Raw genomic sequence first — 93,049 nt, forward strand, 5'->3', positions numbered from 1 at the left:
GATGAAGAACGCCCAATCGATGTCGGATGTCTTGAGCATTAATTCGCAGTTGTCGGATGTCGAGGGGCAGATCGAGCAGGCAGAAGGACACCTCAACGCCTTGAGCGACCAGACCACCTTCTATCCCATTTCGATCACGATTCAACCTCCAGGAGATGGCTCCGCTACGCCTACGGCCTCCAGCGGCAATAATTGGAACGCCGGTCAGATCGCACACGATGCCTTCCAGGCCTCGCTCCACTTCTTCCAATTCCTGGTCTCGATCCTCATCTGGCTGCTGGCCTTCAGCATCTATATTATCCCGACCCTGATCCTCATCTGGCTCTACAGGCGCTGGCGCAGAGGACGGCAGGTGACGAACTACAGACCACAAAGACTCTCTACGCCACCACCAGCAGCGACATTACACACGCAGCAACCTGTACCAGAGACGGTACACCCTAAAGAGGAAGAGCCAGCTGCGCATGTGAAGCCTGGCGAACAGGCAGAAGGAGAAGAAGCTCAGCCCGTAGTCAACGAAGAAGAGCTACCAATCAGCTAGCCCCAGGCCAGAAAAAGTAGCCGCGTACGCCAGTAGCTGGCCAGCTACTGGCGTACGCGGCTACTTTTTCTGGCGTTTCAGCAAAGAATCAGGCAATGCGTTACCCGAACGACACTGCGAGGAGTCGCACTGCGGGGGCTGCGCTGCTAAAGCACGCGCCTATATATAATAGTACGAGGCACATCGCGCCATTATATATAAGCGCGTGCTTTAGCAGCGCGGGCCGCTGACTCTCATTGCTCCAGGGTATCCAGCATGGTACGTATAAAGCCAACGCTTACTGAGAGCCAGTCGAAGGAGCGCGTCCAGACGACCCATTCCTGCTGTGTCGGCCAGCCGGGCCGGTAACGCGCTACCATGTCGCGGGGCATAATAATCGCCCACTTGCTGCCCTCGCCCAGGGAACCCGGCGTGATCCTGACATTGAGGTTGAAGACCGTCTCTTTAGGGAGGTGCTGCTTCCAATCTGGCATGGTTTTGAGCAAGGGGTCCTGGCGCCAGGCGCTAAAGAGCGCGGGCTGTGGCTCCTCACTCCCCTCAGCGGGTCGCAGGGTCACGACCTGTCCAACAACTACCGAGCGCTCCCACTCAGGGAAGCGCAGCCAGACCGAGTAGCGATACTCGTCCAGGCCCATAGCGGAGACGAAGGGAGTATATCCATCACGCGCAAGGCGACGCTGGGTATCGCTCTGCCAGAGCGCCACCATCGCATCGAGGCGTTTCTTCTTTTCCTGTTCGCTCGCTCCAGCCAGCGAGCCACTATTTGCGGGGTATGGCGTTGAAGCTGTCATCATCTTATCCTCTTTTGCGCGGGCACATCAGTGGACCCACGCTCATTCTTTGTAGATCAGCCTGCTGGCTATATTTTACTATACAACATGGAGCTGGGCAGCCGGGAAGTAGCGTTCTAACCAGGCCAGCAGGTCCGCCGTTAAGGGGGCGGTAAAGGTCATGACACGATTATCGACATAATGGCGCAGCGTCAGGCTACGCGCGTGCAGAAACTGGCGACCAAGCACAAGATCGGAGGGCTGGAGTTCGCGATACACTGGATCACCCGCGATAGCCTGGCCTAAGGCCGCCAGGTGCGCCCGGATCTGGTGCGTGCGCCCCGTCACAGGTCGGACTTCGAGCAATGAGCGCCCCGCTTCATGCGCCAGCACACGGACCCAGGTGCGCGCCTCCTGTCCGCCCTCAATTACGACGCAGCGCCGGCGATCATCGGGGTCGCGCCAGAGGGGGCCATCGATCAGGAACTCAGTATCGGGCACAAGCTCCTGAATGAAAGAGGTGGGGAAGTGTGTGAGCACCCGCCCATTGTGAGGGAAAGCGACGCTCAGGGGTGCGCGTGGCTGTGTCCAGTCTGGCGAGCCTGGCTCGACGACCGCCAGGTAGCTTTTGACTATGGTATGATCATGAAATTGATGAACCAGGTGTGTGCGCGAGCGCTCCGTACGCGCCAGGGCCACCACGCCCGAGGTATCTTTGTCCAGGCGATGCACCAGGCAGGGGCGTGGGAGCAGGCCTTCTTCTTGCAGGATTTGGGCACGCCGCCGCTCGCGCAGCATATCTTGGATCTCCAGAGGGGCACGCGCCCAGGCGGGATCGTCCGCGAGCGCTGGCGGGCTCCACTGCTCGGGCTCCTGCGCTTCCAGGTGACGCAGCAGAGCATCCCACATCGTACCGCCATCAGTATGCTTGTAAGTGGGGTGAATGACCATGCCTGCCGGTTTATTGACGATCAGGAGATAATGGTCTTGATAAAGAATAGTAATGCCCATCTCTTCCATGTTAGGCAGTATAGGGATTGAAGCCGCCAACGTCAATAATCCTTTCAACTGGACAATGGTCCTATCAGGCTCACCCGCAGGACGGAGCACATAAAATTTTTCCCTCGCACAAAAAAGAGATGGCATATCTCTACTACCATATTTGCCACAAGGCGCAAGAATGGTAGAATGATAACAAATATTTGCTTAAGGAGCATTTACACAGGCAGGTAGAGAGGTTTTTTGAATGTCACAGTTGCACTATCATGCCCAGCCAACCCTACGAGATCCCCTGGTAATCGCCGCGTTCCGGGGCTGGAACGATGCCGCAGAGTCGGCGACGCATGCCATTCAATATCTCGCTGACCGCTGGTCATCCGAGAAAATTGCCGAGATAGATAGCGAAGACTTCTTCATTTTTACAGAAACGCGGCCAACAGTCAAGATTACCGACGACGATAAGCGCGTGATTGTGTGGCCCGACAATGAATTCCTGGCCTATAGCGCACCCGATCTAGAGCGCGATATTATCTTATTTCTGGGGACCGAGCCACAACTCAAATGGAATACCTTTGCGCAAAGCTTCTTAAAGGTCTGTAGGAACTTTCGCGCCTCCGAGGTGATCTTGTTTGGGTCGATGCTCTCAGATGTCCCCCACTCGCTCGCGGTCCCCATCACGGGGGCTTCGTACGATCCCGCAACACTTTCACGCCTGGAAGAGATGACGCTCCCTACCTCTGGATATGAGGGTCCCACCGGGATTCTCAGCGTGCTCCATGAAGTCTGCCACCAGGCACAAATACCAACCACGATGTTCTGGGCCGCTGCCCCCCACTACCTGGCAACTACCCCCAATATCATGGTCTCGTCTGCCCTACTCACCACGCTCAATGGCTACCTATCTCTAGACCTGGACCTCGATGAGATCCAGGCTGAAGCCAGGCGCTTTAGTTCCCGCATTGATGCCATGGTTGCGCGCAATCCAGAGGCTGGCGAGTACATTCGCCAGCTTGAAGAGCAGTTGGATGAGCTAGAGAACGAGATCGAGATTGAAATTGAACTGGAGGAGGAAGACGAGGATGAGGCGGATTCCCACCGCGAAGAGCAGTCAACCCCTCTGCCAAGCGCAGATGTTTTGATCGAGAATATTGAGGCCATGTTACGGATGGAACGGGAGCATCAGGGCCTTCCCTATCACTCTGATGACGATGAGAAAGATGTAGAATGAATAAAGAGCTTCATAGCCTCGAAGAGGTATTGCAACCACGCTCAGTCGCGATTCTGGGCGCCTCGCGTTCCCCCCAGAAGTGGGGGCATGTCGCCGCGCGCCAGTTGATCGAAGGGGGCTTCGCCGGTGAGGTCTACCTCATCAATCCTACCGTGTCCGAGATCCTGGGACGCCCCACCTATCCCAGCCTGCGCGATGTCCCTGGTCAGGTAGACCTGGCCGTGATTGCGACCTCGTTCCCGCACGTTCCCGGTTCCATTGAGGACTGTATCGCTAAAGGCGTGAAAGGTATTGTCCTGATCACCGCTGGCTTTAGCGAGACGGGTCCCGAGGGGCGCGCCCTGGAGCAAGACCTTGTGGCCCGCTGCCGCGAGCATGGCATTCGTATCATCGGTAGCAACTGCATGGGTCTCTACGTGCGTCGCTCCAAACTCAACGCGCTGGGAATGGTCTTCCCGCTCCCTGAAGGCCCCATCGGCCTGGTCTCGCAGAGCGGCAACCTTGGCATGTATTTCTATGCCCAGGCGCACCTGGATGGCTGCGGCTTCACCACATTCTTGAGCGTTGGCAACTCCGTCGATGTCTCCTTCCCGGAATGCATGCAGTACCTGGCCGATGATCCAGAGACCAGCGTGATCGCAGGCTATGTTGAGTCCATCGAAGAGGAGACCCTGCGCCAGGTCACTAGAGACATGCATGCGCGTGGCCATTACAAACCTGCCGTGATCCTGCTCAGCGGCGCGACAGAGGTGGGTGTGCGCGCCTCCCTGGCCCATACGGGCTCCCAGGCTCGCGTGCGTCCAGATAGCGATACCGGCCTCTTCGCCAGCGGCGTCGTACGCGTCCTGCGCTCAGACGAGCTCTTCCCCGTGGCTCAGGCCCTCGCGCTACAGCCAACGACCCCTCAGGGTGGTCGACGCATCGCGATCATCGGCGATGGCGGCGGTAGCTCGGTCGCCTCTGGCGACGCCGTGATCCGCGCCGGCCTGGAGGTTCCCGTCCTCAAAGCCGAGACGCAGGCGGCCCTCCGCGAGCTTATGCCCAGTCGTGCGACCTCGACAAATCCCGTAGACGTCGCGGGCGCCGCCGATGAGGATCCCCTCTCCTTCGCCCACCTGGCCGAGGTCTGCGTCAAAGATCCCGATGTCGATGGCGTGATCATTACGGGACTCTTCGGTGGCTACCGCTGGCTCCTCTCGGAGGACTTTGGCCCACGCGAAGAGGCCGCGGCCCGCGCGCTTGGCGACCTGGTGCGCCAGTATGGCAAACCCATCCTGGTTCAGACCATCTATGCGCGCCACGATATCCCCGCGCTGCGCATCCTGCGCGGAGAGGGCGTCCCCTACTACGAGTCGGTCGAGATCACCTGCCGCGCCATGGCCGCCCTCTCCGAAGTCGGCCAGTTCCTGGCCAAACAGGAGAGCACGGCTCCAGCCTCACAGGCATCCATTCGTTAATAGAGCTTATAGCGTGAGGAAAGGGATGTGGGCGGCAAAGCCGTTTGCCGCCCACATCCCTTTCCTCACGCTATAAGAATTTTTCGGAGAAGCCACGGCCTATGGTGGTGGCTTCTCTGACGATGCGCTCGATGAGTTCCTGGGTCGAGGGGATATCCTGTATCAGGCCCGCGACCTGGCCACCCCAGACGAAGCCCTCATCGAGCTCGCCCTCCAGGGAGGCACGCGTGTTTACCCGCCCCTGGATGTACGGAAGCAGGCGAGCCAGGCGCTCCGGCGGCGCGAGCTGCTCCTGCTCCATCTCGGCTTCAAGCGCCAGGATCTGCTCGGCAGCCTTCCCTTTTAACACACGCGCCGGGCGCCCGATGGCGCGCTCAACCACTACAGTATCCGTCTCTTGCGCCTCGACCAGCGCCTGCTGGTAGGCGGGATGAGCATTACTCTCCTGTACCGCGACGAAACGCGTCCCCAGTTCAATGCCTTCCGCGCCCAAGGCCAAGGCCGCAACAAGCCCTCGTCCATCGGCGATGCCTCCGCTGGCCAGGACGGGAATGCTGACCGCGTCCACCACGCGTGGAGTGAGCACCATTGTCCCAATATCGTCGCGCCCAAGGTGGCCGCCACCCTCAAAGCCTACGGCAATGATGGCATCCGCGCCCAGAGCTTCGGCCTTGCGCGCCGCACGCCCCCCCGCGACCAATACCATCGTCTTCACAGGGACGCCGCTCTGCTGAATATGCTTTAAGAGTGGCTCGGGATTGCCGCCGGTGATGCTAATGACGGCCGGGCCTTCCTCAAGGGTGACATCCAGAAACTCGCCCAGGGGAATGTGACCGATAGGAAAATTGACGCCAAAGGGCTGCGCCGTCAAACGCTTCGCCTGCTGAATATTCGCGCGCAATTCATCGGGAGTCTTAAAGCAGGCGCACCCAATCTGCCCCAGTCCGCCTGCATTAGAGACCGCCGCCGCAAGCTCGGCAAAGGAGAGATGGGCCAGCCCTCCTTGCACAATGGGATAACGAATACCCACCAGTTCGGTAAAACGCGTTTGTATACGCTCGGGAAGTGACGACATCGCTGGCGTACTCACTTTCTTTTTGCCAAATTAGATGCAGAAATAAAACGTGCCTGGAATGTTGTATCACATTCCAGGCCGTTGTTTCAATTGTCCCCCTCTTCACATTCTTTAAGGCTTGCTTAGTGCATGACCAGGTTGAAGGCCGCCGCCCCGAGCAGGCTTACCACCAGGATGGCTGCGCCAAAGGCGACCAGAGTTTTACGCATATAATTATTCATGGTCTCGTCATGCATTCCAATACCCAGATAGAAGAGGTCTTCTGCCTCGGTGTTGGCCTCCTGGCTCAGGGTCACCGTGGCAAGTTCGCCCATGCGGCTGCGCGAACTGACCACACCTCTGGTATACAGGAACACATTTACAAACACGCCGCCTACGACAAGGGCAACGAAGAAGATTAGAGCGATCAAACCGACCATTGCTTGCATAGTTACACCGTCCCTTTTTTGTGTCTGCCTGAACATACCAGTCTGTTTACTACTCCACTTGCGTGGTTGTTCGCACTTTCAATTACCTAGACGCATACTACACAAGGTGCTAAAAAAAGAAATGCCTCCATTTTTCTTCAATGGAGGCATTTCGTAATGATTTTGTCAGAAAAGCGTAACTTTTCGCGTCACATTCAATACAGTTGGCGCGCTACAAGCCTATCAACGTCTCTTTCCCATACCAATCCTACAAAACCACCGTCACTTTCCGCTGTGTTCCTCCACGCAGAAATCCAATGGTGACTTTTTCGCCAGCTTTGTGGGTTCGCACGATACGCTGCAAGTCCCGAGGCTCGGTTACAGGCTCCTCATCGGCTGAGAGGATAACGTCCAGGCGCTTGAGCTGAGCCTGGTCCGCTGGACTCTGGGAGCGAAGCTCAAGAATCTCCATGCCCCAGCGCTGCTGGAGTTGTAAAAGCTGGCGCAGCGACTCCTCAAGCGTGACACGCATGCCGCCCACGCCGAGCGAGACGCCCTCGGGCCTGGCGGAGCGCTGGGTGGCGATCTTTGCCACCACACCCTTGACTGTATCGAGCGGAACCGAGAAGCCCAGACCCTGAGCCATTGGCATCATGGCGGTCGTAATTCCAACCACGTGCCCCAGGCTGTCTACCAGGGGACCTCCAGAATTGCCGGGATTGATGGAGGTATCTGTCTGAATCAGGTTGGTCATCTTGGGAGTGCCTGGAGCCTGCAAGGTGCGTCCCAGGGCGCTGACCACGCCCGCGGTGACCGTCCAGTTTAAGCCATAGGGATTGCCCACCGCGATCACCAGTTGACCAACCCGCAGGGGCGAATGGCCAAGTTCGGCCACTGGCAAGCGCTCAGCTCCGATACGCAGAACCGCGACATCGACAGCGGGATCACTTCCCATTAAGCCTGCATCGAAGGTCCGCCCATCCGCCAGGGTCACCTTAATATGGCGCGCCCCCTCGACGACGTGGGCGTTGGTTAAAATTTGTCCATCAGAAGCAAAAATGAAGCCCGAGCCGATTCCTCCCCGCAACTCGGGCGGATAGCCATAGGAGCGAGAACGGCGCGTGGCATGCTCGACATCGATACGTACAACCGCAGGTCCAACCCGCTCAGCCGCCGTTGTGACCGCGTGCGAATAGGCATCTAACGCCAGGGCATCTTTTTCAAACGTACTCATATCACATCGTGCTTTCTCGTGGAACCCGATCATGCTACGTATGTGCGAGGCTACAACTCAATAAACTTGATAGGTATTATATCACAACTGCTGAGACCAGAGTATCAAGGGATAGGTATTCTCTGGGGAGTGGCGTGATCGATAGGTGTTGCCTATCGATCACGCCACTCCCCAGAGAATACCAAATCTCTTACATCTGCGATTATTGGCTGGTTGATTGCGTTATCCCTAGTAGAAAAGAAAAAGTAAGTTTCTTTTCTTTTGACGGTATAGGAACTGTGCCTGGCAAGACAACTGTATGTTTTGTCGTTCTATTACTCCGGAGGATTTGTGAGAAAAGGCTCGCGGCGCAAAATGGCGCCATTTCTCGCCCGCCTGGGATGTGCTGTCCTACTGGCGACGCTTACATCGATGTTTATCTATCATAGTAATCCCGTTTCGGCGGTGTCACAGACTGGGCGCCATATCTTACCCAGTCGCGCGATTGCTACGCTCAAACGCTACAAATCCACACAAGAAACTAGCAAACAGAAACAACTACAACTCTCGATCAGTCTCAATCTCCGCAATCGAGCAGGCTTGGACGCGCTGATTGCGGCCCAGAACGACCCCAAATCGCCATCTTATCATCATTACCTGACGCCCCAGCAGTTTACAGCCGATTTTGGCCCAACGCAGGCGACGGTGGAGAGCGTCGTCTCCTACTTGAAGGGCCAGGGATTAACGATTACCTCGGTCGCCCCAAACAATATGCTGGTGAATGCAGCCGGATCAGTAGCCACGGTTGAAAAGGCCTTTGGCGTCACGCTCAATGACTACCAGGTCAATGGGCGCGTGGTCTATGCGCCTACTTCTGATCCGACTATTCCGGATGCGCTGAGTACCACGATCCTGAACATTGAAGGATTGGATAATCTCGTTCGCTATCATCATGCAACTCTAACACAACAATCCAGGCCAGCGACTGGCCCAGGGAAAGGCTACACGCCGACAGAGCTGCGGAACGCCTATGATGTAAACGCGTTGATGAGTAATGGCGGCACCGGCGCTGGTCAGACGACGGCTCTTTTTGAGCTCGATGGCTATAATCCCTCCGATATTTCGACCTACCTCGACTACTATCATCTCGGCTCTCCCAAGTACTCGAATGTGCTTGTGGATGACGCGACCAATACCCCTGGCGATGGAGCGGTAGAGGTCGAGCTGGATATGGAGGTTCTCTCAGCGCTAGCGCCCGATGCCACGCAGAAGGTGTATATCGGTCCCAATACCGTTCCTGGTATAAATGATACATACAACAAAATCGTGACCGATAACCTCGCCAAAGTCGTCAGTATTAGCTGGGGAATATGTGAGCTGTACTCTGGTGACGCGGAACTGACAACACTGGACAATATCTTCGCGCAGGGTGCAGCCCAGGGCCAGGCCTTCTTTTCAGCATCGGGTGACTCTGGCGCCTACGATTGTCGCGATGGCTCCACTCTGGCGGTCGACTCCCCCTCTGATGATCCACACGTGGTGGGCGTTGGCGGTACCAACTTACAGCTTCAAAGCGATGGGACCTACGGCAGCGAGTCAGCGTGGAGCAATGAGACCTATGGCGAAGGCGGCGGCGGTGGCATCAGTGCTCACTTTACGCGTCCAGCCTACCAGGCAGGCACCAATCTTACGAATCTCAATCGCGAGACGCCCGATGTATCGGCGGATGCCGATCCAAAGACCGGCTATTCCATCTACTGCACCACGACGGATGCTATCTGCGCCCAGGGTTGGGGAGCTGTTGGTGGCACAAGTGCAGCGGCCCCCCTATGGGCAGGTCTCGCCACCGATATGAACGAATACCTCTCTCACCAGGGCAAACCAGGTCTCGGTGGCGCCAGCGCCAGCTTATACGCCCTTTACAACACGCCACAGACTTACAGCGCCTACCACGATGTCACGTCGGGCAATAACCTGTATTACCAGGCCACTTCAGGCTATGATAACGCGTCTGGTATCGGCACCCCTGACGCCTGGAATATCGCGCGAGATCTGCTCACCCTGGCACCAGGCGGAGATCATGGTTCAACGCAGTTGTTACAGAATCCTGGCTTTGACAATGGCTCCCAATCGTGGACAGAGCATGCTTCTGGCGCGTATGAGATCGTTGATACCACACAAGCCCATGCGGGAGATACGAGCGCCGATCTCTGTGGCTACGCAACATGTAACGATAGCATCGGGCAGACGGTTACCCTGCCCGCCAACACCACTAAAGTTGTGCTCAGCTACTGGGTCTATGTCAGCAGCCAGGCCACGGGGCGCAACTGCACCGACGCCCTCACCACACGCCTGCGCACAAGCAATGGGACCATCATTACCACCCCTCAGAAGTTGTGCAACACGCAGGCCTCGGGCTGGAAGCAGTACACCTTTGACATCACATCGGCGCTTGCCAGGTATGCCGGAAAACGCGTTGAGGTCGACTTCCACGGGACCACGACATCTTCGACTGCGACGGCCTTCTTCGTTGATGATGTGGCGTTGACGGCTACCCATTCTTGAAAATAGAGGCAAACCATGGATAGAAGAACATTCAAAGGAGTTTACGGTATGCGACCTCTGTTCACAGGCTCCAGATGGAGAATTACAGCCTGGCAAGCACGCTTTTCCTGCATAGCATTGCTGGCGGTGTGTCTGATGATCGGGGCATTTCTAGCGCCCTCCATCGCCAACGCGCAGGCGGCACCGACATCAACGCACCAGATCCAGCTTGCGGGGCTGACCATGATTGACCAGCAACACGGCTGGGCATTCGATGAGAGCCATACCCATATCTATGTGACGCATCAGGGACCCGAACACTGGCGCGACGTGACGCCATCACAGTTCAAAGCGACAAATATGTTCGTCACAACGTCATTCTTCCTGGATGCCTGGCATGGCTATATTGGAGCTCTACAAGATCAAACACAGATTCTTCTCAGCACCCAGGATAGTGGTCAGACCTGGCAAACAACATCCTTTACCCTTTCGACCCCTGGTGGGCCGTACTACTTCTATCAGATTAACTTTCTGGACTCCCAACATGGCTGGCTCGCGTTTAGCGCTCAGGGTTCCCATCCAGGATCGTCCGTGATCGCATTATTGCGCACCAGTAACGGCGGTAAAACCTGGGAGACCTTACTGAATACCGTTGATAATCCGGCGAGCCTGGCCCGTCCATACGGCCAGTCGATCCATTTTACGTTTGCCAACCTCCAACAGGGCTGGGCAACGGGCATCTGGCTCTCAGGCGAAGTCTATCTCGCTAGCACCCAAGACGGTGGCAAAACCTGGAACAAAGACAGCATTGCGCCAATCAAAGGGGCCGATAGCATCTATTTTACGCAAAGTTACGGGCCATTCTGGCAGAACAGCCGCACTGGAACGCTTTTCGTGAAATACGATACAAGCTCTGGCAACGGCATGCCTCACCTCACCACCTACCAGACACAAGATGGGGGCAAGACCTGGCTGCTGGGACCGTCTTCGCCCTCTACCTGGTACACGGAGTTTACAAGCTTTAGCTTCCCGAATGCGCGAGAAGGCTTCAGCTTTGGCTTTGATGGTCAGGGTCAATTTGTCCTGCACCACACCAGCACCGGCGGTCGAACCTGGGATCTCATTCACCCGAACGGGCTGCTAAAGCCGGATGTGGATAATCAGGTACTAGGTGGTTTAACCTTCCTCACCCCCCTGACAGGTTGGGTATGGATCAAAGATAGTCAGAACAACTGGAACCTTTTCCAGACCGATAACGGTGGCCATAACTGGCATGCCCTGCATCCAGTTGCTGACTAGCCTTCTTAATACAAATAGAGAATGTGGCGCTGGAGATCGGCTGAGCCGATCTCCAGCGCCACATTCTCTATTTGTATTAAGATTTCTCCAACCTTTCAGCCATGTGCTGCGTATTATATGTGAGGCTGTGAGAGAACGGTCACAGTCATGATTAGCAGCTAGCAGATGAGATTAGCATATAAAAACATACTTATGCAGCATATGCAAAAAGGAGAAAATACAATGGCACAAGATCCACGCGAAGGCTATACTGATCGCAGCAATATTGAGCAGAAAAGCTATGGTGTTGAAGAGCTCCAGGTCGTTGGCGAACAACTGCTGGCCAAGGTAAAAGAGCTTATCCATGAGGGTAATGTTCGCCGTATTATCATTAAGCAGGATGGCAACTCCATTCTGGAGCTTCCTCTGACCATTGGCGTCGCGGGCGTTCTCCTCGCTCCAGCCCTGGCAGCGGTCGGTGTCCTGGGCGCGCTGTTGACGCAGTGCTCCATCGAAGTCGTGCGCACCGATAGCCCCGCCGACTATATCGAGCGCAAGGTGGAAGAGATTCGCGACGACGTTCCCCCAGCCCTCTAAGGAGGAAAGTTTTCAGAAAAAAGTGCGTGGGAGATCTTGGGCGAACACCCGAGACCTCCCACGCACTTTTTTCTGAAAGTGTTAGCCTAGCTTGACCACGGTGAGGATGCGCCCATTGACGACCTCGACCCCCTGCTTGACGCGTGGGAAGGCCTTGACCTCGCTGACGGGAAGGACCAGGGCGTGCTCGCCTTTCTCCCCATTGCGTCCCGTCCAGCCAAGCAGCAGGTGATCCTGTTCATTTACCAGCATGCTGAGCAAGACGCGGTCCTTGTCGCCAATCTCGGTAGTGACCACACCACCAGTTGCACGTCCCTTCTGGGGATACTGGCTAACAGGTACCTTCTTGAGCGTGCCCTGCTCGGTTACGACCAGCAGGCTATTCAGCTCTGGCAGGACTTCGCCCGTGGTCTCGTCGACGACGGTCCCCTGGGGCTCGTAGTAAGAGGCGCTCACGACGACGCCACCTCCCTTGGCGAGGGCGATGGCCGCGACGCCCTGGCCGACACGGCCCTGAGCACGCAAGGCCTCGTCACTAAAACGCAGCGTCTGCGCATAGTCGGTAGTGACAAAGTACTCGCCCTGTCCACGTGAGAGCAGCGCCGTGACGACGCTATCGCCCTCGGCCAGCTTCATATCTTGCGCGCCATCGATATCGACCGTTTTGTACTCGCTCAGTGGCGACTTCTTGACCTTGCCCAGGCGGCTAAAGGTGACCATGTAGCGATCCTCGTCATAGGCATCTATGGGCACAACCGCCACGATCTCTTCACCTGGCGCCAGCTCCAGCAGATCGCGGATGACCTCGCCCTTGGCGGAACGCGTCACCAGGGGCAAGCGATGGCTACCGACCTGGAAGACACGCCCGGTCGAGGACATACACAACAGGTAGTCCCGCGTGGTGGTAGCGACCACCTGGCGCAACTGCTCATCGCCACGGACAGGATTATATGCAAGCACGCCATTTTTCTGCTTGGGCTTGAAGGTATCGGGCGCAAGCGCCTTCAGCGTCCCAGGAAAGGCAAAGGCGACGGTCAGTGGCTCACGCTCATGCAGGCTGGCCACATGAGTGATGGGCGCGTGGGGCTGCCCCTCAACATCAATGTAGGTGCGGCGCTCATCCGCAAACTGGCGCATGAGCTGCTGCATCTCCTTCTTCAAGAGAGAGATCAGGGCACGCCGGTTCGCGAGCAGATTCTCTAGCTCCTCGATGCGCCGCTGCAACTCATCGCGCTCGCGCTGGTATTTGCCACTATCCAGTTTGGTAACCTGCGAGAGTGTCATCGAGGCGATGACGTCCGATTGGATCTCCGTCAGAGAGTAGCGCTCTTCAATGGCTCTACGGGCGCTGGCACGATCCTCTGACTGCTGGAAGATTTTCACGATCTCTTCCGCGTGCGCGGCACCAGTAATCAGGCCCTCAATGACATGCAGGCGCTCACGGGCCTTACGCAGGTCGTACTGCGCCCGGCGCGTAAGCAGGTCGAGCTGGTGCGCGTTCCAGTAGTTGAGCAGTTCCAGCATCCCGGTCTGTTTGGGCTGGCGTGCGGCCTGCATGGGTGAGCCAAAGAGAAAGACCATCTGGAAGGAGATCGCGATCTGGAGATCAGTTTCGCGATAGAGCTGCTCCAGCGTCTGGGCTGCGTCCACGTCTTTGCGCAGTTCCAGCACGATGCGCGTCCCCTTCTCGGTGTCGCTCTCGTCGCGCAGATCGGCCATCATTCCTTCGAGTTTGCGCGCGTTAAAGGCCTTGATAATGGAAGCCTTGACCTTGTCACGTCCAGTGGGGGGAATCCGGGTGACGACGAGCGCGCGACTGCGCGGCGTCTCCTCCAGGCGCACCTCCGCTCGCACAATGATACGTCCCTTGCCGGTAGTGAAATAATCGCGAATGCCCTCGGTACCGATGATATGGCCCCCCTGGCTAAAGTCAGGCCCTGGAATATAGCCCATCAGCTCATCGACGGTCATATCGGGACGGTCCAGCAGGGCGATACAGGCTCGCAGCACCTCGCCCAGGTTATGAGGCGGAATGTTGGTTGAGAGGCCAACCGCGATACCACTGGAGGGATTGACGACGGGCGGAATGCGTCCAGGTAGATAGTCAGGCTCCTGCACCCTGGGATCCTGCTTATAGGTTGGATGCAGGGGAACCGTCTCGCGCTCCATATCGGCCATCAAGGCCTCCGCGAGCGGCGAGAGGCGCATCTCGGTGTAGCGATAAGCCGCCGGGGCATCGCCATCCTCGCTACCCATGTTGCCCTGCCCTTCAATCAGCGGATAGCGCATGGTAAAGGGCTGGGCCATGCGGACCGCCGCATCATAGACCGAGGTATCGCCGTGTGGATGATAATTACCCAGGATCAGGCCCACGACCTCGGCGCTCTTGACCGTAGGGCGGCTGGCAAGGTAACGTGCCTCGCGCATACCCGCCAGAATGCGGCGCTGCACCGGTTTGAGACCATCGCGCGCATCTGGGAGAGCGCGATCCGTGACCACGGAGAGGCCATAGGTCGCAAAGGCCTGGGCCATGATCACGGAGAAATCTTCTTGTATGATACCCGTTTCTACGGTTTTCTCTGTATTTTCACTCACACTTGCCATCTTCCAATCGCACCATGCAGGAACCCCTGGCTTTAGATATGGGGAGGAGCATGGCGCACTCCTTTCTGTGTATATTCATAGCCATCGGCTCGTTGCACACATCGCATATATTTGGGGTGAATATCTCTCTTCCCAAGATGGAACGAAGGACGATGACGAATCGCTATTCTTCCCTCAAATGTCCCCTTTGGGGTCACCGCTTTCACCATATCCCCGGTACGATAGCCAAGAAAGGATTTTACGCGTTTCTTATGCTTCTCAGGAAATCCATAGGGGTCAGGGACACACATTTGGCGTGATCCATGCCCTGTCGCTGTCATGAGTAAAGGCACAACCCCTTTCACCTTGAGCGTCTCAGGTGTACTTTTGCCAACGCAAGCAGCATCAAGCCAATGGGATTTCGGCAACGTTCGTGTCGTGCGGTTATATTTCGTCAACCCTCCACTTCCACATTCCACAGGCAACCCGAAGGCTTGTAAGCGTTCCCACAAGGCCCATCGTGTCGTATTGACCGCCGCCGCGTCCTGTAACGGCTTTTTGGCTTGTGCCAGAATCCGTGTGAGGACCTCTGGTTGCTTGGCAAGAAACACTCGAATATCTTGTGTTCCTTTGGCTTTGTTGCAAGGTTCACAGGCAAGACACAAGTTGCTTATTCGATTCGTGCCTAACTTGGCGCGTGCCTGGATATGTTCAATTTGGAGAGGAATATTCTCTTTTCCACAATAGGCACACGTTCGCTTCCACTTTTCTAATAAGTATTCTCTCACCTCATATCCAGCCAATGTTCCTTGCTGATACTCAATCCCTGCTATATCTGGATGCTCCATCGCTTGCATATCAAATCTGACAAGTTCCTGGCTTAGCGCTGTAATGGGAGCATAGCGACACAAGCGAGCGACCCACGTCAGAATATTGGCAAGGCGACTTTCTAATGATGGGGGCAACCATCCTTGTTTGCGTCGCCTATTGTGGAAACGTGGTTTTCTGTAGCGCGTCTTGCGGTTGCGCCTCCCACAACGCCGAGCGCGGCGACGCTCCATGTCTCCTTTGACGGCATAACCACGATGGGAGAGTTCAGCCGCAAAGACCACGTTTCCCGTCTGGTCATTCACGATGGCAATGCCGGTGGTTGTACTGCCAGGGTCAAGCTTAAGGCGTAATGGGTGCACCTCTGGCTGATCGACCACCCGTTTGAGAATGATCGTGAAAGGATATCTTCTATACACGGATGCTTTTCCCTGGGTGAGCAAACATCTTGCTCGTGCTGGATGGACCGGATTTAAGGGTTTGTAATCACTATCAATCACGAAGACATTGCTCAAGTTGAGCCTCCTATTGCTAGGGTAATGGTTGCCTCGACAAAGATAGAGAGCGGTACTTTTCCCTGAGCACTGGCTTCACCTCGTACACCTGTTTAACCCAGGGATTCTAGAGCTACAGGCTGGCACGCACCTGTAGGTAGGAACACAAACACTTCTCATCTATCGTAGCTCGATGACCTTCTCCACAAGGGAGAAAGCCCAGGGCTGAGTCTGGTCAAGTCCAGGCTTACTTGCGTAAGCCTCTAGCTTTCGCTAGGGGGTTCCTGACCGTTTACACGTCCAGTTCCTTGATCTTACGCGAGTGTTCCGCCAGGAAAACGCGACGGCGCTCCGCGTTTTTATCCTCCATCAGCTCAGTCACCAGTTTCGCCGCCAGGACGCCATCCTCCATCGTTACCCGCTTGAGCGTACGCCGTGCCGGGTCAAAGGTGGTATCGCGTAGCTCCTTCGGGTTCATCTCGCCCAGGCCTTTGAAACGCTTAAACTCCAGGTTCTGCGCGTCGGCATGGGTACGTACAAAGCGCTCACGCGCCTCATCATTGAGCAGCCAATGCACCTTGCCCTTATACTTGACGGAGTACAGGGGGGGACAGGCAATATACACATGCCCTTGCTCAATCAGATCGCTAAACTCCTGGTGGAAAAGCGTCAGCAGGAGGCATTGGATATGCAGACCATCCACATCCGCATCGGTCGCGATAATAACCCGGTTGAATTTGAGACGGCTAATATCAAATACATCGCGTGTGCCGGTTCCCAGCACATTGATGATCGTGCGAATCTCTTCATTCTCGACGATACTCTTCAAATCGGCCTTGGCCACGTTCAGGGGTTTGCCCTTGAGCTTTAGGATGGCCTGGAACTCGGAGAAGCGCCCCTGACCAGCGCTACCACCCGCCGAATCGCCCTCGACGATAAAGAGTTCCGCGCGCGAAGCATCGCTGGTGTTGCAACGCAGAAACTTCTTTGAGAGCGAGGTATCGATCATCTCATTGTTCTTCTTGGTGCCCGCCCGCGCCAACTCCTCCACCAACTGAGCCTCGTTGCGTGCCTTCTGCATCTGCTGAATTCTCTTCAGCCACTCTTTTCCAGCCACGCTATTCTTCTCAAACCAGTCCTTCAGCCCCTCGTCAACGATTGAACGTACGATGCCTTCAACGGGAGCATTGTTCAGGCGATCCTTGGTCTGGCCCTGGAACTGAGGGTTGGTCAGCTTGACCGAGATCACGACGTTTAGGCCCTGTTGAATCACCTCTGGCTTAAAGCCATCGCGCTCGCGATTCTTGATCACGCTCAGCTTGATGGCATAGTCATTGATGACCTTGGTTAAGGCGGCCTTAAACCCGCTTTCATGCACACCACCATCGCGCGTACGCACGGCGTTGGCATAGCTATAGAGCGCGGTTTTATACCCTGTGGTAGGCTGGAGCGCAACCTCGACCGAGACATTGTCCTTCTCTTTGGCGATACCAAGCACATGCTTGAACATGGGGGTATTCGCCCCCGAGGAGAGGTCGCGCACGTAGTCTGGCAGGCCCTCACGCGAATAGTACACGCGCCGTACCTGCTCGCTGAGGCTCTCATCCCAGGCCTCAAAATGGATGGTTACACCGCGATTGAGATAGGCGGCGGCCTTCAAACGGCTATCGATGGCTTCAAGAGAGTAGTAGACATCGGGATCAAAGATGGCACGGTCATATGCCCAGCGCAACTGGGTACCGTGTAATTTGGGGTCGCAAGGCTCAATCTGGTGTGGCAACGCGGTGCCACGACTAAACAACTGGCTAAAACACTGCCCATCCTTCCAGATAGTCAGTTCCAGTTTCTCTGAAAGGGCATTGATGACGGTCGAGCCAACACCATGCAGACCGCCCGCAGTCTTGTAGGCACCTTCAGCGAATTTGCCGCCTGAATGAGGTACTGTCAGGATAACCGTTGCCGCGGGCAGGTAATCCCCCTGGTAAAGCATAGGGTCAAAGGGCAGGCCTCGTCCTTCATCACGTACCGTGACCCAGCCCTCCCGATCAATCGTTACCCAAATCTGCTTGCCATAGCCAGCCACAGCCTCATCAACAGCATTGTCAAGCGCCTCCCAAATCAGATGCACCAGTCCAGAGGTAGATGTTGAGCCAATATACATCCCCGGGCGATGTCGAATGGCGGAAATACCCTCGAGCACCTGGATATCGGCAGCAGAGTATGCTGCCTGCTTCCTGGCCTTGGGTGCCTTCGACTCAACGCTATGTGTGTGTTGTATTTCTTCTCTATCTTCGTCTATACTCCGCGTCGCTAAGAATGAGAACTCCTGCTGCTGAAGGTCTGACTCATTCTGCATGGAAGGGAGTGCTTTTGGGGAACGAGACATCTAACCCTATACCTCTTTCAATGCGTTAATTGCCTAATCAGCATACAGCCTTAAACATGGAAAGTCAAGATAATCGCTAGCAATTTTGGATCAAAAGTTCTATCAAGCAAATTCTTTTTGTTCTTAGCATATCTGGTAATCATGCCGGGACGCAAGATTAGCGCATGCACATGTTAGAATAGAGACGCCAATTTGGCAACTGGGGGTAGCACGAACGGCTGTGGTATACTCAACCATCCGTGCCTCATATTCGTAGTATTAGACAGCAAGGATAGAATTTCACCGGGAAAGGGCGCGAATATCATGAAGCCAATCACAGGTCAGTATGAGTGTCAGCATCGCTCAGGGGTGGGTCTAGACTACTTTACCTCCCTCATTGACCGCCTTATTCTCCAAACTAATGGGCGCTTCATCTTGATTGTCCAGGATCGCAGTCGCCTGGCCCATATGGCCCAGTCCTTCATCAAGGGCGAGCAGACCAACGCCACGGCGCCCGCCGCTGAGATCCGGCGTGAGGGGAATTTTTATCAGCAGGGCTCGCTACTAACCCTACGCTTTGATGATGGAAACCAGGAGCAAGGACAGTTGACGCCGCAAGAGGATAGCATCCAGTTGGGGAAGAACCTGTTCGCGAAGGTCTCAGACTCGCCATCCCTGCCCTCGATGCAGCGCATGAAAAAGGATATGGACGACATCGCTAAGGGCATTAAGATCGCCACGACGCTGGGTGGAATGGCCGTCAAGGCCGCGAAAACCATCAATGACACGATTCAGAGCACACAGAAGCCAGATCCCGACGCCCAGATAGCGGGTCCGAGCCAACCTACAGCAAATCCAAACTATCCCGGGCAGCCAGGGCAGAACGTCGCTTCGCCTGCGCCCCAGCACCAAACTATGCCCACGCCGCCTGCGCCACCATCCGCGCCCCCCGTTGTCAGCCAAAATCAGGCGCCAGCAGCCAGTGGGCAGCCGATCTATTGTGAGCAGTGTGGCAATCGCTGTCGACCGGGGAAGCGCTTCTGTAATCGCTGTGGCGCGCCCCTCTTCTAGGTAGGCGCACCAGCCACCAATTCAACGGAGCGCGTTGTAGGGTCCATGCCAAGCATGGACCCTACTTTTGCTCGCGCATCAAAGTATGATAGGCCGCGATGATACGCTGCATCTGCTGGGGATCGCCTCCTCGGTCCGGGTGGTACCGCTTGGCCAGCAGGCGATAGCGCTGTTTAATTTGTTGAGGAGTCGCGTTCGCAGGCAGGCCCAGCACCGCCAGGGCCTGCTGGCGCTGCATGAGCACACGGGCTGGATTTGAATTGCTCTCCCAGAGCGCTTTCATACTCAGGCGCAGCATCTGCCATAGTAAGGCGCCCAGCGATTTTGGCGGTCGTGTACTCATTGTTCTCTCAATCTAATCTAATCTGATATGCACATTCTTGGCATGACGCCTCGCGCCTGCGGCACTCGCCCTGGTTAGTGGTGTGGTGGCCCCTGGCGACCTGCGGCCGCCAGGGGCCACCACACCACTAACCATACTATACCCGAAACAGCGCTAGAAATGAAACGCTACACTATGCTCAACCGTGAATGATATACAGAAGATAAGATCCTTTTTCTTGTGTTTCCTTTATCTTTTAGAAAATGCGGATAGCAGATCGATCACTGTATAGTATCCAACGGGAGATGCAATTATGGCAAGCGGCATAAGCAATATGGAGAGTGGGGCGCACAAGAAAAAGAGCGCGACACAGCACCTCCTCCGCGAGGCGGAAGCGGGCGGCAAGACCTTCCGCGAATTCCTGACCAAATTTAATAACGACTGGTCGTCGGGCCTGGCGGGCCTGCTGGCCTATAACATTCTGATGTCGATAGTGCCTATCGCCATTGCCTTGATCGCCATCCTTGGTTTTGCCCTGGGTGGTGTCACCGATACACAGCAACTTATTAACCAAGCAACAAGCTTCTTCCCAATCGCAGGGTCGAACAAGGCTGCGCTCAGCCTGGCGATTACGCAACTGCAGAAAAACGCCGGTTGGTTGACGATTATCGCCGTGGTGCTGGCACTTTTCAACGGCTCCAACCTGTTTGTGACCATAGAGAACTGCCTGGATATTGTCTACCACGTACGGCCACGCCCTATGATACGCCAGCGCCTGGTCGCCATAGGCATGGTACTGATCTTTGTCTTTCTCATCCCCATCATGGTCTTTGCCTCGTCGCTCCCCACCCTTATACTCGGATTACTGCAAAATAACCCGGCATTGAAGAGCATTCCCTTTGTATCAACCATCGCCGCAAACCCTGTGCTCTCGTACCTGGCAGGTTTTGGCGGTAGCATCCTGGTAGGCTTTATACTCTTCGAAGCCATTTACGTTATCGTCCCCAATCAACATATCAGTTGGAAGAATAGCTGGAAGGGCGCGCTTGGCGCGTCGATTGCCCTGGCTCTTTTCCTGGCACTCTTCCCAATCTATGCGCGTTTTGGCCTGGGCAATTATACCGGCCAGGTGGGCTTCGCGATCATTTTCTTGATCTTTTTCTACTATTTCGCCATGATCCTGATGATTGGTGGCGAGATCAATGCCTTCTTTAGCGAAGGCGTACGCCCTCTCCCCAACAACCTGGTAACGTTTGTCAGCACCATGGCGGGCAAGCTCAATAAAGACATTCCAGAGAAAGAAGCTGAGGCAATTGTAGATATCAAAGCCACCGAGCTTGCCGACCGCCAGCATGTCGCAGAAGCGCGGAAACAGGAGGAGCAGAACCAGCACCGCAACCAGGAGAAAATCTACCAGACGCCAGGTTACCTGCAACACGGTTCAGCCGGAAAAGCCCCCGCAGCCAAACCAACCAGGAGGGGCATGATCCTACAGGTGGCCGCTGGCTCCATCGTCGCGGTCTTGCTCGAATGGTTCCGCCTGCGCCAGAGACATTAGATGCTCAGTAACCTCGGCCGCGAGTCCCTGTCCATCCAGACCATCGGCGAGAAGCGCGGCTCCTAGCGCACACTCAAAACCTTCAGGCTCGCTTGCCTCACGGGGAAAACCATAGACCTGGTAGAGATCCCCGAGGCGAGCGAGCATCTTTTCGTTTACCAGTGGCACCGTGGCTGTTGATCCCGCAAGCGTATAGCCTCGATCCAGCAACACGATATCTTCGATGTGGTGGATAGCTATAAGCGCTGCGAGGTCCTGGCGTAGATCCTCTTCCAGCGCTATGGCTAGCTCCTCGCTCTCAGCCTGCTCGGGCGAGAAATAGGTGAGCGGCTTCTCGCCATAATCATCGATGATACACCCATCATAGATCACCGTAATATGACGCGCTGTACTGCTCATGTCAAGCAAGAGGAAGCGCATCTCTGGCCAGACCGCCTCACGCTGGCGCATACGGTAGAGCAAGGTCGCCGCCACACTGAGGCGATCAGATCCGCCCATCTGGGAGCGATAACGCTTGCGAAAAGCCGGCACGTTCGACAAGTAACGCACACTCGGCAGGCAGTAGCTATGGTTATTGTAGGCGCTTAACGAGACGAGAAAGCGTTGTAGCGCATCGTGCTCCTCAGCGCTAGCTGCGGTACAGAGTGATAGGGGTGCCTGTGTCTCCTGCTCAAACGTAGCTAAAGGACACAGGCCCGTTTCTAGTTGAGATGCCAGGGCCAGAGCTGGCTCGGGATAGCAGGCACAGAGACGCGATATATACTCGGCGAGCAGCTCGCCCGTGGCGAAGGATCTGTACTCTATGGGCTTTCCCTGCTCCAACACGCAGAGACGCCAATCACCATGGCGATACTCAAGACCCAGGCTTATATTCATGCTCTTCAATTCATCTCCCATGTGTGAACACAACACCTTGAAACACGCAGCGCGTCCAATGCTGTATTCCTTCGTTTTCCTTGACGTAACCTGTAAGAATCTGTTACACTTTCACTCAATTAGATGAGATGCCTCATTCACCCAATGTCGCCGATGAACTCCTGGTTCTAGTGACAGAGTGTAGTGGGAATGCACGTGCTTTTTTGAGGTCCATGTAGCTTCGGAAGAGGTCGCAAGTATGCCTGGAGAGCAATCTATATCGACAAGTAATGAAGAGCACATTCGACTGAGAAACGCATTGCGCGAGAGCGAGTTGTTGCGCGAACTCTCAGAACTGCTAGCCTCTTCGCTGGATCCGACCCATATTTTACAGATACTCGTGCGCCGTACCACAGAAGTGTGCGAAGTGCAGCGCTGCGCGGTCTGGCTCCTCGACGAAGCCCAGATGTCCTTTCTCCCCTCAGCCTATCACCTGAACGCCTCAAACTTTCCGCCGAAGGCGCTCCAGGCCGCCGACCACGTCTGGCACCGAAGTCGCTTTCCCTTTCATGATCCTATTGTACAACACCTCGTACAACAACAACCCTGCCTGGCACTTAGCGATCTCGCCAGTACATCCAGTTCCCACATGCTCCTGCTCGCCGATAAATTTCTGGTGCGCTCGATCCTATTGATCGCGCTCTTGCGTGAAGGCAAACCCGTAGGCATCATGTCGCTCGATAATCCCCAGCAGGAAACGCTTTTTAGCGCGGAACAACAGCAGTTGGCACGCGCCATCGGCCAGCAAGCTGCGCTCACCATTCATAATGCTCGCCTCTATCAGCAAGCACAGAGTGAGCGCAAGCGCGCCGAACGCCTGATCCAGCGCGCCCGCTCTATTTACCAGGTCGCTATGGCCGTCAACTCCGGTGAGGAGTTGGCGACTGTCTTGCATATTGCCACACAGCACCTCCAACAGGGCTTTGGTACGGGCAAGGCGGCCATTGCGCTTCTCTCCCAGGACATGACCCTGAGCGTGATGAGCCAGGGCGAGTCAACCGCCTCAACACCCAACGAAGGCCCACACCTGCCAGCGTTATCTCACTGTCAGCAAGCGGCCACAACGGGGAAGACCTACTTTATTCCCTCCGATCAGGCCACTCCACATGAGCGTGCCTGGTTTCAGCAACTTGGTTTTGAGCAGGTCCTCGTGGCTCCCTTGATGGGGAATCTTCCCCGCCAGCATAGTCGGCGGACGGCGCGAGGCGAGACCTCATGCCTGGGACTGGCCTTGATTGGCTTTCCCCTGCATGCACGTGCCCCCTCGCAGGGATATCGCGCCTTTGCCCTGGATATCGCGGCTCAGTGTGCCCTGGCCATCGAGAAAGATCATATTTTGCAGGAGGCCCGCCAGGCCGCCGCCCTGGCGAATGAACGCGCCAATACACTTGATGTTATCTTCAACGCCATGAGCGAGGGCATCCTGGTCCTGGGTATGCAAGGGGAGACCATTCTCAGCAACCATATGGCCAGGCGCTACCTGGAAACCTCTTTTGACGCGCAAATTGACCTCTCCAAGCTCCTTCAACATCGACATATTTCAACCTTGCGCGGCAAAACCATCCCACCTGAGCGCTTCCCGATTGTACGCGCACTGCGTGGCGAGTATATCCGTGGCGAGCGCTATGTGACGACAAGCGCCGATGGCTCCGAGCGTACCATGGAGATCAATGTCGAGCCGCTCCTAGACGATCAACAGCAACAGATTGGCATCGTCAGCGCGTTTCGGGATATCAGCGAACAGATACGCAGCGAACGGCGCGTCCGGCGCGCACTGGATACCATGCTCCATGCCGCCGAGGCGGTTTCGGGCCTGACGAACCTTCACGATATGCTACAGAGCCTGCTGGGAAAAACCCTGGCTTCGCTGCATTGTGATCGCGGTATGGTCCAGCTCTACAACCAGGAGCAGCATGTATTTGAACCCTATCTCTCCATTGGTTTCGCTCCAGAGGAGGAGGAGCTCTGGCAGCAAGAGCAACAAACCTGGCTTATGCCAACAGAAGGACAGTACACGGGATTTCGGGAACACCTGCTGGCCGGGCACGCGCTCCAGGTCAGCGCAGAACAATGCCCGGAGCAGCCTAATCCCTTCGCCGAGACCATGCTCATCGCGGCTCCCATTATGCATCATAACGACCTCCACGGGGTTATTCTGCTCGACCGCTCGACCACGCTGCGCAGGGAGCAGCATCCACAGGAGGGCGCGACACGTCCCCTGCGCCACCCGGTCTTTAATGTCTGGGATCTCGCGGTCGCCGAAGGTATCGCGCAGTTCGCGGGCCTAGCCATGGAGCAGATGCACTGGCAAAAGGAGGCAACCCTCGCCCGCACCAGTGAGGAGCTTATGCGCCAGTCAAACGATCTGAAAGACGAATTTCTCGATATTACTGCCCATGAGTTTCGCACGCCGCTCACCATTATCGTCGCCCATAGCCAGATGATGGCGCGCCTGCTCCGCAAGCATCAACTTGAGCCAGTGCTCCAGGACAAATTGCATGAGAGCATCGCCACGATTGATCAACAGGGCCATCAACTCACTAACATCGTCAATACCTTCCTGGAGGTAACGCGCCTCAATCGGGGCCAGATCGTGCTCAATACAGAAGAACTTGATGTCCAGCGTATCGTTGAGCGGACGGTCGCCGAGCATGCTATGACCTCGCCCATGCATACCATCACCTGCCAGGTTCAAACAGGCGCGCACCCCTACCTCATCCTGGGTGATAGCGCCCGCCTCTCCCAGGTCTTTGCGAACCTCCTGCAAAATGCGATAAAATACAGTCCGTTCGGAGGATCTATTACTGTTACCTTGCAGCAGACACCTAACGCCAGCGGGGATCCCTTTGTAGAGATACGCATACAAGATCAGGGCATTGGCATCCCCCTCGATGCCCAGGCACGCCTCTTCGAGCGCTTTTATCGCGCCCCCAATATCGAAGGGAACAAGACCAGGGGTGTGGGCCTGGGGCTGTATGTCGTGGCGCAATTTCTGAGCCTGCATGGTGGGCATATCTGCGTCGAGAGTAGTGGTATTCCGGGCGAGGGCAGTTGTTTTATTCTCACCTTACCCTTAGTAGAAAGATCTGACATCATTGAAGCCTGAACTTCGCTCCTGGATCGTGGAACGCGCCAGGGAGGTACTGGAACAAGAAGAGTGTAAGGATGCATCACATGATTTTGACCACCTACTTCGTGTCATGTCCCTGGCAGAGACGATTCAAGCCAGGGAGGGTGGTGACCTGTCCGTTATCTGGGCCGCGGTCGCATTTCACGATATCGGGCAGGAGCGCGAACGCCTGCATGGTGGCGACCATGCCGAGATAGGCGCGCACATGGCCGCCGACCTGCTCGCGCATACCCACTTCCCCCAGGAGAGCATTCCCCTGGTCCAGCAGGCCATTCGCGACCATCGCATGACAGGGGGCCAGATTCCGCGCACCCTCGAAGGACGTATCCTCTATGACGCAGATAAGATTGATTGTCTAGGCGCAATTGGGATCGCGCGCCTCTTCTGCATTACGGGACGATACAACCAGAAGGTCTACTCAGAGGTTCCCCCCGAGGTCAGTCAGCCCGTCGATCCCCTCCTCGTCCGCAAGCTCCGTCGGCGCCCCGACTATTCGCCAAGCATCGAGTTTGAACTGCTCTTCGATGCCATGCCCCAGCGCATGACGACCGCGACTGGCCGCGAACTGGCACAGGAGCGCTTTGACTATATGGAAAACTTCTTCCAGCGCCTGCGCCAGGAAGTACAAGGAGAGCTATAAAGATACAGGATGTGGAGGTACCGTATGGTACCTCCACATCCTGTATCTTTATAGCTCTCTTTTTTAAAGGACGATATAGTTAAAGGTTGCTTGTTTGGATGCGGGAGCCGTTAGGTGGACGGTGAAGCCGACGCCGGGCTGGAGCGTGACGAAATGCACCACCACCGGGCCAGGGTCAGATGTCAACGTGACCAGGACCGTACTGGTGGCACTGACCTGCTCATGATTGATGGTGACGTCGCGCTGAGCGCTCTCAAAGACGCCACTCCCCGTGTTCTTCGTCTGGCGTGCTGTCTGCACTGGTTTCAGGGCCGTAAGGTAAGCGCTATTACGCATCATCTCCATGGGAGTGTCGGGCAAGAGACCAGGTGCGTGTGTAGCCATGGCGTCCTCACTTGCACGCTTCTCGCTTCCCTTCTGCACGGCTGGCATATAGGCGCTCACGCTCTCCTTGCGGCGCGTCCCGGCAATGGGAACACGGGGAGCTGTGGGTGAAAGCGGGATCTGAGTAGAGGCCAGGGTCACCTTCGCCATAGCCGCAGGTGAGGCGGCCTGCAAATGAATTTTGGTAGTGTGGCCAGCCAGGCGATACCTGCCCCTGCCCGTCTGCGAGACGGCAACGCCTCCCATGGAGGAACTGATGCTCGTCATGGAGGCCGAGAATGAACCCATCGAAGATGGCAATGGGCGAAAGGCTTCATTCCAGGGCGTGTCAAACATTTGCTCTAGCGGCGGTATGGTCATCTGGTCCGCAATATGCGACGCCTCTCTCATCTCATTCATAATCGGCATGCCATCATGAAAAGATGCCGGTATCGATGGAAAATCAAGCGTCTCTTGCGCAGAAATCGTGTTAACCACAACATTTGCAGTATTGCTAGCAGCAGTATTTCTATAATCACCTGGTTCTGGAGGTGTACCGCTCCGCTTGTAGAAACCGATAGCCGCCAGCGATGAAGTGACACGCCGCGCGAAGCGGGTCAGCAGGTTATTCTCAGAACTCGCCTTCAGTTCGCCATTTTCACCCAGGGCCATGAGGGCCACATTGGTCTGCGTGGCCGCGGGTTCCTCGCCCAGATTACTACGGTAAAAGGCCGGTGCCAGGCGCGATTGCAAGCTAATACGAGGTGGAATCAGCGTTTTGCCATAGATGGTATGACTCGAGTTCTTCACTTTCCCATCTACCCCCTCCCGCTCTCGGCCAGCAGCCACAGATTTCTCATAGAATGTCTGCTCAATAGAGGCCGAAAGATTATACCTCTCTCTCGCCACATAAGTATGCCAATCTTGGTTCGTTGTTTCTACTTGTTCTCTATGCAAAGACATCGCTGCTCCCAAAAGTTTTTAGGATTATACGATACAGGTTGGAACGTATAGATGCAGTATAACACATATTCCACAAAAGATTTGCAAAAATTATGCAGATAGCACATTTGGATAATCTACTTTCCATACATTTCAAAATCCCAAATTTGCATATTGAATGTAATTTATAGACCTCATAGAAGATAGAGGATATCCATTCGAGAGGCATGGATGACCTTTATGATGGGCTACGATGCCATTCTCTGCGTCTTTGGTTTATCTGTATGAGTAAGCCCTGGTTATCAATTTGTCCTCTCCAACAAAGATAGCCGCCCTCTTTGGGAGCCCCTCACATTTAACAGATTGCTCCCTCTCAACGAGGGCATAAGAGCTTTATGATTGCTGCTTATTTTGTATGCTTGCTTCGCCCATTTTAAATGTTTGTGCTATTGCCCCAAAGAGGGTTTCTACGTCAAAGGGTTTGTATACTATTTTTATCCCCTGAGAGACTAAAAATCCTTCTTGTTCCATGACCTCAGTTACAGCAGCGCTACACACGATAATAGGGATACGTGCAGTGGGAGGGTACATCCTAAGCAATTGCAACATTTGCCAACCACTTTTTTGGTTGCCAAAGATGATATCGAGAATGATAAGGTCTGGTTTGACCCGCTCTACCTCTTTCATATTTTGCATAGGCAAAGCGGAGAGAAGCACTTCATAGCCTTCAGGCTCTAATAGTAAACGAAACATCTCAAGTATGTACTGAGTGTCATTAATTACTAATATTTTCTTTCCCATGTTTTTATTACTCTCCTCTTGAGTATGTGCTTTGCCTCTTTGTCTTGCCTTCAATTCCTTGGTCATCACGTTTGATGGTCATATTTTGGTAACTCTGTAAAGAAGGACTTTAAACTGATCTACAGGAGCAAGCCTCTCGTATGTTAGCTGTGTGCCTAGCACAGTAGCCCTCCCCTCTGGCATGATGTCCTTGTGCTCTCTGCTGACATCTCCCCTAACACCATTAACTGCATGATGAGTGCTGTTAAGCGGATTGTGAAAAGAGGCCTCTTTGAGGGAGATGATAACCCCCCGCTCCACGTGTACGATTTAGGGCTCTCACGCCAATAACCTGACCGGTAGAACGCTTGTATGCCGCTTGGCACGGATAGATAGCGGCAAAAGTTGGTCAGGTTATTGGCGTGAGTCTCCTTAACGATGTGCCAGGGTAATGCCCGCGCGCCACAACGCCACACTTTACCCCTGAGCGCCGCAGGCGCGAAGGGGAAGGAATAGGAAAAGAGGCTAACTTCTTGAAAGTCGCATGAGAAGTCGGTACAATAGGGCCTGATCTATTAGATCGTACATGCAAACACATGCATATTGCAGAAGCGCATCAAGACGCTATCAACAATATTTGTTCTAAGGAAGGGTTTTTCTCGCATGAAACTTAGTGGTACACACAAGTTCAAGTCTTCCAGCTCGCAGGTCTTCAAGGGCATTCTCAATCCCTCCGTCCTCCAGGCCAGCATCCCTGGTTGCCAGTCGATTGAGTTCCTCGACGCGAACCGCATCAAGGCATTTGTGACGACACCCATCCCCGGACTGAAGGGTCCCTACGCGGTGGTCATCAACATCACCCGCGTTCAGGAACCCAACTTCATTGAGCTTCAGATCCAGCGCCGGGGCGCCGGTGGCTCGGTCAATGGCGTCTGCCAGATCAATATTTCCGACGAGCCCGGCGGCGCCGTGCTGGCGTATGAGGCCAACGCGGAACTCGAAGGCGCGGTCGCGATGGCGAACAATCCCATCGGCAAGGGCGTAGTCAACAGCACCCTGAACACCATCTTCAAGAACCTGGATAACAATATCGCGTAATTTCGCAAACTCAACAAGCGGGCGCCCCTTCTTCGTTTGAAGACGAGGCGCCCGCTTTGCGTTTTCTCGCTTAGTTATCAATGCGCCAGGAAATAATGGCATTGGGCATCTGGGGTAGCGGGAAGATCAGCATACCTTCCTGCGCCACCAGCCAGGACGCCAGTAAGCCCCGAAGTTCTTTCTCGACCTGGGGATTCTCAGGCAGAATCAACTGCTCGCGCATCTCTGCAACAGCCTCCTCAAGCGAGGAGAAACGCATACTTTGCGTGGTGGACACAATCTCTACATTGGCATAGATGCCCATCTCATAGAGGACATCCAGCGCGTGGATATAGCCAGGGGGTAGGCAACGCGCCTCGCCATGAAAATGGCGCCACAGGGGATCGCTAATCTCATCAAAGGAGGTGGCACGCATGAAGAGGAAGCAGGTGTGCCGCGTCGCTGCATGCAGCTTGGTGAGGAAGCGGCCCAGGTCGAGAATAGGGTAGAGCACATGGCTGCACAGCGAAACATCCGCGCGCAGAGTGGGATCAGCCTCCTGCCATATGCTGGCTATCGACGAGATATTCGTGATCCCCCTGGCCCGCGCATCCGCCTGTAAATAGCTCAACATACTTGCGTTTGGCTCGACCGCGTAGACATGCTTCACCAGCGGAGCCAGGGCCAGCACATAACGCCCGGTACCCGCGCCTACATCCAGCACCTCGCTCTCAGGCGTAAGCACCTCGCTCATTCGCAGCAGCAACGGGTTATCGGATTGAACTCGTTGGCTTGAGCGATGGTAGTTGCATGCACGCCGATCCCAGAAGTCGGCGCTGGAACGCCCCAGACGAGCATATGCCTCATCCATCTGACGTGCTCTCGCTGTCAGGATCTCTTGCCAGCGCGCAAGCGCCGTTTGCATTGTTTCTTCCTCCCCTGAGAGGCTCGCCAGTCAGGCTATGGATCTTACGTTACCGGGCTTACTCGCCAGCCGAGGCGGCCTGTGGCTCCTGGAGCTTGGATTGGAGACAGCTAAAGAACTGGTTGGTCATCTTCTCGGCGGTGCCATTGATCAGGCGCGCGCCGACGCTGGCAATAGAGCCACTGATCGTCACCTGAGCATTCCAGTCCATCTTCGTCTGATTGGCATCGATGGCGCTTAACTGCATATCGCCCGCGAGGTCGACTGCGCTGCCAGGTGCTTTGCCACGTGCCTTGACGGCCATAAATTCGGGTTCGCGCTTCTCCGGGCGCGTGACATCCAGGTTAAACTTGGCTTTGACGGGTCCCACACCGACCGAAATCAGGGCCTTCCAATGCTCTTCGCCCAGTTGCTCCAGGCTCTGAAAGCCCGGCGCACAGCTCGCCACATTATTCACATCTAAGAGAAACGCCCACACCTTTTCAATCGGGGCAGCAATCGTTTGTGATCCAGTAAACTGCATAGCACACCATCCTTTCCGCAATTCCTACTTGCCACGCAAGCGGAGCATCATTATCATGATATCACATCTCCTTGATACCAGAGTTTCAATCCTCAGCGACCCCTGCGGGCCGCTGCAACGTTTTCTGGATCGCAAACAATTGCGGCCCCTCTTGTTTCAATCCACAACGACCCCTGCGGGCCGCTGCAACGACGGTTCCCGATCTGGCAGAGGACCGCGTAGACGTTTCAATCCTCAGCGACCCCTGCGGGCCGCTGCAACGCGCACAACGTAAAGGTAGATGCAGTCGGGGTTCGCGCACCTATTTGCGCGAACCCCATCTTGGAACAGCCTGACCTGACGTAGTTTCAATCCTCAGCAGCCCCGAAGGACTGCTGCAACTTCAACCTGATCTGCATATTCGCTCAGCTTTTCGAGGTTTCAATCCTCAGCAGCCCCGAAGGACTGCTGCAACAGCCACGCTCTCACTTAGCCAGAAGCGTCTTACCATGTGCCAAACTGTGCGGACCTCCTCTAGCATACCTTATTTTCCGCTCTGACGCGACTCTTTCCTCTTGCTACACACCAAGCAACTATGCTCTAGCATCTCTACATAAGCCAGAACAGAGCAAGACTACTTCTGTGCGCGAACCTCACGAAGCCAACGGGCAAGCCTTGCCTCGTGACAACAAGTGGCCAGTAAACCGCAAGAATCACTAGACAATGTTATGTCGTTGGAATTATAGTATAAAAGACATCAATTGCGCTGTCCGACCTTTTGCCTATTCGGGTGCCCACCACATGCCCGTGCGGGACTCGGCGCTGAGACCCTTCTATAAGAAGGTACCTGAAAACTACCCCCTTACAATATATTAGGAGATTATGAGTACGCAATATACGAATACCATCTACCTTATTCGCCATGGAGAGAATCTCGCAAACGTGACTGGAGAGTTTTCATATAAACGCGTTGACTACTCGCTGACGGCCAAGGGCGTGCTCCAGGCACAACAAACCGCCGCCCATCTGCACGAATGGCATATCGATGAATTCTTCTCTTCGCCACTCAAACGCGCCCGTGAAACCGCCGAAATTATCGCTGAACCGCATCATCTACCAGTCACACTCTTTGAAGAGTTCCGCGAACTAAATGTGGGCGATCTCGAAGATGCCGCGCCCACCGCTGAGAACTGGGACTATCATAACAATATCCTGGCGCAGTGGTATCATGGTCACCTCGACGTCAGCTTCCCCAATGGAGAGAGCTTTCTGACCCTGACCGAGCGCGGCAAACAGGGCTTGCATAAAGTGACCTGGGGCAAACAGGGGCGCGTGATCGCCATCGCCGGACACGCGGCCATTTTTACCGCCCTCGTCTCGGCGATCTGCGGTCCCGAGAGCCTGGAAACCATTCGCAGAGGCAAGAAGCACAACTGCTCAATTAGCGAGATCGAACTCACCACCAGTGAGCACAATGTCGTGGGCAGGCTGGTACAGTGGGCGGCCTGTGCTCATCTCTCAGGCGAGGCCGCGAACTTCGTGCCTGCCGTTCCCGAGTTCAAGAAGCAGTCAGCAGAGACAGAAGAGGTGACGCAGGTTCGTTAGGACCCGCATCACCTCCCTTTCTTAAAGGACCCGGCAAAAGACGGACTTGAGATAATTGGTTTCTGGCATCGCCAGGTTGGTAGGATGATCCACACCGTGGGTATAGGACTCCAGCAGTTGCACCGTGCGCTTCTGCCGCTGGGCGCAATTGGAGACGACCCCCAGCAGATCATCCATACCAACCACGCCAGAGCATGAACAGGTCAATAGAATCCCGCCTGGACGCAAGACCTGCATGCCCAGGATATTGAGACGCCGGTAGGCTTTAAGCGCCTGCGTACGCGCGCCCTGGTTCTTGGCAAAGGCTGGTGGGTCCAGCACGACCACGTCAAAGCGCACCCCACGCTCTGCGGCCTGCTCCAGGTACTCAAACACATCCTCGGTATGAAACTCGTGCTTGCTGGCATCCAGGCCATTCAGGGCAAAATGCTGGCGTGCCGCCTCAATGGCGGGCGCTGAGACATCCACACTCACTGTCTGCGTCTCTTCTGAACTCAGGGCCGCGTAGACCGAGAAGCCCCCGCTATAGCTGAAGCCATTGAGGACGCGCCCACCTCGCGCATATTTGCGCAAGGCCTCGCGCTTATCGCGTTGGTCCAGGAAAAAGCCCGTCTTCTGCCCCCGCCAGAGATCAACAATGAAGCGCACGCCGTTCTCAACGACCTCAATCTGCTGAGGCACTTCCCCTGCTGCCACGCGTGGCTCCTCTACCTCCAGACCCTCGCGGCGACGTGCCTGACTCTCGTTGCGCAAGAGAATGCCGCGCGCGCCCGTCTCCGCGAGCAAGGCTTCAAGCACCTGGGGCAGCAGGCGATCCATCCCCAGGGTATGCACCTGGGCAACCAGGATGTCGGCGTAGCGATCCACCACCAGGCCCGGCAGGCCATCTCCCTCCGAGTGAATCAGGCGATAGGCATTGGTCACCCCCGGCACAAAGACCTTGCGTAGTTCCTGTGCCTCGCGCACACGCTTACGCAAAAAGTCACCATCGATAGACTCTGTATTGTCGCGTGTCAGGATACGGATCGCGATATCCGTCTGGGGATTATAGTAGCCGCGCGCCACAAACTGGCCTGTCGAGGACTTCACGTCCAGCAGGGCGCCTGGCTCGACCCAGCGTGGCGGCTGCTGTAAGGCGCCAGAGAAGATCCAGAGGTGACCACCAAGCAGGCTCTCGTCACGATGGGGCTTTAAACTCGCTGTAGGGTATTGAACAGATGACACTGATATAACTCGCTCTCTTATTTTATGTGCATATTGTTCTTGCCATTATCGCATACATAGTGAAGTCGTTAAATTGGAACAAAGCATTCATGTAAAAAGGCATGAATGTGAAGGAGATTAATACTGCTCCCTCACATTCATGCCTATGGTAAGTTACGCATACCAGCCGTCTTACACTTGCTTCCAGAATACCAATGAGAAAGACCAGGGTTACTGTTTGTTCAAGCGAATGGCTGCAATCAAAGGATCTGTATGATGCTCGGATTGACGAATCTCAGCCTTACGCAGGTTAAAGGCGCTGTTGATAAGCGCGATATGCGTAAAGGCCTGGGGATAGTTCCCCAGCGCGCTGCTGGTATTGGCATCCACCTCTTCCGAGAAGAGTCCCAGGCGGCCAGCATATTTAAGCAAGCGCTCAAAGAGCGAGCGTGCCTCGTCGACCCGGCCCTGTATGGCGAGATTATCCACCAGCCAGAAGGTACAAATGGTAAATGTCCCTTCGTGACCAGCGAGACCATCATGGGAGGTATAGCGGAAAACAAAGCCATTCTCGTCCGTCAGGCCTTCAATGATACGGTCCACGGTTGAACGCATTCTCGGATCATCGGGCGGGATAAAGCCGATCAAGGGCAGCAAGAGATTGGAGGCATCCAGGGCAGTATCCCCATAAGATTGGGTGAACGCGCCGACGCTCGTGTTATAACCGTTCGCCAGGATGTCGGCACGAATCTGGTCTCGCACCATCAGCCAGCGCGGCAGGTCCGCTTCAAGGTTGAGTTGCTGCGCGGCACGAATGCCCCGGTCTAAAGCCACCCAGCACATCGCCTTGGAATAGACATAGTGCCGGTCATCGCCACGGATCTCCCAGATGCCGCTATCGGGGTCCTGCCAGTGCGCACAGACATGCTCCACCAGGTCGCGCATTAGCTTCCATAGCGGACCATCCAGTGTCTCGCCATAGCGCTCAAAGCTGCCCTGGCGCCGGTAGAGGTGGATACAGTCCAGCACCTCACCGAAGACATCCATCTGTCTCTGCCTGACGGCCCCATTGCCAACGCGTACGGGGCTTGAACCGGCATAGCCCTCCAGGTGAGTCAGTTCTTGCTCGGCCAGGTCACGCTCGCCACGGATACCATACATGATTTGCAGCGACTCGCCATCCGCGTATGTGAGGCGCCTGAGCCAGTGCGTAAAGGCGCGTGCCTCGTCGGTAAAGCCAAGGACGTTCAGGGCATAGAGCGTAAAGGTCGCGTCCCGCAGCCAGGTATAGCGGTAATCCCAGTTGCGTACCCCACCCATATGCTCGGGCAGCGAGGTCGTGGGGGCCGCGACAATGGCTCCTGTGGGGGCATAGGTCATCATCTTTAAGGCCAGCGCGCTCCGCTCCACCGCCTCGCGGTACGGGCCACGATAGTTGCAGGTCGAGAGCCACTCACGCCAGCAATGCAGGGTATGTGCCAGTTCAGAATCAAAATTGCGTTGGTGCAGCTCGCCCTCGACCAGTCTTCGCGTCGCCTGCATGTTGCGGCCCATACCCACCGCGAATAGCAAGCGCTCGCCCTCTGAGAGCGTCACGTTCAATACGACTGAGGGATGCCTGTCTTCTGCGTCCTGTACGACATTCAGCGTTAAGGATGGATGCAGGTGCGCGCCAATAATCGCCAGGCCAACGTACTGGTTCCCACCTGAAACGAGAACGCCTTTGTTCCCGGGGACCAGGCTGATCTCGCTGGGCGAGGCAGCATAATTTGGACTAACCTTGAGTGTCATGGTCACAGACATCTCGCCATGTGTGCATTCGGCAATACGCACCATGCAGTGGCATGAGCCATCTTCACGCGTCCAGGTATTATTATTCATCCCCTGGTACGGCCAGGCGCGCAAGGTTTCTACCGGCATAAAGTCGGTCAGGAGCAGTTCGCCAATGGTACTGGTAAAACGGGTTTGCAAGACATTGCTACCTCTGAGGTAGCGCTGGGCCCCCGGCATAGGCTCGGAGGGGGCGATTTGAAAGTAGCCACCATGCTCATGGTCGAGCAAACGACAGAAGATGGCTGGACTATCGAAGTCTGGCAGGCATCCCCAGTCAACTGACCCGTCGGGCGCGACCAACAAGGCTGAGTGACAATCGCCAATGACTCCGTATGAATTAATTGGTAGATAAGTGCGATTGAATTCGGTCATCCCAACCATTTAGACTATACTTCCTAGAACTGTTCGGCGTTGAACTGTTCGCCAACATCCTTAAAATTCACTAAGTTTATTATTAGAAAGCCCTTAGAACTCCTGATTGGAGCCTTATATCAGGGTTAGACGCAGGACCCCGAAGAATAGTAACAGATTTTCCCATAAGTTTTTTTTATGGCTCATCATCCCCCCCGGCAAGTTGCTAAGGTCCGTCGCCATGCCCTCTCAAAACCAATGACACATATATAAAAATGACAAAAAAAAGATTATATATATGTCACCATATTTCACCCCCTTTTTAGAGCCAGGCATGTATACTACTCGTATCAGTAATAACACCCGAGCACTCTAATTTCTTCTCCAATAGAGCATATAGGAGGCCACATTTAGGTACCAGGGCATCTCCACGTTTTAATAGTCTTCCACGTATCACTCAAGGAAGAAGTTACGCCAAAGATACCATAATTTGAGGAGTTTGTATGCAGATATTAGCACAAATGGTTCGCCATCCCGCGGGACGCATCGGCCTGACACTGGGTCTCACACTCGGCTTTCTGGCAAGTTTGCGGGGCAATGCCAGTAAAATTCTGCTTTTCGCTGGCCTCTGCCATTTTCTCGCCGGTCGTACGGCGCGTACTTTAAGATAGCAAGGAGTGATGTTTTTGGCAGAGCCGCAAACATCGCTCCTTGCTATCATCCCCCATCTTTCCTAGTTCTCGCGCCTGCGCGCTCGCTTAGTAAGTAATGTAGGAATGAGCCCCGATAGCCGAAGGCTATCGGGGCTCATTCCTACATTACTTACTAGAAATACTGCGAATCCAGGGTGTTCTCTTGTGTTAGCTTTAGCGTGCGAGTTGTTCACAGGCGTGGGTGATCAGGTAGAGGAGCTGGGCCAGGCCATCTGCAATCGGGGCCACGGGGACCCACTCCTCAAGCGTGTGGGCCTGCCTGCCCTGTGAGACGCCTACACATACGGCGGGTATCCCCTGGCTCAAGGGTATATTGACGTCTGTACTGGAGGCCACGAGGCGCGGCTCGATCTCAATCCAACGCAGAGCCTCTTGCGCCAGGTGCACAAGCGGAGCGTCAGACGCGATCTTTCCCGCTGGCCGCTCACCAATGATGGTAATCACGCCCTGGAGTCCTTCGCCAGGCGCGGTCTTGACGATAGCTCGCACCTCGTTGGCAAGCCGGTCTAGCGCCTGCACATCTGTGGAGCGCATATCTAGCAGAGCCGAGGCACTGGCGGCAATCGTATTGACTGATGTACCTCCATCGATAACCCCCACGTTATAGGTGGTCTTGGGATCTTTTGGCACCTGGATCTCGGAGATCCGCGCGATAATACGCGCCAGGCCATGAATGGCGCTGGGACGCCCAAAGGCACCATAGGAATGGCCGCCAGGACCATTGACAGTAATGCGCCAGCGCAGCGAACCCACGGCTTCATTCACGATATAACCCAGGTTACCATCGATGGCGATCACAGCTCCCAGTTGCTGTTTATAACGCTCGACGGCCGCCCTGGCTCCACGCAAGTTGCCCAGGCCCTCCTCACCCACATTCGCGACTGCCACGATATCGATGGGTGTCTCCTGCTTGAGCAGATCAAGCATCTTGAGCAGCGTAAGCATAGAGGCCACGCTCAGGCTATTATCGCCAATACCAGGCCCATAGAGTACGTCACCCTCGCGACGAACGTTGAGCGGCGTGTCCTGGGGGAAGACCGTGTCCAGGTGCGCCAGCAGCAGCAAGACGGGGCCAGTCCCTCGCCCGCGTCGCACGTACACATTGCCGACTTCGTCGTGCTCGCATTGATAGCTACGCTCCTCAAACAGCCCGGTTACAAATGCGGCCCGTTGCTGCTCGCTGCCGGTGGGGGCAGGCACTCTACAGATGCGCTGCGTGAGCGTGGCGACCTCTTCGACATGTTCGCGCGCCAGGTTTCGCATACGCTCCAGTTCGTCTTTTGAGAGTGTCATGAGTCCTCTACGCCTCCTTGAGCCATTGTGCGACCTCTGGCGCGAAGTAGGTGATGATCATGTCCGCGCCAGCACGCCGCAATCCTGTCAGTACCTCCATGATCACGCGCCGCTCGTCAATCCAGCCCTGCTGGGCGGCGGCTTTGATCATAGAGTATTCACCACTCACATTATAGACAGCAAGCGGCAAGTCGCAAGACTCACGCACCCGGTGAATGACGTCCATATAGGCCATCGCGGGCTTGACCATGACGATATCGGCACCCTCACGAATATCCAGTTCCACTTCGCGCAAGGCCTCGCGAGCATTAGCCGGGTCCATCTGATATGAGCGCCGATCCCCAAATTGCGGAGTTGAACCCGCCGCCTCGCGGAAGGGACCATAGAAGGCGGAGGCGAATTTGGCGGAATAGGCCATGATCGGAGTCTGCTTGTATCCTTGCTCATCGAGCACATGGCGCAAGGCTCCCACGCGTCCATCCATCATATCCGAGGGAGCAACAATATCCGCGCCCGCCTCGACATGCGAGGCCGCCATACGCGCCAGCAGCTCTAGCGATTCGTCGTTGAGGACATCCCCATTATGGATGACACCACAATGCCCGTGGTCGGTGTATTCGCAGAGACAGACATCCGTAATCACGAGCAGCTCTGGAACGGTGGCCTTGAGGAGGCGAATGGCCTGCTGGATAATGCCTTGCTCAGCATAAGCCTGTGAGCCAACGGCGTCCTTCTCCGCGGGAATGCCAAAGAGCAGGACCGCGGGGATCCCCAGTTGTACCAGACGCTTCGCCTCTTGCTCCAGCAGCTCTAGCGGCCACTGCACAATGCCAGGCATAGATGCGATAGGCTCTGGCTGCGTGAGACCTTCCGCGATAAAGAGTGGATAAATCAACTGGCTGGTCTGTAAATGAGTCTCACGCACCATGGAGCGTAGCGCCTCGTTCTGGCGCGTCCGGCGCATGCGAACAATCGGAAAATTGGCTGTCATTGTACCCAGGGCTCCCTTTTCTATGCTTGCTGACGTAATACGGTCTCGATGCTCTGCACCATCTCCTGCAAATGCGCCTCTTCTTGCGCTAGTGAGAGAAAGCAAGACTCAAACTGCGAGGGCGGCAAGTAGTAACCTCGCTCCAACATCTCCCAGAAGTAGCTGGCGAAGCGCTCAGCACTGGCGCGTTTGGCGTCCGCGTAGTTGTGAACTGGCTCGCGGGTAAAGTAGAGGCAGAACATGGCGCCGATACGTACTATTTGGGCATCACTATTAGTATCGTGCAAAACACGCGCGATGCCTTCGCCCAGGAGCTGGCTCTTCTGCTCTAATAGCTCATACTGGCCCGGCTTACGCAGCTCTTTTAGAGTCGCGATACCCGCGGCCATCGCCAGAGGATTTCCCGAGAGTGTGCCCGCCTGGTACATGGGACCCAACGGCGCGACCACCTGCATAATTTCACGTCGCCCACCATAGGCCCCCACAGGAAGACCACCGCCGATAATCTTGCCAAAGCAGGTCAGGTCAGGCGTGATCTGGACACGTTCCTGCATGCCACCCAGCGCCACACGGAAACCTGTCATGACCTCGTCGAAGATTAACAGGGCGCCATGCTTCGCAGTAAGCTCGCGGAGCAACTCCAGAAATCCTGGGACCGGGAGAACCAGGCCCATATTGGCCGCGACAGGCTCGACAATAACCGCCGCAATCTCATTGGCATACGTCTCAAAAACTTGCTTGATCGCTTCTTTATCATTATAGGGAACCGAGAGGGTATTGGCCGTGGTCTCGCTGGGCACACCGGGGCTATCGGGCAGGCCCAGCGTGGCCACACCCGAGCCAGCCTGTACCAGCAGCATATCCGCGTGTCCATGGTAGCAGCCGGTAAATTTGACGATCTTGCTGCGACCCGTGTAGGCACGTGCGACGCGGAGCGCGCTCATAGTGGCCTCAGTACCGGAATTGACGAAGCGGATCATCTCAACCGAGGGGACGCTCTCGATCACCAGGCGTGCCAATTCGGTCTCAGCCTGAGTTGGGGCGCCAAAGGTAAAGCCTCGTTTGCTGGCCTCAGTCACCGCCTCAAGCACGCTGGGATAGCCAAAGCCAAGAATCATCGGCCCCCAGGACTGAACAAAATCGAGATAGCGATTGCCGTCGACATCATAGAGGTAGGCGCCCTCACCTCGCTCAATAAAGACCGGCTCTCCGCCTACCCCACGAAAGGCACGCACCGGGCTATTGACGCCACCGGGCATGACCTGTTGTGCCTCCTGAAAGAGCGCACGCGACCTGGACAAATTGAGCTTGCGCTCACTCGCGCTCTGCTGACTCATGTTAACGCTCCTCTCTCTACACATGGGACGTGGTGTGGTATTGTAGCCGCGTACGCCAGTAGCAGGTTACAATACCACACCACGTCCCCTTCTATTTTTATTCGTGTTCTACGCACCAATGGCGTCGAGAATCTGGTCGATCTCCTCCAGGACACACATAAACATGGGAGTATCGCGCAGGGTGTACTGGCTAGCCTCGGTCTCGCGCAGTTCCTGCACCAGGTCGAGGAAATCAGCGATGCTATCCGACTCGAAAGCGACAACGAACTCCTGATCGTCGATACCGAAGGAATAGGTGGTATTGAGTTTGATCTGCGGATATTTCAGGCCCACACGAATATGCTCGTTCATCATGCGCTTGCGCTCTTCGAGCGAGAGCATATACCAGGGGCGCGTCTTGACGAAGGGGTACACAAAGAGGTACTTGCTATCCTCGGGCGAGATCACCAGGCGTGGATCGTGCGCGCCACGCGCGTTTTTCCCCACATAGACCGAACGCTTGGTCATGGCCAGAAAGGCCTGCGCCTCGCGCAGGTAGGGACCCATCGGGCTACGACGAATCTGGCTGCTCAGCCAGCGCAGATCCTCAGCCTCGTAGGTTGCGGTCCAGAGCATAAAGTCGCAGTCGGAACGCACACCGTAGAGGCCATAACTACGGATCAACGCACGCTCAGAGTAGGCATCAACAATGCGCTTAAGCTCACGCTTACCCTGCTCGCGCACCTCGGCGGGCAGCAATTGCCACTGCTGATCCAGTTTGTAGAAGGTGAACCGTACCAGTTGGCGTGGCTGTTTGGGTTTGGGCTGGGCGGGCGCGGCTGCGGGAGCCGTCTCCCGCGTCTCGTGCTGTACTGGTTGTGTGATCTCAGTTGTCTGTTCTGCCATAACGTTTATTCCTCTATCATGAATTATTTCAGTAAAAAAAGCAAAAATATAGCTTAAGCACTCACAGCGTGATTGATAGCCTCTACCAGGCCATCAATCGTAAAGGTCTGGGCCTCGATGTCGACATGCAGACCCAGGTCGCGTGCGGTCTGGGATGTGATGGGGCCGATACTGGCGATGCGCACACCCGCGAGCAGTTCCGTAGCGTCCAGGCCTACACCCTGCGTGCATGAGTTGAGCCAGGACACAAAGTTACGTACCGTCGAGGAGCTGGTAAAGGTCAGGACGTCCAGTTCATGACGCTGTAGGCGACGCAGAATCTCGCGTCCCTGCTCATCATCGCTCGCGACCGGCCTGGTATAATAGGCCGGCACTTCATCTACCTGCGCCCCCGCCTGCTCCAACTCGACCACCAGCACTTTACGCGCCTCGGCGGCCCGCGCCAACAGAATACGCTGGCCCTGTAGAGAGAGCTCCTTTTGCCGCGCCCACTCGTGCATGGCCGCAATGACGCCCTCGGCCACATATTCTTCTGGCACGAGGTCCGCATGCAGGCCATAATCCTGCAAGGTCGCGGCTGTTGCGGGTCCAATGGTGGCAATATGTAGCCCGGGCGAGACCTCGCGTAAGCGCGCGGTTTCCAGGCCCAGGGCGCGCAGGCGTTGCATACAGATGGAGACGCCATTCGCACTGGTCAGGATCAGCCAATCATAGGCCAGGGACTGCTCAGCAGCATACAGGCGGTGTAGCGCGGCGTCGAGCTGGCTCCAGTCCTGGGGTGGCTCAATACGAATGGTGGGAAACTCAATAGGCAGCGCTCCCAAAGCGCGCAACCGCTCGCTAAAGACTGATGCCTGTTCGCGTGTACGCGTAACCAGAATACGCTGGCCCTGTAGAGATTGAGTGACCGCCTGCATCTCAGACATGTTGCTGCTCCTGCACACGACTCCCATCCAGCTCCGCGATAATATCGTGCGCGCCCTGCGCCAGCGCTATCTCAGCCAGTTCGATACCTAGACGCTCGGCATTCTCCAGGAAGGCATATGCGTTCCAACCTGTCTCCTGCTGCACGAGAATCCGTCGCTGCCCATCCAGGCTCGTTACCAGTCCGCGCAACACCAGGCGTTCATCAATGATATGAGCGTGGGCCGCGACCGGGAGATAACACCCCGCGCCCAGGCGACGCATAAACATGCGCTCGGCGCTCGTTGCGGCCTGGACGTTCCGATCCTGCAAAGGTGCCAGTAGTTCACGGAAAGCTGGCTCGTCGCGAATCTCCAGGCCCAGCGCACCCTGCCCTGGCGCGGGCAGCATCTGCGCAACTGGGAAATAACTGAGCTTCCCCTCTAGTGTGCCTTGCAGGTCCAGACGATGTAGTCCCGCTGCCGCCAGGATGATCGCATCATACTCACCCGCCTCAAGCTTGCGCAGGCGTGTATCGACGTTCCCACGTAGAGAGAGGATCTCCGCGTCGGGGCAGAGATGACGAATCTGTGCGGTACGGCGCAAACTACAGGTGCCGATGCGGGGAGCGCGCCCAGGCGTTATCCCTTCCAGTGTACCCCGCGCCGAAATATGTAGATCACCCTTTGAGACGAGCACATCGCGCACATCCTCGCGTGGTCCTGGCGTAAGCACGCAGAGTCCCTCTGGCTGCGCGGTTGGCAGATCCTTCAGGCTATGCACCGCGATATCGATACGCCGCTCCTGAAGCGCACTCTCAATTTCAGTGACAAATACACCGTCGCCACCAATGCGCGAGAGCGGCACACTCGTCACCCGGTCGCCTGTGGTGCGAATCTGCTCAATCGCAATTTCAAGGCCTGGCCACTGCTGATGTATCCGCTCGATGATCCACTGCGTCTGTATCATGGCGAGCTTGCTTGCTCGCGTTCCGATCGTGATTCGTTTCATTATTATCATCTTCCAAAGCAAAGAGATAGCGCATAGCTTCGGCGTAGACATGCCCCTGTCCACCCGCTGCCGCGTCCTTCAAGCGTAAAGTCGGTGTATGCAAAACTTTATTGACAAGGCGATGGGTTAATTCTTGAATAGCCGCCACCTCTCGCTCCGAGAGCGAGGCGGAGAGCTGGCGTAATGTACGGGCAAGTTCCTGCTGGCGCAACACCTCAACCTGTTTGCGCAGGTCGCTAATCGTGCCAACCACGCTCAACGAGGAGAGCCAGCGTTCAAAGGCCTCGACCTCTTGTGCGATAATTGTGCGTACGTGCTCGGCCTCTTGCCAACGCAAATGAATACCTCTGTCCACCTCAGACTGCAAATCATCTATATTATAAAGATGTACACCAGGCAGGTCGGCGACTCCGGGTTCGACATCACGAGGAAGCGCGATATCAACCAGCAAGAGCGGGCGACCAGCGCGCCTGGCCATGACCTGCTGCATCATATCCAAGTTAATAAGGGCGCGCGGAGCCTTCGTCGAGCTAATTACTACATCGGCATCTACCAGCGCGGGGAGTAGCTCAGCAAAGGTGCGATGTTTCGCGCCTATCGTCTCGACCAGTTCCGTGGCGTGCGCGTAGGTGCGATTGACAATCGTCAAATTATGCGCCCCATTGTCATAGAGATTGCGCGCCGCCAGTTCACTCATCTGGCCCGAGCCAACCAATAAAACGGCCGCCTCCTCAAGCCGGGGAAAGAGATGGCGTGCTAGCTGCACGGCAACATGGCTAAGAGAGGTGGCACTGCGGCTGATACCTGTCTCATTGCGCGCACGTTTCCCGGTCGTGATTGCGGCACGAAAAAGCGCCGAGAGGATGGGGCCACTCAGGCCAGCCCCCTGCGCAATCTCCAGCGCATCTACGACCTGTCCTTGAATCTGAGGTTCACCGGGAACGAGAGAGCGAAGACCACAAGCCACGCTAAAGAGGTGGGTTACGGCTTCCTGGCCGGTGAAAGTGTAGCAGTGCTCGAGGAGTTCCTCGCCTGCCACCTCCCGCGACTCACTTAATACACGCAATAAGTCGGCAATTCCTTGCTTTTTATCCTCACATACAGCGTAAAGCTCAATGCGGTTACAGGTTGAAATCAGCATACTCTCTTGTGAAATCTGGCGCGCCGCACTCAGGACCTGAGGAACCTGGCGCGCTGAGCATGAAAGACGCTCACGCAACGCGATAGGTGCTGTCGTGTGATCGGCACCAACAACAACAATATCCATGAAAACCTCAGAAATCTCAAAAAATTTAAGTGTCTATGTAGATTTTAGCGAATTTCAGAAAATCGTCAAGTCCTATTAGCACTATCTCCTATCGGTAAAATCCCTTATTTTTTCTCAGGTGGGCGCCATCGACGTGACCCGCATCAAGCGCGTGAAGCCTCTTGCTAGAGAGAGTAGAAGAGGGTCAGTTGCTACTGTGGTGCTGGTAGGCAGTCTGCGGCTGCCCACCAGCACCACAGTAGCAACCAGAGCGAGCACCGTAGACGCGAAAGGTCAAATCCCAAACCTGCACATTATATAACGAGTAACCATACAAGCAAGCCTATTTGCCTGGCAGAAACTAGGAGAGTCGACCCATTACCACTGACATTTATTGACAATGTTCTTTAAATTCGTTAAAAAATGCAGAAAGAGACATTTTTGCCTCTTTGTATATTTATTTTGTTTTTTAGTTTTTAGCGTACAAGTAGGTTTTCTATTTATGTTTGAAGAGAAAACACAACAGCAGACAACATCAGGTGGTAAGTTTGGTGGACGCAGTGGAACGTTTCGTCGCATGAGTTTCCAACTCTCCAAACAACATGCAGAACACTTTGTCTTTCCTTGCCCCAGATGCGGCACCGAGCTTCCAGTTGATGACGCCACATGCCGGGCGTGTGGCTTCCACCCCCATCCCAGCCGACCGCTACCAGAGCTGTCTCCGGCGTCCGCCAGCCCCCATCCCGTTGATACGCTGGTGCCAGCTAAACCCACGGCGCCTTCCCTGGATCTTCACTCAACGCCGGAAGCGCAGACCCTCGCCTCACTCTTAGAACAACTCGCGCCTGTACGTAGCAATACGCCTCCGCCCTCAGGCGTCCAGTGGCACACCCCAACGAGCGCATATCACGAGGAGCTTCCTCCCTCCTCGATAAATCCGCATTCGCCCCTCTCTCCCCTACCAGAACCCAACTCATATGTATTTGGGACAAGCCGTGAGGCAGGGTCCAACGTCACCACATCCGCACCTGCACATTTGCAAGCATATGATATGCTTCCCTTTCAACCTATCGACACGGCCTTCACGAACAACAGCCTGGATCAGGGAACCGGCTCTGCCCCTCTCCCTTCAGCACCGCCAGAAAAGGGGGCAAGACTCATCTCACACCAACAGGCACCAATGGCCTTCCTACTGGACACAGGAGAGAGCTCAGACCTACTCTTTTCCCAGCCTGCCATGCCAGATGCGGTAACCAAGCAAGCAGCAGAGAGCATGCTCAACGCGCTTTCCTTCCCAGACAATATTCAGGCTAGCGTCTATACGCAAGGGATGGCCTTCCCTCAGCTTCCCGAGACGCCTCAGCCACTTATACAGGCATCTCACATACCAGAGACATATCCGCCAGCCCCTGCAAGCATGGATCTCTCCATCGCGGACCTGCCCACGGCGATCATAGCCGTGCCAGACCTTGCGCAGCAGCCTTCGTTTAGCCTGAAGGCTGCCAGCGAGGCCACAGAGAAATGGCGTCGGAGCTGGCTTGAACGCCAACGAGCGGAGGCCGCGCCCGCCCTGGATGTCCCCCGTGGTCAGGCGGATGTCCCCTCGCCCCTCTCCCTACGCGAGAGCATTATGCGCCTACGCGCCGCGCGCCGCTCGCAAAGGCACCCACCAGTACAGTGACAAAGCGAAGTAAAAATCGAGCTACTGACATACGGCTGTCACACATGGAGCACATACTAGAGATAAGAACTTCATAATAATCGCAGGGGAGAGGAAGTAGCCCATGACAATCATTCACACAGAGCAACAACTGGTGACCTTGATCAATGTCTTCACAGTCGAGCCAGGGCGCCAGCAGGAGCTTGTTGATTTTCTGGCCCATATCACGGCCACCATTATCAACAAGCAGCCTGGCTATATATCGGCAAACATTCACAAGAGTCTGGATGGGACCAAAGTCACCAACTATGCACAATGGCGCAGCCAGGCCTACTTTGAGGCCATGCTGAACAATCCTAAGGCCCGTGAGCATATGCAGCAGGTGATGCAGATCGCCACGAAGGCCGAGCCCACCCTCTACGAAGTCGCCTACATCGACCACGTCGAGGAGCACACACCACACGCATCAGGCATCTAACGCCTGGGAAAGGTCGGATGAAGGGAGACGACGCTCCGCTCGCCCCCTTCGCCCGCGAGCGCCATTGAGATGAGATGTTGATGTGAGCGTATCAAACCAGTAGGGAGATCAACGGGAGCAAAAAACCGCGCCTCGATGATCTCCCGTGCATCCAGCCTGCGCTCGCCTCCCATCAGGCGTCCAACGAAGCTAACCTCCATACGTAATTTATAGCCGCTGACCAGGCGCAAGACACGCTCTATCTCCACTTCATAGCCTGTCTCCTCGCGCACCTCGCGGCAGACCGTCTCCTCAAGCGACTCACCATGTTCGGCGTAACCTCCTGGCAGGCCCCAGGACCCCTCACGCCAGAAACGATGACGCAGCAATAAGATCTCCCCCTGCTCATTGAAAATCACGCCCGAGACGCCGACGATATATTTATGGTGCATAAACCAGAGGAGATACCACTGCAATGTCCCTATTTTCAGCAAATTCCATAATCTCACTAATATAGCATTCATTCCCTTTATTCCTTGCATAGCAAAACAAAAAGGTAGGAGGGCTTGCCGCCTTGCAAGGCCCTCCTACCACATGAGGGGGAACTCAGAGTAAAGGTGCGATCCTCATATACGAAAGCTGACTTGGCTTAGCGAGATCGCGCTCGCTCGCGCTCCTGTCGCCAGGCTGCCTCGATGCACTGCTTCATCAGCATTACATTGGTCAATGGTCCGACACCTCCGGGCACTGGAGTCAGCGCGCCAGCCACCGCGCTCACCGAGGCATAGTCTACATCACCCACAATTCCACCCTCTGGGAGCGCGTTGGTGCCAACGTCAATGACTGTTGCTCCAGGCCGAACCATTTCCGCCTTTACCATAGTAGGACGTCCGACAGCCACAATCAGGATATCACTTTCACGCATAACTTCGCGTAAATTCTGCGTACGCGAGTGACAGATCGTCACGGTCGCGTTGCGCTGCAAGAGCATCAGGGCCAGTGGCTTGCCAACAACATTGCTGCGCCCCAGTATGACTACGCGCTTCCCCTCAATGGGCGTCTGGGTGCGCTCAAGGATTTCCACCACAGCCGCGGCGGTCGAGGGATGGAAGCTGGGGAACCCCAACGCCAGGTTGCCAGCACTCTGGAGGCTAATGCCATCGATATCCTTCTCGGCCGCGAGTGTCTCAGCCACCAGGCGCTGAGAGAGATGCTCTGGCAGCGGCATCTGCACAATCACGCCATGCATGGCTGGATCGCTATTCAGGCGCAAAAGCGCATCGCGCAGACCCTCGGTGGTTGTATCCGCAGGCAGAAGCTCCAGGCGTGCCTCCACGCCCAACTCTTTGGCGATACGCAGGATGGCCTTGGTATAAACGCCCGAGGCCGCGTCACCCTCCACGCGTACTACTACCAGGCCCGGCGCACGCTGATAGGTCTGCTGAAAGCGCTGCACCTCCTCTTTCAGTTCAGTTTTAATCTCCGCACTCAGTTTCTTTCCATCAAGTACAGTTGCCGTCATGCTACTTAGCACCTCTCTCCTCAATTGCGCGATTGACCCCTAGCGCCTCTTCCGTAATCTGTCCCAGCGCGCCATCTAGCCGTCCCTGCAACTCCTGAGCCTTGTCTGCATCCTTCAGGGAGGTAATGTTGACATTGACCATCCAGGCTGCTCCGTTCCCTGTGGCCAGGGCCAGCGACGTCGCGGTCGCAATATCGCTGAGCACATTTTTGTTGCCGATCTCGGCGACGCGCTTGCAGCAGCGCGCAAGCTCAAGCGCGCGCTCGACCATCTCTAGTGGCACCAGAGCCGCCTCGACAAGCGCACCCTGTACGGCCTGTTGGCGCGCCTCTTTCTCTTCGCTGGTCCCGCGTGGCATCTTAAAGCAGCTTGAAAGCTTGCCATAGGCCTCAATATCCAGGCGCATCAACTCCTGAAAGCGAGCGCGCAGGCCCTCGCCCTGTTCGATCAGGTCGCCAATCTCTTGCTGGACCACTGTATAATCGGCCTTGCCTACGGTGAGCCGCGCCACCATACATGCCAGGCTCGCGCCCATCGCTCCGGTCAGCGCCGAGGCGGAGCCGCCACCTGGCGTAGGCTGCGCGGAGGCCAGGTCATCTAAATATTGCTGTAGTGTCTTGTCTAAATACATATGTTCTACCCTCATAGGTAATAATATCTTTTTCAACACTCGCGGGGCTTGGAAATTTCCACTCTCCATTCTAGCATCGCGTTCCGCAAGCCGTCGAGAGCGCATGACCACTGTCAGGCTCTCCAGTTCGCCACCATACGCCACTACCCGGCAGTACTACCCAGCGCACACAAAACTGGAGGAACCTCAATAAGAGAGTTTACACCTCTCTTCCTCCATGATACCAACATAGGATACCCACCAGTTAAGAGCGATGTGCGATAGCATCAAGCCGTGTATTGTTCGACGCTGATTCGTCCATCGAGACCTTCTCTGGGATAAGACACATGATGCGCACACAATAAAAGAGCAACGCTCTCGGTGATATCTGCATGAATCTCATCCTTGACAATAGAAGTGGGAGAATACTCTCTATGATTGTCATCGCAGAGAGCACCAAAACGTAGCATCTTTTTTAGGATATTTCTCTCGTACGCCATCCTCCGGACCCCTTCGGAGCTGCCTGGCGATAAGATCGGCAAGAAGATTATGCTGGCTCAGCAGCTAAACATAAAGTTCCCTCACAAGTATGCTATACTGTTAGGGAACTTTGCGTTTAGCAGTTAATAAACAGGTGGCGAAGAGAGAGACGCATGACGCGATCAACACCTACCATTGAGAAGAACACCCTTGTGACTCATGAAGGCAAGCGGGCGATTGAGATTGCTGTTGGGTCGGCGGCATGGTTTGAGTGGGTGGGAAGAGAGCGCTCGACGCTCTTTGCTTTTCATGCACCAGAGGGCAGCTATACGGCACGCAAGGAGGGATCTGGCAGCGGGCGCGGTGGGTGGTACTGGAAGGCGTATCGCAAACACCAGGGCAAGCTGTATCGCGCATACATGGGCAAAGGGGAGGATCTGACGCTAGCGCGGCTTCAGGAGATCGCACAGGCGCTTTCATCAAGGATAGCAAGCGAGGAGAAAGCGAGTGAAGAACCCTCTGGGGCAAAACCTCTGGCTACACACGGGGAAGGCTTGCATCAGGCGGCCACTCCGCTGCTGGAGACACGGCTACGGCCCCCGCGCCTACCAGCCCAACTGGTCGAACGTGCTCCTCTGCTGGCGCTGTTAGATGGCAGCCGACAGCAAAAGTTAACCCTCGTGCACGCTCCAGTTGGCTTTGGCAAGACCACGCTGGTCAGCCGCTGGCTAGCGCGTCGCCAGGCGCAGGCTCCTCTGTTTGCGGCCTGGCTTTCGCTTGAAGTGGGCGATAACGATCCACTGCGCTTCTGGTCAACGCTGATCGCTGCCTGCCAGCTTTCTGACGAGCAAATCGGCCAGACGGCCCTGGGACAGCTCTCCCAGAGTGCCCGACAACCTTTCACGCAGGCGCCATTGCAGGCGGCGCTCGCGTTTCTGCTCAACGATCTGAGCCGCTTTGTCCAGGAGGGCGTAGTGGTTTTAGAGGATTATCATCTGATTGAGCACGCTCAGATCCACGAAACGCTGGCCTTTTTCATCGAGAACCTGCCAGCCTCGCTCCATGTCATCATCCTGACACGCAGCCTACCACCACTTCCACTAGTGCGCTGGCGCGCCCATGGGCACCTGCTGGAGATCCAGACCTCCCAATTGCGTTTCTCCCTGGAGGAAACGACGCTCTTTCTCCAGCAATTCCTCCAACAGGCACTCGCCGAGGAGTTCCTGCACACGCTCTATACGCAACTGGAGGGCTGGGCTGCTGGTCTGCGCCTGCTGGCCTTGAGCCTACAAAGCCAGAGAACACCCCAGGCAATCAAGGCTGCGCTCAAACAACTGAGCGAAAACTCCACAGTTGAGCGCGCTCATCGCCCAATCCAGGAGTTTTTCCTGAGCGAAGTACTTGCCGCCCAGCCGGAGCCGCTCCAGCTCTTTTTGCTCCAGACTAGCCTGCTTGGTCGTCTGAGCGGCTCGCTGTGTGATGCGCTGACAGGCAGACATGATGGTGCTGAGTGGCTAGAGATGGTAGCGCGCAATGGATTCTTTCTCGATGCACTGGACAATGCTGGCGAGTGGTATCGCTATCACACCCTCTTCGCCGAGGCCATGCGAGCCGAGGCAGAGCGCCGTTTAGGAACCGGGACGCTGCGCGAACTGTCGGCGCACGCCAGCTCCTGGTATGAAGAACATGCCATGCTCGCGGAAGCCATCGAGGCCGCCCTGTTCGCGCAAGACTTCGAGCGAGCCGGGCGACTGATCGAAAACCTCAACGAGCATGCCTACTCCAACGAGTACCATACCATGCGCCGCTGGCTGGAACAGATACCACAAAACCTTCTGGCCGCGCACCCTGTCCTCTGCTTCCTCCTCGCCCAGGCGCGCATCTTCACCGAAAAGCATCCAGGTGGGATCTGGCGCATCGAGCCAGCCGAAGACCTGCTCCAACTGGCGGAAAAGGGCTGGCGCGCACAGGGAGATATGCTCCAGATCGGCATTCTCTATGCCTTTCGCGCGACCTTTACCATCATTCACGGCTTTGTCGCGCCTGCCGTCACCTATGCGCGTTCCGCACTCCACCTCCTGCCCACCAGCCCTGAACAAGCATACCAGCAGCGACCAGCGGAGTGGATCGAATGGCACTGCGGCTGCCTGCTCACATTGGGCATGGAATCCATGCAGGCTGGCGCTTTTGCCAGTGCCCGCCAGCATCTCCTTGCAGGCTATACCCTCAGTCTGCGCGTCGAGGACCGTGTCTTCGCCCGCGTCATTGGGCACATGCTAGGCGACGTGTCTCTTGAAATGGGCGAATTGCACCAGGCCGACTCCTATTACCGGCAAGCATTGGCCGAACCTCCCTGGCCAAATGAGACCGGCGAGGATATTTTTCGCATACAAGTTGCGTGCGGATTCATTCGCATTGCCTACGCGTGGAACGAGCTTGACAGGGCGGAGCAACTGGCCCGCGAGGCATCTCATCGACACCACTCCCAGGGCGATTTCCCCGTGGGAGAGGAAGCCGTGCGCACACAGCTAGAACTCTTACGGCTCCTCCTCCTGCGCGCGCGTGGGAAAGAGACCGAGGCACAGACAGCGCTCTCCGCTCTTATCGTACACCTACAAGCAGCCACCCACACGCGCCAGCTTGTTTCCGATGTCCTCCTCTGGCAAGCACGTGTACAGATTCACAATGGTGCCTTCCAGACTGCAGAACACACGCTTGACGAGCTCACCAGCTCTGGACAGAAGTTCACCCCACTGCAACAGCAGTCCATCGACCTCCTCAACGCGCGCCTGCTCCTGGCCCATGGAGAGGCAGCGACCGCTCTACCTCAGCTTGTGCAGCTTCTTAGTCGCGCTCAAGAGGGCCAACACATGTTGAGAATACTGGAAATTCAGCTCCTCATCGCGCTCGCCCATGCCTCCCTCAAACAGGGGCCGGAGAGTAACCAGCAACTCACCCTCGTCCTCGTGCAGGCGCGTGGCGAGGGCTTCCTGCGCCTCTTCCTTGATGAAGGCGAAGAAGTGGAGACCCTCCTGCGCGAACTCCTGCCTTCCCTTACAGAGAAACCCCTGCGCGCCTGGACTCAGAGCATCCTCCACGCCTTTGCTCACCCCTTCTCGCCTCAGACCAGCAGCCCGGACAGCACGCTGTTCGAACCACTCTCCACACAGGAACAGCGCGTGCTCGCCCTCCTCGCCGCCGGGCGTAGCAACCCCGAAATCGCCGAAACGCTGATCATTTCCGTCAACACCGTCAAGGGCCATGTCAAAAGCATTTACCGCAAACTCGACGTCAACAGCCGCATCGAAGCTAGCGCAGCCGCCAGTCGCCTGAAATTGATCTAACAACACCCACTCACAACCACCCGCCCAACTACCCAGTCGGGCGGCGCGCGGCTCCCCCTTTGCCCACTATACTCTGGTCAGTGATGCGAAAGCACATCTGACAATTGACAGTTTAGTAGAGCAGAGGAAAAACAGTGTTTCAGACACATGATAAAGCGATAAACTCTTCGTCTTCTCGCATATGGTTCATCACCGGAAGTTCCACCGGCTTTGGACGAGCCCTAGCTGAGGCCGTCCTGGCTCATGGGGATCGCCTGGTAGCGACCGCGCGCCATCTGGAACAACTCCAGAGCCTGAGCGCCCCTTCTCCCGAGCAGTTGCTCACACTCGCGCTGGATGTTACCAACGAGGCCCAATGCCAGGAGGCAGTTACGCAAGCCATGGAGCGATTCGGGCAGATCGACGTGCTGGTCAACAACGCCGGCTATGGTCTCTTTGGAGCTATCGAAGAAACCTCAGCGCTTGAGGTACGCCAGCAGTTCGAGACCAATGTCTTCGGGCTCCTCAACGTTACCCGCGCGGCTCTGCCCATCCTGCGCGCTCAACGACGCGGGCATATTCTGATGATGTCCTCAATTGGCGGTTTTGTCAGCTTCATGGGAATGGGCATGTACAACGCCAGTAAGCGCGCAGTAGAAGGGCTATCCGACGCGCTGGCCCAGGAAATAGCGCCGCTGGGCATTCACCTGACTATCATTGAACCCGGGTTGTTTCGCACAGACTTTACCGGTCGCTCGCTAAAGGTGGCGGAGCGCAAAATCGAGGACTATGCGCAGACCAGCGGTATGGTGCTTGACTACACCACGAAGAACATCCACGGGCATGAACCAGGCGATCCAGCCCTGGCCGCAGCTGCGATCCTCAAGGTTGTAGAGCATCCCCAGCCGCCCTTGCGCCTGGCCTTGGGAGCTGATGCCCTGGAGATGATGCGCAAAAAACTGGACGAAGTTTCCCAGGAATGGAAAACCTGGGAAGCCACCTCCATCGCCACCGCCTTCCCAACCACCCCAAAGGAGTCGTTATAATGAACACTGCGATAGAGAACACCAGCACTGTGCTTTCTCAGGATGGAACCACGATTAGCTATCTAAGCGTGGGCAGCGGGCCAGCAGTGATTGTGGTACCAGGCGCGCTCTCGCTGGCCCGTGACTATACTGCCTTCGCGCGTGCTCTGGCCGAGCACTTCACTGTTCACACCATGGAACGACGTGGGCGCGGCCAGAGCGGACCACAGGGCAGCGATTACAGTATTAAAAAAGAGTGCGAGGATGTACTCGCGCTGCAGCGCCAAACCAATGCATCCCTGCTCGTCGGCCATAGCTTTGGCGGGCTTGTCGCCCTGGAATCAGCCCGCAACAACCAGGCATTCACCAGAGTAGCCGTCTACGAACCCGGTGTCTCCATCGACGGGTCCATCCCAGCAGGCTGGATACCTGGCTACGAAAAGAAGCTGGCCGAGAACAAGAAACTAGATGCTTTTGTCGAGTTTACCCTCGCCATGGGGCCGGAGTCCGCGCGCAAAACACCACCCTGGCTCATGAAGCGCATGCTGCCGCTTTTCATGAAATCTCACGAGCTCAAGACCATCCTGAGCCTCCTCCAGGAAAATCTGAGTGAACACAAAGAAGTAGCACACCTGGACAACAGCTATAAAAATTACCGGGAAATAGCTGCAAGTGTCCTGCTCATGCATGGCGGCAAAGGCAATACTCCGCAGGCGGACACAAGCATGAAGCGACTCGCAGCAGTCTTCCAGCACGTTGAAACGCGGAAGTTTCCAGCCCTCGACCACTTTGGACTCAATAAAACTGGCCCCCAGGAAGTTGCCAGGGCAGTCAGCGCATACTTTTTGTAGGAACTGTTCTCAACGCCTGTGACACTTCGCCGGGTCAGGGGATGTGACGCTTCGTCAGGTCAGGGGATGTGGTGCCAGGCTGGCGAAGCGTCACATCCCCTGACCTGGCGAGCCACGTAGTGGCGAGAAGTCCTGAATAGAGACAACAAAACAATCATTTTTCCCTGACATAGACCCAAAAAGCCCCGTCGCTCGTCTGTAGAGTGAGTAAAAAAAATAGAGAATAAGGGGTAAGAAGTATGGGTATCACGCCTGGCGCTCTGGAGCATTTAGAGCGCGTTTATGATCTACTGATTGGCTATTATGGAGAACCAGCCTGGGAGCCAGACCATGATCCCCTGGGCGGACTAGTAGGAACAATTCTCTCACAACACACCTCTGACATCAACTCAGGACGCGCCTACCATCAGTTGATAGAGCGGTTTTCCACCTGGGAGGAGGTTCGTGACGCCCCCACCCACGAGGTAGCCGAGGCCATCAAGAGTGGCGGCCTTGCCAATGTAAAAGCGCCCCGCATTCAAAGTGCGCTCCATACGCTCAGCGAGTGGCAGAGAGCGAAGGGAGATACGCGCTCACTTTCCGCATTTCTGCAAGATGAACTCAAAGGGCAGCCACTGGAGGAAGCCTGGCGCTATCTCCAGCAGATGCCAGGCGTGGGACCCAAGACCGCAGCCTGTGTGCTTCTCTTTAATATGGGCCGACCTCTTATGCCCATTGATACCCACCTGCACCGCCTGACGCATCGCCTGGGACTGATCGGTCCCAAGGTCAGCGCCGACCAGGCCCATACCATCTTCCTCAAAGCGCTCCCACCAGAATGGGCCTACACCTTGCATGTAAACCTGATCCGCCACGGGCGCACCATCTGCCATGCCCAGCGCCCTAAGTGTCCACAGTGTCCGCTGCTCTCTGAGTGCGCCTACGCGGGCAGCGTCAATCCCCAGGAGACAATGCTCCCCACCAAATAAAGCACCCTGGCAAGATGAGATGAACAAATTGAGCTATTCACCTCATCTTGCCAGGGCATACTATCAGGCGCGCAGACATTTATTTGTGCGTAAATGCTTCATATACCAGCACTGTGGTCATACCATAGATGAAATGCGGTAACGTACTAACTCATCTAAGAGCGCCGAAGGCACTTCGAAATATGATACACAGTCCAGGTTGAGACTACCAGCCAGAGAACCGTAAGCAGGAATAAAAGCACCAGGCCACAGCCCATAAAGAGGTATGTTGGGACATGTTCATACAAAGCATAGGTTCCAGTGGTCATGACGCCAAGGGGATAAATGAAGGACCACCAACTCAAATTAAATGGGAGATGCACGCGGGCGGCGCGTAGCGTCATCATAATGGCCAGGGCGAGCCAGTACAGGCCAAAGCCCCAGGCCACCAGGCCATAAGCTACCCCACCCCCCTGAAGAATGTCAGCAAAGGAGGGGAGGTGATTCCTGGCCTGTTTCCCAAGGGCGAGAATGGCTGTTGTAGATTGCCCTAATGGACCAATTACAAGCCAGAGGGTTGGCACCAATGCGCCTTGCGGAACCTTGTGATACACCAGGCGAGAATAAAACAACACAATCACAATCGCGGCCAAAACCATTCCAGTTCCCCAGAGTACATAATTAAGCATAAGTATTTCCAGGTGCAGGGAAGTAGGCCAGTACTTTACAAGCATAGCACTGGGAACAGCGGCTCCAATCAGCGGCACGACAGGCAAGAGCCAGCTACCATAGGTCTGCTCAGCATTCAGATTATGATGTGTAAACATAAAATAGGGCACAACAACGGCTGAGAACAGGCTTCCTAAGACCCCACACACCCAGAGTATCTGCGCTACTAGCACACATAGAGAGGGATCTAATACCTCCTGGCCGATGAGCATAAAACCGCTTGCGATGGTAAAGCAAGCCATTGGAGGAGCGCCAAGGCTTTGCGCGTAGATAAAGCTATGCAAACGACGGCCCTTAAGAACAGGGTAACGAGTATGATGAAGTCCCCATATCAGGAGCAGGAACACAAAGAGCACAACGTCAACAATCCAAAGCCCAAGAGCGGCATATTCAATCAGAGGAATTTCCACCGGGGAAAGCGTCATACAGATCGCTAAGATGCCAGTTCCCATAACGCAAGAGAACCAGCTAGGAGTTATATTCTCAATAGCCGTAGTAAGCCAATGGAGAATGGGCAAAACACGAATACTTGATACTTCTGAACAAGGCTGACTGCGTTTAACGCTCATCAGTCTAATAGCCTCCCTTTAAACACTACCAGTTACACTCAAGAGCAGGAGCATTAGTCTCTACCACTCTATACACAGTGTACGAAGGTAGAAAAGCCAGGCATCCAAACGAAAGCCAGCTCTACTGGCGGAGGCACTCCCAGTAGAGCTGGCTTTCACCTCGATTAAGCAGGCATTACATCACGTAAAGCCTGGCGTATGCCCTGGATGGCCGCCTCAATATGCTCGTCTTCGATGCCATAATGTGTCACGGCGCGCACGCGGCCCGCGCCCGACTGGCCCATCAACACGCCCTGCTCACGCGCAGCCTGGATAAAGCGCTGGGTCTCAGTGGCATCTAGCGCCGCGCCCTGTTGATCGCGCAGGCGGAAGATGACCATGTTGGTCACCGTCTTCTCTGGGGAGACCTCGACCTGTGGCATATCGGCCAGGGCCAGCGCCAGGCGCTTACAGCGCGCATGGTCATCCGCCAGGCGCTCAACCATCTGCTCCAGGGCCACAATGCCCGCCGCGGCCAGGAAGCCTGCCTGGCGCATGCCACCACCCAGCAGTTTGCGCGTGCGGAGCGCACGCCGAATAAAGTCTTTGCTACCCACCAGCAGCGAACCCACAGGCGCGCTCAGCCCCTTGGAGAGACAGAACATCAGTGAGTCCACCGGTCGCGCTAGCTCGCGCACAGGCTGGTCCAGGGCTACAGCGGCGTTAAAGAGACGCGCTCCATCCATATGCACAGGGATATTGTGCGCGTGAGCGAGGTCCGCAAGCGACGCAAGCTGCTCAACGGTCAGCACCGTCCCACCACAGCGGTTATGTGTGTTCTCCACACAGATCAGTCCTGTGGGCGAGACATGGGGATCTGCCAGCCCCGCGATCCCATCGCGTACCCGCTCCAGGTCCAGCATTCCCGAGGCATGCGTGGGCACGACATACATGGGCGAGCCACCCAGGGTCGAGGCTCCACCCGCTTCATAGTGATAAATATGCGACTCATCACCCACCATCACCGCCTGCCCGCGCCCGGCATGCGTCAACACAGCAATGGCATTGCCCATCGTTCCCGTTGGCACGAAGAGCGCCGCCTCTTTCCCCGTCATCTCGGCCGCCAGCTCTTGCAGGCGATGTATAGTAGGGTCTTCATCATAGACATCATCGCCAACCTCAGCGCGGTACATCGCCTCGCGCATCTCCTGCGTCGGCTGGGTCACTGTATCACTACGCAAATCAACAAGCATTATTTTCTTGCTCCTCCAACTCTAGATAATGACATTACCCCCCTAGTATATGCCTCAACCATCTTCGGGAACAACCTGTCCAACCGTCTTTGGGAACAACCTGCCCAACCATCTTTGGGAACAACCTGTTTGTATTGTGATGTGGTGCCAGGCGACCTTCGGTCGCCTGGCACCACATCACAATACAAACAATGCGAAGCACCGCAGGTGCTGAGGAGTGCATAAAAGAGAGCGGCTTGTTTGACAAGCAAAGCAGCCAGGGGATAAGATCAAAGCAGAATACACTACCTCTTTTTGGCTATTTTGTACCTTACAATTGAGAGGAGCGGATCAATGACCCTCAAGGAGTTCTCAGGAGCTGTCGCGGTCGTCACAGGCGGCGCGAGCGGCATTGGCAAAGCAACGGCGCACGCCCTCTATACCCGTGGATCGCATATCGTCATCGCCGATATCAATGAGCAAGCCCTGGAGGCGGCGGCCCAGGAGTTACGCACCAGCCAGGAGGCCAGCGACAGGCAGATTGTAACCTTTGCCCTCGATGTCACCGATGAGGCTCGGGTACAGGCGCTGATGCAGCGCGCGGCCCAGGTAAATGGTCATATTGACCTTGTAGTGACAAGCGCGGGCATCGGGCGCGGCGGCCCGGTCGATGAATTTAGTGGAGCGGAGATGCAGCGCCTGATGGACATTAATTTCATGGGGACCTATCACGCGGTACGCGCCGCGCTCCCCTTTATGCGCCAGCAGGGCAGCGGACAGTATGTCCTCATTAGCTCAGTCGCGGGCAAGTTACCACCACCACAGCTCAGCGGCTATGTCGCCAGCAAGTGGGCGGTACGTGGCTTCTCCTCGGCCTTGCGCGCGGAACTCTTCGGCAGCGGCATTGATGTCACCACTGTCTATCCAGCCTGGGTGGATACCCCGATGCTCCAGCAGGAGGCTGGCTTCAATATGAACATTGAGATCCTGCTGACACCCGACATGGTCGCGGCCGAGATTGTCAAAGCTGTGCAGGAGGGACAGGCCGACCTCACCCTGGCACCCAACCAGGATATCGCCTTCGCGCTCCAACTGATGAAGGACGACGAGCGCAAGGCCGAGCAGTTGATGGGGATGGCCTTTCACCAGCAACAGCAGCAAGCCAGCCAGGCGAGCAGCGAAGCGCGGTAAAAAAACGCCTCACCACCACGATCAGAGCACGGCAGGCAATGCCTCTGCCGTGCCTCTACTTTTAATGATTAGTGCGAGATAGCGGCAGCCCCGAAGAAGAGCATCACCAATGCCCAACTTACCAACAGGGCAATCAAAATACGAAGTACCAATCCCGACACATACAGATGGCGACGCCGCGAGGGTCTGATCGCGGCTACCGCCTCTCGTTTACTTTCAGTCCCTATCGTCATCCTTGCACCTCATACAAATGTAGTGACAACATCCGTGCCACGCTTCTCGCGGTTAAGCATACGTTTTCTGCTTTCCGCAAGAAACATCCTTCTTCACGCGCGCAAATGGTGCGCATACTACATATAACGAGAAGGATTATTGACATTAACGTGGGTATTACCTTTTGGGGTAGCGTTCTGCCTGAGATGCATTTTTCTTGCACTCATCGCATTCACACATGGCCCTGAGCTTCTCGAAGGTATAAATACCTGTTTTATGGCCGTCCTCCCATATCGGTGTCAGGCCATAGCGCCCGACTGGCTGCAAGTTGTCCAGGGTGGTCTCCTCGCTCGTCAGGCTCTGCCGACTCTGGAGCATTCCAGGCTGTCCGCCTTCACCCGCACACCACGCGCAGGGACAGGCCCAGCGCAGCGTTTCCCAGTTATGCAGGCTCTCGTGCTCATCACTCCAGGTTAAAATCAATTGCCGTTTCTCCTCATCAAGCAAGAAGGAGACCGGTACAAGGTAGTTATTCATCATATAAACACTCCGTCAAGTGGCCAGAATTGACCTTTGAGCTAAACCAATAGTACCCAAAGGAGGATACTTTATTCCCTCTTTACACAGGCCTTATTATAATGTTTTTCAGCCTCTCTGGTCTATCAGAGAAAACAATTTCCCTGGTGCGTCTCATCCCTTCTCAAGCATATGTCAAAAACAGAAAGTCATGCCGACGCATAGTACTCTTTACGACCCAGAAACCGCGCGGTCGAAGGTTATATTATACTGAAGGACAGGCAAAAAAACGCACCATGCACGCGCATAGTAAACCGCAAACTCGCATACAAAGCCTTTCAGCCTGGTTTATTGCTTCACAAGCGCCAGCACAACTCACAAAATAAGAACAAAATAGCGCGAACTGACGTAGGGATCGTTTCAAACTAGTATCAATTACGGAGCAAGGTGTATATGGAAATCGTGTTAGCCATTGTGAGCCTCATCATTGCCATCGTGGCGCTCGTGCTCGCTTACCGGGCACAGCAAAATCTACGACAGGCCTCCGAGCAGGTACAGGCACAACAAGAAATCTGGGAGAAATCCCAGAATACTCGTCAGCAAGATTGGCGCGCTGAACAAGAAAAACACCTCACTGAAGTGGAACATCGCATCCAGGCCCAGATACAGCAGCTACAGAACGCCTGGAACACCCTGGAGAAATTCGAGCGCCAGCAGCGCGACGAGCTACGCCACGCCTTTGAAGCCTCCACAAAACAGGCACGTGCCGAATACGAACTGGCCCGCATCCCCCGCATCGAAGATGTTCCGCTACCGGTAAAGCAGGACCAGTCAGGCAAATCCACTCCCCGCTGGCAACATGTCAATCTCAGTGGCGCCAACCTCTCCGGGCGCGACCTCTCCTCACGCTATTTGGGACACGCTAATCTCAGTCAAACTATCTTACGCACCACTAAGTGCTTTATGGCCGACTTCTCCTGGGCGAACCTGAAAGAGGCCGATCTCCAGGAATCCGATCTCTCCGGCGCCAATCTGACCCATACCGACCTGCGCGGCGCCAATCTAAACGGCGTTAACTTCCTGGCCGCTGACCTCTATAAAACCAACCTGATCGGTGCCAACCTGCTTAACGCCCGCAACCTCACCGTGGAACAGCTTCGCACCGCCATCTATGATGATAGCACACTGAGCGATCTCATCAATACCACTCAGGAAGAGCAGCTCAGAGATAGCGGCGCCACCCTGACCAATATGCGCGCCATCAGCAAGAAGGCGTCCATGCCTCATAGGACCGAGATCATTCCAGCAGTAACGCCACCAATTACCCCCATGCCTGCCGCGAAGCCTGCCCCAGAGACCACACCAGAGCAAGAGAGCCTGCAAGACAACGCCCCAGGCATGGATGCCTCAGAGTGGCTGGCCTACATTGATGTGGCAACGCCTGTTCTCCCACCTGAACAGCCAGCCCAGGAACTTCACCAGGAGGAGACCGTCTCGGCTCAGCCAGCAGAAGCACAGGCTCAGCCAGAGACAGCGCCTGCACCCGATAATTCATTCTTAAGCCAATCCTCCCGCGGCTACGCTCTGCTTCCAGACTCTTTACCAGAGACAGAGGACAGCGATTCCTATGTCCCGGCAGGCGAGCCTTCAGCGCTCTCGCCTCACCTCTCCGGCAGCAGTCTGCTGGACCTACAAGCCGCCGCGCTGCCTGAAACCGAGCCAGAGCCAGAAACCAAGGAAGTCGTCGCCCACGGCTCCCGCCTCACCAACGACAATCAGAAATCCACCGAACATTAATCATAAACAAAAGGCAAGGCCCAGCGCGTACATGCATACGCGTTGGGCCTTGCCTCACCCCACTTTTTTTGCTATTCTCTTCTGCGGCCCCCCCTGAGAAGCACATGTATAGACGAAATGTGGTACACTTGCTAACGTTACGTCCCACTTCTGGCACACAGCAGTGAATGGCGAATAGCAACACTTTTTTAAAGAGGAATAGAAGCAGTATGGCAAACGAACAAGCACTCCCCCTCAGCGGAAAAATCGCGCTCGTTACGGGCAGCGGCCAGGGCATTGGCCGCGCTACCGCGTTACGTCTCGCCCAGGCCGGTGCCGACATTATCGTGAACTATCGCAGCAATGCCAGCACAGCAGCTGAAACGAAAGCTAGTATAGAGGAGTTAGGGCGTCGCTGCGTCGCCATCCAGGCCAATGTCAGCCAGGAAGAAGACGTAACCCGCCTCTTCGCTGAAGCTACTGAGGCCCTGGGTCCTGTGACAATTCTCGTGAATAACGCCGGCACCACCCGCGATAAACTGATCCTTCAGATGTCTGCCGCCGACTTTGAGCATGTCATCAATAGCAACCTGCGTTCAACCTTCCTCTGCACCAGGGCCGTGCTACGCTCCATGATGAAGGCACGCTGGGGCCGTATCGTCAATGTCGCCTCCATCTCAGGCCTGCTAGGCAACGCGGGCCAGGCCAACTATAGCTCCTCCAAGGCCGGTATCATCGCCCTTACGCTCAGTACCGCCCGCGAGATGGCCAGCCGCAATATTACAGCCAACGTGGTCGCCCCGGGCTTTGTTCCCACCGAACTGACCTCGACACTCACCGAGGCCCAACGGAAATTCATGATCGATACCACGCCTCTCGGACGCTTCGGCACACCAGACGAGATTGCCGCGGCAATCACCTTCCTCTGCTCGCCTGATGCTAGCTTCATCACGGGCCAGATTCTCAACGTCGATGGCGGTATGGCAATGCATATCTAATACATTCGCTTACATTCGCTAAAAGCTGAAACTTTTTAACCTCGGGAGCGCTCTAAACTTCTTAATAAAGCAACCAGTCCTTTTTGGTGTTTTTTTAAGGAGGCTATACTCATGGGCTTAATTGAAACCGAGGAGACAAATAAATTTACCTTCGAGCCTTTCGCTGCACACCCCTTTTATACAGAGGTGAACCGCGGACTCGTACGCCAGGCACTGGCACACCTGTCCCAACAGGATACAGGCGCGCCAGTGACCATCGTGGACATGGCCTGTGGCACAGGCGCGGTCTCACGCCTGATCATTGAAGAGATGGAACGCCAGGGCAAGCTCTCGCAGTTGCGCCTGATCGGCGTCGATCCTTCAGCCGAGGCGCTGCGCAGGGCTCAAAAAGGTGTAGATCAAATGGGTCTACCCGCCGATGTGAAATTTATTCAAGGCGAGTCTGAAGATCTCCCCAAGCTAATTCAAAATGCCAACGCCGCATTCTTCTGCAATGCCATCCACCTGCTTACCGATAAACTCTCTGCATTCAAGCAAGTCGCCTCTATTCTTGCTCCCCAGGGCATCTTCGCCTGTAATAGCGCGTTCTATACTGGCACCTATGTGCCCGGTACCGAGCGCTTCTATCGCCTCTGGACACGGCGCGCCGTGGCCTGGCTCCGCCAGGAACATCCCGACGTGCGCCTCTCACGCGAGGCCAAGGCCGCTGCCATGCAATGGGTGACGAGCGACGACTATGTCCAGATCTACCAGGAGAGTGGCTTCGGCAAGCTAGATATGGTGCAGGATACCGCCATTATTTCGCTCGACGCCTGGCGCGATCTTGGTCAGTACTGGCTCTTCATCGATGGCGCCCTTCCCGGGATTCCCCTGGCCTACGGTGCACGCGCACTTGAAGTCGCTGTCTACCAGGCTGGCGAGGAGTTGGAGCTACAAGAGGTGCCACGTAACTGGCTCCAAATGGTTGGCATCAAAAAATAGGTTAAGCTATGGAGGATGGGGATGTGGTCTGGAAAGGTCTGCGGCCTTTCCAGACCACATCCCCATCTCCATAACTTAACCCACAACATCATAAAAATTGACTTTCTGCCTGCAAGCTGCTATTATAACCAGAATGATGCATGCCCTTTTTATGTAAAGTATAGGGTCAAAAAATGCAAGAGAAACAAAGCTGGCGTGATATTCTGGCAGAAATTACTCAGGACCCCAGGGAGAGACAGCGCATCCTCGCCACACTGAATATCAAATCCATTACACTTTCGCGCTGGCTCAGCGGCGAAACCTTTCCTCGTGCCAACAAGCTCTATCAATTCCTCAATCTCTATCCCCAATATCGCGAGCAAATTCTCTCTTTACTGCGCGACGAGAAAGGCATGGGCGAATTTGCCAACCCCATCGAAGATGATACGCCTCTCAATATCCCTCCTGAGTTCTATATAGAACTCTTTAAAACTCGCGCCTCCGTGGCCGAGAACCTGTACTACTGGACGCTCTGTAACCAGATTCTGCAAAATGCTCTGACTCAGCTCGATCCTAACCGCCTGGGCATGAGCCTGTGGATTGCCCGCTGTATGCCCCCAGCCGAACCCTCTCAGCAGGTCCTCAGCCTCTATGAGAGTGAGGGCATCGGTACGCCTCCCTGGAAGGAGAACCTGGAGCACGATGGGATGTTCCTAGGCGCCGAATCCCTGGCCGGCCATGTCGTAACCGTCTTTCACTACAAGGTCGTGAACGATCTTACGGCGGAAAATACGCTCGTCCCCGTCGCCTACTCCGAATACGAGAAAAGCTGCGCCATCTTTCCCATCCTCTACGCCGGACGTATCGCGGGCGTCCTCTCAGCCGCGAGCACGCAATACAACTATTTCAACGCGCAAAATCGTCTCACCCTGCTACAAAAATATGCCGACCTGACAGCCATGCTCTTCTCGCCTGAAGAGTTCTATGAGCCTGCCCAGATCGCGCTACACGTTATGCCACCACAGAAAGCCCAGAGGCCCCTCTTCGCCCACTTCAATGACCTGACCCGCCGGATGATGATGGAGGCCTCCAGCCGCAACCAGCCCGCCAATAAGAACGAGGCCGAGCAACACGTACGCTCCCAATTAGAAGAACAACTACTGCACTATGCCATTGAGCATACCCTTTCCGGCGATGGTTAAAAAAGAGTGTGCAAGGTGTGGTGGGCGAATGCCCACTACACCTTGCACACTCTCAGGGCTTTTTGGTTTACCCGAAAAGAGTGAAAAAGAAGTCATTTCTTGCGACACTTAGGAAAACTCAAAACACCCCTAAGAAAGCGAGAAATGACCTTGGATGTACCTTACCATATCTGACGAAATGAAAAAAGCCTTTCCCGAAGCGCTTCACGTGGATCCCACCTCCTTCTACGCCGCCTTTGCTCAGGTGAAAGATCGACGTGGCAAACGAGGGAGACGTTATCCCCTTCCGTTGATATTGACGCTGCTGCTGTTAGGAAAGCTGGCAGGAGAGAGCAGTATCCACGGGATTGTGGAGTGGATTGACGAGAGAAAGGAGCAGCTTCAGGGCTATTTGGGCTGGCCGAGGCGCTTTCCAACGAATTCGACCTACACCTTTGCACTCAGTCAGTGTAATGACCAGGAGATTGCCACCGTCTTGGCTGGTGTTGTGCTGAAAGCCAGAGCGGTTGAGCACTGCGGTGAGGAATCTGGTCGGCTTTCCAAGCCAGGTCAAGAGAAGCCGCTCATTCAGACAGCCATGGATGGCAAACAGATGCGAGGAACCTTAGGACACCAGAGCAGTGAGCAGCCTCCTGTCCATCTGCTCTGCCTCTATGAGTGCCAAAGCGGCATTGTCCTCGCCCAACGTGGGGTTCGCAGCAAAGAAAATGAGATCAGTGCGGCGGCGGCCTTGTTGCATCCCGCCTTGGTCAAAGGGCGTATCATTAGTGCCGATGCCATGCATACGCAAACAAAGTGGTGTGCGGCGGTTAAGCGCTATGGAGGCTACTATCTGCTGATTGCCAAGCTGAATCAGCCACAACTCTATGAAGATCTCCGCGACTTTTTTGAGGAAGAAGACGCTCCCCGTCAGCAGTGGCAGTATGCCAGGAGCGTTCAAAAGGGGCATGGACGTCTGGAAATCAGAGAACTGTGGAGCAGCACGCTGATGAATGACTGGTTTGAGCCGCAATGGGCAGGTGTGGCACAGGTCTTCCGGTTGCGCAGGCACACGACGCATCAAAAGGATGGGAAGGTGCGTGAGGAGATCGTCTATGGTCTCACCAATCTGCCGCCTCGTCTGGCCAACGCAGCACGCTTACTCCAGTTGCAGCAAGCCCATTGGTGTATTGAAAACCGCCTACACTATCGGCGTGATGTGACGATGGGTGAAGATGCCTCTCAAGTCCGTTTGGCAGGGGCTCCAGCAGCGTTAGCAGCCCTTAATGGAGGGGGACTCGCCATGATGGATTGGTTGCAGGTCAACAATGTCGCCTCTGCTATGCGGCATTTTTGTGCTCAGCCTCGCGAGGCCTTGCAACTGCTGTGTGGCAAGTTATCACGGTAATACGGGTAAACCCAAAAGCCCTGGCACACTCTTTTTCTTCTTGACGCTCTTTCGCGAAGAGACTACACTGGAAATAGACACTCTCATTAGGAGAAGGTGGCGATTGTGATTGATGATTTTATACAAACCTCGCAGACCCTCCACTCACGCTGGACGCAAACCTGCCTGGGAACCGGTGCCCTCACACTTGAGGATTCGGTCCTACGCATGGCTATTCCCGCTGTCGCGCAGGGCACCTATGCCGACGCCCAGATAGATGACTATGGCACGCTGGCCCGCAGCGATTTCCCCTGGCACCCGCCCCTGCGCATGGAGGTGCGCGCCCGCTCATCACATCCCGCCGCGACTCCAGCCTCGACCAGCCGCGACCCACACCTCCTGCGCGGGACAGCAGGCTTTGGCTTCTGGAACTATCCCTTTTCGGTCCGAGGAGATATCCTGATGCTGCCAGAGGCCGTCTGGTTCTTCTATGCCTCGCCCCCCTCGAATATGGCCCTGGTACCGGGCATTCCCGGCTGGGGCTGGAAGGCCCAGGTCATCCATAGCATGCGTCCAGGCTCCCTGCTCGCGACCCTCCCCACGGCCCTAGCGACCGGGTGGGGCTTGACCACCGGCAATACTCGTCCCGCTGGCCGCTGGCTCCAGCGCCTCAGTGGCGCCCAGGAGCAGTTGCTCTCCGTGCCAATGACAATCTGGCACACCTATGTCATTGAATGGACGCCAGAGGCCGCCCTGTTCTGGGTCGATGGCGAGCCTGTCTTGCGCGCTCCCAATCCTCCCACGCGACCCCTCGGCTTTGTCGCCTGGCTCGATAACCAGTACGCCATCGCGACCCCGCGCGGCATCCTACGCTTTGGCACGGTCGCCTGTGATGATGAGTGGTTTGAGATCGATTCTATCCACATTGAGCGCCACTAAAACTGATTTTCTCCTATTTCTACAGTCGACACCACCGACACCGATGGTAGCGCTCTTCAGGACTTCTCGCCACAGCGTGGCTCGCCGGGTCAGAGTGTATGGTGCCGGGCTGGCTCTGCCAGCCCGGCACCATACACTCTGACCCTCGCGAAGCGTCGCAGACGCTGAGAAAGAGAAGAACCGAGTAGTTACTTGTTTTTGGGCTCCTCCTCCGGCTCCGGCAGTTTCTTCTCGGCGTAGGTCAGGATATCATCGATGATGCCATATTCCTTGGCCTCGACGGCACTCATATAGAAATCACGATTGGTATCCTTCTGGATACGCTCCAGCGTCTGCCCGCTATGCTCCTGAATAATGTCGTTTATCTCGCTGCGCAGGTGCAGGATCTCGCGTGCGTGAATATCAATATCCGAGGCCTGCCCGCTCAGGCTTCCCGAGATCAAGGGCTGGTGCAGGTGAATGCGCGCATGCGGCATCGAGAAACGCCGCCCCTTCTCGCCCGCGAGCAGCAGAATGGTACCAAAACTGGCCGCATAGCCCACGCACGTCGTCGAGATGGGGCAGGGCAGGACCCGCATCGTGTCATAGATACCCAGGCCCGCGTTAATCGAGCCGCCTGGCGAGTTGATATACATATTGATTTCACGCTTGCTATCCTCAGCCGCCAGGTAGAGCAGCTGCGCTACCACCAGCCCCGACATCGTATCATCAATGGGTCCATTGACAACGATAATGCGGTCACGCAAGAGGCGCGAGAAGAGGTCATAGGCGCGCTCCCCGCGTGGCGTATTCTCCAGTACAGTAGGAACCAGTAAACTCGACATGCGTTTCTCTCCTTTTATCGTACGTTGTGATATCTTTGAGCGTGTATTGTAGGATCCAAGCTTGCTTGGACTTCTCCCGCCAGTCGGAACGATTCCCGCTCGCAGCAAGGCCATGCCAGCATGGCCCCTACAGACGATTGTCTCTAGACCTGGCGCAAGAAGTAGTAGTGAATTTTTTTGCCTTTTCCTGTTGACCGTTCATCGAGAAGACCGGCCATAACCCAGCCTTCTGCTCCCAGTTCGCTCAGGCGAACCTCGTCAGGCAGAGCCTCCTCGGCTGGATCCACTGTGAGAATCTTATACTCCCACCGCGCAGCCTGGGCTTGCTCATACACCATAGGGATAAAGACCGAGCCTGGCTGCGACTCCTGCTTCTCCATCTTCCCCGCCAGGTAACCCATACCAATCCTTGGCATATGCATCTTATTGCTCCTTTACTCATTTCAACATGGTTATTGTGTGTGGTGTAACAGGGGCGAATGCCCCTGTTACACCACACACAATAACCATAGTTTTATCTGTTGCCTTGAATATAGCACGCCATTAGCGTATACTCATAGAGAAAAACTATGCTGTCAGCATAGCTACAGCATAGGCAATGCTCTGAGCATAGGAAGGAAGCAAATATGGCCGATTTACAAGAACTGCTGGGTCGCGTCATCCGTCGCGAACGCCAGGATCATAATATGACCATCAAAGAGCTGGGCGAGAAGGCTGGCCTCTCCGAAATTTATGTGGGAGAGATCGAGCGGGGACAGAAATATCCCTCGGCCAAGGTGCTGGAAAGCCTGGCTGGCGCTCTGGAGCTGGATGTCGCGGAATTGTTGGAGATGGTCGCGGAAGAGATCCGTAGCGAACGCGAACCCCAGGTTACCAGCGTCATTGGCTTTCTCCCTGGGGCTCCCGGTCAGAGTCGTCGGACTGTGGTCAAACGCATGGTGAATATGCTCGACGAAGGCGCAATCGAGAGTGTCGCGGACTTCAGCGCCTTCCTCCTCAACAAGCACCTGAATCTGAACTAAGCATGGCGATGGCGCGCACCCCGCTTCTGGTCGAGGCGCTGCTGCCACTTCTCCTGCAAGGGTGTCGCCCAGCGATACAGGAAAATGAAGAGGCTGAGCCAGAGCACGCCCTCAAAGTATCCACCCAGGACATCTGTTGGCCAGTGCCCACCCATGAGAATGCGTGAATAGCTAATTAGCACGATTTCGATCACCGCGAGAATCTGCAAGGGTAGGAGCCAGCGATAATACTTCCAGCGGCGCACAGGCTTGGTCTGGCTGAGGTACAACAAGAAGCCATAGTAGATGGCATCATGTGAGACGTGGCCCGAGGGATAAGAGGGGAAGGGGACAATAGTCTCATAGTTGTGAATTGGGTACATCTTCGCCAGGGGACGCGGGCGCCCAACCAGGATGTCCAGAAGCGTGTTTACCCCTGACCCGCTGGCGACAATCGCGACCAGAAAGAGCACATTTTGTAGCCAGGTCAGCGCTCGTCGGTGCGTAAACCAGGCCCAGATCGCTCCCACTAACAAGAAGATCAGCCAGCTACTTAAAAGTACGATTGACCAGAAGGGGTCATCCAGAACGCTAGGCAAGCGTACAATGGCATCGAGCACACTTCCCAGGTGCCAGTTCTGAATGGTCTGCATGATCGAAAGATCAAAGGAGAAGGGACGGGGATGCATATGCATGCCCATACAGGTGAGCAGAAAGATGATGACGCCCACCACCCATAATGCTAGCTCTATCTTCCAGTGAGCACGTGCCTGCTCGTGTCGTGTGCTCTCCGTTGCTCGTGTTTGCGTTACCTGAAACGGTCCACTTGTGCGCTCCGTTGCACTCATAGCTTCAATCCTCCCTGCGGCGAAATGCCTCTCAGATGTTCTAGTAAGCAGGATAGCATCACCAGGCTCTATCACCCCACGCTACCATGTCACACTACACATACGGATCGATCTACTTCAATGGATACAAACAGAACGCACGTAGCAAGACTACGCTTCATGACTATAAGAATTCAATTCAGAAAGGTATATCCCAGCGCCTCTAGCACCTTTCGCGCCCGGTCCAAGTGTACCTCTTTCACAAGCAGGTAGTCGGTATCATAGGTTGAGATGGCAAAGATCGAGATGCCCGCGCCCGACAACGGGGTCGCCAGGCTCGCCAGGATGCCCGTCAGAGAGAAGTCCAGCGGACCCTCAACCTGCAAGGCCCGCCAGCCATGCTCCACCTGAACCTCCTCTGGCACGACTTCAGAGGCACAGACAATCGAGAGTTCTCCACGCGTATATGTTATCGCTAGAAATTCGCGCCGGCTCAATGCCCAGGCAGGTATCTCCTGCCCCGGATCGAGCCGACAAACGCTTAGCGGAATAGCGAGAATTACCAGTTGCATCGTTCCTGATCCCTTCAGGGTATGGCATAACGCACAATAACTTTTCATGCCCGCCCGGGTGCGTGACCAGGGCTAACGTCTGATCTACACACGAAATTGTACGCCACCAGGATGCACCAGCACAAACCATCAGTAACTGCGTACGCAAGTAGTGGGCTTGGAGCCCACTACTTGCGTACGCAGTTACTGGGGCTGCGCCTTACTCGGCCATTTCGAAGACGCGCCGGAAGAGGGGGGAAATCTCTTCTGTGGGGATCTCCAGGGCGGCCTCGCCGATGGAGAGTTCAAATTTACTATACTGTGGGACAAGCGTGGGAGTCAGCATACGGAAAAGGACTGTCTGTGTCTCCTCAGCGACGCGCCAGGCAGCGTCTACCAGCCGCTCACGGTCGCCACGCAGGAAGAGGTGCAGCATGTTGGTCTGCGGAGGATTGGGCAGGATCTCGATCTGGGGCAGGTCCGAGAGCGCGGCGGCGATCTCGCGCGCCTTCGCGCAATACTCGTCGATGCGCCCGAGATGCTTCTGCATCCCTTGCCGCGCCGAGAGTACATAAGGGTAGAGGCTGATCAGGTTGCCTCCCTGCCGCCGCTGCCAGATACGCGCCTCGGCGATAATGTCGGCAGGGCCCGCCAGCACCGCGCCCGCGATCCCTTCCAGGACCTTGTAGAATGAGACATAGACCGTATCGAACAGGCCCGCGATCTCGGCATACTCACGCTGATAGAAGGGCTTGCACTCCCAGAGACGCGCACCATCCAGGTGCGTCGCTATCCCACGCTCACGCGCCCAGGTCGTGATTTCTACCAGTTCCTCCCAGGAAGGAAGCTGTCCACCGATTTCGCGCTGGGGCAACTCGATGAGTAGGGCACCCAGAGTCTCTGGCACACTTTTGAGGTCTTCCAGGGTGAAGACCTGGCGATCCGAACCCAGCAAAACTCGTTCCAGGCCATGCAAACGCTGGTAGCCATCGTACTCGTGAATCTCCAGGTGACAGGTGGGATGATACGCTACGCGCTTGCACCCTTTGCGCTCACACCAGATACGCAGCGCGATGGGCTGGCACATCGTTCCGCTGGGCATAAAGACCGCGGCCTCTTTTCCCAGTAAATGGGCAATCTCCTCCTCAAACGAAGTAATCAGTTCACCACCACCGTACCGATCCGCCTTCGCCTCTGGATCAACAAATTCCGTCAGATCATGCAAGACCTCGCGCGGAGATCTGGGATAATGCATGGCTAGAAAGCGCTTACACTGGGACAAAATACGCTCTTTATCCTGTTCAGTTATGGACATAGAGAAATACCACCATCCTTTTACAACACTTTTTCCATGTAGAAAACTACTCAACATCCACACCTCATCCCCCCACCCATATGTTAACATGCGAATGTGCTGCGATACCAGGTAATGGTTTGCTGTATGCTCTCCAGGTACTCCTCGCTCTCACCTACGCGCCGGGCAAGGTCGAGAATATGTGCGACGACCTCTTCCTTTACAGGCCCTCGCCACCTGCGATACGCCTCTTGCAGCACAGGATGCGAGAAATCACCGGGGCGCATGGCTAGCAACGAGAGCAAGACATTGAGATGGTCGCCCGAAAAGTGCTCTAAGGAGAAGCGAGCGCGCTGTTCCTGGGTAAGTGAGGGGTCAAAAAAGGGGGCATCGTGCTGGGCGCGGCTGCATGCATAGTGGTAGTCAACTCGCGCGCCTCTTGTATTCAACATAATCACGATTGCACGCACGATATCGGCCTCCAGGGTGCGTGGAGGATGACTGGAGGGATGCAAGCGGTAGTTCAAGAATGGTGTGCTCACAATTCCATCGAGTACCGCCCGCGCGCTATCAGGCCGTACCGCCTGCTCTCGGGCGAAGCGCGTGTACACCTGCTGCGCCAGGACGATAGGCTCCACTACATGTGCCCCTTGAAAGAACCTACCGATATCGTGGAAGAGTGCCAGGTGCTCTATCACCTCGTGATGCAGGAGGCGCCCATCTCGATGCTCAATCTGTGTCGCCAGGCGGCTCACCTTGTCGAGCACCTCCCAGGCATGCTGAAAGCCAAACTCACGATCCGCGAAAAAGCACTCTATCTGCGCAGTACAATCCGGCAATGTCCTGCTCAAGACATCCCGCCACTGATCCAGGCCTGGGGCATAATCCAGTCTCTTCAAGATGGGCCTCCTTGCTTGTTTCATCTTTGACTATAAGCAAATTTATCGCATCTTGTCTGACACAGAAGAAAGTGTTGGCATATTATGAGGTCACGCGTCTTCATCAAAATTACGCCTGGCAAGGGCGGCGATAGCCGCGAGTGCAGGTTCGGCATCGTCGCCTTCGGCGCGTACCAGGATCTCAGTCCCCTGCTGCACCCCTAGCTTCAAGACGGCCAGGATACTCTTGGCGTTGGCGACCTTCTCCCCAACCTGGAGCGAGATGTGCGCTCGAAAACTGGCGGCCGTCTGAACCAGCAGGCGCGCAGGACGGGCATGGAGGCCAACTTTATTGGTGATTTTGAGTGTTGTTTCTAACGCTGCCATAGACGATGCCTTCCCTATGCGAATCTAGACAGAGAGGTACAACATGGAGAACGCCCACGAGTTTAATGATGGACCTTCGGCAGGGTATGCGCCTCAGCCGCGGCAGCTGCCACTGCATCCAGGGTGTTGCCAATCGAGGACTCGACCGCGGCGACCACGGCCCCCTCGACCAGCGCGCCTGAACTCACAATCACTCGCCGCTCCTTCTGTTCAGCGCGATAGGCCTCTACAGCCATCTCAACCGACATGGCCGCGCTCCCCAAATCAAGCAAGACCAGGACACCATCACGCCCCTCGACCGTGTGTAGCGCGGCCAGAATTTTCTCCACCGACGTTCCTAATGAACCATCCGGCCCGCCACCCGCCGCGACGATGGAGACCTTGCCTTGCGCCATCTGGCTAGCCAGTTCAACAACGCCTTCCGCCAGCCGTGCGCTATGTGACACGATGACTAACCCGACTCCCATGGCTTAGCTCCTCGTTCTTTCTGCATGTGCGTAAGGTCTCTCATCATCGATAGGTCTCCGCGAGCGCTTGTAGCATCAAGGTACTCGATGTCGCCCCGGGATCCTGGTGACCAATACTGCGCTCACCAAGATAGCTGGCCCGCCCCTTCGTCGCCAGTAAGGGGATCGTGCTCTTCATGCCTGCTTCCGCTGCGCTACTGCATACTTGCAACAACTGAGGCATCTCCAGCTCCTCACTCTCGGCCTTGCGCGCGGCCTCCAGAGCGGGAAGTAGCGCGTCTAACATGGTTTTCTCCCCCCGTCGGGCCTTGCCTCGCGCCTGGATACCCTCGACCATCGCAGCGAGCAGCGCGACCACATCCGCCTCCTGTAATTCCTGCTTACCCGCCATAGCGATACCCGCGCGCAAAAAGGCGGTGCCATAGAGCGGGCCACTGGCACCCCCAACAGTGGAGACAAGCGTGGTCCCCACAGTCTTCAGGATGGTGCCGCTATCAGCGCTCGCCAGGGCAGGCAATTTCTCAACGACAGCCCGAAAGCCCCGGTCCATATTGATGCCATGATCGGCATCCCCAATGGCGGCATCTAGCTGCGTCAGATATTCTCGCTGCTCATGCAACACCTGCCCTACCCGCTGCAACCAGGCAATAAGCTTCTCGCTCGTTATCGGCATACATTCTCTCCCTACGTGAATACGTCTGCTGCCAGCATAGGGCTACTACAGACGTACTCCTTATCGACAACGCTAGATGCCCCAGCGCAACGCAGGAGTATAGACAGGTGCGTCCCAGTACTTCAATATTTCATCGTCCGCACGCAGGAGTGTAATCGAGCAGCCAGCCATCTCTAGCGAAGTGATATAGCTCCCCACCAGGGAGCGCGCGATAGTAACGTTCTTTCTACGCAGGATCTTTGCCAGTTCGTTCGCCACCACATAGAGTTCAATCTGTGGCGTCCCCCCCATCCCATTTACAAAGGCGATCACCCGCTCGCCCGCCTTGAGTTCCAGGTCTTCTAGAATCGGGCTGACCAGCATCTCGGTCACTTCCGCGGCAGAGGCCAGGGGCACACGCCTGCGCCCAGGCTCACCATGAATGCCAATGCCGATCTCCATCTCGTTTTCGCCCAGGTCAAAGGTTGGTTTTCCCATGGCTGGCACGGTACAGGAGGTCAGGGCCATGCCCATACTACGCCCATTAGCATTGACGCGCTGCGCCATCTCGGCGACTGCCGACAAGGGAGCGCCGGTCTCCGTCAGGCCACCCACAATTTTCTCCAGCAGCACGGTGACGCCCACACCACGCCTACCAGCGGTATAGAGGCTACCCTGGACCGCGACGTCGTCGTTCGTGACCACAGAGGCAATTTCGATATCTTCGGCCGCCGCCAGTTCCGCCGCCATCTCAAAGTTCAGTACGTCGCCTGTATAGTTCTTAATAATGTAAAATACACCTGCGCCACCATTCACGGCCCGCGTCGCAGCCAGCATCTGATCGGGGACAGGCGAGGTAAAAATCTCGCCGGGACAGGCCGCGTCCAGCATCCCACGCCCCACAAAGCCGCCGTGCATCGGTTCATGCCCACTCCCACCACCCGAAATAATTCCCACTTTCCCCTGGACCGGGGCATCGGCGCGCACAATCACCTGGCTCTCATAGTCGACACGAATCAGTTCTGCGTGCAGGGCTTCCATACCTGCCAGCGCCTCTTTGACCACATCCTCCGGCTTGTTGATGAGCTTTTTCATGCGAGTCGCCTCCTTTGGTCTCCTAAACTATTCCACCATGGAACATCTCTCGTCCCTCGACAACAGAGCATCGAGTTTCGAAGTACTCGCGTATCAAACCTGTATCATAGCAGCCCATCCTGCTACCTAAGCTCCACTTCCCCCTCGGACTTACCTGCCAGTATCACCCCTTCCCACCTCGCCATCAACCCCACATCAGCACACATATTTCGCTCAAGTAATCTAAGTATAGCACAGGAATTGCGCCAATGGCATTTCCGGGACATCACATAAAAAAAGCTCAACACAATACATTGTACCTCAATACACGTCATCCATATCCCCCTTCTCATTAACCGTGATTGTTCCACACCCATTCCGCCTATCAATAAAAGTGTGTACCTCTTGCAGGCGAATACCTGCAAGAGGTACACACTTTTATTGACCACTGAGCGCCGAAGGCGCGAAGGGTGGCGTCACCTCTATGGGCAATGACTACCAATATCTATACAACATGATCTAGCTGTAGTATAGTTTATGCATATTTAGCACTATCTATTTATGACGGCAAAAATAAGTATACGCAAAGGGACGGCTCTCATGGCGAACGATGGCTTTATTTCCCAACAGGCAATCGCAAGAACCCTTGGACGCTACCAGGTAATCAAACGCATCGGCCGTGGTGGTATGGCCGATGTCTGGCTCTGCGAAGATCCACGCCTGCACCGCCAGGTGGCAATTAAAACCCTCCCCGCCCATGCTCCAGATGATGTAGCCTTTACACGCCGATTTGAAGTGGAGGCCCAGGCCGCGGCCGCGCTTACACACCCGCATATTGTATCGGTACATGATTATGGTGAACATTCCCTGCCCAATGGACAGGTCATTACCTATATCGTTATGCCCTATCTCCCCGGCGGCTCGCTCGCCGACCGCATCGAGGCTCTGACGGCCGCTAAACAACACATGCCCATTGAAGAGGCCCTGACCTATCTCGCGCAGGCCGCCGACGCCATTGATTACGCCCACCAGCAGGGGGTGGTCCATCGCGATATTAAGCCCGGTAATATGCTTCTGCGCGACGCCAACTGGCTCCTGCTCTCCGATTTCGGCATCGCGCACCTGCTCTCCGGCAACGACGCTGAGGTCCATACCGGCGCGGGCTTCGGCACACCGGAATATATGGCTCCCGAACAGGCCAGGGGGCGCGACGTCCCCTCCAGCGATATCTATAGTCTCGCGGTCATCGCCTTCCAGCTTTTCACTGGTCGCCTCCCGTTTATTGCGGAGACGACCTATGCACTGAGCGTCCAACATATCCTCACGCCTCCACCCTCGCCGCGCCAGTTCAATCCCCAGCTTCCCGTGCAGCTTGAGCAGGCCATCCTGCACGCCCTGGCCAAAAAGCCCGAAGAGCGCCCGGGCTCTGCCCAGGTCTTCTTCGCTGAACTTATTCGGGCCTATCCAGGGCTTGCGCCTCGCTTCACCTCCGAGGCCCCTCTACCCGCCTCGTCACATACGCCGCACACGCTTCCTCCCTTGAACGAGAACGCGTCGCTCTCTCGCGATCAGCACTCGACAATTACCCAGTCTCGCCTACGCTTTTCAGGGTTCTTGCCAGCGAGCGATAAGCCCATCACGCGGCGAACCGCGCTGGCTGGCGGCGGTATCGCAGCCCTGCTACTTGCAGGGGGTGGATCTGCCTGGTTCCTCACTCACCAGAGCAAGCCCACGCCGAAGCCTCCTGTCCAGGCTCCCACGCCGCCAGCCAGGCCCAATCCCAATGGTCCCAACCTGGTCATTCGCGATATCAATATAGATACGATCTCAGGGCTTGCCTGGTCGCCCCAGGGCAATTTCTTGACGACCATGCCAGGCACAAGCGACACCATCTATACCTGGGACATTGAGCATATGCGTGCCAATGCCACTCCCCAGCCTGGCGCCAAACTCAATCTAAAATATGGTTCCAAAACCCTGGCCTGGTCACCTGATGGAAGCATACTTGCGCTAGGCAATACGAACGAAGAAACGCTCTCTGACTTTCACACAATGTCTCTGGATCTGTACACACGAGACTTCTCAGGTCGTGCTCCAGGCTTTCAAAAACCCATCTTTGCCAAGGGGGCGGGCACCCTGAATGGTCTCACCTGGACACGCCAAAAATATCTTTTCTCTGTCTCATATATAGCAGACGCTGAGGACTACCAGCATTTTTACCTCTGGGGGCTTGATTGCAATAAGCCAGGGCAAACCACAATGAATGCCACGAAAATCAAGGCATATATAGGAGGTGGCATCAGCCCAGCGAATACGCTTGTGAAAGCCTCTCCCGATGGCCAGAAGATAGCTATTGCATGCGAAGGCGGCATTCTCGTAGGCACCGCGAGTATGAATGGAGGTCTGCCTACCTGGCAAGATGCCCCCGGTCAGCTACCCCTACCCCAAGATCAAAACTTTCAGGATCTCCTCACTGTTAGCTGGTCTCCGGATGGCAATAAAGTCGCAGGCTACTACAGCAGTAACACGACTGCCCTGGCCGTCTGGGATGTGGGAAAGGGCACCAAACAAACAGCACTTACAACCACGCTTTCAAATAAGATTACGACCCTGGCCTACGGCACCAATGGGAAGACACCTCTCATCGCCACGGGAACCCCCGATGGCCAGATACAGCTCTGGGATACCAACCACTTCGACCAGCCCGTCGCGACACTCAGCAGCGACGTCAAAAAGGCGGTACAGGCCCTGGCATGGTCTGCTGACTATAAATGGCTGGCAGCCAGCTACAATGACGATTACGCGACTACTCACATCTGGAAGATGCAGGGCAGGACGTTCTAACTCGCTTCTGATTTCGTGAGCCATATCATAGTAGTTTGCTCTATAATCAGGCATACTTACAAGCAGTTGGTAAACAGAGGAGCTACAATCGCTATTTTTAAGGACGAGATTCATGATAAACGATGGCCATAACGTACAAGCGCCAAACATACCAGGTACACAGCAGCGCCAGAATATTGGCCGTTATCGCTTCTTGCGCCTCCTTGGGAAGGGCGGCATGGCGGAGGTCTGGCTCTGCGAGGATCCCAGCCTTCATCGCCAGGTCGCGATGAAGACACTTCAGATCTACACACAGGGAGAAGAAGAGCTTCTCGAACGCTTCAGGCAGGAGGCCCAGGCCGCGGCCGCCCTCAACCATCCCCATGTCGTTCCCATCCACGACTATGGACAGATCGCCCTTAACGCCGATGAGATGCTGCTCTTTCTTGTGATGCCGTATCTCCCAGGCGGTTCCCTGGCGGATCGCATCGATGCCTACCAGGAACGCAAGCAACTGATGCCGCCTCGCGAGGCACTTTACTATTTGAAGCAAGCTGCGCAAGCTATCGACTACGCACATACCCAGGGCATCGTGCATCGCGATATCAAGCCCGCCAATATGCTCCTGCGCAAGGATGACTGGCTCCTGCTCTCCGATTTTGGCCTGGCCCGCATCCTGGCATCCAGGAAGAATCTGACCCGCGCGGGCACCAGCCTGGGCACGCCCAACTATATTGCGCCCGAGCAGATTCAGGGGCGCGCCGTCCCCGCGAGCGATGACTATAGCCTGGGTGTCATCGCCTACCAGCTTTTCACAGGTCAGCTCCCTTTCACTAGTGCCACGCCTGCGATGACCACCATCATGCATCTTACGGAGCAGCCGCCAGCGCCTCGCTCTCTAAATCCCGCGCTCCCGCCACAGCTTGAAGCGATTCTGCTCCGCCAGCTCGGCAAACAGCCAGAAGAGCGTTATTCCAGCGCCAAAGCCTATATCGCGGCGCTTGAGGAGGTCGTCCGCCTCCTGCCCTCTGAGGAAAGGCAAACCACGGAGGCAGCGTCATCTTCGACCCAGCACCAGTCCAGCCCCTCACAGGAAGCGTCTGCACAACCAGCGGCCCGGCCAACCAGGCCGCTCTCGCGTCGTAAGCTTATTATTGGTACCGGGGCCGCTGTGGTGGGCCTCGCCGCTGGTACAGGCGGCTGGCTAACACTCAATCATACCATCGCACCACCGGCGCCCCAGGTCCATCACGCGCCCACAGCCATCCCAACGCCCGATGGGCTGGCCCTGGCTATGCACAACCAGCATCAAAGCCCGGTCACCTCGCTCAGCTGGTCGCCAACGCAAAACATCTTCGCGACGGTCGCCAGCGATCAGCAGCTTCTACTCTGGGATAGCAACACCCTACGCTCTCACAGCAGCCCCCAGCCGCTCGCCCGAACCAAGCTCAAACTGCCTGGTACGACCAGCGCACCCCTGCTCTCCTGGTCGCTGGATGGCAAATATATCGCGGTGGCCTTCAGCGGCAGCCAGGCCGCCTCTCTCGCGTTCTACACCCCCGATCTAAAGCCGCTGCCCGGGTTCGTAACGCCCCTTACTCTGCCAACCAGCACGGTTGATGGCCTCGCCTGGCTCAGTAACACGCGGCTCTTGCTGGCGGCCAATGATCCAGATACACAGAAGCTGCAATTTACGGCCTGGGTGATTGATACAACCAATCCAACGCAGGTGCCAGGCACGTTGACCATCCAGAATCGCCTGGCGGTTGCCCCTGGCACCAGCCATAAGCCTGTTGTCCTCTCGACCGCGAATCACAGCCAGCGTGCCCCCAAAGGCGAGACGATCCTGACCTTTGCGGTCACGCAAGGCATGCTCGTTGGCCGGGTCCAATTCCAGGGTAATAAACCCACCTGGTTCGGCGCTCCTCAGAGCACTACAGACAAGACTCAGTGGAACGCTGGCAGCACGCTCTATTCTTTCGAGAATAACCAGGTTACTCCATCTGGAAGCGCCTTTATTGCCTACAATGGCAGAATTACGGGCAGCTATATCACGCAACAGGACGCATCGACGCTGGTTCTCTGGGATTGGACGGAGAAGACCAGCCCGTTCACGCAAATCCCGACCAATACCGTGCTTACCGGCCTGGCCTATAAAAATCAGAGTCAGAGTGGCACCTTCGCCGGGGGCACCCAGGATGGGCATATCCTGGTCTGGAATATTACTCAAGGTACAATCCCCGTCGGCGACTTCGCCAGCGACGCCCTCAAACACGAGGTGCTCTCCCTGGCCTGGTCCTCCGATGGCAACTGGCTCGTCGCCAGCTATAACGATCCCAACAATAGTATTCTTCTCTGGAAGACACAAGGACGAGGTTTTTAACAACTATGGCACTCAATCAAGCTACCGAATGGCAAGGAAAAATGCTTGACCGCTACCGCATGCTACACCGTCTTGGACATGGAGGCATGGGACAGGTCTGGCAGGCGGAGGATACTGAACTGCATCGAATGGTGGCCATCAAAATACTCCCCTCGATTCTGGCCTCCGAGCAAAGCTTTTTACGTGCCTTCGCCTATGAGGCGCGCGCGGCCGCCACCCTGGAGCATCCTCATATTCTGACCATTCATGCCTTTGGCGAACAGCCTATCTCTGACGAAGAGATTGTGACTTATATCGTTATGCCCTATCTACAAGGTGGCACCCTGCGCGATGTTATGAAGCGCGAGCGCTATCTCACCCGGGACCTGGCCATGAACTACCTGCGCCAGACCGCTGAGGCCATTGACTACGCGCATAGCCAGCAGGTCATTCATCGCGATGTCAAACCCGCCAATATGCTCCTACAAAATGATTGGCTCTATCTCGCCGACTTCGGCATCGCGAAACTGCTTACCAGCACCACCTATCGCAGTAAGACGTACGCTGGCAGTGGCACACCTGAATATATGGCCCCCGAACAGGTGCAAGGGAGCGCCATGCCCGCCAGTGATCGCTATAGCCTGGCCGTGATCGCCTACCAGCTCTTTACGGGTACCGTTCCCTTCCACGGCGCGACCCCCTACGACCTCATGATTAAGCAGCTCATGGAGGAACCCAGGCCACCACGCGAGATCAATCCGATCCTGCCCCAGAGAGTTGAAGCTATTATCTTACAAGGACTGGCCAAGCGCCCAGAAGACCGCCCGCAAAGCTGCCTCGCGTTTGTAGATGCCCTTGATAAGGCCTGGAGCCAGGCTCCTATCGCCCGCACCAATCCGAACGATCCCGAGGCGACTCTACTCGCTCCATGGAGTAAACAGCGCCCCGAATATCTTCCTACCCAGGTGACCCCCTCCATGCCTCCCAGAACGGTTGATACACCCGTGCATATGCAGGACACATCCCAGGGAACCACGGCTCCCCCGCCCCCACCATTGCCCACGCACATGGCCTCCTACCCGACCACACCTCAGACGCTTTCTCAGTATATGCCCACACCCTCGACTGCTCCCGCTACACCCGCGAAGCCAGGCGTGAGTCGGCGCGGTGTCCTTATCGGTGGAGCAGCTACCGCCGCTCTCCTGCTGGGTGGCGGTGCCGCCTCGGCCCTCTGGCCGCGCCCTCAACCCAAACCGCAAACCGTCGAGCCAGGGCCCCACAAGTTCATCTCAGGCGTTCCCACCCTCAGCCTTATGGGTCACAAGCGCCCCCTCTCATTCATCCTCTGGAGTCCCGATGGGACACGCGTCGCCACCGCGAGCACGGACCACTCCATCATGATCTGGGACACCAACACCTATTTACAGCAGCAGCATAAGGCCCTGAACATCGTCAAAACGCCTCTTCAACGCTGGCGGCTCGAAGATGCCATTAGCTACTACCAGATCAGCTGGTCCTACAATGGGCAACGCCTTATGGCGCTTACCCAGAGCGTGTCGACGCGCAACACGGTCTATGCCTTTGATCTGACTACCAACTCCCAGGACCCACTCGTCTACCAGGATAGCCATATTCCCAAAAGCGACTTTAACGCGCCCTCATATTATGAGGTCGTCGCCTCGCCTACCAGCAGCTTCTTCGTTACCAATCAGCTAAGTGGGCAGACCCTACAACTCTGGGACCTCAGAGATATGAATCAGCCAGTAAAGACTCTTAATAATACGTCTAAAGGGAGCGACGATAACACCAGCATTCTGGCCCTGGCCTGGGCACCCGATGGCAAGCATTTCGCCGCTTACAACAGTAAGCAACAGATACACATCTTCGATAGCAAAGGCAATAGCACGCAAACTATTGAGCTGGCGGACCGTGCGGGTCAGATCGCTCCTAACGCCAAAAGTATCTTGCTGGAGCGCTTCGCCCTGGCCTGGTGCCCCAATAATCCCAATCTCATCGCAGTCTCCAACCTGGATGTCATCGATGTCTGGGACATCCAGAAAAAGAAGCAACTCCATCGCCTGGAGACCGATGATCCCGACGCGCACGACCGCAAGGGGCTGGACCCGGATCTCGCCTGGTATCCCCAGGTCTATGGCATGACCTGGTCACCCAATGGGCGCTACATTGCCGCCAGCTATAGCCATAGCCAGCTCGTCCATATCTGGGATCTTACTAACCGCGCGCCCAAGAAATCCAAATATGGCAACGAACTGCAAACCCTGATGTTCGGCAATCCCGGACACTCAGGCAGTATTATGGATCTCGCCTGGCAACCCGGCGCAGGCCGCTACCTGGCAACCGCCTCAGCCGACAACACCGCCATCATCTGGCGCGTGGATGGGTAAGGGGCAATGGATGGGAACAGACCTGCGGCCTGTTCCCATCCATTGCCCTGACTCCTATGCTATACTTAAATATCGAATGATTGATTTAGAAGGATAACAAGCCATGCGTATTGTCTCGCTCCTGGCGAGCGCAACCGAGATGATCGCTGCATTGGGATGCCTGGACCAGCTCGTCGGGCGCTCCCATGAGTGCGACTACCCTCCAGAGGTACTGCGCCTGCCCCTGCTTAGCCGTCCAGTCATCGATACTAACACGTCCAGCAAGCAGATCGACACGCAGATCAAACAGCTCGCCCATGCCCGAGATGATGCTCGGGAGAATGCCCTCAAGGCCCTGAGTATCTACACCATCGATACCGAGCTGCTACAACGCCTCCAGCCAGATATCATCTTTACCCAGACTCAGTGCGAGGTCTGCGCCGTCAGCGAGCAGGACGTGGTCCAGGCCTTAGAGCAAACCACCGGGCTGCGTCCGCGCGTCGTCTCGCTGGCCCCCTACCGCCTCCAGGACGTTTGGGAAGACATGCTGCGCGTTGGCAAGGCCCTCGATAGAGAACGGCAGGCCCAGGAGTGTATCCAGGGCTATCAACAGCGCCTTCAGCAGCTACAGGCCCAAACCACGTCTCTCGTCGCGTCAGGCCCCAGGCCTCGCGTGGCCGTTCTGGAGTGGCTGGATCCACTCATGGGTTCTGGCAACTGGACTCCGCAACTCATCGACTACGCAGGCGGCGAGAACATCTGTGGCGAAACCGGCCGGCACGCTCCCTGGCTCACCTGGGAACAACTGAGCGACCTTGATCCTGACGTCCTCATCCTCGCACCCTGTGGCTTTACTATCGAGCGCACGCGGCAGGACCTTCCACTCCTCCAGAAACATCCCACCTGGTCCACGTTGCGCGCGGTACGTGAGGGACGCGTCTCTCTCATTGATGGCAACTACTATCTCAATCGCTCCGGTCCGCGCCTCGTCGAGTCCGCCGAACTGCTCGCGCACGCCATCTGGCAACAACGCCTCCCCCTTTCAGTCGACCCATCCGCCTACATACTCCTCTAGAGGAATACAGAAAGCAGCGGCGTGGTGCCTGCCAGTGGCAGGCACCACGCCGCTGCTTTCTGTATTCCTCTACCTCTACGCTCTTTGTGCTCCTAGCGGCTTGTCTCTGGACGCATGGCCCAGAACATCAAACCAGCTACGATAAAGAAGAGGACAATGAAGAATGACATGAACGAGCTAACAATTGTATCGATTGACAATTGGAAGATCACCGCCAATATGAGGAAGGCGATCACAAGCACGCCCAAAATAGGGAGGAGGTATAGCGTATTAAAACGCTTCTTCGCATCCGAACGCGCTTTGCTTACGCTATAATCTAGATCTGTATCGAGTTGCTCCATGCAATACCTTTCCTTCGAGTAGGAATAGCTCGCCTCTGAGCCTGCTCTCAATAGCGCTAACAGGCCGTGGTGTTATATATAATAACATGGCATTCTTGAAACCAGGGAGGCGCGCCTGGCTTGTCGAGCGATCCCGCCGAACCCCCTCCTAACAGGAGAGGGTCCAATGCTTTGGATCATATTATAGTCCTAACCTACCACGCGTGCAACTCTTCTATCCTCTTTGGCAGGGCTTTCCAGAAGACAAAAAAAACGGCCTTATTGGCCGATAATGCTTATGGTAGGGGAGACGTAGTTACCGGGGTCAGGAAGAGATGCGAGCAGACGAGCAAATGTGGGTTCCAGGTCGCGCTTGGCAACGTATCTACGCAATTCCAACGCATTCACCTGATACATCGAGTTCTCATCGACACACGAGGCAATAACACCATCAGAGATCGCCGCACATAAATCAGCAAGAGTTGGGATCTGGTCAGACACGAGACACCTCCCTACAGAAACTTGATGCTCAACTCGCTTCGAGCCGCGCAATAGGTCTCGTTTATACTACGGATCAGACGCCTGGAGAGTTTCATCTCCTCCTACATAATACCACACCTACGCCATTATGCACAGCCATATTGGGGGCAATTTCAGGCCTTTTTGTTACTATTCTTCCCCAAATTCGTCTTGTCCCTCTTTATCCTCTTCGTTTGAATTGTCCAGCACGGCCTGGTCGTCGAGCAGCCCCGGAAGCGGATCGATGTACATAACTCCACGCAGCACGTCTATCTGGTGCACAACCGTTTTGATCGCTGGGATCATCACCTCTTTGCGCTCAGGTGTCCGCACGACATACACATCATTTCCACCTGTGGGAAAGAGATCAACGATCTGTCCCACTTCCTGGTTGCTCAGGGTATAGACCTTGAGTCCTAGAATGTCATGCTGATAGTACGAGTCTGGAGGCAACTGCGCCAGCTCACTCTCGGGAATCCAGAGGCTCTGATCACGCAAGGCCTCGGCATCGTTCGCGCTGGTAATCCCCTCTAGCTTGACTAACAGCATATCGCCCTTATACGGGCGCACGCTCGTAATAATACAGCGTTTAAAGGTATGGCCATCGGTGCTCACGTGTACCGCCTTCAGGGATGTAAAGCGGTCGGGGATATCCGTCAGCGGCAACACTTTTAGTTCACCGCGCACACCAAAAAGGGCCACTATTTTGCCGATAGTAGCCCATTCGGTCTTGTTTTGCATTGGCATAAGTTTCGCCCTTTGCGAATTGCCTCTCGGTCATACCTACCATCCACCGATTGCTACCAACATATGTGCTGGCGTACCACAATCATGGATAGGCATACAAGATGGCTCTTGCATCCATCGCGCTCTCCGGCGGGTAGGTGCCTAGAGAATTTCTAACGATGTATGCCGTCCTTCGCGCGTCCCACCGGCGCGCAGCAGTGTGCGCATAGCCTTCGCAACACGCCCCTGGCGTCCAATCACCTTGCCGAAATCATCCTGGGCAACGTGTAACTCCAGAGCCAGCGCGCTACGATCATTGCGCACCTCGCGCACCTCGACCGCGGAAGGATCGTCTACCAGCGACTGAGCGATGTACTCAATCAGTTTACGCATACATTCACCTCTGCTCACTCGCGACCTGGTCACGATGCTTCACAACGGACCGCACAACCTAATCGATACTACTCGGCGCTTGTGGAAGACTTCTCAGCCTCAAAGCGAGCCAGGATACCAGAGCGCTTCAGCAGCGACTCAACCGACTCGGTTGGCTGAGCACCATTCTTCAACCAGCCCAGCGCCTTCTCCTCGTTGATGTTGATCGCGGAAGGCTCAACACGAGGATTGTACCAGCCAATATTCTCAATAATGCGACCATCGCGGGGGGAACGCGAGTCAGCAACCACTACACGATAGCTTGGGGCCTTCTTCATGCCCGTACGTTTGAGACGGATCTTAACACTCATGCTTTAAAATTCTCACCTCTCGCCCACTAAAGGGGCTGTATTTTCTACCTGCGCCGCGTTCCCTGGTGCGGCGCGCAACAACACGGCACCTCTAACACCCGACAGGGCCACATGAACTTCGGCCCAACTAGAATAGCACGCGCCACTCAAAATGTCAACGCTCTTGTGGCCCCTCGCCCACGCAATGCAGCTTGACAAAGTTGGTCCGCGCGCGGCTCGCCACGGGCATCCCACCCATGATGACGATGTGCTCGTCACGCGCGATCAAATTCTCCTCCTGTAAGTGGCAATCGACGTCGGCGATAACCCGCTCGGTCGTGCCCTCCATAGGAAGATTCTGCGGCCAGACTCCCCACCAGAGTGCCAGGCGCCGATAGACATGCTCCGAGGGCGTATAGGCGATGATCGGCGTGCGTGGGCGGTCCTTAGAGATAAGATGCGCCGAACTTCCCGAGCGTGTAAATACTACAATCGCTTTGACGCTCGTCTGCTCGCTCAGGGCGCGGGCGGCATGACTGACTGCCTGCTCCTGCGTCAGGCGCTGCTGCACCGTTGACTGGATACTCGCGCGATACCCATTCTCGGTCTCGACGGCGATACGCACCATCATCTCTACCGCCTCAATGGGATAACTCCCCGAAGCCGTCTCGGCGCTCAACATGACGGCATCGGTTCCATCGAGGATGGCGTTGGCAACGTCGCTGGCTTCGGCACGCGTTGGACGCGGATTATTGACCATTGATTCCAGCATCTGGGTCGCGGTAATCACGGGGAGACAGAGTTCATTGCACTTGGCGATGATGCGCTTCTGGATCAACGGCACCTTCTCGGGGGCCATCTCGACGCCCAGATCACCACGCGCCACCATGACAGCATCGGTCTCGTGTAAGATCTCGTCGAGCCGCTCAATGGCCTCGGGCTTCTCCAGCTTCGCGATGATCGGCACGTAGCAATCACGCTCCTTTACGCCCAGGTCAGCCTGAATCTGCTTGATATACTCCTTGGCCTCGCGAATATCCTCCGGCTTACGCACAAAACTCAGCGCGACATAATCAACGCCCTGCTCAATGCCAAAACGCAGGTCATCACGGTCCTTGTCGGAGAGCGAGGGAACGCTGACCGCGACCTCAGGCAGGTTGATGCCCTTGTGCTCTTTAAGCAGGCCACCATGCACCACCAGGCACTTGACATCGGTCTCGTTATGGTCCAGGACACGCAACTCCAACAAGCCATCATCTAGCAAGATGCGGTCGCCTACCTTCACGTCCTCGGGCAACTGCTTGTAGGTCGTCGAGACCTGCTCGGCAGTGCCCTCAAGCGGGCGCGTGGTCAACGTAATGGTGGAACCATTTACCAGCATCACCGGTCGGTGCTCCTGGAGCGTGCCGGTACGGATTTTTGGCCCCTGGAGGTCCTGCAAGATCGCAATGGGCCGATGTAGTCGACTCGAAATAGCGCGAATGCTTGCTACCACTTTGGCGTGCTCTTCATGAGTTCCATGCGAAAAGTTTAAGCGCGCTACATTCATGCCTGCCCGCATCAAACGTTCTAACTGCTCTTCGCTGCGCGTCGCGGGCCCAATAGTACACACGATTTTCGTCCGTCTCATACAGTCCTCTTACTTCTTATCCGAAAACCCTGAGCGCGAAGCGCTAGTCACGCAAGTGACGTTGGGTTTCGGAATAAGATCTTTGCTCTTTGGTTTTTCACGGTGTTCCTCTGCGTACACTCCACTCGCAGATGGGTCTCTTTTACTCATTGTGCTGTATGTACACCATGTACATCGTGTGCCTCATTGCACGTCACTCGCTCCAACCAGGGGCACCCGTTCCCACTCTATCTTACCATTCGACCAACCAGGCATTTTTTCTACTCATACGAAAGAAAGCCTGGTCCTCCCTTATGCGGTAGGGGAGGCCAGGTGGAGCCTTAAACTAAGCAGTTCCTGGCGGCGCCAGGTGACCATTGCAAGCGCATCTAGCGCACTTCCTGCTGCGCGTTTAAGCCCCATTTTCCAAAGAGTTTATCATAGGTTCCATCGCGTTTCACCGCGTCATAGGCGGCCTTAAGGGCTTTCCCCATCTCCTGATCGCCTTTACGTGTGGCGATACCTTCTATAGCCTGATCGGTAATGGAACCACCTATCTGGAATTGCCCTGGATTGAGTTTCATATAATAATCTGTCACAGGCGAGTCCTGGTAGGTCGCCGATACACGCCCATCCACCAGCAACTGCACCACATCATTCTGGCTATCAAGCGCCGTTACTTTAATAGCTGGCTTTCCTGCTGCAAGACAGGCTTTATTGGCCTGTATCAAGCTATCCTGCTCGACGGTTGTGTTCTGCACACCAACGCCCTTGCCACACAGGTCCTTAGGACTCTGAATCTTCTCGGGATTTCCCTTGCGCACCAGTAATGACTGTCCGGCATTGAAATAAGGAATAAAATCAGCCTTCTGCTCACGCGGTGCATTAATGGTCACACCCGAGATGACAACGTCGTAACGCTTGGAAGTCAGGTCATCAATGATGGTATCGAAGTTTCCCTGTTTCACAGCCACCTGCAAGCCCATGCGTTTGGCCATCTCAGTGATCAGGTCCATATCAAAGCCAACATCCTTCCCCGTTGTCACATCCTTGTACTCCTGGGGCGGATATGTCGAGTTTGTACCTACTGTCAACGTCCCCTTGCTAATTAAATCAGCGGGTGGCGTCACTGACGGCTTCACCGAGCTTGAAGTGACACCTATCACTACTTCCACCACATGCCGCAACGAACAACGCGCAACTAAGAAGCAGACACATAATCAACACCAGAGGTGTCTTACCTCTCCGAGAAACCAGGGACCCATACAAATGCATTAACCCAAAGCCTCCAAACCTAGAATCAATCGATAAAGACGAATACAGTGTAACATACTTTCACCCACTCGCAAAAGCACAGGCCCGTTCCTGCTATTAAAAGAGTACAAAGAAACAAGAATGGGGGGCTTGCCACTGGCAAGCCCCCCATTCTTGTTTCTTTGTACTCTTAATTTACCTTCTGGGCGGAGTTCAACTGCCACTTGTCGAAGAGCTTATCGTACGTGCCGTCCTTCTTGACCGCGTCGTACGCCGCTTTGAGGGCGTTAAACATCTCGGTGTCGTCTTTGCGCACCACAATGCCTTCGGGGGCCTGGTCGGTGATGGCGCCACCAATCTCAAACTGGCCCGGGTTCAACTTAAGATAGTAGTCCGTTACGGGCGAGTCCTGGTAGGTCGCGTCGACGCGCTTGTCGGCCAGCAACTGGATAACGTCGGTCTGCGCGTCCAGCACTGTCAGCGCAATCGTTGGCTTGCCCGCCGTTGTGCAGTCCTTTTTGGCCGCGGTCAGGGCATCAAACTCAACAGTATTTGTCTGCACACCAACCTTCTTGCCACACAGGTCCTTGACGCTGCTAATATGATCGGGATTCCCCTTCTGCACCAGGAGCGACTGACCCGCGTTAAAATAGGGAATGAACTGCGCCTTCTTCTGGCGATCTGGATTAATCGTCACCGCAGATATCACGACATCGTAACGCTTGGAGCTAAGATCGTCGATGATCGTATCAAAGTTCGCCTTCTTAACATTGACCTTCAGGCCCATCCGCTTGCCCATCTCAGTAATCAGGTCAACATCAAAGCCAGTCGCCTGACCGCTGGCCGTGTCAACATACTCCTGGGGCGGGTATGTCGTGTCGCTGCCAACTGTCAACGTCCCGCCAGTGATCAAGTCCTTTGGCGCGGCCACTGTGGCCTTTACATTATCACCACTATTACTACCTGTAGCTGTGCCACTACTACCACAAGCAGCCAAAATCATCATCAAACCGAGCATACAACTGATACCAAGCGCCTGCCATGACATGCGCTTCCCCCGCTTGGAGAAGATAAAAGACATACGAGACCTCCTCTTAACTGATTCCGTTACTAACTATACATACGCACAATCATCCCCTATTTATCTCACAACTTTTCGAAAGAAAAGAGTTTGACATGCTGCACCCCATGCTATATCCTGAAAGTAGAGATAAACCTGCGGCGGATAGGCAATCGTTGTCCGTCGCTCAAACATTGCATCGCACATATATGGCACGCATTGGCGCATCACGCCTTCAATGAAGATACAAACAGCGTTCGAGGACGAGCACAGAATATCAATAACTTAACCTTGGCTATTTGCACAAATCACGTCTCACACAGGCCTTTCGTCCCCTGGGAGCGTACCTTTCGGGAGGCTAGCCTCCAGGGATATGTGGCAACGAGGAGAAAACACAGCATGACACAGGTACACGAACCAACAAGCAAGGCAGATAACTCCCCCCAGACTATTCGTATTTTAATTACCGATAAAATCGCGCGCGAAGGTATCGATCTCTTAAAAGAGCAGATGCCTGAGGCACAGGTCGACGAGCGCCGTGGCCTGACACCAGAGCAGCTCGCCGAGGTCATCGGCGATTATCACGCCCTGATCGTGCGCAGCGAGACCCAGGTCACCGCCGATGTGCTTTCAGCGGGCACCAACCTCAAGATCGTCGGGCGCGCGGGCGTTGGCGTGGACAACATCGATACCAATGCCGCTACCCGCCTGGGCATCATCGTGGTCAACTCCCCCACGGGCAATATCATGGCCGCTGCAGAACATACCATCGCCATGCTGATGTCCCTGGCCCGCCACGTTCCCGCCGCCAATGCCAGCATCAAGGGAGGAAAATGGGACAGGAGCCGCTTCATGGGCATCGAGGTTCGCAACAGGGTCCTGGGTGTGATTGGCCTTGGTAAAGTTGGTATGGCGGTCGCGCGCCGCGCCCTGGGCCTGGAGATGCAGGTCGTGGCCTATGATCCCTTTGTCTCCCCCGAGCAGGCACGCAAAAACGGGGTCGAGATGGGAACCTTTGAAGAGGTCTTGACCCGCGCGGACTTCCTGACACTGCACACCTCGCTCACCAGCGGCCCCCAGGGTACACGTGGATTGATCAGCGAGCATGAGCTTCAGATCATGAAGCCGGGAGCCCGCCTCATCAACTGCGCTCGTGGCGGCCTGATCAATGAGAAAGCCCTACTCAACGCCCTCAACGAGGGGCGCCTGGCGGGCGCGGCACTCGATGTCTTCAGCCAGGAACCTATCCGCGATGACGAGACCCTGCTGCAACTCCTGGCTCATGACCGCGTGATCGCGACCCCTCACCTGGGCGCCTCCACCGAAGAGGCTCAGGTTGGCGTGGCCACCGATGTCGCGGAGCAGATCGTCTCTGTCCTCAATGGCGGTTTCCCCCGGGCCGCGGTCAACGCACCGCTGATCCTGCCGGAGACGCTGAAGGTGCTTGAACCATACATGACCCTGCTCGAAAAGATGGGGCGGCTCTACACTCAATTGCAGCCCGGACCACTGAGCAAGATCGAGGTTACCTATAACGGCGATATCGCGAGCTACGATCTGCGCCCACTGCAAGCCGCGCTGATCAAGGGCCTGCTCGAGTCCGTCTCTGAGGCGCACGTCAATATGATTAACGCCCAGCTGCTCGCCAAAGAACGGGGCCTGGAGATCACCGAGCAGAAGTCCACGACGCCAGCCGAGTTCGCCAACCAGGTCACGCTACGCGTGCTCTCGCCCAATGGCAACTCCTCCTCGTTTATCGGCAAGCCCGGCATCGAGGATGAGCACTTCGATGTCATCAGCGGCGCGGTCGTCTATGACGAGCCTCGCATCGTACGCGTTGGCCGCTACTGGACCGAGTTTGTACCTGAGGGCTATATCCTCTTCTGTCGCAACCTCGACCAGCCAGGCATGATTGGCCGCGCTGGAACCCTCCTTGGCAAGGCACAGGTCAATATCCGCCACATGGACGTCGGCCCTGTGGAGCGCAAGCCCCGCACCCGCGTCCCCGGCAACACCACCGATACGGCCCTGATGGTCATCTCGGTCGATGATGCCATTCCAGACTGGGCGCTGCGCGAGCTCAGCGAGACCGGCGACATCTTCGGCGTCACCGTCGTCAATTTATAATAAAAAGTGCGTGGGAGATGGGGCTCCGCCCCATCTCCCACACACTTTTTATTACGCTTTCTCCTATCTCTACAACTCGGCAGAGTTTAGTACGTATGGTAGACAGAGGCCTGGATCAATGCTACTATCAGCTAAATTACCTGTGACAATTGATGAGGCTTAAAAATATCTGGGGAAAGGTTGATTGCTGCTTTTATGACGACGACAAAGCCACGAACATATCCACTACCAAACGTCAAACCGATCACACGCAGACAGGCACGCTTTGCCTTTATCGTACTCCTGGTTATCAATGTCCTCAACTATGCCGACCGCTCCATCCTGGGAGCCGTACAAACGAAAATTCAGCCCGAGTTTCACCTGAGTGATACCGAGCTCGGGTTTATTATCTCCTCGTTTCTACTCATCTATGGCCTGGCAACATTCCCGTTGGGCATCTGGGCCGATAAAGGGGTGCGCAAGAATATTGTCGCGGCCTGTGTCGGCATCTGGAGTATCGCGACTGCCCTGGCAGGCTTTACGCATAACTTCATTCAGCTCCTGCTGACCCGTTCGGTGCTGGGCGTTGGCGAGGCAGGCTACGCGCCAGCCTCCCTCTCGATGATCGGCGACTATTTCCCCAAATCTGTACGTGGGCGTATGCTCTCGTTCTGGTCCATCGGCAACGTAGTGGGAACCGCTATCGGGCAGATTGCGGGCGGTATTATCGCTGTTACCCTGGGCTGGCGCTGGGCCTTCTTCTTCGTGGGCATCCCTGGCTTGATCGCCGCCTTCCTCATCTGGCGCGCCGTGGAGCCGGAGCGCGGCGTCTATGATCGCGTCGATGAGGAGGCAAGCGAGGATGCTTCAGAGGGCGAAATAGTGGGCCATAGCCTGGGCACGAATGTCTGGCAGACCTTCAAACAGATCGCACACATCCGCACCTACTGGATCTTGCTCGGCTCCTTCATCGCCAGCTTCTTCATTGTAGGGGCCGCGACCGGTTGGATTACGACCTACATTGTACGTGACTTCAAACTCACGGAGGCCCAGGCGGGTCTCGTCTCCGGCCTCACCCTCGCCACAGGCAGCATTATTGGCACCATCATTGGTGGCTGGCTTGGCGATAGCTTGCAGAAGCGCAGGCCGCAGGGACGCCTCATCATCTCAACCATCTCTTTTCTCCTGGGCGCGCCCCTGACCCTGATCGCGCTCACCTTCCACACCATCTATCCCTTTGTGGCCTTCTTCACCCTGGCCATCATCACGCTCAGCCTCTGTCTCGGCCCAATCAACGCCGTGATTCAGGATATCATCGAGCCTGATAAGCGCGCTACCGCCACCGGGCTGCTCTTGCTGCTGGCGCACCTGCTGGGGGACGCGGCCTCGCCCATCATCATCGGCATTCTCGCCGACCGCACCTCACTGGGCACAGCCCTGCTCATTACCGCGCCCACCTGCCTCTTTATCGCTGGCCTCATCTGCCTCCTCGGGCTAAGAACGGTCGCCGGAGATATGGAAGCCATGCAACAGCGCATGCGCCGCGCACGCGGTTAGAGTAATAGAAGAGAAAAGAGAGCGGGGAGCATGCGCTGTCGCGCATGCTCCCCGCTC

General features: G+C 55.8%; 81 protein-coding genes (1 of these 81 only partly in view). 33 read left to right on the forward strand and 48 right to left on the reverse strand.

The annotated features are described in order from the left end of the window. A protein-coding gene (locus KRAC_RS59260) for a DUF4349 domain-containing protein (protein ID WP_007923408.1) crosses the window boundary here: on the forward strand, positions 1 to 541 show its end. The gene continues 557 nt to the left of window position 1, outside the view; only the last 541 of its 1,098 coding nucleotides appear in the window; the start codon falls outside the window, past its left edge; the stop codon is at positions 539 to 541. Positions 542 to 774: 233 nt separating this feature from the next. Here KRAC_RS59260 and KRAC_RS59265 read toward each other — a convergent pair whose 3' ends face one another. Both KRAC_RS59265 and KRAC_RS59270 read right to left on the reverse strand, forming a co-directional pair. Then, entirely contained in the window at positions 775 to 1,335 is a 561-nt protein-coding gene (locus tag KRAC_RS59265; RefSeq protein ID WP_007923410.1) for a hypothetical protein, read from the reverse strand. A 75-nt stretch (positions 1,336 to 1,410) separates the two neighbouring features. Further along, positions 1,411 to 2,421, reverse strand: a complete 1,011-nt coding sequence (locus tag KRAC_RS59270) for an RluA family pseudouridine synthase (RefSeq protein ID WP_157508370.1) — start codon at positions 2,419 to 2,421, stop codon at positions 1,411 to 1,413. Positions 2,422 to 2,557: 136 nt separating this feature from the next. Here KRAC_RS59270 and KRAC_RS59275 point away from each other — a divergent pair, with 136 nt between their 5' ends. Both KRAC_RS59275 and KRAC_RS59280 read left to right on the forward strand, forming a co-directional pair. Beyond that, complete coding sequence (locus tag KRAC_RS59275; protein WP_007923414.1) at positions 2,558 to 3,538, forward strand: PAC2 family protein; 981 nt, start codon at positions 2,558 to 2,560, stop codon at positions 3,536 to 3,538. Continuing rightward, the gene (locus tag KRAC_RS59280) at positions 3,535 to 4,995 is read left to right on the forward strand and encodes an acetate--CoA ligase family protein (protein WP_007923416.1); all 1,461 of its coding nucleotides are present in this window, start codon (positions 3,535 to 3,537) and stop codon (positions 4,993 to 4,995) included. Before KRAC_RS59275 ends, KRAC_RS59280 begins: the two co-directional genes overlap by 4 nt. 70 nt (positions 4,996 to 5,065) lie before the next feature. On the opposite strand, the gene KRAC_RS59285 is transcribed toward KRAC_RS59280, so the two are convergent. From KRAC_RS59285 to KRAC_RS59295, 3 genes are all read right to left on the reverse strand, one after another. Next, the gene (locus KRAC_RS59285) at positions 5,066 to 6,070 is read right to left on the reverse strand and encodes an NAD(P)H-dependent flavin oxidoreductase (RefSeq protein WP_007923418.1); all 1,005 of its coding nucleotides are present in this window, start codon (positions 6,068 to 6,070) and stop codon (positions 5,066 to 5,068) included. A 122-nt stretch (positions 6,071 to 6,192) separates the two neighbouring features. Continuing rightward, the gene (locus tag KRAC_RS59290) at positions 6,193 to 6,498 is read right to left on the reverse strand and encodes a hypothetical protein (RefSeq protein ID WP_007923420.1); all 306 of its coding nucleotides are present in this window, start codon (positions 6,496 to 6,498) and stop codon (positions 6,193 to 6,195) included. A gap of 247 nt (positions 6,499 to 6,745) precedes the next feature. Continuing rightward, positions 6,746 to 7,711 (reverse strand): S1C family serine protease, encoded by a 966-nt coding sequence (locus tag KRAC_RS59295; RefSeq protein ID WP_007923422.1) that lies wholly within the window; start codon positions 7,709 to 7,711, stop codon positions 6,746 to 6,748. A 354-nt stretch (positions 7,712 to 8,065) separates the two neighbouring features. Here KRAC_RS59295 and KRAC_RS59300 point away from each other — a divergent pair, with 354 nt between their 5' ends. The 3 genes from KRAC_RS59300 (at position 8,066) to KRAC_RS59310 (ending at position 12,109) form a co-directional block, all read left to right on the forward strand. Continuing rightward, positions 8,066 to 10,255, forward strand: coding sequence for a S53 family peptidase (locus KRAC_RS59300; protein ID WP_052569448.1), 2,190 nt, complete (start codon positions 8,066 to 8,068; stop codon positions 10,253 to 10,255). A gap of 48 nt (positions 10,256 to 10,303) precedes the next feature. Beyond that, positions 10,304 to 11,533: a WD40/YVTN/BNR-like repeat-containing protein gene (locus KRAC_RS59305; RefSeq protein ID WP_007923426.1), complete on the forward strand. Its 1,230-nt coding sequence runs from the start codon at positions 10,304 to 10,306 to the stop codon at positions 11,531 to 11,533. A 222-nt stretch (positions 11,534 to 11,755) separates the two neighbouring features. Beyond that, positions 11,756 to 12,109 carry a DUF4342 domain-containing protein gene (locus KRAC_RS59310; protein WP_007923430.1) on the forward strand — a complete coding sequence of 118 codons (354 nt, stop codon included), beginning with the start codon at positions 11,756 to 11,758 and terminating at the stop codon, positions 12,107 to 12,109. 81 nt (positions 12,110 to 12,190) lie between these two features. Here the strand turns inward: KRAC_RS59310 and KRAC_RS59315 are convergent, their stop codons facing one another. The 3 genes from KRAC_RS59315 to KRAC_RS59325 all read right to left on the reverse strand — a co-directional run bounded on the left by KRAC_RS59315 (position 12,191) and on the right by KRAC_RS59325 (position 18,400). Further along, on the reverse strand, positions 12,191 to 14,704 hold the full coding sequence (locus KRAC_RS59315) for a DNA gyrase/topoisomerase IV subunit A (protein ID WP_211221571.1): 2,514 nt from the start codon (positions 14,702 to 14,704) through the stop codon (positions 12,191 to 12,193). A 41-nt stretch (positions 14,705 to 14,745) separates the two neighbouring features. Next, positions 14,746 to 16,035 (reverse strand): RNA-guided endonuclease IscB, encoded by a 1,290-nt coding sequence (iscB, locus tag KRAC_RS59320; protein ID WP_007923434.1) that lies wholly within the window; start codon positions 16,033 to 16,035, stop codon positions 14,746 to 14,748. 271 nt (positions 16,036 to 16,306) lie between these two features. After that, entirely contained in the window at positions 16,307 to 18,400 is a 2,094-nt protein-coding gene (locus KRAC_RS59325; protein WP_211221573.1) for a DNA gyrase/topoisomerase IV subunit B, read from the reverse strand. A 303-nt stretch (positions 18,401 to 18,703) separates the two neighbouring features. On the opposite strand from KRAC_RS59325, the gene KRAC_RS59330 reads away from it, so the two are divergent. Beyond that, positions 18,704 to 19,450 (forward strand): zinc ribbon domain-containing protein, encoded by a 747-nt coding sequence (locus tag KRAC_RS59330; RefSeq protein WP_007923438.1) that lies wholly within the window; start codon positions 18,704 to 18,706, stop codon positions 19,448 to 19,450. 61 nt (positions 19,451 to 19,511) lie between these two features. On the opposite strand, the gene KRAC_RS59335 is transcribed toward KRAC_RS59330, so the two are convergent. Continuing rightward, positions 19,512 to 19,793, reverse strand: coding sequence for a J domain-containing protein (locus KRAC_RS59335; protein ID WP_007923439.1), 282 nt, complete (start codon positions 19,791 to 19,793; stop codon positions 19,512 to 19,514). Between the two features lie 292 nt (positions 19,794 to 20,085). Between KRAC_RS59335 and KRAC_RS59340 the strand changes: the two genes are divergently transcribed. Beyond that, on the forward strand, positions 20,086 to 21,330 hold the full coding sequence (locus KRAC_RS59340; RefSeq protein WP_007923440.1) for a YihY/virulence factor BrkB family protein: 1,245 nt from the start codon (positions 20,086 to 20,088) through the stop codon (positions 21,328 to 21,330). On the opposite strand, the gene KRAC_RS59345 is transcribed toward KRAC_RS59340, so the two are convergent. Continuing rightward, a complete protein-coding gene (locus tag KRAC_RS59345) occupies positions 21,262 to 22,206 on the reverse strand; it encodes a DUF1464 family protein (protein WP_169461085.1) in 945 nt (314 codons plus the stop codon). The two genes, KRAC_RS59340 and KRAC_RS59345, sit on opposite strands and share 69 nt — an antisense overlap. 238 nt (positions 22,207 to 22,444) lie before the next feature. Here KRAC_RS59345 and KRAC_RS59350 point away from each other — a divergent pair, with 238 nt between their 5' ends. After that, a complete protein-coding gene (locus KRAC_RS59350) occupies positions 22,445 to 25,351 on the forward strand; it encodes an ATP-binding protein (protein ID WP_007923442.1) in 2,907 nt (968 codons plus the stop codon). Next, positions 25,341 to 26,015, forward strand: a complete 675-nt coding sequence (locus KRAC_RS59355) for an HD domain-containing protein (RefSeq protein WP_007923443.1) — start codon at positions 25,341 to 25,343, stop codon at positions 26,013 to 26,015. The genes KRAC_RS59350 and KRAC_RS59355 overlap by 11 nt, the downstream gene beginning before the upstream one ends. A 63-nt stretch (positions 26,016 to 26,078) precedes the next feature. Here the strand turns inward: KRAC_RS59355 and KRAC_RS59360 are convergent, their stop codons facing one another. Together KRAC_RS59360 and KRAC_RS59365 are read right to left on the reverse strand one after the other, a co-directional pair. Continuing rightward, the gene (locus KRAC_RS59360; RefSeq protein WP_157508372.1) at positions 26,079 to 27,188 is read right to left on the reverse strand and encodes a hypothetical protein; all 1,110 of its coding nucleotides are present in this window, start codon (positions 27,186 to 27,188) and stop codon (positions 26,079 to 26,081) included. Between the two features lie 525 nt (positions 27,189 to 27,713). After that, positions 27,714 to 28,187: a response regulator gene (locus KRAC_RS59365; protein WP_244422665.1), complete on the reverse strand. Its 474-nt coding sequence runs from the start codon at positions 28,185 to 28,187 to the stop codon at positions 27,714 to 27,716. 576 nt (positions 28,188 to 28,763) lie between these two features. Between KRAC_RS59365 and KRAC_RS59370 the strand changes: the two genes are divergently transcribed. Beyond that, positions 28,764 to 29,198, forward strand: a complete 435-nt coding sequence (locus tag KRAC_RS59370; protein ID WP_007923447.1) for an SRPBCC family protein — start codon at positions 28,764 to 28,766, stop codon at positions 29,196 to 29,198. A gap of 70 nt (positions 29,199 to 29,268) precedes the next feature. On the opposite strand, the gene KRAC_RS59375 is transcribed toward KRAC_RS59370, so the two are convergent. Together KRAC_RS59375 and KRAC_RS59380 are read right to left on the reverse strand one after the other, a co-directional pair. After that, positions 29,269 to 30,102 carry a class I SAM-dependent methyltransferase gene (locus tag KRAC_RS59375; protein ID WP_007923448.1) on the reverse strand — a complete coding sequence of 278 codons (834 nt, stop codon included), beginning with the start codon at positions 30,100 to 30,102 and terminating at the stop codon, positions 29,269 to 29,271. 58 nt (positions 30,103 to 30,160) lie between these two features. Next, positions 30,161 to 30,625 carry an SRPBCC family protein gene (locus KRAC_RS59380; protein WP_007923449.1) on the reverse strand — a complete coding sequence of 155 codons (465 nt, stop codon included), beginning with the start codon at positions 30,623 to 30,625 and terminating at the stop codon, positions 30,161 to 30,163. A gap of 861 nt (positions 30,626 to 31,486) precedes the next feature. Between KRAC_RS59380 and KRAC_RS64850 the strand changes: the two genes are divergently transcribed. Beyond that, entirely contained in the window at positions 31,487 to 32,209 is a 723-nt protein-coding gene (locus KRAC_RS64850) for a histidine phosphatase family protein (protein WP_007923450.1), read from the forward strand. A gap of 21 nt (positions 32,210 to 32,230) precedes the next feature. Here KRAC_RS64850 and KRAC_RS59390 read toward each other — a convergent pair whose 3' ends face one another. Both KRAC_RS59390 and KRAC_RS59395 read right to left on the reverse strand, forming a co-directional pair. Further along, entirely contained in the window at positions 32,231 to 33,433 is a 1,203-nt protein-coding gene (locus KRAC_RS59390) for a class I SAM-dependent rRNA methyltransferase (protein WP_007923451.1), read from the reverse strand. Between the two features lie 210 nt (positions 33,434 to 33,643). Then, complete coding sequence (locus KRAC_RS59395) at positions 33,644 to 35,626, reverse strand: glycoside hydrolase family 15 protein (protein ID WP_007923452.1); 1,983 nt, start codon at positions 35,624 to 35,626, stop codon at positions 33,644 to 33,646. Positions 35,627 to 36,099: 473 nt separating this feature from the next. Here KRAC_RS59395 and KRAC_RS73455 point away from each other — a divergent pair, with 473 nt between their 5' ends. Continuing rightward, positions 36,100 to 36,267 (forward strand): hypothetical protein, encoded by a 168-nt coding sequence (locus tag KRAC_RS73455; protein ID WP_007923453.1) that lies wholly within the window; start codon positions 36,100 to 36,102, stop codon positions 36,265 to 36,267. A gap of 195 nt (positions 36,268 to 36,462) precedes the next feature. Here the strand turns inward: KRAC_RS73455 and KRAC_RS59400 are convergent, their stop codons facing one another. From KRAC_RS59400 to hemA, 7 genes are all read right to left on the reverse strand, one after another. Then, positions 36,463 to 37,602 (reverse strand): M20/M25/M40 family metallo-hydrolase, encoded by a 1,140-nt coding sequence (locus KRAC_RS59400; protein ID WP_007923454.1) that lies wholly within the window; start codon positions 37,600 to 37,602, stop codon positions 36,463 to 36,465. 7 nt (positions 37,603 to 37,609) lie between these two features. Further along, on the reverse strand, positions 37,610 to 38,593 hold the full coding sequence (gene hemB / locus KRAC_RS59405; RefSeq protein ID WP_007923455.1) for a porphobilinogen synthase: 984 nt from the start codon (positions 38,591 to 38,593) through the stop codon (positions 37,610 to 37,612). Between the two features lie 20 nt (positions 38,594 to 38,613). After that, entirely contained in the window at positions 38,614 to 39,930 is a 1,317-nt protein-coding gene (gene hemL, locus KRAC_RS59410) for a glutamate-1-semialdehyde 2,1-aminomutase (protein WP_007923456.1), read from the reverse strand. A 108-nt stretch (positions 39,931 to 40,038) separates the two neighbouring features. Beyond that, complete coding sequence (locus KRAC_RS59415) at positions 40,039 to 40,815, reverse strand: chlorite dismutase family protein (protein ID WP_007923458.1); 777 nt, start codon at positions 40,813 to 40,815, stop codon at positions 40,039 to 40,041. 53 nt (positions 40,816 to 40,868) lie between these two features. Further along, the gene (locus KRAC_RS59420) at positions 40,869 to 41,741 is read right to left on the reverse strand and encodes a uroporphyrinogen-III synthase (RefSeq protein WP_007923460.1); all 873 of its coding nucleotides are present in this window, start codon (positions 41,739 to 41,741) and stop codon (positions 40,869 to 40,871) included. Next, positions 41,734 to 42,687 carry a hydroxymethylbilane synthase gene (gene hemC, locus KRAC_RS59425; protein ID WP_052569449.1) on the reverse strand — a complete coding sequence of 318 codons (954 nt, stop codon included), beginning with the start codon at positions 42,685 to 42,687 and terminating at the stop codon, positions 41,734 to 41,736. The genes KRAC_RS59420 and hemC overlap by 8 nt, the downstream gene beginning before the upstream one ends. Continuing rightward, positions 42,632 to 43,996 (reverse strand): glutamyl-tRNA reductase, encoded by a 1,365-nt coding sequence (gene hemA, locus KRAC_RS59430; protein WP_007923464.1) that lies wholly within the window; start codon positions 43,994 to 43,996, stop codon positions 42,632 to 42,634. The genes hemC and hemA overlap by 56 nt, the downstream gene beginning before the upstream one ends. Before the next feature lie 481 nt (positions 43,997 to 44,477). Between hemA and KRAC_RS59435 the strand changes: the two genes are divergently transcribed. Both KRAC_RS59435 and KRAC_RS59440 read left to right on the forward strand, forming a co-directional pair. Further along, a complete protein-coding gene (locus KRAC_RS59435; protein ID WP_007923465.1) occupies positions 44,478 to 45,656 on the forward strand; it encodes a zinc ribbon domain-containing protein in 1,179 nt (392 codons plus the stop codon). A 103-nt stretch (positions 45,657 to 45,759) separates the two neighbouring features. Beyond that, positions 45,760 to 46,113, forward strand: a complete 354-nt coding sequence (locus KRAC_RS59440) for an antibiotic biosynthesis monooxygenase family protein (RefSeq protein ID WP_007923466.1) — start codon at positions 45,760 to 45,762, stop codon at positions 46,111 to 46,113. Here the strand turns inward: KRAC_RS59440 and KRAC_RS59445 are convergent. The 3 genes from KRAC_RS59445 to KRAC_RS59455 form a co-directional block, all read right to left on the reverse strand. Beyond that, positions 46,110 to 46,616 carry an NUDIX domain-containing protein gene (locus KRAC_RS59445; RefSeq protein WP_007923467.1) on the reverse strand — a complete coding sequence of 169 codons (507 nt, stop codon included), beginning with the start codon at positions 46,614 to 46,616 and terminating at the stop codon, positions 46,110 to 46,112. The two genes, KRAC_RS59440 and KRAC_RS59445, sit on opposite strands and share 4 nt — an antisense overlap. Positions 46,617 to 46,741: 125 nt before the next feature. Continuing rightward, positions 46,742 to 47,614 (reverse strand): bifunctional 5,10-methylenetetrahydrofolate dehydrogenase/5,10-methenyltetrahydrofolate cyclohydrolase, encoded by an 873-nt coding sequence (locus KRAC_RS59450; RefSeq protein ID WP_007923468.1) that lies wholly within the window; start codon positions 47,612 to 47,614, stop codon positions 46,742 to 46,744. A 1-nt stretch (position 47,615) separates the two neighbouring features. Then, positions 47,616 to 48,245, reverse strand: coding sequence for a cyclodeaminase/cyclohydrolase family protein (locus KRAC_RS59455; RefSeq protein ID WP_007923471.1), 630 nt, complete (start codon positions 48,243 to 48,245; stop codon positions 47,616 to 47,618). A gap of 632 nt (positions 48,246 to 48,877) precedes the next feature. On the opposite strand from KRAC_RS59455, the gene KRAC_RS59465 reads away from it, so the two are divergent. The 4 genes from KRAC_RS59465 to KRAC_RS59480 all read left to right on the forward strand — a co-directional run bounded on the left by KRAC_RS59465 (position 48,878) and on the right by KRAC_RS59480 (position 54,871). Beyond that, positions 48,878 to 52,048, forward strand: a complete 3,171-nt coding sequence (locus tag KRAC_RS59465) for a winged helix-turn-helix domain-containing protein (protein ID WP_007923475.1) — start codon at positions 48,878 to 48,880, stop codon at positions 52,046 to 52,048. Between the two features lie 134 nt (positions 52,049 to 52,182). Beyond that, complete coding sequence (locus KRAC_RS59470; protein ID WP_007923477.1) at positions 52,183 to 53,073, forward strand: oxidoreductase; 891 nt, start codon at positions 52,183 to 52,185, stop codon at positions 53,071 to 53,073. After that, a complete protein-coding gene (locus tag KRAC_RS59475) occupies positions 53,073 to 53,903 on the forward strand; it encodes an alpha/beta hydrolase (RefSeq protein ID WP_007923478.1) in 831 nt (276 codons plus the stop codon). Before KRAC_RS59470 ends, KRAC_RS59475 begins: the two co-directional genes overlap by 1 nt. 239 nt (positions 53,904 to 54,142) lie before the next feature. Then, on the forward strand, positions 54,143 to 54,871 hold the full coding sequence (locus KRAC_RS59480; RefSeq protein WP_007923479.1) for an endonuclease III domain-containing protein: 729 nt from the start codon (positions 54,143 to 54,145) through the stop codon (positions 54,869 to 54,871). Positions 54,872 to 55,026: 155 nt separating this feature from the next. On the opposite strand, the gene KRAC_RS59485 is transcribed toward KRAC_RS59480, so the two are convergent. Then, positions 55,027 to 56,148 (reverse strand): TDT family transporter, encoded by a 1,122-nt coding sequence (locus tag KRAC_RS59485; protein WP_007923480.1) that lies wholly within the window; start codon positions 56,146 to 56,148, stop codon positions 55,027 to 55,029. A 164-nt stretch (positions 56,149 to 56,312) separates the two neighbouring features. After that, a complete protein-coding gene (ltaE, locus tag KRAC_RS59490) occupies positions 56,313 to 57,380 on the reverse strand; it encodes a low-specificity L-threonine aldolase (RefSeq protein ID WP_007923481.1) in 1,068 nt (355 codons plus the stop codon). Between the two features lie 333 nt (positions 57,381 to 57,713). Between ltaE and KRAC_RS59495 the strand changes: the two genes are divergently transcribed. After that, positions 57,714 to 58,550, forward strand: coding sequence for an SDR family NAD(P)-dependent oxidoreductase (locus KRAC_RS59495; RefSeq protein ID WP_007923482.1), 837 nt, complete (start codon positions 57,714 to 57,716; stop codon positions 58,548 to 58,550). A gap of 68 nt (positions 58,551 to 58,618) precedes the next feature. On the opposite strand, the gene KRAC_RS73460 is transcribed toward KRAC_RS59495, so the two are convergent. After that, positions 58,619 to 58,783 (reverse strand): hypothetical protein, encoded by a 165-nt coding sequence (locus KRAC_RS73460; RefSeq protein WP_007923483.1) that lies wholly within the window; start codon positions 58,781 to 58,783, stop codon positions 58,619 to 58,621. 157 nt (positions 58,784 to 58,940) lie between these two features. Next, on the reverse strand, positions 58,941 to 59,303 hold the full coding sequence (locus KRAC_RS59500; protein WP_007923484.1) for a gamma-butyrobetaine hydroxylase family protein: 363 nt from the start codon (positions 59,301 to 59,303) through the stop codon (positions 58,941 to 58,943). A 429-nt stretch (positions 59,304 to 59,732) separates the two neighbouring features. Here KRAC_RS59500 and KRAC_RS77960 point away from each other — a divergent pair, with 429 nt between their 5' ends. The 6 genes from KRAC_RS77960 (at position 59,733) to KRAC_RS59530 (ending at position 66,520) form a co-directional block, all read left to right on the forward strand. Further along, positions 59,733 to 61,076, forward strand: a complete 1,344-nt coding sequence (locus tag KRAC_RS77960) for a pentapeptide repeat-containing protein (RefSeq protein ID WP_007923485.1) — start codon at positions 59,733 to 59,735, stop codon at positions 61,074 to 61,076. A gap of 209 nt (positions 61,077 to 61,285) precedes the next feature. Then, complete coding sequence (fabG, locus tag KRAC_RS59510; RefSeq protein ID WP_007923486.1) at positions 61,286 to 62,053, forward strand: 3-oxoacyl-[acyl-carrier-protein] reductase; 768 nt, start codon at positions 61,286 to 61,288, stop codon at positions 62,051 to 62,053. A 111-nt stretch (positions 62,054 to 62,164) separates the two neighbouring features. Next, complete coding sequence (locus KRAC_RS59515) at positions 62,165 to 63,034, forward strand: class I SAM-dependent methyltransferase (RefSeq protein ID WP_007923487.1); 870 nt, start codon at positions 62,165 to 62,167, stop codon at positions 63,032 to 63,034. 173 nt (positions 63,035 to 63,207) lie between these two features. Then, positions 63,208 to 64,215 carry a GAF domain-containing protein gene (locus KRAC_RS59520; RefSeq protein WP_007923488.1) on the forward strand — a complete coding sequence of 336 codons (1,008 nt, stop codon included), beginning with the start codon at positions 63,208 to 63,210 and terminating at the stop codon, positions 64,213 to 64,215. 154 nt (positions 64,216 to 64,369) lie between these two features. Beyond that, entirely contained in the window at positions 64,370 to 65,602 is a 1,233-nt protein-coding gene (locus KRAC_RS59525) for an ISAs1 family transposase (protein ID WP_007923489.1), read from the forward strand. Positions 65,603 to 65,707: 105 nt separating this feature from the next. Next, positions 65,708 to 66,520 (forward strand): family 16 glycosylhydrolase, encoded by an 813-nt coding sequence (locus tag KRAC_RS59530; RefSeq protein ID WP_007923490.1) that lies wholly within the window; start codon positions 65,708 to 65,710, stop codon positions 66,518 to 66,520. A gap of 188 nt (positions 66,521 to 66,708) precedes the next feature. Here KRAC_RS59530 and KRAC_RS59535 read toward each other — a convergent pair whose 3' ends face one another. Both KRAC_RS59535 and KRAC_RS59540 read right to left on the reverse strand, forming a co-directional pair. After that, positions 66,709 to 67,344, reverse strand: a complete 636-nt coding sequence (locus KRAC_RS59535; RefSeq protein ID WP_007923492.1) for an ATP-dependent Clp protease proteolytic subunit — start codon at positions 67,342 to 67,344, stop codon at positions 66,709 to 66,711. A 143-nt stretch (positions 67,345 to 67,487) separates the two neighbouring features. Continuing rightward, positions 67,488 to 67,766, reverse strand: coding sequence for a hypothetical protein (locus tag KRAC_RS59540; RefSeq protein ID WP_007923494.1), 279 nt, complete (start codon positions 67,764 to 67,766; stop codon positions 67,488 to 67,490). Between the two features lie 204 nt (positions 67,767 to 67,970). Here KRAC_RS59540 and KRAC_RS64860 point away from each other — a divergent pair, with 204 nt between their 5' ends. Then, the gene (locus KRAC_RS64860; protein ID WP_007923495.1) at positions 67,971 to 68,366 is read left to right on the forward strand and encodes a helix-turn-helix domain-containing protein; all 396 of its coding nucleotides are present in this window, start codon (positions 67,971 to 67,973) and stop codon (positions 68,364 to 68,366) included. Here KRAC_RS64860 and KRAC_RS64865 read toward each other — a convergent pair. The 8 genes from KRAC_RS64865 to dhaK all read right to left on the reverse strand — a co-directional run bounded on the left by KRAC_RS64865 (position 68,363) and on the right by dhaK (position 74,496). Continuing rightward, positions 68,363 to 69,193: a phosphatase PAP2 family protein gene (locus KRAC_RS64865; RefSeq protein WP_007923496.1), complete on the reverse strand. Its 831-nt coding sequence runs from the start codon at positions 69,191 to 69,193 to the stop codon at positions 68,363 to 68,365. The genes KRAC_RS64860 and KRAC_RS64865 overlap by 4 nt on opposite strands. Positions 69,194 to 69,366: 173 nt before the next feature. Next, on the reverse strand, positions 69,367 to 69,744 hold the full coding sequence (locus tag KRAC_RS59555) for an ACT domain-containing protein (protein ID WP_007923497.1): 378 nt from the start codon (positions 69,742 to 69,744) through the stop codon (positions 69,367 to 69,369). 199 nt (positions 69,745 to 69,943) lie between these two features. After that, on the reverse strand, positions 69,944 to 71,038 hold the full coding sequence (locus tag KRAC_RS59560; RefSeq protein ID WP_052569451.1) for a threonine aldolase family protein: 1,095 nt from the start codon (positions 71,036 to 71,038) through the stop codon (positions 69,944 to 69,946). Between the two features lie 83 nt (positions 71,039 to 71,121). Beyond that, a complete protein-coding gene (locus KRAC_RS59565; protein WP_007923500.1) occupies positions 71,122 to 71,916 on the reverse strand; it encodes a hypothetical protein in 795 nt (264 codons plus the stop codon). A gap of 90 nt (positions 71,917 to 72,006) precedes the next feature. Further along, complete coding sequence (locus KRAC_RS59570; RefSeq protein ID WP_007923501.1) at positions 72,007 to 72,282, reverse strand: HPr family phosphocarrier protein; 276 nt, start codon at positions 72,280 to 72,282, stop codon at positions 72,007 to 72,009. Between the two features lie 62 nt (positions 72,283 to 72,344). Further along, positions 72,345 to 72,749 carry a dihydroxyacetone kinase phosphoryl donor subunit DhaM gene (gene dhaM, locus KRAC_RS59575; protein WP_007923502.1) on the reverse strand — a complete coding sequence of 135 codons (405 nt, stop codon included), beginning with the start codon at positions 72,747 to 72,749 and terminating at the stop codon, positions 72,345 to 72,347. Between the two features lie 43 nt (positions 72,750 to 72,792). Next, complete coding sequence (gene dhaL / locus KRAC_RS59580; protein ID WP_007923503.1) at positions 72,793 to 73,422, reverse strand: dihydroxyacetone kinase subunit DhaL; 630 nt, start codon at positions 73,420 to 73,422, stop codon at positions 72,793 to 72,795. A gap of 72 nt (positions 73,423 to 73,494) precedes the next feature. Beyond that, positions 73,495 to 74,496 (reverse strand): dihydroxyacetone kinase subunit DhaK, encoded by a 1,002-nt coding sequence (gene dhaK / locus KRAC_RS59585; protein ID WP_007923504.1) that lies wholly within the window; start codon positions 74,494 to 74,496, stop codon positions 73,495 to 73,497. 579 nt (positions 74,497 to 75,075) lie between these two features. Between dhaK and KRAC_RS64870 the strand changes: the two genes are divergently transcribed. From KRAC_RS64870 to KRAC_RS59610, 4 genes are all read left to right on the forward strand, one after another. Continuing rightward, positions 75,076 to 77,319 (forward strand): serine/threonine-protein kinase, encoded by a 2,244-nt coding sequence (locus tag KRAC_RS64870; protein ID WP_007923509.1) that lies wholly within the window; start codon positions 75,076 to 75,078, stop codon positions 77,317 to 77,319. Positions 77,320 to 77,431: 112 nt separating this feature from the next. Then, positions 77,432 to 79,681, forward strand: a complete 2,250-nt coding sequence (locus tag KRAC_RS64875; RefSeq protein WP_007923512.1) for a WD40 repeat domain-containing serine/threonine protein kinase — start codon at positions 77,432 to 77,434, stop codon at positions 79,679 to 79,681. A 5-nt stretch (positions 79,682 to 79,686) separates the two neighbouring features. Further along, a complete protein-coding gene (locus tag KRAC_RS64880; RefSeq protein ID WP_007923513.1) occupies positions 79,687 to 82,065 on the forward strand; it encodes a serine/threonine-protein kinase in 2,379 nt (792 codons plus the stop codon). A gap of 103 nt (positions 82,066 to 82,168) precedes the next feature. Beyond that, positions 82,169 to 83,119 (forward strand): cobalamin-binding protein, encoded by a 951-nt coding sequence (locus KRAC_RS59610; protein WP_007923515.1) that lies wholly within the window; start codon positions 82,169 to 82,171, stop codon positions 83,117 to 83,119. Between the two features lie 92 nt (positions 83,120 to 83,211). Here KRAC_RS59610 and KRAC_RS59615 read toward each other — a convergent pair whose 3' ends face one another. The 8 genes from KRAC_RS59615 to KRAC_RS59650 all read right to left on the reverse strand — a co-directional run bounded on the left by KRAC_RS59615 (position 83,212) and on the right by KRAC_RS59650 (position 89,350). After that, positions 83,212 to 83,460 carry a hypothetical protein gene (locus KRAC_RS59615; RefSeq protein ID WP_007923517.1) on the reverse strand — a complete coding sequence of 83 codons (249 nt, stop codon included), beginning with the start codon at positions 83,458 to 83,460 and terminating at the stop codon, positions 83,212 to 83,214. Between the two features lie 258 nt (positions 83,461 to 83,718). Further along, entirely contained in the window at positions 83,719 to 83,940 is a 222-nt protein-coding gene (locus tag KRAC_RS73465) for a hypothetical protein (protein ID WP_007923519.1), read from the reverse strand. 168 nt (positions 83,941 to 84,108) lie between these two features. Continuing rightward, positions 84,109 to 84,705: a ribosome maturation factor RimM gene (gene rimM / locus KRAC_RS59625; RefSeq protein ID WP_007923521.1), complete on the reverse strand. Its 597-nt coding sequence runs from the start codon at positions 84,703 to 84,705 to the stop codon at positions 84,109 to 84,111. Between the two features lie 141 nt (positions 84,706 to 84,846). Beyond that, positions 84,847 to 85,077 carry a KH domain-containing protein gene (locus tag KRAC_RS59630; protein WP_007923523.1) on the reverse strand — a complete coding sequence of 77 codons (231 nt, stop codon included), beginning with the start codon at positions 85,075 to 85,077 and terminating at the stop codon, positions 84,847 to 84,849. Between the two features lie 68 nt (positions 85,078 to 85,145). Beyond that, complete coding sequence (gene rpsP, locus KRAC_RS59635) at positions 85,146 to 85,427, reverse strand: 30S ribosomal protein S16 (RefSeq protein WP_007923524.1); 282 nt, start codon at positions 85,425 to 85,427, stop codon at positions 85,146 to 85,148. Between the two features lie 154 nt (positions 85,428 to 85,581). Continuing rightward, positions 85,582 to 87,036 (reverse strand): pyruvate kinase, encoded by a 1,455-nt coding sequence (gene pyk / locus KRAC_RS59640; protein WP_007923525.1) that lies wholly within the window; start codon positions 87,034 to 87,036, stop codon positions 85,582 to 85,584. 368 nt (positions 87,037 to 87,404) lie between these two features. After that, the gene (locus KRAC_RS59645) at positions 87,405 to 88,061 is read right to left on the reverse strand and encodes an ABC transporter substrate-binding protein (RefSeq protein ID WP_052569453.1); all 657 of its coding nucleotides are present in this window, start codon (positions 88,059 to 88,061) and stop codon (positions 87,405 to 87,407) included. A 398-nt stretch (positions 88,062 to 88,459) separates the two neighbouring features. Continuing rightward, positions 88,460 to 89,350 (reverse strand): ABC transporter substrate-binding protein, encoded by an 891-nt coding sequence (locus tag KRAC_RS59650; protein WP_007923526.1) that lies wholly within the window; start codon positions 89,348 to 89,350, stop codon positions 88,460 to 88,462. 378 nt (positions 89,351 to 89,728) lie between these two features. Here KRAC_RS59650 and serA point away from each other — a divergent pair, with 378 nt between their 5' ends. Next, entirely contained in the window at positions 89,729 to 91,456 is a 1,728-nt protein-coding gene (gene serA, locus KRAC_RS59655) for a phosphoglycerate dehydrogenase (RefSeq protein ID WP_007923527.1), read from the forward strand. Between the two features lie 195 nt (positions 91,457 to 91,651). Continuing rightward, on the forward strand, positions 91,652 to 92,992 hold the full coding sequence (locus KRAC_RS59660) for a spinster family MFS transporter (protein WP_007923528.1): 1,341 nt from the start codon (positions 91,652 to 91,654) through the stop codon (positions 92,990 to 92,992). Positions 92,993 to 93,049: the final 57 nt, after the last annotated feature.

Source organism: Ktedonobacter racemifer DSM 44963 (assembly GCF_000178855.1).
In the GTDB taxonomy this organism is placed as follows: domain Bacteria; phylum Chloroflexota; class Ktedonobacteria; order Ktedonobacterales; family Ktedonobacteraceae; genus Ktedonobacter; species Ktedonobacter racemifer.

Bases quoted from the DNA above. Each gene is read 5' to 3' on its own strand.
- KRAC_RS59265 (WP_007923410.1), bottom strand. From the start codon at position 1,335: ATGATGACAGCTTCAACGCCATACCCCGCAAATAGTGGCTCGCTGGCT.
- KRAC_RS59275 (WP_007923414.1), top strand. From the start codon at position 2,558: ATGTCACAGTTGCACTATCATGCCCAGCCAACCCTACGAGATCCCCTG.
- KRAC_RS59280 (WP_007923416.1), top strand. From the start codon at position 3,535: ATGAATAAAGAGCTTCATAGCCTCGAAGAGGTATTGCAACCACGCTCA.
- KRAC_RS59285 (WP_007923418.1), bottom strand. From the start codon at position 6,070: ATGTCGTCACTTCCCGAGCGTATACAAACGCGTTTTACCGAACTGGTG.
- KRAC_RS59290 (WP_007923420.1), bottom strand. From the start codon at position 6,498: ATGCAAGCAATGGTCGGTTTGATCGCTCTAATCTTCTTCGTTGCCCTT.
- KRAC_RS59295 (WP_007923422.1), bottom strand. From the start codon at position 7,711: ATGAGTACGTTTGAAAAAGATGCCCTGGCGTTAGATGCCTATTCGCAC.
- KRAC_RS59300 (WP_052569448.1), top strand. From the start codon at position 8,066: ATGGCGCCATTTCTCGCCCGCCTGGGATGTGCTGTCCTACTGGCGACG.
- KRAC_RS59305 (WP_007923426.1), top strand. From the start codon at position 10,304: ATGCGACCTCTGTTCACAGGCTCCAGATGGAGAATTACAGCCTGGCAA.
- KRAC_RS59310 (WP_007923430.1), top strand. From the start codon at position 11,756: ATGGCACAAGATCCACGCGAAGGCTATACTGATCGCAGCAATATTGAG.
- KRAC_RS59325 (WP_211221573.1), bottom strand. From the start codon at position 18,400: ATGTCTCGTTCCCCAAAAGCACTCCCTTCCATGCAGAATGAGTCAGAC.
- KRAC_RS59330 (WP_007923438.1), top strand. From the start codon at position 18,704: ATGAAGCCAATCACAGGTCAGTATGAGTGTCAGCATCGCTCAGGGGTG.
- KRAC_RS59335 (WP_007923439.1), bottom strand. From the start codon at position 19,793: ATGAGTACACGACCGCCAAAATCGCTGGGCGCCTTACTATGGCAGATG.
- KRAC_RS59340 (WP_007923440.1), top strand. From the start codon at position 20,086: ATGGCAAGCGGCATAAGCAATATGGAGAGTGGGGCGCACAAGAAAAAG.
- KRAC_RS59345 (WP_169461085.1), bottom strand. From the start codon at position 22,206: ATGAATATAAGCCTGGGTCTTGAGTATCGCCATGGTGATTGGCGTCTC.
- KRAC_RS59350 (WP_007923442.1), top strand. From the start codon at position 22,445: ATGCCTGGAGAGCAATCTATATCGACAAGTAATGAAGAGCACATTCGA.
- KRAC_RS59365 (WP_244422665.1), bottom strand. From the start codon at position 28,187: ATGACCAAGGAATTGAAGGCAAGACAAAGAGGCAAAGCACATACTCAA.
- KRAC_RS59370 (WP_007923447.1), top strand. From the start codon at position 28,764: ATGAAACTTAGTGGTACACACAAGTTCAAGTCTTCCAGCTCGCAGGTC.
- KRAC_RS59375 (WP_007923448.1), bottom strand. From the start codon at position 30,102: ATGCAAACGGCGCTTGCGCGCTGGCAAGAGATCCTGACAGCGAGAGCA.
- KRAC_RS59380 (WP_007923449.1), bottom strand. From the start codon at position 30,625: ATGCAGTTTACTGGATCACAAACGATTGCTGCCCCGATTGAAAAGGTG.
- KRAC_RS64850 (WP_007923450.1), top strand. From the start codon at position 31,487: ATGAGTACGCAATATACGAATACCATCTACCTTATTCGCCATGGAGAG.
- KRAC_RS59395 (WP_007923452.1), bottom strand. From the start codon at position 35,626: ATGGTTGGGATGACCGAATTCAATCGCACTTATCTACCAATTAATTCA.
- KRAC_RS73455 (WP_007923453.1), top strand. From the start codon at position 36,100: ATGCAGATATTAGCACAAATGGTTCGCCATCCCGCGGGACGCATCGGC.
- KRAC_RS59400 (WP_007923454.1), bottom strand. From the start codon at position 37,602: ATGACACTCTCAAAAGACGAACTGGAGCGTATGCGAAACCTGGCGCGC.
- hemB (WP_007923455.1), bottom strand. From the start codon at position 38,593: ATGACAGCCAATTTTCCGATTGTTCGCATGCGCCGGACGCGCCAGAAC.
- hemL (WP_007923456.1), bottom strand. From the start codon at position 39,930: ATGAGTCAGCAGAGCGCGAGTGAGCGCAAGCTCAATTTGTCCAGGTCG.
- KRAC_RS59415 (WP_007923458.1), bottom strand. From the start codon at position 40,815: ATGGCAGAACAGACAACTGAGATCACACAACCAGTACAGCACGAGACG.
- KRAC_RS59420 (WP_007923460.1), bottom strand. From the start codon at position 41,741: ATGTCTGAGATGCAGGCGGTCACTCAATCTCTACAGGGCCAGCGTATT.
- hemC (WP_052569449.1), bottom strand. From the start codon at position 42,687: ATGATACAGACGCAGTGGATCATCGAGCGGATACATCAGCAGTGGCCA.
- hemA (WP_007923464.1), bottom strand. From the start codon at position 43,996: ATGGATATTGTTGTTGTTGGTGCCGATCACACGACAGCACCTATCGCG.
- KRAC_RS59435 (WP_007923465.1), top strand. From the start codon at position 44,478: ATGTTTGAAGAGAAAACACAACAGCAGACAACATCAGGTGGTAAGTTT.
- KRAC_RS59440 (WP_007923466.1), top strand. From the start codon at position 45,760: ATGACAATCATTCACACAGAGCAACAACTGGTGACCTTGATCAATGTC.
- KRAC_RS59445 (WP_007923467.1), bottom strand. From the start codon at position 46,616: ATGAATGCTATATTAGTGAGATTATGGAATTTGCTGAAAATAGGGACA.
- KRAC_RS59450 (WP_007923468.1), bottom strand. From the start codon at position 47,614: ATGACGGCAACTGTACTTGATGGAAAGAAACTGAGTGCGGAGATTAAA.
- KRAC_RS59455 (WP_007923471.1), bottom strand. From the start codon at position 48,245: ATGTATTTAGACAAGACACTACAGCAATATTTAGATGACCTGGCCTCC.
- KRAC_RS59465 (WP_007923475.1), top strand. From the start codon at position 48,878: ATGACGCGATCAACACCTACCATTGAGAAGAACACCCTTGTGACTCAT.
- KRAC_RS59475 (WP_007923478.1), top strand. From the start codon at position 53,073: ATGAACACTGCGATAGAGAACACCAGCACTGTGCTTTCTCAGGATGGA.
- KRAC_RS59480 (WP_007923479.1), top strand. From the start codon at position 54,143: ATGGGTATCACGCCTGGCGCTCTGGAGCATTTAGAGCGCGTTTATGAT.
- KRAC_RS59485 (WP_007923480.1), bottom strand. From the start codon at position 56,148: ATGAGCGTTAAACGCAGTCAGCCTTGTTCAGAAGTATCAAGTATTCGT.
- ltaE (WP_007923481.1), bottom strand. From the start codon at position 57,380: ATGCTTGTTGATTTGCGTAGTGATACAGTGACCCAGCCGACGCAGGAG.
- KRAC_RS59495 (WP_007923482.1), top strand. From the start codon at position 57,714: ATGACCCTCAAGGAGTTCTCAGGAGCTGTCGCGGTCGTCACAGGCGGC.
- KRAC_RS73460 (WP_007923483.1), bottom strand. From the start codon at position 58,783: ATGACGATAGGGACTGAAAGTAAACGAGAGGCGGTAGCCGCGATCAGA.
- KRAC_RS59500 (WP_007923484.1), bottom strand. From the start codon at position 59,303: ATGATGAATAACTACCTTGTACCGGTCTCCTTCTTGCTTGATGAGGAG.
- KRAC_RS77960 (WP_007923485.1), top strand. From the start codon at position 59,733: ATGGAAATCGTGTTAGCCATTGTGAGCCTCATCATTGCCATCGTGGCG.
- fabG (WP_007923486.1), top strand. From the start codon at position 61,286: ATGGCAAACGAACAAGCACTCCCCCTCAGCGGAAAAATCGCGCTCGTT.
- KRAC_RS59515 (WP_007923487.1), top strand. From the start codon at position 62,165: ATGGGCTTAATTGAAACCGAGGAGACAAATAAATTTACCTTCGAGCCT.
- KRAC_RS59520 (WP_007923488.1), top strand. From the start codon at position 63,208: ATGCAAGAGAAACAAAGCTGGCGTGATATTCTGGCAGAAATTACTCAG.
- KRAC_RS59525 (WP_007923489.1), top strand. From the start codon at position 64,370: ATGTACCTTACCATATCTGACGAAATGAAAAAAGCCTTTCCCGAAGCG.
- KRAC_RS59535 (WP_007923492.1), bottom strand. From the start codon at position 67,344: ATGTCGAGTTTACTGGTTCCTACTGTACTGGAGAATACGCCACGCGGG.
- KRAC_RS59540 (WP_007923494.1), bottom strand. From the start codon at position 67,766: ATGCATATGCCAAGGATTGGTATGGGTTACCTGGCGGGGAAGATGGAG.
- KRAC_RS64860 (WP_007923495.1), top strand. From the start codon at position 67,971: ATGGCCGATTTACAAGAACTGCTGGGTCGCGTCATCCGTCGCGAACGC.
- KRAC_RS64865 (WP_007923496.1), bottom strand. From the start codon at position 69,193: ATGAGTGCAACGGAGCGCACAAGTGGACCGTTTCAGGTAACGCAAACA.
- KRAC_RS59555 (WP_007923497.1), bottom strand. From the start codon at position 69,744: ATGCAACTGGTAATTCTCGCTATTCCGCTAAGCGTTTGTCGGCTCGAT.
- KRAC_RS59560 (WP_052569451.1), bottom strand. From the start codon at position 71,038: ATGTCCATAACTGAACAGGATAAAGAGCGTATTTTGTCCCAGTGTAAG.
- KRAC_RS59570 (WP_007923501.1), bottom strand. From the start codon at position 72,282: ATGGCAGCGTTAGAAACAACACTCAAAATCACCAATAAAGTTGGCCTC.
- dhaM (WP_007923502.1), bottom strand. From the start codon at position 72,749: ATGGGAGTCGGGTTAGTCATCGTGTCACATAGCGCACGGCTGGCGGAA.
- dhaL (WP_007923503.1), bottom strand. From the start codon at position 73,422: ATGCCGATAACGAGCGAGAAGCTTATTGCCTGGTTGCAGCGGGTAGGG.
- dhaK (WP_007923504.1), bottom strand. From the start codon at position 74,496: ATGAAAAAGCTCATCAACAAGCCGGAGGATGTGGTCAAAGAGGCGCTG.
- KRAC_RS64870 (WP_007923509.1), top strand. From the start codon at position 75,076: ATGGCGAACGATGGCTTTATTTCCCAACAGGCAATCGCAAGAACCCTT.
- KRAC_RS64875 (WP_007923512.1), top strand. From the start codon at position 77,432: ATGATAAACGATGGCCATAACGTACAAGCGCCAAACATACCAGGTACA.
- KRAC_RS64880 (WP_007923513.1), top strand. From the start codon at position 79,687: ATGGCACTCAATCAAGCTACCGAATGGCAAGGAAAAATGCTTGACCGC.
- KRAC_RS59610 (WP_007923515.1), top strand. From the start codon at position 82,169: ATGCGTATTGTCTCGCTCCTGGCGAGCGCAACCGAGATGATCGCTGCA.
- KRAC_RS59615 (WP_007923517.1), bottom strand. From the start codon at position 83,460: ATGGAGCAACTCGATACAGATCTAGATTATAGCGTAAGCAAAGCGCGT.
- rimM (WP_007923521.1), bottom strand. From the start codon at position 84,705: ATGCCAATGCAAAACAAGACCGAATGGGCTACTATCGGCAAAATAGTG.
- KRAC_RS59630 (WP_007923523.1), bottom strand. From the start codon at position 85,077: ATGCGTAAACTGATTGAGTACATCGCTCAGTCGCTGGTAGACGATCCT.
- rpsP (WP_007923524.1), bottom strand. From the start codon at position 85,427: ATGAGTGTTAAGATCCGTCTCAAACGTACGGGCATGAAGAAGGCCCCA.
- pyk (WP_007923525.1), bottom strand. From the start codon at position 87,036: ATGAGACGGACGAAAATCGTGTGTACTATTGGGCCCGCGACGCGCAGC.
- KRAC_RS59650 (WP_007923526.1), bottom strand. From the start codon at position 89,350: ATGTCTTTTATCTTCTCCAAGCGGGGGAAGCGCATGTCATGGCAGGCG.
- serA (WP_007923527.1), top strand. From the start codon at position 89,729: ATGACACAGGTACACGAACCAACAAGCAAGGCAGATAACTCCCCCCAG.
- KRAC_RS59660 (WP_007923528.1), top strand. From the start codon at position 91,652: ATGACGACGACAAAGCCACGAACATATCCACTACCAAACGTCAAACCG.